Annotated in this window: 73 protein-coding genes and 2 pseudogenes; 42 read left to right on the forward strand and 33 right to left on the reverse strand. The window is 44.2% G+C overall.

Annotation, left to right across the window (positions count from 1 at the left end):
- On the forward strand, positions 1-16,884 hold a 16,884-nt coding region (locus tag AB4583_RS02050; protein ID WP_372116207.1), incomplete at its 5' end, for a tandem-95 repeat protein.
- Positions 16,885-17,093: 209 nt separating this feature from the next.
- Positions 17,094-17,447: a hypothetical protein gene (locus tag AB4583_RS02055; protein ID WP_017072193.1), complete on the forward strand. Its 354-nt coding sequence runs from the start codon at positions 17,094-17,096 to the stop codon at positions 17,445-17,447.
- Between the two features lie 208 nt (positions 17,448-17,655).
- Here the strand turns inward: AB4583_RS02055 and AB4583_RS02060 are convergent, their stop codons facing one another.
- The 5 genes from AB4583_RS02060 to AB4583_RS02080 form a co-directional block, all read right to left on the reverse strand.
- Positions 17,656-18,552: an RNA polymerase sigma factor RpoD/SigA gene (locus tag AB4583_RS02060; protein WP_017060509.1), complete on the reverse strand. Its 897-nt coding sequence runs from the start codon at positions 18,550-18,552 to the stop codon at positions 17,656-17,658.
- 414 nt (positions 18,553-18,966) lie between these two features.
- The gene (locus AB4583_RS02065) at positions 18,967-19,299 is read right to left on the reverse strand and encodes an Hpt domain-containing protein (protein ID WP_017060508.1); all 333 of its coding nucleotides are present in this window, start codon (positions 19,297-19,299) and stop codon (positions 18,967-18,969) included.
- Positions 19,293-20,882 carry a response regulator gene (locus AB4583_RS02070; protein WP_017064673.1) on the reverse strand — a complete coding sequence of 530 codons (1,590 nt, stop codon included), beginning with the start codon at positions 20,880-20,882 and terminating at the stop codon, positions 19,293-19,295. Before AB4583_RS02070 ends, AB4583_RS02065 begins: the two co-directional genes overlap by 7 nt.
- 289 nt (positions 20,883-21,171) lie before the next feature.
- Entirely contained in the window at positions 21,172-22,722 is a 1,551-nt protein-coding gene (locus tag AB4583_RS02075) for a DHA2 family efflux MFS transporter permease subunit (protein WP_017060506.1), read from the reverse strand.
- Between the two features lie 3 nt (positions 22,723-22,725).
- Positions 22,726-23,790, reverse strand: coding sequence for an HlyD family secretion protein (locus AB4583_RS02080; RefSeq protein WP_372051745.1), 1,065 nt, complete (start codon positions 23,788-23,790; stop codon positions 22,726-22,728).
- A 128-nt stretch (positions 23,791-23,918) separates the two neighbouring features.
- On the opposite strand from AB4583_RS02080, the gene AB4583_RS02085 reads away from it, so the two are divergent.
- Positions 23,919-24,830 (forward strand): LysR substrate-binding domain-containing protein, encoded by a 912-nt coding sequence (locus tag AB4583_RS02085; protein ID WP_372116212.1) that lies wholly within the window; start codon positions 23,919-23,921, stop codon positions 24,828-24,830.
- A gap of 181 nt (positions 24,831-25,011) precedes the next feature.
- Here AB4583_RS02085 and AB4583_RS02090 read toward each other — a convergent pair.
- The 3 genes and pseudogenes from AB4583_RS02090 to AB4583_RS02100 form a co-directional block, all read right to left on the reverse strand.
- Positions 25,012-25,440, reverse strand: a pseudogene (locus AB4583_RS02090) (DUF2861 family protein); the annotation flags it as partial.
- Positions 25,440-26,087, reverse strand: coding sequence for a response regulator transcription factor (locus AB4583_RS02095; RefSeq protein ID WP_372116215.1), 648 nt, complete (start codon positions 26,085-26,087; stop codon positions 25,440-25,442). The gene AB4583_RS02095 and the pseudogene AB4583_RS02090, both read right to left, overlap by 1 nt.
- Positions 26,065-27,474 (reverse strand): DUF3404 domain-containing protein, encoded by a 1,410-nt coding sequence (locus tag AB4583_RS02100; protein ID WP_372116218.1) that lies wholly within the window; start codon positions 27,472-27,474, stop codon positions 26,065-26,067. The genes AB4583_RS02095 and AB4583_RS02100 overlap by 23 nt, the downstream gene beginning before the upstream one ends.
- 243 nt (positions 27,475-27,717) lie before the next feature.
- On the opposite strand from AB4583_RS02100, the gene AB4583_RS02105 reads away from it, so the two are divergent.
- Positions 27,718-28,251 carry a YbhB/YbcL family Raf kinase inhibitor-like protein gene (locus tag AB4583_RS02105; RefSeq protein ID WP_017060498.1) on the forward strand — a complete coding sequence of 178 codons (534 nt, stop codon included), beginning with the start codon at positions 27,718-27,720 and terminating at the stop codon, positions 28,249-28,251.
- A 73-nt stretch (positions 28,252-28,324) separates the two neighbouring features.
- On the forward strand, positions 28,325-29,122 hold the full coding sequence (locus AB4583_RS02110) for a helix-turn-helix transcriptional regulator (RefSeq protein WP_372116220.1): 798 nt from the start codon (positions 28,325-28,327) through the stop codon (positions 29,120-29,122).
- 29 nt (positions 29,123-29,151) lie between these two features.
- On the opposite strand, the gene AB4583_RS02115 is transcribed toward AB4583_RS02110, so the two are convergent.
- On the reverse strand, positions 29,152-30,345 hold the full coding sequence (locus tag AB4583_RS02115) for a CynX/NimT family MFS transporter (protein WP_102320431.1): 1,194 nt from the start codon (positions 30,343-30,345) through the stop codon (positions 29,152-29,154).
- A gap of 132 nt (positions 30,346-30,477) precedes the next feature.
- Here AB4583_RS02115 and AB4583_RS02120 point away from each other — a divergent pair, with 132 nt between their 5' ends.
- From AB4583_RS02120 to AB4583_RS02165, 10 genes and pseudogenes are all read left to right on the forward strand, one after another.
- Positions 30,478-31,809, forward strand: coding sequence for a D-serine ammonia-lyase (locus tag AB4583_RS02120; RefSeq protein ID WP_372116223.1), 1,332 nt, complete (start codon positions 30,478-30,480; stop codon positions 31,807-31,809).
- A 267-nt stretch (positions 31,810-32,076) separates the two neighbouring features.
- Positions 32,077-32,877, forward strand: coding sequence for a hypothetical protein (locus AB4583_RS02125; RefSeq protein ID WP_372116226.1), 801 nt, complete (start codon positions 32,077-32,079; stop codon positions 32,875-32,877).
- Between the two features lie 250 nt (positions 32,878-33,127).
- Positions 33,128-34,189, forward strand: coding sequence for a tryptophan--tRNA ligase (gene trpS / locus AB4583_RS02130; RefSeq protein ID WP_017068674.1), 1,062 nt, complete (start codon positions 33,128-33,130; stop codon positions 34,187-34,189).
- Between the two features lie 137 nt (positions 34,190-34,326).
- Positions 34,327-34,695 (forward strand): hypothetical protein, encoded by a 369-nt coding sequence (locus AB4583_RS02135; protein ID WP_017068673.1) that lies wholly within the window; start codon positions 34,327-34,329, stop codon positions 34,693-34,695.
- A gap of 124 nt (positions 34,696-34,819) precedes the next feature.
- Positions 34,820-35,203, forward strand: coding sequence for a VOC family protein (locus AB4583_RS02140; protein ID WP_017068672.1), 384 nt, complete (start codon positions 34,820-34,822; stop codon positions 35,201-35,203).
- Positions 35,204-35,334: 131 nt separating this feature from the next.
- Entirely contained in the window at positions 35,335-35,796 is a 462-nt protein-coding gene (locus tag AB4583_RS02145; RefSeq protein ID WP_372116230.1) for a hypothetical protein, read from the forward strand.
- A gap of 357 nt (positions 35,797-36,153) precedes the next feature.
- Positions 36,154-37,017: a delta-class carbonic anhydrase gene (locus tag AB4583_RS02150; protein WP_017072180.1), complete on the forward strand. Its 864-nt coding sequence runs from the start codon at positions 36,154-36,156 to the stop codon at positions 37,015-37,017.
- Between the two features lie 234 nt (positions 37,018-37,251).
- The gene (locus tag AB4583_RS02155; protein WP_372116234.1) at positions 37,252-37,878 is read left to right on the forward strand and encodes a LysE family translocator; all 627 of its coding nucleotides are present in this window, start codon (positions 37,252-37,254) and stop codon (positions 37,876-37,878) included.
- Positions 37,879-38,104: 226 nt separating this feature from the next.
- A pseudogene (locus tag AB4583_RS02160) lies at positions 38,105-38,959 on the forward strand (DUF1214 domain-containing protein); the annotation flags it as partial.
- Positions 38,960-39,373: 414 nt separating this feature from the next.
- A complete protein-coding gene (locus tag AB4583_RS02165; protein WP_372116235.1) occupies positions 39,374-39,934 on the forward strand; it encodes a type II secretion system protein in 561 nt (186 codons plus the stop codon).
- 114 nt (positions 39,935-40,048) lie between these two features.
- Here AB4583_RS02165 and AB4583_RS02170 read toward each other — a convergent pair whose 3' ends face one another.
- On the reverse strand, positions 40,049-41,431 hold the full coding sequence (locus AB4583_RS02170; RefSeq protein ID WP_372116238.1) for an MATE family efflux transporter: 1,383 nt from the start codon (positions 41,429-41,431) through the stop codon (positions 40,049-40,051).
- A gap of 486 nt (positions 41,432-41,917) precedes the next feature.
- On the opposite strand from AB4583_RS02170, the gene AB4583_RS02175 reads away from it, so the two are divergent.
- Positions 41,918-43,432 (forward strand): hypothetical protein, encoded by a 1,515-nt coding sequence (locus tag AB4583_RS02175; protein ID WP_372116240.1) that lies wholly within the window; start codon positions 41,918-41,920, stop codon positions 43,430-43,432.
- A gap of 97 nt (positions 43,433-43,529) precedes the next feature.
- Here the strand turns inward: AB4583_RS02175 and AB4583_RS02180 are convergent, their stop codons facing one another.
- The 4 genes from AB4583_RS02180 to AB4583_RS02195 all read right to left on the reverse strand — a co-directional run bounded on the left by AB4583_RS02180 (position 43,530) and on the right by AB4583_RS02195 (position 48,485).
- Positions 43,530-43,667 carry a hypothetical protein gene (locus AB4583_RS02180; RefSeq protein ID WP_372116286.1) on the reverse strand — a complete coding sequence of 46 codons (138 nt, stop codon included), beginning with the start codon at positions 43,665-43,667 and terminating at the stop codon, positions 43,530-43,532.
- A gap of 124 nt (positions 43,668-43,791) precedes the next feature.
- A complete protein-coding gene (gcvP, locus tag AB4583_RS02185; protein WP_372116243.1) occupies positions 43,792-46,671 on the reverse strand; it encodes an aminomethyl-transferring glycine dehydrogenase in 2,880 nt (959 codons plus the stop codon).
- A gap of 89 nt (positions 46,672-46,760) precedes the next feature.
- On the reverse strand, positions 46,761-47,141 hold the full coding sequence (gene gcvH / locus AB4583_RS02190; RefSeq protein ID WP_017064654.1) for a glycine cleavage system protein GcvH: 381 nt from the start codon (positions 47,139-47,141) through the stop codon (positions 46,761-46,763).
- A 51-nt stretch (positions 47,142-47,192) separates the two neighbouring features.
- Entirely contained in the window at positions 47,193-48,485 is a 1,293-nt protein-coding gene (locus AB4583_RS02195; RefSeq protein WP_017072175.1) for a serine hydroxymethyltransferase, read from the reverse strand.
- A 440-nt stretch (positions 48,486-48,925) separates the two neighbouring features.
- Between AB4583_RS02195 and AB4583_RS02200 the strand changes: the two genes are divergently transcribed.
- From AB4583_RS02200 to AB4583_RS02210, 3 genes are all read left to right on the forward strand, one after another.
- Positions 48,926-49,549: a helix-turn-helix domain-containing protein gene (locus AB4583_RS02200; protein ID WP_372116247.1), complete on the forward strand. Its 624-nt coding sequence runs from the start codon at positions 48,926-48,928 to the stop codon at positions 49,547-49,549.
- A 447-nt stretch (positions 49,550-49,996) separates the two neighbouring features.
- Positions 49,997-51,130, forward strand: coding sequence for a glycine cleavage system aminomethyltransferase GcvT (gcvT, locus tag AB4583_RS02205; RefSeq protein ID WP_372116250.1), 1,134 nt, complete (start codon positions 49,997-49,999; stop codon positions 51,128-51,130).
- Between the two features lie 279 nt (positions 51,131-51,409).
- Complete coding sequence (locus tag AB4583_RS02210; protein WP_372116252.1) at positions 51,410-52,462, forward strand: trypsin-like serine protease; 1,053 nt, start codon at positions 51,410-51,412, stop codon at positions 52,460-52,462.
- Between the two features lie 91 nt (positions 52,463-52,553).
- Here the strand turns inward: AB4583_RS02210 and AB4583_RS02215 are convergent, their stop codons facing one another.
- Positions 52,554-52,880, reverse strand: coding sequence for a hypothetical protein (locus AB4583_RS02215; protein ID WP_017069881.1), 327 nt, complete (start codon positions 52,878-52,880; stop codon positions 52,554-52,556).
- Positions 52,881-53,080: 200 nt separating this feature from the next.
- Here AB4583_RS02215 and AB4583_RS02220 point away from each other — a divergent pair, with 200 nt between their 5' ends.
- A complete protein-coding gene (locus AB4583_RS02220; RefSeq protein WP_017059843.1) occupies positions 53,081-53,398 on the forward strand; it encodes a helix-turn-helix transcriptional regulator in 318 nt (105 codons plus the stop codon).
- Between the two features lie 93 nt (positions 53,399-53,491).
- Here AB4583_RS02220 and arfB read toward each other — a convergent pair whose 3' ends face one another.
- Entirely contained in the window at positions 53,492-53,902 is a 411-nt protein-coding gene (arfB, locus tag AB4583_RS02225) for an alternative ribosome rescue aminoacyl-tRNA hydrolase ArfB (RefSeq protein WP_372051759.1), read from the reverse strand.
- An 87-nt stretch (positions 53,903-53,989) separates the two neighbouring features.
- Here arfB and AB4583_RS02230 point away from each other — a divergent pair, with 87 nt between their 5' ends.
- Positions 53,990-54,595, forward strand: a complete 606-nt coding sequence (locus tag AB4583_RS02230) for a beta-phosphoglucomutase family hydrolase (protein ID WP_372116255.1) — start codon at positions 53,990-53,992, stop codon at positions 54,593-54,595.
- A 63-nt stretch (positions 54,596-54,658) separates the two neighbouring features.
- Here AB4583_RS02230 and AB4583_RS02235 read toward each other — a convergent pair whose 3' ends face one another.
- From AB4583_RS02235 to AB4583_RS02250, 4 genes are all read right to left on the reverse strand, one after another.
- Positions 54,659-56,563, reverse strand: coding sequence for a diguanylate cyclase (locus AB4583_RS02235; protein ID WP_372051762.1), 1,905 nt, complete (start codon positions 56,561-56,563; stop codon positions 54,659-54,661).
- 237 nt (positions 56,564-56,800) lie between these two features.
- Positions 56,801-58,549: a formate--tetrahydrofolate ligase gene (locus AB4583_RS02240; RefSeq protein WP_372116258.1), complete on the reverse strand. Its 1,749-nt coding sequence runs from the start codon at positions 58,547-58,549 to the stop codon at positions 56,801-56,803.
- A 293-nt stretch (positions 58,550-58,842) separates the two neighbouring features.
- Entirely contained in the window at positions 58,843-60,147 is a 1,305-nt protein-coding gene (locus AB4583_RS02245) for an inosine/guanosine kinase (protein WP_017069885.1), read from the reverse strand.
- Positions 60,148-60,276: 129 nt separating this feature from the next.
- Positions 60,277-60,756, reverse strand: a complete 480-nt coding sequence (locus AB4583_RS02250) for a CreA family protein (RefSeq protein ID WP_017064645.1) — start codon at positions 60,754-60,756, stop codon at positions 60,277-60,279.
- 248 nt (positions 60,757-61,004) lie between these two features.
- Here AB4583_RS02250 and AB4583_RS02255 point away from each other — a divergent pair, with 248 nt between their 5' ends.
- The 3 genes from AB4583_RS02255 to AB4583_RS02265 all read left to right on the forward strand — a co-directional run bounded on the left by AB4583_RS02255 (position 61,005) and on the right by AB4583_RS02265 (position 64,397).
- Positions 61,005-61,499: a hypothetical protein gene (locus AB4583_RS02255; RefSeq protein ID WP_017064644.1), complete on the forward strand. Its 495-nt coding sequence runs from the start codon at positions 61,005-61,007 to the stop codon at positions 61,497-61,499.
- 60 nt (positions 61,500-61,559) lie between these two features.
- The gene (locus tag AB4583_RS02260; protein WP_017069886.1) at positions 61,560-63,368 is read left to right on the forward strand and encodes an HD domain-containing phosphohydrolase; all 1,809 of its coding nucleotides are present in this window, start codon (positions 61,560-61,562) and stop codon (positions 63,366-63,368) included.
- A gap of 303 nt (positions 63,369-63,671) precedes the next feature.
- Complete coding sequence (locus AB4583_RS02265; RefSeq protein WP_017059834.1) at positions 63,672-64,397, forward strand: HAD-IA family hydrolase; 726 nt, start codon at positions 63,672-63,674, stop codon at positions 64,395-64,397.
- Positions 64,398-64,805: 408 nt separating this feature from the next.
- On the opposite strand, the gene AB4583_RS02270 is transcribed toward AB4583_RS02265, so the two are convergent.
- Both AB4583_RS02270 and AB4583_RS02275 read right to left on the reverse strand, forming a co-directional pair.
- Entirely contained in the window at positions 64,806-66,230 is a 1,425-nt protein-coding gene (locus AB4583_RS02270; RefSeq protein ID WP_017069887.1) for a methyl-accepting chemotaxis protein, read from the reverse strand.
- Positions 66,231-66,378: 148 nt separating this feature from the next.
- On the reverse strand, positions 66,379-67,602 hold the full coding sequence (locus AB4583_RS02275; RefSeq protein ID WP_017059832.1) for an aromatic amino acid transport family protein: 1,224 nt from the start codon (positions 67,600-67,602) through the stop codon (positions 66,379-66,381).
- 446 nt (positions 67,603-68,048) lie between these two features.
- On the opposite strand from AB4583_RS02275, the gene AB4583_RS02280 reads away from it, so the two are divergent.
- The 3 genes from AB4583_RS02280 (at position 68,049) to AB4583_RS02290 (ending at position 70,323) form a co-directional block, all read left to right on the forward strand.
- Positions 68,049-68,177: a hypothetical protein gene (locus AB4583_RS02280; RefSeq protein WP_017059831.1), complete on the forward strand. Its 129-nt coding sequence runs from the start codon at positions 68,049-68,051 to the stop codon at positions 68,175-68,177.
- 205 nt (positions 68,178-68,382) lie between these two features.
- Positions 68,383-68,994, forward strand: coding sequence for an ACP phosphodiesterase (locus tag AB4583_RS02285; RefSeq protein WP_372116261.1), 612 nt, complete (start codon positions 68,383-68,385; stop codon positions 68,992-68,994).
- Between the two features lie 57 nt (positions 68,995-69,051).
- A complete protein-coding gene (locus AB4583_RS02290; RefSeq protein ID WP_017059829.1) occupies positions 69,052-70,323 on the forward strand; it encodes a DEAD/DEAH box helicase in 1,272 nt (423 codons plus the stop codon).
- A 115-nt stretch (positions 70,324-70,438) separates the two neighbouring features.
- On the opposite strand, the gene AB4583_RS02295 is transcribed toward AB4583_RS02290, so the two are convergent.
- Positions 70,439-71,182 (reverse strand): TetR/AcrR family transcriptional regulator, encoded by a 744-nt coding sequence (locus AB4583_RS02295; RefSeq protein ID WP_017069888.1) that lies wholly within the window; start codon positions 71,180-71,182, stop codon positions 70,439-70,441.
- A gap of 150 nt (positions 71,183-71,332) precedes the next feature.
- Between AB4583_RS02295 and AB4583_RS02300 the strand changes: the two genes are divergently transcribed.
- The 3 genes from AB4583_RS02300 to AB4583_RS02310 are packed head-to-tail and all read left to right on the forward strand — an operon-like array spanning position 71,333 to position 76,532.
- Positions 71,333-72,421, forward strand: a complete 1,089-nt coding sequence (locus tag AB4583_RS02300) for an efflux RND transporter periplasmic adaptor subunit (protein WP_372051766.1) — start codon at positions 71,333-71,335, stop codon at positions 72,419-72,421.
- Positions 72,421-73,476: an efflux RND transporter periplasmic adaptor subunit gene (locus tag AB4583_RS02305; protein WP_372083710.1), complete on the forward strand. Its 1,056-nt coding sequence runs from the start codon at positions 72,421-72,423 to the stop codon at positions 73,474-73,476. The genes AB4583_RS02300 and AB4583_RS02305 overlap by 1 nt, the downstream gene beginning before the upstream one ends.
- Positions 73,473-76,532 (forward strand): efflux RND transporter permease subunit, encoded by a 3,060-nt coding sequence (locus tag AB4583_RS02310; protein ID WP_372116266.1) that lies wholly within the window; start codon positions 73,473-73,475, stop codon positions 76,530-76,532. Before AB4583_RS02305 ends, AB4583_RS02310 begins: the two co-directional genes overlap by 4 nt.
- 179 nt (positions 76,533-76,711) lie before the next feature.
- Here the strand turns inward: AB4583_RS02310 and AB4583_RS02315 are convergent, their stop codons facing one another.
- Positions 76,712-77,449: an EAL domain-containing protein gene (locus tag AB4583_RS02315; RefSeq protein WP_004730894.1), complete on the reverse strand. Its 738-nt coding sequence runs from the start codon at positions 77,447-77,449 to the stop codon at positions 76,712-76,714.
- A gap of 574 nt (positions 77,450-78,023) precedes the next feature.
- On the reverse strand, positions 78,024-78,659 hold the full coding sequence (locus AB4583_RS02320; protein WP_017069925.1) for a hypothetical protein: 636 nt from the start codon (positions 78,657-78,659) through the stop codon (positions 78,024-78,026).
- A gap of 252 nt (positions 78,660-78,911) precedes the next feature.
- Here AB4583_RS02320 and AB4583_RS02325 point away from each other — a divergent pair, with 252 nt between their 5' ends.
- The 3 genes from AB4583_RS02325 to AB4583_RS02335 all read left to right on the forward strand — a co-directional run bounded on the left by AB4583_RS02325 (position 78,912) and on the right by AB4583_RS02335 (position 80,416).
- Entirely contained in the window at positions 78,912-79,157 is a 246-nt protein-coding gene (locus AB4583_RS02325; RefSeq protein ID WP_017059821.1) for a DUF2164 domain-containing protein, read from the forward strand.
- Between the two features lie 153 nt (positions 79,158-79,310).
- Positions 79,311-79,850: a cytochrome b gene (locus AB4583_RS02330; protein WP_372116271.1), complete on the forward strand. Its 540-nt coding sequence runs from the start codon at positions 79,311-79,313 to the stop codon at positions 79,848-79,850.
- Positions 79,847-80,416: a YceI family protein gene (locus AB4583_RS02335; protein ID WP_017059819.1), complete on the forward strand. Its 570-nt coding sequence runs from the start codon at positions 79,847-79,849 to the stop codon at positions 80,414-80,416. The genes AB4583_RS02330 and AB4583_RS02335 overlap by 4 nt, the downstream gene beginning before the upstream one ends.
- Before the next feature lie 273 nt (positions 80,417-80,689).
- Here AB4583_RS02335 and focA read toward each other — a convergent pair whose 3' ends face one another.
- Complete coding sequence (focA, locus tag AB4583_RS02340; protein ID WP_017064629.1) at positions 80,690-82,141, reverse strand: formate transporter FocA; 1,452 nt, start codon at positions 82,139-82,141, stop codon at positions 80,690-80,692.
- A 273-nt stretch (positions 82,142-82,414) separates the two neighbouring features.
- Here focA and AB4583_RS02345 point away from each other — a divergent pair, with 273 nt between their 5' ends.
- Positions 82,415-83,320: a LysR substrate-binding domain-containing protein gene (locus AB4583_RS02345; RefSeq protein ID WP_017064628.1), complete on the forward strand. Its 906-nt coding sequence runs from the start codon at positions 82,415-82,417 to the stop codon at positions 83,318-83,320.
- 204 nt (positions 83,321-83,524) lie between these two features.
- A complete protein-coding gene (locus tag AB4583_RS02350) occupies positions 83,525-84,019 on the forward strand; it encodes a DUF1097 domain-containing protein (RefSeq protein WP_017059817.1) in 495 nt (164 codons plus the stop codon).
- A 171-nt stretch (positions 84,020-84,190) separates the two neighbouring features.
- On the opposite strand, the gene AB4583_RS02355 is transcribed toward AB4583_RS02350, so the two are convergent.
- On the reverse strand, positions 84,191-85,978 hold the full coding sequence (locus tag AB4583_RS02355; protein WP_372116275.1) for an ATP-dependent endonuclease: 1,788 nt from the start codon (positions 85,976-85,978) through the stop codon (positions 84,191-84,193).
- 238 nt (positions 85,979-86,216) lie between these two features.
- On the opposite strand from AB4583_RS02355, the gene AB4583_RS02360 reads away from it, so the two are divergent.
- The 7 genes from AB4583_RS02360 (at position 86,217) to AB4583_RS02390 (ending at position 95,384) form a co-directional block, all read left to right on the forward strand.
- On the forward strand, positions 86,217-87,956 hold the full coding sequence (locus AB4583_RS02360) for a bifunctional UDP-sugar hydrolase/5'-nucleotidase (protein WP_372116276.1): 1,740 nt from the start codon (positions 86,217-86,219) through the stop codon (positions 87,954-87,956).
- Positions 87,957-88,530: 574 nt separating this feature from the next.
- Positions 88,531-89,532: a TerC/Alx family metal homeostasis membrane protein gene (locus tag AB4583_RS02365; protein WP_017059813.1), complete on the forward strand. Its 1,002-nt coding sequence runs from the start codon at positions 88,531-88,533 to the stop codon at positions 89,530-89,532.
- Between the two features lie 313 nt (positions 89,533-89,845).
- On the forward strand, positions 89,846-90,034 hold the full coding sequence (locus AB4583_RS02370) for a hypothetical protein (RefSeq protein WP_017059812.1): 189 nt from the start codon (positions 89,846-89,848) through the stop codon (positions 90,032-90,034).
- Between the two features lie 175 nt (positions 90,035-90,209).
- The gene (locus AB4583_RS02375; protein ID WP_372116278.1) at positions 90,210-90,950 is read left to right on the forward strand and encodes a DUF1223 domain-containing protein; all 741 of its coding nucleotides are present in this window, start codon (positions 90,210-90,212) and stop codon (positions 90,948-90,950) included.
- Positions 90,951-91,151: 201 nt separating this feature from the next.
- Entirely contained in the window at positions 91,152-92,441 is a 1,290-nt protein-coding gene (locus AB4583_RS02380; protein WP_017069930.1) for a DEAD/DEAH box helicase, read from the forward strand.
- A 231-nt stretch (positions 92,442-92,672) separates the two neighbouring features.
- Positions 92,673-94,391, forward strand: coding sequence for an autotransporter assembly complex family protein (locus AB4583_RS02385; RefSeq protein ID WP_029235664.1), 1,719 nt, complete (start codon positions 92,673-92,675; stop codon positions 94,389-94,391).
- A 276-nt stretch (positions 94,392-94,667) separates the two neighbouring features.
- Positions 94,668-95,384: an aspartate/glutamate racemase family protein gene (locus AB4583_RS02390; protein ID WP_372116281.1), complete on the forward strand. Its 717-nt coding sequence runs from the start codon at positions 94,668-94,670 to the stop codon at positions 95,382-95,384.
- Positions 95,385-95,485: 101 nt separating this feature from the next.
- On the opposite strand, the gene AB4583_RS02395 is transcribed toward AB4583_RS02390, so the two are convergent.
- The 6 genes from AB4583_RS02395 to AB4583_RS02420 form a co-directional block, all read right to left on the reverse strand.
- The gene (locus tag AB4583_RS02395; RefSeq protein WP_029235238.1) at positions 95,486-96,943 is read right to left on the reverse strand and encodes a phospholipase D family protein; all 1,458 of its coding nucleotides are present in this window, start codon (positions 96,941-96,943) and stop codon (positions 95,486-95,488) included.
- 84 nt (positions 96,944-97,027) lie between these two features.
- The gene (locus tag AB4583_RS02400) at positions 97,028-99,130 is read right to left on the reverse strand and encodes a carboxylesterase family protein (protein WP_017069933.1); all 2,103 of its coding nucleotides are present in this window, start codon (positions 99,128-99,130) and stop codon (positions 97,028-97,030) included.
- A 129-nt stretch (positions 99,131-99,259) separates the two neighbouring features.
- Positions 99,260-100,918: a hypothetical protein gene (locus tag AB4583_RS02405; protein ID WP_372051776.1), complete on the reverse strand. Its 1,659-nt coding sequence runs from the start codon at positions 100,916-100,918 to the stop codon at positions 99,260-99,262.
- A 325-nt stretch (positions 100,919-101,243) separates the two neighbouring features.
- A complete protein-coding gene (locus AB4583_RS02410) occupies positions 101,244-102,599 on the reverse strand; it encodes an FUSC family protein (protein ID WP_372116283.1) in 1,356 nt (451 codons plus the stop codon).
- Between the two features lie 9 nt (positions 102,600-102,608).
- Positions 102,609-103,475 (reverse strand): HlyD family secretion protein, encoded by an 867-nt coding sequence (locus AB4583_RS02415; protein ID WP_017059803.1) that lies wholly within the window; start codon positions 103,473-103,475, stop codon positions 102,609-102,611.
- A 10-nt stretch (positions 103,476-103,485) separates the two neighbouring features.
- Positions 103,486-103,698: a DUF1656 domain-containing protein gene (locus tag AB4583_RS02420; RefSeq protein ID WP_017059802.1), complete on the reverse strand. Its 213-nt coding sequence runs from the start codon at positions 103,696-103,698 to the stop codon at positions 103,486-103,488.
- Between the last annotated feature and the right edge of the window lie 289 nt (positions 103,699-103,987).

Consider the following 103,987-nt stretch of genomic DNA (forward strand, 5'->3'; position numbering starts at 1 on the left):
CCAGTTAATGACCTGCCAGTCCCTCAAGATCAACAGTTCAGCGTTGAAGAAGACGGCACGTTAATTTTTACTGATGCCGACCTATTAACAGGCGCTACTGACATTGAAGGTGACAACCTAACGGTTGAAGGTGTGACCTACGATGGCGGTGACGGTATCCTTACTGATAACGGTAATGGTACTTACACCTTTGCGCCAAACGAGAACTTCAATGGTGACGTAAACTTCGGCTTCGATGTATCTGACGGTACCGATACGGTATCTGCAAACATCGATGTGAGTGTAACTGCCGTTGATGATGCACCTGTGTCAGGCGATTTAGCGTACTCAATCGATGAAGATGGTTCTATCCGTCTAAGCCAAGAGCAACTGTTATCACAAGCATCTGATGTTGAAGGCGATGACCTGACAGCTAGCGGCCTAACGGTTGGTGGTGATGCGACGGTTGTAGCTAACGATGATGGCAGTTTCACCATCACGCCAGATGAGAACTTCAATGGCGACATTGATATCAGCTTCGATATCTCAGATGGTACCAATACCGTTCAAGCATCAGCTGACCTAACCGTTAACCCAGTTAATGACCTGCCAGTACCTCAAGATCAACAGTTCAGTATTGCAGAAGACGGTACTTTACAGTTCACAGACGCGGATCTGCTTACAGGCGCGACAGACGTTGAAGGTGATAACCTGACGGTTGAGGGCATCACTTATGAAGGCACTGATGGCGTACTGACTGACTTGGGTGAGGGATCATATAGCTTTGCTCCAAACGAAAACTTCAATGGTGATGTGAGCTTTAGCTTCGATGTGTCAGACGGTACCGATACCGTGTCTGCAAACATTGATGTTAGCGTGACTCCTGAGAACGATCCGCCTGTTGCGGGCTCAACGTCCTACACGGTGAATGAAGATAATTCGATTACCATTTCTGATGCACAACTATTGGCAACATCTTCAGATATTGAAGGTGATGTATCGATAGACAGCGTGACTTACTCTGGTAGCGACGGTGTCCTCGAAATCAATGGTAACGGCACTTACACCTTCTCGCCAAATGAGAACTTCAGCGGTGAAATTGCACTGGATGTGGTTGTTGCTGATGAAGATGGTGCGACCGACTCAACGACCGCGGGCATCAATGTTCTTGAAGTGAACGATCCGCCGGTTGCAGGCCCTACGTCTTACACCATTGATGAAGACTCAGTACTTACCTTCAGTGAGTCTCAAGTGTTGCTTAACGCCTCAGATGTAGAAGGGGATGTTGAGCTTGTTGGTATTAGCTACGATGGCCCTGAGGGTATCTTCTCAGTAAATGGTGACGGTACTTGCAGCTTCGCTCCAAATGAGAACTTTAATGGCCAAGTTCAGCTTGATGTCACCATTCGTGATGAAGATGGTGCAGAAGTCGAAACCGTCATCAATGTTGACGTATTACCAATCAATGATGCGCCAGTGTCTGGTGATTTGGCTTACAACGTTAACGAAGATGGTTCAATCACACTGAGCCAAGATCAGCTGTTGTCTCAAGCGTCCGATGTAGAAGGCGAAGATCTAACCGCAAGTGACTTAACAGTTGGTGGTGATGCGACGGTTGTAGCTAACGATGACGGCAGTTTCACGATTACGCCAGATGAAAACTTCAATGGTGACATTGATATTCAATTCAACATCACTGACGGTACTGACACGGTTCAAGCAACCGCCGATCTTACTGTTAACCCAGTTAATGACTTGCCGGTTCCTCAAGACCAACAATTCAGTATCGCAGAAGACGGTACGCTTCAATTTACAGACGCCGACTTACTTACCGGTGCCACCGATATTGATGGCGACGACTTAACCGTTGAAGGTATTAGCTATACAGGTGGTGATGGCGTACTGACCGACCACGGTGATGGTACTTATACCTTTGCGCCAAACGAGAACTTCAATGGCGATGTGAACTTCAGTTTCGATGTGTCTGATGGCACAGAAACCGTTAGCGCTAACATTGATGTGAGTGTGACTCCTGAGAACGATCCGCCAGTTGCGGGTTCAACCTCATACATGGTCAATGAAGACAATGCCATCACAATTTCTGATGAACAGTTGCTAGCTAACTCTTCGGATATTGAAGGTGCGGTGTCGGTTGATACTGTGACTTACAGTGGCACTGATGGTGTGTTCCAAGATAACGGCGATGGCAGCTATACCTTCCTTCCTAATGAAAACTTCAGCGGTGATATCAGCCTTGATGTGATTGTTGCAGATGAAGAAGGTGCAATTGATGAAACCACAGCAGGTATTACCGTTCTTGAAGTGAACGATCCACCAGTTGCGGGTCCAACGTCATACACCATTGACGAAGATTCGGTTCTGACGTTCAGTGAATCTCAGATTCTTGTGAATGCTTCGGATGTCGAAGGAGATGTAGAACTTGTTGGCATTAACTACGATGGCTCTGACGGTATCTTCACTGTAAATGGTGATGGTACATGCAGCTTTGCACCCAACGAAAACTTCAATGGTCAGGTTCAACTGGGTGTGACCATTCAAGATGAAGATGGCGCAACGGTTGAAACACACATTAACGTTGATGTATTGCCAATCAATGATGCGCCAGTATCGGGCGATTTGGCTTACACCATCAATGAAGATAGCTCCATCACGCTAAGCCAAGAGCAATTGCTAGCAAGAGCAGGTGATATCGATAGCGACAACTTAGAAGCTATCAACCTATCTACTGATGAAAATGCGACCATCCAACACAATGATGATGGCAGCTACACCATCACACCGAACGCAGATTACAACGGTGACCTAGATCTGAACTTCGATATCATCGATAACGATGGTGGTTCAGTTCAAGTTGGCCTAGACATTACCGTGAATCCGGTTAATGACTTGCCACAAGCGCAAGATCAACAGTTCACGATTGAAGAAGACGGTACGTTACTCTTCACCGATGCTGACCTGCTTGCAGGTGCGTCGGATATTGATGGTGATGAACTGTCGATTGAAAACGTACTCTATACAGGTGCAGATGGTGTTCTTAGCGATAATGGCGACGGCACATATAGCTTTGCTCCAAACGAGAACTTCAATGGTGATGTTCAATTCTCATTCGATGTCTCTGACGGTACTGATTCAACATCAGCTGTTATTGATGTCAGCGTAACACCTGAGAATGATCCACCGGTAGCGGGCTCGACATCTTACACAGTTCAAGAAGATGGCCAAATCACGATCAGTGATGAGCAATTATTGGCAAACTCTTCCGATGTAGAAGGTGATGTTTCACTGTCTGGAGTATCGTACTCCGGTGATGACGGCTCTTTTGTTGATAATGGCAATGGTACTTACACCTTTACGCCAAATGAAAACTTCGATGGTGATATTTCACTAGACGTTGTTGTCGTTGACGAAGACGGTGCAACCGCAACCACAACCGCTGGCATCGATGTTATCGCTGTGAATGACGGACCTGAAACTTCGGGCATTCAGGCTGAAGTCGATGAAGATAATTCAATCACCATTACTCAAGAGCAGTTACTCGCTAATGCGACCGATGTTGAAGGTGATGAGTTAACGGCATCTAACCTACAAACCAACGATCCAGATGCGACAATTGTTACTAATGACGATGGTTCATTCACTATTACGCACACAGAAAACTTCAATGGCGAGTTGGACTTCACATACAGCATCAGTGATGGTGAGAATGAAGTTCTGACGACACTCGACTTGACGGTTAACCCTGTCAACGATGCGCCAGAAGCGGGCGATGAAATCTTCATTCAAGCGCAAGAAGACCAAACAGTTGGTGTGACACTTCGTGAAGAACCAGCACTACGTTTAGACCAAGCGCCAGAAAACGGCATCATTGAAGCAAATGTGAATGACGAATGGGTGGTACTGGAAGTAGGACAAGAAGTTCCTGCAGATACCGAAGTGCGCTTTGTTCCAAGTGAAGATGCTCTTGCTGAAGGTACACACACCACACAAATCGGTACGTTTGACGATAACGCGAGTGTGGATGATTGGGGTACAGAAGTTGACCCTTATACGCGTGAGTTCTCAGATGGTGACTTAACGGTAACTGTTCAAAGTAACGATGACCCTCTTGGTGCCTGGAATGGCAACACCCACATTGGTCATGGTATCGGTGATACTGACCGCCAAGGCTTAAGTGGTGATGAGAAACTGACGGTTTCAGTTGAAGGTCAAGACATCAATGAAATCAGTTTCCACCTAGATGGTTTGGGTGGCTGGTTCATGGAAGAGTCTCGTCACTTTACAGAAGTAGAAATCAAAGCGTTCAATGAGGATGGCGACCTAATTGACTCGATGACTTACCACAAAGAAGACCGTGGTACTTTCGAGACAGATTACACGCTAACGGTTGATCAACCAGTGTCCTACTTTGAGCTTGGTACCGTGCAAGGTAATGGTACTTACGTCGTTCAAAACATGACAGTGTCACAAACTTGTCATGATGAAGCGGTGTTTACATCGATTGGTGTAGATGGTTCAGAGATTACTGAAACGGTTGAGTTGAATATCCATGCGGGTGACAACGAAATCGAGTTAACGGCTGATCTTCCGAATATTACTGTCGATACCGATGGTTCTGCCCAGTTTGCTTCGGTCGTAATTACCGAAGAGCAACTACTGGCGCAAGCATCTGATATTGATGGCGACGACCTTGATATTGAAAATCTAGAGCTAGTGGGTGAAAACTCAGAGCATGCAACACTCACCGATAATGGTGATGGCACTTGGACGGTAACACCGGATGAAAACTTCCATGGTGAAATCGAACTTGGTTACCAAGTTACCGATGGTGAGCTGACAGACAGCAATATCATCAATATCAATTTCGAATCAGTAAATGATGCGCCAATCGTTTCTGGCCCGATTGTTCTATCGACAGATGAAGATGAAGGTATCACGTTCAGTGCAGATGACTTGCTAGCGAACACCACAGATGTGGAAGGCGATACGCTGTCTATTTCTGACATCACTTACGGTGGTGATAACGGTGAGCTAGTTGATAACGGCGATGGTACGTTTACCTTCATGCCGAATGAAAACTTCAATGGTGAAATCGACATCGACTACAAGGTGTTTGATGGAACTGATGAAGTCGCAACGCATCTAGACCTAACGGTCGTACCAGTCAATGACGTGCCGGTTCCGGGTGAACCATTGCACACCCAAATGCTTGAAAACGGCTCCATGATCATCGAAGCGAAAGACCTATTGTCTGGTGCTACCGATGTTGATGGCGACATTCTTCATGTCGAAAACCTATTACTTGCAGACCAAACGCAAGGTACGTTAACGGATAACGGTGATAATACCTTTACCTTCGAACCTGCAGAAGACTTCTACGGTGAAGTGAATCTGACTTTCGATATCAGTGATGGCCAAGCAAGCGCACCAAGTACAGCAAGAGTTGACGTTGAAATTGTCAATGAAGGCCCAGAGGTTGGTGGTCCAATTGAAGCCGCTGTTGATGAAGATGGTTCAATCACTATCACTCAAGAGGATCTGTTAGCGAATGCGACGGATGTCGATGGCGACAACCTTGAAGCCGTTAACTTAGCGACCAACGATCCAAATGCGGTTGTTGTAGAAAACCCAGACGGTAGCTTCACGATTACACCAAGTGCAGATTTCTTTGGTGAGATTGAGTTTACTTACGATGTGACAGATGCGATTGAGACAGTCGCCGCTGACCTCAACCTAACCGTAAACCCAATCAATGATGCGCCAGACGTGCCTGACATGTCTTTCACTACGGAAGACGGTCAAGCGATTACCATTACCGAAGCTGAACTATTAGCACAAGCGACAGACATTGAAGGCGACGAACTGTCAGTTGTGAATGTGACGAGTGCAAGCGACACGGTAGAAGTCACAGACAATGGCGATGGAACATACACATTAACACCAGAGCAGGGCTTCTTCGGTAACGTTGACTTAGCGTTTGATGTGAGCGATGGCACTGATGTGGTTGCCGCAAACATCGACCTAAAAGTTGAGTTCGTCAACGATGCGCCAGAAGCGACGCCAATGGTGGCAGATGTCGACGAAGATGGTTCAATCCTCGTTACACAAGAAATGTTGTTGGAGAACGCGAGCGACCAAGATGGCGATGAGTTGTTTGCAAGCGCGCTTGAAACTAACGATCCAAATGCCAGCATTGTAGACAATGGTGATGGCACGTACACAGTGACACCTTCAGAGAACTTCAATGGCGATATTGCATTCACTTATGAGGTGAGCGACGGTGAGCTGAGCACGTCTAATGATATGACATTGACCGTTAATCCGGTGAATGACATTCCAATTGTTGCTCCAGGAATGTACCACATCGAAGAGGATGGCAGCATCCTGTTCACTCAAGAAGATCTATTGAGTGCTGCAATTGATATTGATGGCGACGACCTAAGCGTTACCAGCATCAATTACTCTGGTGATGAAGGCACAGTAACCGACAACGGCGATGGCACGTTCAGCTTCGTTCCTGAAGAGCACTTCAGTGGTGATCTGCAGTTCAGCTTTACTGTGACAGACGGTACGGATGAAGTTGAACAAGACATTAATGTTCACATTGAAGCAGTTGCTGATGCGCCTGACTTAGTTATCACGGATGGTGATGGTGTTAACGTCGACGACCAGGCGATTTTGGTTGAGCCAGGCGGTATTGTTGAACTGAACATTGCTGCGGCACTTGTCGACCAAGACTTGTCTGAAACACTCACTGTTACAGTAGATGGTGTGCCAGAAGGTTCGGTTATTCAATACGATAACGAAGGCGTTCTGAATGACCAAGAGAACGGTATCACCAGTTACAACGACACTGAAATCACAGTAACGTTTGAAGGTGAGACGGCTGGCTACCAAAACGCTGCGGGTTACTACAAAGTAGACGAAGACGGCAACATCACAGGTGTTGAAGTTGTTTACGAAAACGCATCACAAGTTGGTGGTGGCGGCGACCTTGTTCCAGGGCAAGATCAATTCAGCTTCCAAGTCGAGGAAGGCGAAAGCTTTAACCTGTTCTTAATTCCAAACGGACATCAGCACAACGACTTTGATGTGATGCAAGACGGTCAGTACGAGTTCCGTGCTGAGGATGGTTCGCCTGCGAACATGGATACGGTTGATCCTCAACTTGTCTTTGTGGCTGCTGATGGAACCGAGACAGTGATTCAAGGCCAAAATGGTGACGCGATCTTCCATGGTGGTTCAAGCTCTCAGCTAAACCAAGATGGTATCGAACATACTCGTACTACGGTTAATGAAGACGGCGAGCTGGTTTACGGATTTGAAGATTTGTATGGCGGCGGAGATGCTGACTATTCTGACTTCAACTTCACAATCGATGTCGGTGAAGTGAACAGCCAAATCTACAGCGGTGAAGTAACGGTTGGCCCTGATGGTACGGTGAACTTACCAACAACGGCTATCGAAAATGCGTTACAAATCCAGTTACCAGAAGACTTCAATGAGCAGCTTGAAGTTCATGTAACCGCAACTGCGACAGAGTTATCGAATGATGATTCTGAAACGGTATCTCAAACCATCTACATTAACGCGACAGGCGCGCACATTGAGCACGCACCTGAAGCACTTCCGGTTTCTGCAACGGTTGAAGAAGATGGTTCAATCATCATTACGCAAGAAGACTTATTGGCTAATGCGCGTGATTTAGATGGCGATCAGTTGACGGCTCTGAATTTAGCAACCGATGATGAGAGCGTTACGATTACCGATAACGGTGATGGTACGTACACATTAACGCCAGATGCTGATTTCAATGGCGATGTGAGCTTTACGTTTGATGTGTCTGATGGTGATGATGTTGTCTCTACCAACCTTGAGTTAACAGTTTCACCAGTAAATGACGGTCCAGAAGCACAAGACCACGCATTCACAGTCGGCGAAGATGGCGTGTTAACGTTCAATGACCAAGACCTATTAACAGGTGCAACGGACATTGAAGGGGACGACCTAAGTGTTGAAGGTGTAACTTACACTGGCGCAGATGGTGTCCTAACCGATAATGGCGATGGCACCTACAGTTTCGCGCCGAATGAAAACTTCAATGGCGATGTGAACTTCTCGTTCAATGTATCAGATGGAACCGATACGGTAACCGCTAACATTGATGTGAGCGTGACGCCAGAGAATGATCCTCCGGTTGCGGGTAGCACGTCTTACACGGTTCATGAAGACAACTCTATTACGATCAGTAACGAACAATTGCTAGCGAACTCTTCGGATATCGAAGGCGAAGTCGCAATTGATAACGTGACTTACAGTGGTAGCGACGGTGTTCTGGAAATCAACGGTGACGGCACATATACCTTCTCTCCAAACGAGAACTTCAATGGCGAAGTTAGCCTAGATGTTGTCGTGACGGATGAAGATGGTGCGACTGAAGCAACAACGGCGGGCATTACAGTCCTTGAGGTGAACGATCCGCCAGTTGCTGGCCCAACGTCATACACCATCGATGAAGATTCAGTACTGACTTTCAATGAGTCTCAAGTTCTGTTGAACGCTTCTGATATTGAAGGTGATGTTGAGCTTGTTGAGATCAACTACGATGGCCCAGACGGTATCTTCTCAATCAATGGTGACGGTACATGTAGCTTCGCTCCGAATGAAAACTTCAACGGCCAAGTGCAGTTGGATGTGACCATTCAAGATGAAGACGGCGCTCAAGTTGATACGTTTATTACGGTTGATGTATTACCAATCAACGACGTGCCAGTATCAGGCGACCTGGCATACAGTGTTGAGGAAGACGGTTCGATTACCTTGAGCCAAGAGCAGCTTCTTTCTCAAGCAAGCGATGTAGACGGAGACGACCTTACTGCTTCTAACTTGATTGTTGATGGAGACGCGACGGTTGTTGCTAACGATGACGGCAGCTTTACCGTTACGCCAGATGCGAACTTCAATGGTGACATTGACCTAACGTTCGACATTAGCGATGGTACAGATACGCTGGTTGCGACGGCTGACCTAACCGTTAACCCAGTCAATGACCTTCCACAACCACAAGATCAAACGTTCAGCATCGGCGAAGACGGCATCTTGAACTTCACTGATGAAGACTTGCTGACAGGTGCGACTGACATTGATGGGGATGACCTGTCGGTTGAAGGCGTTACTTACACAGGTGCGGATGGTGTTCTTACTGATAATGGCGATGGAAGCTACAGCTTTGCGCCAAACGAAAACTTCAATGGTGATGTGAACTTCAGTTTTGATGTGTCAGATGGCACGGATACAGTTCAAGCCAACATTGATGTCAGCGTGACACCAGAGAACGATCCACCGGTTGCAGGTAGCACGTCTTACACCGTTCATGAAGACAACTCAATTACCATCAGTGACGAACAGTTACTTGCTAACTCTTCTGACATTGAAGGTGATGTGGCAGTCGATAGCGTGACTTACACTGGCGCTGACGGTGTCTTTGAAGACAACGGTGACGGTACTTACACCTTCTCACCAAACGAAAACTTCAACGGCGAAGTTAGCCTTGATGTTGTCGTAACTGATGAAGAGGGCGCAACTGAAGCGACCACCGCGGGTATTACTGTACTTGAGGTGAACGATCCACCAATCGCAGGCTCAACCAGCTACTCAGTCAACGAGGACGAAGTTATCACCATCAGTTCAGAGCAACTGTTGGCAAACGCTTCTGATATCGAAGGTGAAGTGGCGATTGATAGCGTTAACTACACAGGTTCAGACGGTATCTTTACCGACAATGGTGACGGAACATTCAGCTTCGCACCTAACGCTAACTTCGATGGCGACGTAAGCCTTGATGTTGTCGTTACTGATGAAGAAGGCGCAACCGTAGCGACTAACGCAAGCATTGATGTTCTGCCTGTTAACGATGCTCCGGTATCGGGCGACTTGGCGTACAGCGTGGACGAAGATGGCTCAATTACTTTGAGCCAAGAGCAATTACTTGCTCAAGCGAGCGATGTTGACGGCGATGACTTAACAGCGGCTAACCTGACCGTTGGTGGTGATGCGGCAGTTACTGCAAACGATGATGGTAGTTTCACTATCACGCCAGATGCGAACTTCAATGGCGACATTGATTTGAACTTCGACATTACCGATGGTGATGCGACGCTGCAAGCAACGGCTGACCTAACGGTTAACCCAGTTAATGACTTGCCAACAGTCGGTGAGCCACAATTTGTGACTCAAGAAGACACCAGCTTTACCTTTACTGAAGAACAACTGCTGCAAAATGCGGGCGACATTGATGGCGACAACCTATCGGTTGAAAATGTTGCTTCAGATAGCGGTACTTTGGTTGATAACGGCGACGGTACTTACACATTCGCACCGAATGAAAACTTCGACGGCAATGTAAATGTGACGTTCGACGTGAATGACGGTACAGCGACAGTACCAGCAGAAGCGACGATTGATGTTCAATCTGTGGTTGATATGCCAGAGCTGTCGATTGCGTCTGACCTAGTGATTGCTTCAGACAACTTCGAGTCTGGCTCAAACGGTTGGAATACCGGTACTGAAAGCTCACAAGGCTTCGAATCAGGTGACATGCTAGGTCGTATTGGTGGCACTGGTGGCGATGAAGCTGTCAGCAAAACTTACGACATTCCAAGTGATGTGAGCGAAGTTAATATCTCGTTCAACTTCTACGAAATTGATTCTTGGGATGGTGAGTCGTTCCAAATCTTTGTCGGCGGCGAAGAGCTAACGACATTAGATAATTCTGCGTTCCGTACTCAAGATGGCACAACAACGCTTTACGATTCAGAAGGAAATGAAGTCGGCGAAGTGGTTCACGGCGTATCACAAGGTGAGGGCTTCAGTGGTTGGAATGACCAAGCACATCAAATCAACCTAACGGTACCAGTAGAAGACGGCCAACTTGAACTTGGCTTCGGTTCAACCCTGAATCAAAGCGTCGATGACGAGGCGTTTGGTATCGACAACATCGAAATCACAGTGTCTGACGCGGATTACCAAATCATTGGTACTGAAGACACACCTGTACCACTTGATATTGATGCAGCTCTAACAGATACCGATGGCTCAGAAAACCTTGCTATCTTGATTGAAGACGTGCCAGAAGGCAGCTCGCTTTCTGCAGGTACCGATAACGGTGATGGCACTTGGTCATTGCAACCAGGCGAGCTAGAAGGGCTAGAGTTTATCCCTTCAGGTGACTTCAATGGTGATGTGGTTCTAACTGTGAATGCAACATCAACAGATGTTGATACCGGTACAACCGCAACAGCTACGCAAGACGTGACGATTCACATCTCACCTGCGAACGATGCTCCAGAAGTTGACGGTGATATTAGTGCCGTTACAGCCGAAGATAACAGCATCACGCTAACTCAAGAGCAGTTGCTAGAGCACGCTGTCGACATTGATGGTGATGACCTATCAGCAATCAACCTAACCACCAATGATGAAAATGCGACCGTTCAAATGAACGACGATGGCAGTTTCACCATTACACCGAGTGAAAACTTCAACGGTAATATCGAATTTAGTTACGATGTAACCGATGGAGAAGACATGGTCGCGGCTGGCCTAGACTTGACGGTAACACCTGTCAATGATGCGCCAGAGCCACAAGACCAAGCATTCACTATTGGTGAAGATGGGGTTCTTAACTTCACTGACGCTGACCTGTTAACGGGTGCGACGGATGTTGAAGGTGATGACCTAACAGTCGAAGGTGTGACATACACTGGTGCTGATGGTGTGCTTACCGACAATGGTGACGGAAGCTACAGCTTTGCGCCAAACGAGAACTTCAATGGTGATGTGAACTTCAGCTTTGATGTGTCAGATGGCACGGATACGGTTCAAGCCAACATTGATGTGAGCGTGACGCCTGAGAACGATCCACCAGTGGCGGGTAGCACGTCTTACACTGTGCATGAAGACAACTCAATCACGATCAGTAACGAACAGCTATTAGCCAACTCTTCAGATATTGAAGGTGAGGTTGCGATTGATAGCGTGACTTACACTGGCAGTGATGGTGTGTTCGAAGACAACGGTGACGGCACTTACACCTTCTCTCCAAACGAGAACTTCAATGGAGATGTGAGTTTAGCGGTTGTTGTTACCGATGAAGAAGGGGCAACAGAAGCGACTACCGCGGGAATCACTGTACTTGAGGTGAACGATCCGCCAATCGCAGGCTCAACCAGTTACTCAGTCAACGAAGATGAAGTTATCACCATCAGTGCAGAGCAACTGTTGGCGAACTCTTCTGATATTGAAGGTGAAGTGGCGATTGATAGTGTTACTTACACAGGCGCTGACGGTATCTTTACTGACAACGGCAACGGCACATTCAGCTTTGCACCGAACGCAAACTTCGATGGCGATGTTAGCCTCGATGTAGTGGTGACAGATGAAGACGGTGCGACAGTAGCCACCAGCGCAAGTATTGATGTTCTTCCAATTAACGATCCACCAGTATCGGGTGACTTGGCTTACTCTGTGGATGAAGATGGTTCAATCACGCTAAGCCAAGAGCAACTGCTTGCTCAAGCATCGGATGTGGATGGCGATGATCTGACCGCAAGCAACTTAAGCGCAGGCGATAATGCAACCGTTGTTGATAATGGCGATGGCACCTTTACGGTAACGCCAGATGCGAACTTCAATGGCGATATCGACCTACGCTTCGACCTTTCTGATGGTACTGAAACGGTTGTTGCAACGGCTGACCTTACTGTGAATCCAGTGAATGACATCGCAGTTGTAGAAGATGTCGCTTACACCATTGAAGAAGACGGTTCGCTTACCTTTACGGACGAGCAACTGCTAGCAGGTGCTTCTGATATTGATGGTGATGAGCTTTCAGTTGCCGACGTGTCTTACACTGGCGCAGAGGGTGTGTTCACCGACAATGGCGATGGCACTTACACCTTTGCACCGAACGAGAACTTTAACGGTGACGTAAGTCTGGACTTCTCAGTATCTGATGGTACAGAGACGGTTGATGCAAACATCGACGTAACGGTAACAGACGTTAACGATGCACCTGTAGCAGGCGCAACGTCTTACCAAATGAACGAAGATGGCACCATCACATTGAGCCCTGAGCAGTTGATTGCTAACAGCTCCGATGTGGACGGTGAAGTGTCGCTTGATAGCGTGAGCTACTCAGGTGCAGACGGTATCTTGGTTCAAAATGAAGATGGTTCGGTAACGTTCGCACCAAACGAAAACTTTAACGGCGACATCAACCTTGATGTGACGGTTATTGATGACGACGGTGCTACCGCTCAAACCACCGCTGGTATTGAAGTTATTGCAGTTAACGACGCACCAGTGGCCGGAAACGTGGCTTACTCGGTTGATGAAGATGGTTCAATTACGCTATCTCAAGAGCAGTTGCTGGCTAACGCATCCGATGTTGATGGTGATGCACTGACCGCAAGCAACCTATCCGCGGGTGACAATGCAACCGTAACAGCAAATGAAGATGGTTCATTTACTATCATGCCGGATGCTGATTTCAACGGTGACATTGATTTGAGCTTCGATGTGTCAGATGGCCTTGAAACTGTTCAAGCTGGCGTCGACCTAACGGTTAACCCAGTCAATGACCTACCAACAGCAGAAGACCAAAACTTTACCGTTGAGGAAGATGGAACGCTAATCTTCACGGATGCAGACCTACTTGCAGGTGCTGCAGACATTGACGGTGATGACTTGTCTATCATGGATGTGTCTTACACGGGCGCAGAAGGTGTGTTCACTGATAACGGTGATGGCACTTATAGCTTTGCTCCGAACGAGAACTTCAATGGCGATGTAAACCTTGGCTTCACAGTGACTGATGGCACTGAGACAGTCGATGCGAATATTGGTGTGACGGTAACGGATGTTAACGATGCGCCAGTAGCGGGTTCTACGTCTTACCAAATGAACGAAGATGGCACCATCACAATCAGCCCTGAGCAGTTAATTGCTAATAGCTCTGACGTTGATGGCGAAGTGTCGCTTGAAAGCGTGACTTACTCAGGCTCTGACGGCACCTTGGTTCAAAACGATAATGGGTCTGTGACCTTCACGCCAAACGAGAACTTTAATGGTGATATCAGCCTAGATGTGGTCGTGACCGATGATGACGGTGCAACGGCAACAACAACGGCAGGTATCGAAGTTCTGGCTGTGAACGATGGACCTGAATCTGAGGATGTGAAACTAACCACAGCCGAAGACAGCACCATTCTTATCACACAAGACATGTTGTTAGCTCAAGCTACCGACATCGATAACACCGCAGACGAGCTGTCGGCTTCTGGTCTACAAATCGACCCTAGCTTGGGTGAGTTGCTAGATAACGAAGATGGTACTTGGTCATTTACACCAAACGAAAACTTCAATGGCGATGTGCCAATGACGTTTAACGTTAGCGATGGCCAAGAGACAATTTCAGTCGACGGCAACATCGATGTTACGCCAGTGAATGATGCACCTGAAGCGCCAATGATTGAGATGCAAGGCGAAGAAGATGTGGTCATGGTGATTGACCCGGCTTACATCGCGGATCAAGTGACAGACCTTGATGGCGACGAGATCAGCATTGAGAGCATCACAGTTCGAGCTCCAGCGAACGCGACCTTAACTCAGCAACCAGACGGCATGTATCACTTAGTGACTACTCAAGACTTCAATGGCTTAGTAGAACTCGGTTATCAAGCGACTGACGGTGAAGAAGTGGTTGATGGCTCGCTGAATGTGGATGTCATTCCGGTTAACGACGCACCATTCAACGTCGGCAACGCAATGATGACCACCAACGAAGATGGCGCGTTCACCTTCGATGCTGGCGACTTGATGAACTTGTTCGGTGACATTGATACCGCAGACCTTGTTGTTTCTCGCATTATCACCGCAGACGGTGAAGATGGCGGAGAAGTTACAGACAACGGTGATGGTACTTGGACATTCACACCAACAGGCGACTTTGCGGGTGTTTCTGACCTACAAGTTGTCGTGAGTGACGGTGAGTTCGAAACGGTTCTCGATGTTCCTGTGTACGTACGTCCTGTCGCAGATGGCGCGGTTATTTCAACTGACCATGACGGTCCATTAGTCTTCGGCGAAGATGAAACGGGTCACTTGGGACTGAACGTTGGCCTAGTCGATGATTCAGAAACACTAAGTAACTTGGTGATGACAGGTTTCCCTGTTGGATTCGAGGTAACAGATGGTGTGAATACCGTGATGATCACCGAGCCGGGTCAATACATCGACCTGTTCGACTGGGATATCTCAAACATTCAAATGACGCCGCCTGAAGACTTCCATGGTGAGTTCTTCGTAACCGTAAGCGCAACAACGGTTGATTACGGAGATGAGCCGGAAGCGTTTGATGATGGTATCGATTCAGGTGATTTCGAAACTGTGGCGGGTGATTCCATCATCCTAACGGCGGACGACCTAATCGGATTGGCTGAGAATGTGGATGCTGACAGCGATGATGAAGTGAAACTGGTTCATCTTGCTGACCGCAGCCAAGGTGAGATTGTCGATAATGGCGATGGCACTTGGACGTTCACACCAGCACCAGGCTTCACGGGCGAAGCAGACATTGCGTACGTAGTTGATAAAGATGGCGTGCTTCATGATGAGCAAACTGGCGTAGTCGTGAAAGAAGGCGACTCACAAGAGAATGCAGCACCAGAAGTTAACAGCATCACAACGACGGAAATCGCAGCGGATGCAACCTTGTCGTTCACTGATGAAGACATGTTAGCGAACCTGAGCGATGCGGAAGGCGACAGCTTGAGCATTGAGTCAGTAAGCTTGATGGAAGGTCAGGGTGTAATAGAGAGCGATAACCAAGGTAACTATCAATTCACACCTGCTGAAGACTACACCGGAGATGTTCAAGTTGGGTTTATAGCGACCGATGGCGAAAATCGCATCGAAAGCTTCTTCAATGTGGATATCCAAGGCGGAGATGAAGCGGCGGCGAGTGAAGGTTATGCCATAGCTGATGATGGTTCACTAACTATCACGGATGCACAGCTGGTGGATGAGTTGGGCGTGAGTGATTCTGCACAAGTTGTTGATGTTGCAGACGCGAACGATGCTGGCTTCTTTGCTCAATCTGGTGACGGTGAGTGGACTTACTGGCCGAACGAAGACTTCGATGGCAACTTAGCGATGAATGTTGAAGTTAACGACGGCGGTGAAGTATCAAGTCACAGCTTAAGCATCCAAGTTGAAGATGATTCAGTACAAAGTGATGAACCACAAGTCCAAGCTGCTCAAGAAACAGAAGAGCAACAAGTGGAAGTGGCTCAACAAGCTGATGACCAAGCTCAAGATGCTGAAACTGAAGACAGTACAGCCGATGTAACCGCGGCACCGGGCGATACTATCTCTATCTCGATTCCAGATGAGGTGAGTGGTAACGAATCGGTTGATTACGCTGATATGTCTGGCTTACCTGAGGGCGCTACTGTGAGCAACGCACTGGATAACGGTGATGGTAGCTTCACAATCAGTGGCAACCTAGAGCAGCCTGTATCCGTTGAACTTCCAGAAGGTTATGAAGGTACTAGCGAGATCCAATTCCAAGGTTACGACGAATTGGGTAGCTCAATAGACGGTGCTAGCGGTTCTGTTGAAGTTGAGGTCGATGATCAATACACCATGCAAGGTTCTACGCAAGAACAGCAACCGGACATGGCGGGTATGGAATCTGGTGGCAGCGACTGGACAAGTTCAGGTGGTCAAGACCAAGGTGTTGACTTCACGGACGACTCTGGAAGCTTCGATTCAGATTCTCAAACTGGAACTGATCAAGGCAACGACTTCGACCAAAGCTCGATTTAATCGAGAGAGCTTAGTTTTAGTCTAAACCGACATTTAGTCTAAGCCAACAAGGAGATAGGGCAGCGTAAAGTTGCCCTCATTAAAGCCATGTAGAGTTATTGATACATGGCTTTTTTTAATTTTTTTGTTGTTTGTTTCGATAAATAAACTTGAGAACAGGTAAATATGTCCTTAATTATTAGAAGGGTCAGTTAGACAGGAGGGACGACATGTATCGTTATGTCAGTTCACCGCAAGCGTCGAAGTACATAGTGCCACCACCTCAACATCGAGAGTTGTCGAGTGTGGATGTGCCTGAGTCCGAATTAGAGATGCGAGAAATATTGAATAATTGGTTTGCTGATGGTTTAGCGCCCATTATTGAAAGTGAAGATGACTACATCTCTGCGAGCGATCACGTTCGATTTGAAAAGCTTAGCCGCACCGTTGGGATGTTGTTGAGAAACAAAGATTATTATTTTGCGGCTAAACGGATTTTATCAGTGTGGGAACAAGATTGTCTTGAAACCACTTATATCAATTATCTCATTTTGCGCAGTGAGCGAGTCACTTCTTTAAGGTAAGTTAATGGTGTGGCATTTGTCATTTTTCATTAGGCATTAGGCATTAGGCATTAGGCATTAGGGATTAGCGACTTAGGGTTCGTGTGCTTACGATTTTTTTATTTTTCTAACGAATCAGCAAACAAAAAGGGCAAGCTTGGAGGCTCACCCTAAAGGTCTTTGTTTTGGCTTAACGTTATTTTCAACTAATTCTCAACTGGGCTACGACTTACACCCAACCATCAAATTTGAGTCGTTTTTGAATTCTTTCGACCGCTTCTTTCTGCATTTGTCTAACACGTTCATTAGAAACATTCACATCCAACATTTGTCCGACCTCAGACAGCGTTTTCACCTTGTTATCAAAGAAACCAAAACGGTGGATGAGCACCTTTTGTAATTTTGGAGGAAGTGTATAGATGATTTGTTCTAGAGCTTGGGTAAAGGATTGATCCTCACAATCTTGTTGAGGGTCTGGGATATATTCACTTTCGCATTGATCAAGCACCATAGGCGCATGGCTAGTTCCAACCGTTGTCGTCACGTCAATAAACCCGCTTAACGCCACCAGTTGATCGACGCGTTCGGCCTTTACACCTGAACTGTCTGATAGCTCAGAAATTGAAACCTCTTTACTCATTTTTTTGCTTGCATCGAGCTTTTTTGAGGCGAGGCTGTTTATTTCTTTACACACGTGGGCTGGCAATCGAACGGTTCGACCCGTGTTCATGAGTGCGGCTTCAATGTTTTCGCGGATCCACCAAACAGCATAGGTTGAAAAACGATAGCCTGGTTCTGGATCGTATTTGTCGATGGCCTTAATCAAGCCAATGTTGCCTTCCTCGATCAGGTCGAGCAGGGTGAAATTATTGCCTTTACGTTTTAGGTAACTCTTTGCGATTTTCACAACAAGGCGCAGGTTTGATTCGATCATGACATCACGCGCTTTTTTATCACCCGCGCGATTCAATTTTGCGTAATACACCTCATCTTCACGCGACAGCAGATCAATGCCAACAATATCTTTCAGATAATGAGCATAAGGGTCTGCACTGGTAGAAAATGATTCGGTAATGGGTGTTTCATCCGTGAGCCCCTGAAACGCAGCAAAACTATCGTTGTTCATTTCCTTGTCCTTATCTAGCCGACTGAACGTTTTAGTTTTTTTTATTATGCCACCAAGTGATTAACGCTTGGTTTCATTAGAGTGTAGATAACAATTTCTTCTTTACCAATAAATAAAATGCAATTTCGTATGTTTATGTCACAAAAAGATCTACAAATATTTAACTATTTTGCATCTCATCAAGTGTGTTGGTTTTTCGTTTAAAACATTAAGACGGATAGTTTATAAAGCATGTGTTATACATCGGTTTATCTAGATAAATGACGTGAATTTATAGGTGTGGGTTAGAACTATAATTGAGAGGAGAAATGATGAGAAAAATGTTAAGAGTCGAGGTTCAATGTTTCCAAGCACCTCAACTCTTTTAGCTGTGTCGGCTGTTAAGTATCGCCATGCACGTTTTAATTCTATCGACTAATAAGTGCTAAGAACCTCATCGATTTGCTGATTAATGATCTTCATTTCGCTGTAGATAACCGAAAGATCATCATCTTGCGGCGCAAGCTTATTGAGTGTGTTTTGTTCTACTCTTTCCAATGCAACTGTGGCCGTTTCTTCACCAAAGCTGGCTAAAATGCCTTTTAAGGTGTGCACGGTAAAATGAAGCTTGCCCCAATCTTGTTGTTGAACCAACTCTTCGATCTCTTGTAGCGAATTGCCATGGTCTTCTTGATATGTAGACAAAACGGCGTAAATGACGTCTCTGTCATTGTCTAAATAGGCGTTTAAAGCATCAAAGTCTAGCATGTGGACTCCTGTCGGCTGAATGTTGAAAATGGGCTAGGCGGCTTAGTGGAAAAACCATACCTTGATGAATCACTAATCCATTGATTCCATTTTGGAGGAAGTTCTAACTGTAAGATTTCTTCTAGATAGTCGTCGCTAAGTTTCTCATCTATATGAGCTTTATTGACGGCGTATATATAGTCAAGTTTGGCGGCAACTGAATATGGGTAACTGTGAATGTAGTCCTTTATTTCTTGGATCGAACCCAAATTTTCAATGTTTATACACGTTGAAGGGTCGACATTTTTGGACTCAAGTTGGTGATTTATGGCTTCTCCACGAGATTTGAGACATTCCACTGTTAAATGATAAAGAGAGTACTCACCAAAGTGGGCGAGCATGGGTAATAACTGAGTGAGCAAATAAGTCGGTTGGCTGTGGAAATTGTTCGCTAACAGTGTCGAAGCTCTAATCACTTTTTTGTGGGCAATCTGAGGGCTATTTTCGATGAGCAATATGCTGCTCTGAAATAGGGCAAGGCTGGCCAAAACTTGCTGCTGTTGTTTTACCGGAAGTTTCAGGTTTACCAACTCGGTGAATTGGTTGGCGTGCTCAAGCAAAATACGTTTGTACTTTAGTTGCGTCTCGCGCTGATACGTTGCTTTTAAGGAATTAAAGTGCGCACCAATGGAATGGATGACATCAATGTCAGCAGCTGAAATGTGGGTTGCATACATCTCACCTAACTTTATGATCATATGTGTGTTATCTGCGTTCTCAGCTAAGTCGATGGCCCTGATTGCACGATGGCTGATGCTGGGAGTCATCTCAAATGCACGAATCGCTAATTTAAGAGCAGGCAGCAGCATTTTATGTTTTTCATAGATACAGCTTAAGCAGTCAATCACGCTCAATGAGAGTGGCTGTGCTATTAGAAAATTGTGGAGCTTATCTATGGCTAAATTTGGCTTGCCTAAGCTGTCGAGAATCAGCGCCTCAGCCACCAATTTGGTTGGGTGCATGTTGGTTTTGGAGTTGTTAATGACGCTAGAGAGTAACTGCCATTTCTTACCTGCAATTAAATGTTCAATCAATGTCGCTTCGAACTGAACGCTAGTACCATTAGGGGAGATCGCCAAAGCTTGAGCTAATCTCTCTTGACTGGCAATGGGATACAAATCATTCAGTTGGGTGAGTTTCTTTGAAACGGACACGGCACTTTGGATCTTTTTACCCAACGTTTGAGTATTAATCGGTTTAGAAACGAAGTGGTGTGCTTCACCTGAAAGGGCGGTTAATACTGTTTCCTGACGCATATCCCCAGAGAGCAAGATTGTCGCCACAGTATGATCGATGAGGCGGTTTCGATACAGAATGCCCAACAGCTCAAAGCCAGTAAAAGACTGTTCTAAGTGGTAGTCAATGAGGAGTACATGAAAAGAGTGTGTCTCGACCGCTTTAATTGCTTTTCGATAGTCGGTCGCAATAAAAATACAGTCGCGCGAAACTCCCAAACTAGCCAGTTGCTGCTTAATAAGTATTGTTGCGCTTTTAGAGTCGTCGACGATCAAAATTCGAAGGTCTGTTGGTAAGGTCAAATCCATTTTCCTTAATACCAAATGTTATTTTTTAATTTAGGAGTCAAGTTGCACATTGTCAAGGTGCCTATATCACATACAAACACTCAATAAACTATTGGTAATTAAAGAGTATTAGATAACATTTATGAAAGCCTTCAAACGCAGGTGACTTTTACCTGATTTTAGTGGGGTTATACGTGTTTTAGAAATAAAAAAGAGGCAAGCCGATAAGCTCACCTATCTGTTTTATTGTTCGAGTTTTTATTCGAAATGTTGTTCTTTGCTTGAAGTTTTATTTACCGAAACTCTAGCGTTAATCACGCATGTTTAGAATCAATACTGCCGCTAGAGCCAAGAACGCCGTCATCATTAAGAACACATCGTTGTAAGCCATGATGGCTGCGTCACGTTGCATTGTGCCGAGCAAACTTGCTTGTGCTTGTTGCATCGCAGTTGCGGCATCACTTCCTGACTGAATGAAAAACGCTTGTTGTTGCTGAAGCGTCTGCCAACCAAGTTGACTCACTGAAGGTAGCGACTCCTTGATGTGTGCTAAGTGCTCACGGGTTTTGTTATCCAATAGCGTAGCGATAATCGCGATGCTGAAAGCGCCCCCTAAGTTCCGCATTACGTTGGTTAACGTTGATGCGTCTGGCGTGTCCATTTTGCTGATGTTCTTCATGGCAACCAAAGACAGCGGAACCATGATGAACGGACTACCAATAGCACGCAGAACCATAGATAAAATCAGCTGTTGCCCGCCAAAATCGATTGTCATGTGTGTATTTACGTAACAACTAAAACCGAACATCGCGAAGCCAAAGGTAACCAAGTACTTAGGCTTAATGATCTGTGTTAGCTTTGGCACAATTGGGAATATCAGAAGCTGTGGGAAACCCATCCACATTAGCACTTCACCAATTTCCATCGCGTTATATTGCTGAATTTGAGTGAGATACATCGGTAGAACATAGATAGAGCCGAGCAATGCCATTCCTAGAATCAAATAGGCGATACAAGACATCGCAAATTGCCCATCCCGCAATAGCCGCAGGTTAACCAATGGCTTCTTGTGTTGGAGTTCGTTTATCACGAAGTAAACCAAACTCACCGCCGACACGATACTCAAGCCAATAATAAAGCTCGAACTGAACCACTCTTCACGGTTACCTTCTTCTAACACCACTTCCAAACAACCTAGCCCTAATGCCATGGTGGCGATACCAAACCAATCGGCTTTTTTCAGCGTGCCAAGGTCGAGCTTTTCATCGTCCAAGCCATATCGGATCATGGTGATCACAAGCAAAGCTGGCGGAATATTGATGTAGAAAATATAGTGCCACGAGAAGTTCTCCGTCAGCCAGCCACCAAAGGTAGGGCCAATCGATGGAGCAAAGGTCGCGGTTACACCAAACAGTGCCATACCCACAGCACGCTTGTTGACCGGCAATAACTGAATCACCAGCGAGAAAGCAAGCGGGATTAGAGCACCACCACTGAAGCCTTGCATCGCGCGGAACACGATCATCGAGGTCATGTTCCAAGAGAACGAACACAACAAAGATGAAATGGTGAAAATGGCTGTCGTCCACGTGATATAACGGCGTTTACCGAGCGCTTTAGAAAGCCAACCACTGAGTGGGATAGCGATCATCTCTGCGACTAGGTAAGACGTAGAGATCCACGAGCTTTCATCCAAGGTGGCTGATAGCGCACCTTGAATATCTTTGAGAGACGAGTTGGTGATCTGAATATCCAAGATCGCCATAAACGCGCCAATCAAGCCGCCAAATAGGGCGATCCAATGGCGTCTCGAAACCTCGTCATCATCATTTGTTTGGGTGACAACACCAGCGTTACTCATGGTCTAGCCTCGTTTATCGATGGTCGCTACCACAGACAAACCAGGAAGCAGTCGACCTTTCAACTCTTGCTGATCTGGAATAGTAATTTTAACCGGTACACGTTGAACGATTTTAGTGAAGTTACCGGTCGCGTTTTCTGGTGGTAGGAGCGCAAATTTAGCGCCAGTCGCAGGGGAGAAACTGTCTACCACACCTTCAAGAGGCTGCCCCGGGAACGCATCCAACTCTACTTCAACCGTCTGACCTTTGTGAATACCACTTAGCTGTGTCTCTTTGAAGTTGGCTTCAATCCACACTTGGTTGTTTGGTACCAAGCTCATCAGTGGTGCGCCTGCTTGAATCAGCAAGCCTTCACGTACGCTGCGTTTACCAATCACGCCATCTGCTGGCGCGTAAATTTTGGTGTAATCAAGGTTAAGCTGTGCTTGATCTCTTTGTGCTTGAGCTTCAGTCACGGATGCGTTTGCTTGTTCGATTTCACTCGCAATCACGATTAGCTGATCATTACTTGCGACGAGGTTTGCTTTTGCTTCTTCAAGTTCTGCTTGGGTGACTTTTTGTTGTGCAACCATGCTATCGACTTCATCTTGAGACGCGTAGTTACGCTTTAGTAAGCTACGAGAACGTACCACTTGTTGAATCGCGCGTTCGTATTCAGCTTGTGCAGAATCAACGCGGCTTTCTGCTTGATTGATCTTGCTACGTTGTAACGTTTGTTGTGCCACTAGATTTTTGACGTCTGATTGCACGACGCTTAAATGGGCGTTTGCTTGAGCGAGTGCTGACTGGTAATCACGGTCATCGATTTGAACCAGCAAATCACCTTCTTTAACCGATTGGTTATCACTCACATAAGACTTAACAATATAGCCAGAGACCTTAGGGCTAATATTCGTGATGTCGCCTTGTAGGTAGGCATTGTCGGTAGATTCAAAGTACTGGCCATAGCCGTACCAGTATCCAGCACCGGCTAAACCCAATGACAGCATGATCGCAGTAGCAATAAGCGGAGCTTTTTTACGTTTTTTTGTGCTTACTGTTTGCGAAGCGTTGTTGTTCTCTGTCATTTTTTCTTTCTCATTTTGTTTTTATTTAGATGTAACGAATTGTAAATGAATTCGATTGATTGATAAGATAGGAAAAAAGGGAAACACTGTTGCAAAAATCTAACTAATGGCGCTTTGGGAGAAGTACGATGGACTTAAATGCTGTGACTGTTTTTACACAAGTTGTTGATTGTGGGAGTTTCACGCACGCAGCTGAAGCATTGAACATGACCAAGTCGACCGTCAGCCGAAAGCTAGACGAGCTGGAACAGCATCTAGGTGTGAGGTTGATCACTCGTTCGACACGAAGTTTAGTCTTAACGCCAGAGGGTGAGCGCTTTTATCAGTCGAGCATGCAGATGCAAGAGATCATGAACCAAGCTGAGCTAGAGGTTTCAGCCAATCAGGATTTGATCCGAGGGCAGTTGAATGTTGTGTTGCCTGTCGAATTGGGGCATCAAGTATTAGCCAAATACATCCACAGCTTCCTAAAAGAGCACCCAAACGTGACTTTGAACTTAGAACTGTCGAATCGAGAAGTCGACATCATTGCGGAGGGGATCGATCTTTACGCACAAATTGGTGAGCTAGTGGACTCGAGCTTGGTTTCTCGCTACCTCACAACATCAAAGCGTGTATTGGCAGCCAGCCCTGAGTATTTAGAGCAGTTCGATGACGTCTCTTCACCCGATGATCTTGAACCGCCATTCAGAATGATTGAGGTGGTGAACAAGGCCGCGCGTCTACCCAAGTGGCATTTACAATTAGAAGGCGGAGAGTCGATTTTGATCGATCTACCGTGTCAGTTGCGGGTGAATACCATCACGGCATGCCTAACAGCGTGTGTAGATGGGCTCGGCTTGGCGGTGCTTCCTGAATTCATTTGTCGGGAACACTTTAAGACAGGTAAGCTGATTCGTCTGTTACCTGAATATGAGATGCCAGAAGTTTCAGTAAGCCTAGTGTATGCAGACAAGCAGTTGATGCCGAAACGTAAAAAGGTCTTTATCGACTATCTACTGACTGCTTTTCAAAATAGAGCCAATCAAATAACGAAATAAAGGCATATTGTATTGGGAGCAACAGAAGGAATCGGCTGCCTAACTGTTGATTAGTTGTAATTCATTGACAATGACCAATAACATTGAAAAGAGAAAAACGAACTTGTTAACAAGTTCGTTTTTTTCTGATTGCTAATGTAGTTGTAGGCTAAGTACCGAACTAGCTCTTTTTCTCTGTGTACTCTAGATACTCATTGTTGGAAGTGAGTTGCCCATCGAGAAGGACTTTACCTTTAGGCGATACCAAAGAAAGAGTTTGAGTTTCTGAGCCTTTGCTGAGTTGCTCGGCAGAGACTTTGATTTGATAACCGTGCGACGACAGGCCATAGCGTCGAATGAAGCTGACTTGGATGTGGTGTTTTGGCTCAGCACTTTGTTTGAGTAAGGTTCCACATTGAGTCTGGCTCAGGATCTCTTGTTTGACTGGCAGCCAAAGCTCACTATCGAGTGATTTGTGATCGAGTGCGATTTGCAGCTCTTGCCACGCAACTTGAGGTTGGTCATCAAGTAGAGATTGATAGGTGTGCTGCAATGGCGTGTCGGTAAACCATGCCGCATGACTTGCGAGCGGCAATGTGTAGATCAGTGCGGTTAACGAAGTAACTTTCATTATGATTCCCCGGCCAAGCGGTAACCAACGCCACGATGTGTTTCTATATTCAATGTTGGCAGCTTCTGGCGTAAGCGCAGTATGTGATTATCAATAGTTCGGGTACTAGGAAGAGCCTGATATCCCCAAATCTTATTGAGTAATTCATCTCGGTGAAACACACGACTTTGGTTCTGAACAAACAGTACCAATAGCTGAAACTCTTTAGGTTTTAGTGTTACAGGGCTTTCATCCAGATAAGCGATCCGTTCCGACAAGTTGATTTGGATATTCGCGTAAGTTAAGAGGCTCACACCTAACGGACGTAGCTGGGTAATGACTCGAGCGAGTAATTCGTCGTTCGAAAATGGTTTAGTCACATAGTCTTTGGCACCCGCCATTAAACCTTCAACACGTTGTTGAACTTCTACTTTAGCGGTCAACACAATCACAGGCAGCGCTTTGAGGAGCAACCAGTTTGGAAGGTGTTGCAAGCTGTCCCCATCTTCAAGCTGTCGATCCAGTATCACAAGATCGGCTCGAAACCATTTCTTACTGGCATTCTCTGAATCCTTCGCCCAAAGGCATTGGTAACCATTGGATTCAAAGAAGCTGACGAGGCCTTGTCCAAGCAGTTGGTCGTCTTCAATCAGCAGTAGGGTGTTCATAAGCAATTTCCAAAATACATCGGGTTGGGTTACGAAGAATAATGAGGCGGCCATTCGCTTGCTTCATCAAGTGCTCGACAATAGTCAGGCCAATGCCCATGTTATCCAGTTCGTGCGTTTCACTTGGCGTGACACCAGACATGAGCCGTTGTATCGGTGAAGGGAAGTGCCCCTCGTCTTGTACCTCAATCGTCAGCTTGTCACCGAGTTCGACCTTTACCAAAACCTCACCTTTACCATGTTGTTTGGCATTCTTGATTAGATTATCCAAGCAGATGGTTAGCCAGTAATAGGGAAGGTTCAGTTCAACTTCACGCGCTTCACATTGATAAGAAATATAGTGCTTTTCACAGACATGATCGAGCCACTCTTCTAATGAAGCGTTTTGCTTCAACAAAGGCTCTGACTGATCCGAACTTAGGTACACTTTGCTGTTTTCGGTGAGCTGAGAAAGCCTTTGATAGTCAGATATTAAACGCCAAACCGCACTTTGAGTTTCATCAGAAAAGTCATCGTAGCGATTTCTAAACATTTCGACGGTTAAGCCTAGGCTAGTAATAGGCGTGCGCAGTTCATGAGTAAGAAGCTGTAAAACGAACTGCCTCTCTTTTCGTTGTTTTGTTCTTAGGTATAAGACTCTAGCGAGCCCGGAAAGCAACGTTAGCAGCAATGTAAAGATCAACGTTTTCATGATCAGATTGTCATTGCTATGCTCGTTTAAGCACACGTTACTGTAACGAAAAGTACAGGTTTCACCTGCCAAAGATACCTCTTGTTGCTCTGCGATAGGTTGCCAAACATCTAAGGGAATAGCTTTCCAGCCTTGTTCGCCACTTAACCAAAGCACATCATCTTGTTGCCAAGCGCGGTATCCATTGAGCAGTGCTTCTCTGCCTTGTGCACTTAGGCTTTCTAGTTTGTTATATAAAGGGTGCTGAGGGTTGGTAAGACTCAAAAATGGGCGTATCTGCTCGGTCACATCTGGGTAAGCGGCTAAATAACGACCAGCAAAGCTGCCACCGGCAGGGTGACGTTTGGAGTGTGCTGCAAACCAAATCGAATCCAATGTTTGTTGCTGACACAGAGCGAGCTCGAACTCGATGGCTTCATGTAATGAAGGGTTACTGCTTTCAATCGCTTGGCAGTGATCTTGTATTGACGCTAACGCTGCGATGTCGTCCCAACTGAATTGGTTGAAATCAGGATAGCGGCTATTTTCATGGAGCAGAACTTTCGGATACTGAGCCAACTCTTGTTGAGATACTAAGAGTGGGGATGATTGCCAGCTCAGTTGATACAGAGTTTGCCACTTATCTTGCAAACTTTGGGCATTGACTAGGGTTGGGAGCCAAAAGATCAAGCAAAGAGCTAATGTAAACCTGCGCATCCAATCATTCTCGTTAAAAGTCGTGGGGCGAGTCTAAAGAGTTTTGGGCGCGATTTGTAACCTGAATGTCAACAAGTGTTCTTTTAACAACAAATTGTCGAGTGGGTCATGCTTTTAAATAATAAAGTACAAATACAGTAAGTATCATTTATTTGAAATAAAATAGATAATTGTGTACTTACTGTCATTATTGGGCGAAATGAGGGGACTATACTGGGCTCATACCTAATAAGAGGAACCATCATGAAACTCATCATCAAATCAGTATTGGCAATCAGTATTTTGGCTACAGGCTCTGCTCATGCGTTCGAATTAACCAGCAACGATATTCAAGAAGGTCACCCAATGGCAAAGACTTTTGAATACTCTAGTTGGGGTTGTGACGGCGATAATCAATCACCACAATTGATGTGGAAAGATGCGCCAGCAGGTACCAAAAGCTTTGCTATCACAGCTTATGATCCAGATGCACCGACTGAAAGTGGCTTCTGGCATTGGGTTGCGTTTGATATCCCTGCAACTGTGAACGAGCTACCTCGCGGTGTCGACATCTCTAAAGTCGGTGGCAAAGAAGGTCGCATTGATTACGGTACAGTTGGCTACGGTGGCGTTTGTCCTCCAGAAAAAGATGGTATGCACCGTTACCAGTTCACGGTTTGGGCATTACCAACGGACAAACTTAACCTCGACGAAAATACGCCGTCGGCTGTGGTTGGATTCACGTTGAACAGCATGGCTTTAGACAAAGCTAAACTGACCGCAACTTATACACGTTAATAGCTTATGTACGTTAATAGCTTATGTACGTTAAAGCTTATACACGTACATAATAAGTAAACAAGGGGATGAGATGAATCATCAATATCAAGTGACGATCTTTCGTGCAGAGCAGTTACAAAAACTGCGTAATGTGAGGATTCTATCCCCTAGTATCATTCAGATTATTACAGGCAGTAAGCGCCTGTTTTGGAAAGATTCAGCGGCAGAGCTCTCACATTCTGAGCTGTTGTTGTGTGAGGCATCAGCTTCACTAAGTTTTGAGAACATGCCCCACAAAGGGCGCTTCTTGTCGCGAGTGTTCAGCTTTCAATTCCAACCTTCTCAGGCGATGCTTGATTTAAGTGAGGAACGGTCGAATGATCTGGGACTGCCTACAGTAAAAGCGGATCGAAACTTACAAGACTCACTCAATGCTCTGTTCTCTTTTGATACACAGAGCATGAGCAAAGAGACTCAACAGTTTTGGTTGCAGGGCTTGTACCAGCAATTAGCTGAAAAAGGAGTGTTGCATCTATTGTTTGTCAGTGCCAACGTCTCGTTTAGCCAAAAGCTTAGCCATTATCTTTCACATTCACCAGATGAGAAACATCCGCTAGAGTCGGTGGCGGAGCGTTTTGCGATGAGCCGAGCGACGCTGATTCGAAAACTCAAACTGGAAGGCATGCAATATCGAGAGGTACTGGCTGAAGTTCGCTTGAGTCACGCGCTTTATCTGATGCAAAACGGACAGCAGAATGTGGCGATGTTGGCTCAGTCTTGCGGTTACCAATCGGAAGGGCGTTTTAGTCAGCGCTTTAAAGGCAAATTTGGTTTGTCGCCAAGTGAATACATCAAAACCGTCGTCAGCCATAGAGTCGCGAGCAAATAAAGTCGCGATACCATAATCATTCTGTTTGCCTAAACGCTCACTTTCTTATCTCGTGCTGCCAATGCCGCGAAAATCGTGCACGCAAAGGCAACAGATGCGATCAACAGAATCGGCACACTCCAAGAATCTGTCTGAGCATGAAGCTTACCCACCAGCGTTGGACCAGTGGCTGCCAACGCATAACCGATTCCCTGAGCCATACCCGACAATGATGCGGCTTGGCTGCTATTCGATGTACGCAAGCCAACAAAAGAGAGCGCGATAATAAATGTCGAGCAGTTGGCTAATCCAAACAGTCCCACCCAAAAGATCGCAAACTCAGGCAAATACAGAAGACCAATCAATCCAACAAATACACTCGATGCACATAAAGTGATGAGCCATTGTTGATTGTCACTTTTGGCTAAGAACGGCAGTAACAGCAGCCCCGGAACCATAGTCGAAAATTGCAGAAATCCATAAATGTAGCCCGCGTCGATTTCGCTGTAGCCAAGATCGTTCAATATCTGTGGCAACCAGCCAGCCAAAGAGTAGAAGGTAAATGAGTTAAGCCCAAGCGCTAACGTTACTTGCCACGCTACGCCGCTTTTAATCATCTGTTTCATCGGCAGAGGTTTGTCTTGTTGCTTGTTATTGCTGGCCGAAGATGAGCGTTTTCTGATTTTAGGCAACCAGATCATCAAAGCTAATATTGGAAATACCAAGTTCATTAACAGCGCTAATTGCCAACCCGTGATCGTAAATAAGGTTAGATTTGAAAACGGCACCATCAAACTTGAGCCTAACGTCGAACCGATGCCCATCGTAAAGATGTACAGAGAAGTCACAGTAGCGATGCGTGTCGGGAAGCTAACTTTCACTACTACAGGCAACAACACATTACCAATCGCGATACCAAGCCCGATCATCACCGTGCCGATATACAAGGTTGGGGTTAACCCAGCAGAGCGCAGTGTAATACCCGTAGTGATCAGAACTAAGCCTAATAACAGGCTAGGCTCTAGACCAATTCGTTGGGATATCTTGGTGACTAATGGTGAGAATAAGGCAAAAGTTAACAGTGGCAAAGCTGTTAAGAAGCCTGCAGCCGATGACGTAAGGTTGAGGCCTTCCATAACCTGAGAAAGCACAGGAGCCAAGCTCGTAAAAGGCCCACGAAGGTTAAGTGCTAGGAATAGAATCCCTAACATCACGAAAATGCTATTACGAAGAGAGGCGCTCATAGGTTGTTCTACTGTTTGCTTATGAGAAGACAGGCTAGCCTACAGATCATTGAATGATTACACAAATACCGTTTAAATAGGTTTACTAATGATTGAACCTGCGCAGTACGCGCTTAGCCAGAAAAGTCACCCATGACTGTATTAAATATCGACAAGCTCATCTCGGACTTCCCACTGCTTCAACAATTGATTGCATTGGAAGAAGTGGTTTGGTTTAACCCAAATGTGACGACTCTGGAGCGCGGTTTGCTTTATGTGGGTTTAGGCGAACAAGATATTCACGATGCGAGCATGAGGCTGCAAAGGTTTGCTCCTTATCTAGCCAAGGCGTTTCCTGAAACTCAAGCGACCAATGGCATCATCGAGTCTGAGCTTGTTGACATTCCATCTATGAAATCAGCATTGGGAGCACATTATCAGCAGCCAATAAAAGGGCGTTTGATGATGAAGAAAGACAGCCATTTACCGATTTCAGGTTCAATCAAAGCGCGCGGTGGTATCTATGAAGTACTAACGCATGCCGAAAAGCTTGCGATTGAAGCGGGGTTACTGTGTGAGAGCGATGACTATAGTAAGTTGCTCGAACCTGAATTCCGTGACTTCTTCCAACAATACAGCATTGCGGTAGGATCCACGGGTAATCTAGGCATGTCGATCGGTATCATGAGTGCCAAATTGGGTTTTACGGTCTCTGTTCACATGTCGGCAGACGCGAGAGCTTGGAAGAAAAGTAAACTGCGAGAGCACGGTGTTAACGTGGTCGAGTATCAACAAGATTATGGCGTTGCAGTAGAACAAGGACGGAAAGAAGCGGAGCAAGACCCGCGTTGTTTCTTCATTGATGATGAAAACTCACAAACACTGTTCCTTGGTTACTCTGTGGCTGGAGAAAGGCTCAAACAGCAATTTGAGCAACAAGACATTTCAGTAAATAAAGAACACCCATTATTTGTTTACTTGCCTTGTGGTGTGGGTGGCGGCCCCGGTGGTGTTGCATTTGGATTGAAGATGGCTTTTGGTGATCACCTGCACTGTATTTTTGCTGAGCCAACCCATTCGCCTTGTATGTTGCTCGGTGTTCATACCGGTTTGCATGATGAGATTGCAGTGCAAGATCTGGGTATTGATAACCTCACCGCCGCAGACGGTTTAGCGGTGGGTCGGGCTTCAGGTTTCGTGGGTCGCGCGATGGAGCGCTTGCTTGATGGTTATTACACATTAACCGATGAACGTATGTACCAATTGTTAGGCGAACTGAACCAAGTAGAGGGTATTCAACTTGAGCCTTCAGCACTCGCAGGCATGCCGGGTGTGATTCATGTTGAGCAGAATAGAGAATATCTTGATCGCCTAGAGATTGATGAGTCGACGCTAGCGAATGCAACGCATCTTGTGTGGGCGACTGGCGGAGGCATGGTGCCGAAAGAAGAAATGGCCGCTTACTTGGAAAAATCGTCGGTTTAGCCCTAAAGCGTTTATAAGCTAGCTGTTTGTAAACTAGGTGTTTATAAGTATAAGCTGTTGTAAATATCAGCGGTTAAAAGATAAGCCATGATAGAAGAGTGCTGTTTATCGGTTGAACGCACTCTTTTTTACTCCTAAATCCAGTCGTTATTCAAACAATAACTTGCGCAGATCGTTACCCGAAACACATATTTTATAAATTAGGCTTCTTAGATGTTCTAACTATCAGTTAGGTTGAGTGGCATTCAACTTGATAGGGATTTAGCAATGCAGACGGATAAAGTGATGCAGACAAGACACATAAACACACCAGAAAAATTACTCCAGCGTTTAGATGCGATTGGGGAGTCTTTGGAAGCATCGGGTAAGGCTCATGCTTTACTGGGATTGGGCTCGGTAGGTATTGAAACAGAACGACTTGATCAGTATTCAGATGTCGATTTTTTCGCGATAGTACAAACGGGGCACAAGCAGTATTTCTTAGACAGTTTGCATTGGCTATCTGATATTCACTCAATCGACTACGCAGTGAGAAATACCGTCGATGGCTATAAAGTTCTGTACGCTGACGGAATCTTTTGTGAGTTTGCAGTGTTTGAACCCCACGAGTTAGCGCACATTCCGTTTGCTGAAGGGCGTATTGTTTGGCAGCAACATGAATTTGATACACAGTGTTGTGTTTCACCAATAAAAGGGGAGACAGACACTAATTCCCAAGATTGGATCATTGGTGAGGCTCTAACCAATCTTTATGTGGGTATGTCTCGTTATAACCGAGGCGAAAAGCTGTCGGGCAGTCGGTTCGTTCAATCTTACGCACTCGATCGTTTGATCGATCTTGTGGATCAAACTGAACAGTCTGAGCCTGAATTCGTTGATGAATTTATGTCGGATAGAAGGCTAGAAGCACGCTTCCCTAAGTTTGCCCAATTGCTACCAACCTTTACCCAAGGCTACGAGCGCACCGCTGAATCGGCACTTGCCCAACTAGCATTCCTCAACACCCACTTCGCAGTCAACCAAGCCATGTGTGACCGAATCACTGAACTGTGTTCCAGTAAAGATTAAGCCTATAAACTGTTAATCTTAAACCTATTTTCTTGGTGTGCGTAAATAACAGTTGTCGCTCGTCTGTATTGTTGATAGGTTTTAACCATGAAATTTAATTCTGCTTCAACTTCAATTTTCTTTTGGTGGTGCTCTCAATAGAGCAGCACGGAATACTTACATTCTTTAGCTGCTGGACGGTAGCTAAGAATGTCATCAAAAATGTCGCCTCTTTTTATCTCCAGTAGCCTTTTTAACTTGGAGATACACCATGAATACCAACTCAAACAGCCATACCGACAGCAATAATATTGGCAGTAAGAACAATACCAACAAGCCTGAAATCATTCTGACTGGCGATAGAGCTACTGGGCCTTTGCACTTGGGTCATTACGTCGGTTCACTTAAACAAAGAGTCTCTTTGCAGCATATTCACGACCAAACGATATTGGTCGCTGACATGCAAGGGCTTACCGACAACGCCCATAATCCTTCGAAGGTTTCTTCCAACATTCTCAATGTAGTCGCTGACTATCTTGCGGTGGGTATCGACCCGACCAAGACCACGATTTGTCTGCAATCACAGTTGCCGGTGTTAGCTGAGCTCACCATGTTCTACAGCAATCTTGTTTCTATCGCTCGCTTGGAACGCAACCCAACGGTCAAAAGCGAAATTCAGAACAAGGAGTTTGGTCGCTCTATTCCAGCAGGCTTCCTCACTTATCCAATCTCACAGGCGGCAGACATCACTGCTTTTAACGCGACTTTAGTGCCTGTTGGCGATGATCAATTGCCGATGTTGGAACAAACCAATGAGATAGTAAGAAAGGTTAACTCGCTTGCTGGTAAACCAATCTTAAATGAATGTAGGCCGCTTCTCAGCAATGCATCTCGCCTCCCTAGTACTGATGGTAAAAGTAAGATGTCTAAATCGATGGGCAACGCCATTAATTTGGGTGCAACAGAGAAAGAGATCAGAGCTGCAGTCAAATCCATGTATACCGACCCAAATCATCTACGAATTGAAGACCCAGGCAAGGTAGAAGGGAATATCGTGTTCACTTATCTTGATGCTTTTCACACAGACGCTAACTATGTCAGTCAACTAAAAGAGCATTACCAAAGAGGTGGGCTAGGCGATGGACAAACTAAGAAAGTGTTGGAAGAGTGCCTGCAAGAGATGATTCGTCCTATTCGTGAAAGAAGAACTGAGTTGCTGGATGACAAAGCGCAGCTCATCGATATTTTGCGAAATGGTAGCGAAGTCGGTAGGGAAAGAACGCAAAAGGTATTGTTCGACGTAAAAGGCGTCTTTGGTTTGAATATTATCTAGCACTGGGTGCATGTAAATAAAGTCAATTAATTTGAATGCCGAGTACGATTGATTTATAAAATTAATTTTGTGAATGGAAATGAGGTTGTATGGCAACGCCTGATCTCAAATTCCAGCTTTCAATTTATGGTAATTAAATGAAAATTAACGTTTTATTCTCTATCTTATTTTCGGCTTTGGTTCTAATGTCTGGCTGTTCAGATGTTGTTAGCGATGAGTACTCGACTTATGCGCAAGCCAAACAAGAGCGATTGTTTGACAGAGGTTGGTTACCCGACATTTTGCCTAAATCTACCGTGAAGATTGAAGTGAATAACGATCTGGATGCGAATACTTCAGAAGGAAGCTTCATCATCAACAAGCCAGCATTGTCTGAATTTATTGGGAAACTAAAGCTGACTGAATCAACCAATCAATTTCAGTTTGTGGATGGCGAGAATGTTTGGGTGTTCAAGATTGGTGATGATAGTCTAGTTTCCTACACGCTCAGTAAGCGCAAAGGCTAAGTTCAGTAATTCCAACCTACATTTCTGTTATGAGTTATGTGGGTTGTCGAATGACATTGTTCACCTAACTGTGCCTAGTCACCGCCAATAAGCCCTTACCACTCTTAGTTACAGGAAGGTAATGATGGAAATCAGTCAGTTGGATCATTTGGTATTAACCGTGAAAGATTTACAAGTTACGGTCGACTTTTACCAACGGGTACTTGGAATGAAGCCTATCGAATTTGGCGAGGGCAGGTTGGCGTTGTCATTTGGAACGCAGAAGATCAATTTACACCTCAGAGGTAGCGAGTTCGAGCCAAAGGCAAGGCGTGTGCAGGTCGGTAGTGCAGATCTCTGCTTTATTACCAATATGCCAATTGCTGAAGCCACTGAACATATCAAAGCACAAGGCGTCGTGATAGAAGAGGGACCAGTACAGCGAACCGGTGCGACGGGAAAAATTGTCTCTGTTTATATTCGAGATCCTGATGGCAACCTCATTGAGCTCTCGAATTATTATTCTTAAGCACTAAACCCGTACGCTTTTGTTTACTCTTCAAGACCGTGACTGTTCGTGTTTACTCCGCTTATCACTGGATGTCGTCAGCCAAATAAAATACAATCGAACAATGTTTTATTAATTCGTGCTTTATCACTATGATGAGAAACTTACTCATATTCATCGTTAGCCTATTTTTCTTAACAGCTTGTTCTTCAACGAGTAATCATCAGCTAGACGACAATACATTGAGCAACGAAGACGCAATGTCGAAAAGCTTGGAAGAAGAGAGCAATATCGATGTTGCAATTGATACAAGTGCTGAGACCAACGTTGATTCTTCCCATGATTCAATCGTTAATCATCAACCACTCACTAACCTTGATTCAAATAAAGACACGATAGCTCACGCCAATGCAGAGCCAGAATCAGTGGAGCCTTCTCAAATAGAAGCGACAGAAACAACTGAAAGTGATGCTAAGAGTGGCGGTGAAAAAGGCATCGGAAGCTATGTTATTCGTCATAATAAACCGACTAAGACGGTGATTAAATCACTAGAGGGCGTGACAGATGCATTGAACGTCATGACGTTTGGGATATTTGCCACCGGTAACGGTTAAATCGTTAACTTAGAACCACAACCTAATAGATAGAATGAAACGTGAAGGCGAGCCAGATGGTTCGCCTTTTTTGATCTTCTAAATCTGGCCACCGTTCTTCCTAAGAATCGTGCTCACTTATCTGAGCGCTGAGTCAGGCGACGGTTAACGTAAATAGGAAATTATTCGTTCTGGAAGGGACTCGCCGAATTTACCCTGTTTGACTTGTTATATGCATCAAGGGTTCTAATACTCATCCCAAAGTAAGCAATGAAATCTAATCTTACAAAGACAAGCCTTATATTCACTTATGAGCATAGTAAGATGTTTGCTGTTAAGTCGGTTTGGGTTTAGTTATCAATATTCTAGGGAAGAAAAATGAAGAATAAGAGTGTGTTTTTAAGTGCCGCATTGGTGATGTTGTCAGCTCATGCAAATGCATCAGACGCGAACCATGAGTCTGTATCAGATGGAGTTATCGCAGAACAAAGAGCGAAGCTTTCTGAAAATACCCAAGGACAAGGTTTTGGACCGCAAGCTCCACGAGATTTGGGTTCATTAGAAGGTAAAAATACTAGGCTGTTCTCGGATGCCCCTGATTCAACAGCGATGAACTTATGTAATATTCACTTCCATAAAAATGCTGAGCATAAAGGTGGAGAGTTTACTCAATACGCTGGTAACGGTGATGGTAAGGGATTCCAGAGTGGCTTTAAATACACAGGCAAGCTGAGTTCTGCTGAGCTGAAACCATTTGAGGGCAAGGTTTGTCCGAGCGAGCATGGTTCTTTGCATTCGGGTGACACCATTGAAGTTCACTATGTTTATTCAACGGCGCAAGTTGAACCGGGTGAAACACTGGGTGCTTGTTTTAACGATGCGATTACCAACCCGCAACTGCGTGTAGAAACCCAAGTTTACGTATTAGTGAATGACGACAAAGCACCCGACTTTGAAGCGCTCGCTAAACATTCAAAAGTGAACGGCTTACACCAAGCACCAAACATCCCACAAGATACGGGCTCAGCGATCCAATACGCAGGCTCTACAACGGGTCCTGGTTATAATGAGCAAGGTTCACCTTTCCAAGTAACATGGAGCGTTAGACCACAAGTTGCGAAAGTAAATATCGCGACAGTAGGTAGCTGGTGTGAAGGCAATGACTTTAACGAAGATCACGCCCACGGTGTGAGAAATTTGGTGGTTAACCCTGAGTTGTTATCACCCATTCGTAACGACTAAACGATTCTGGCGAACAAAATGATTAAGGCGAGCCAATAGGTTCGCCTTTTTTATGCCCTAACGAAAAGTACTTAGGTTTAGGTTTAATTAAGTCTGGTGGGTAAATTACGTGCGACACTTATTCAATACATGAGTTGTGTAAATCGTATTTAGTAAAAAACGTTCTTTACCAGAATCGAAGCTCCATGATACGTTCATGATCAATTATGTTGGGTTATAGAAAAGGACAGTCCAATGTCATTAGAAAGTGCGATTACATTCTTTATTGCCATGTTTGTATTTGGTATTACTCCGGGGCCTGGCGTCTTTGCCATTTTAGCTCGTGCTATGGTTCAAGGATGGCGAAAGTGCGTCACGCTTTCGTTAGGTATGATATGCAGTGATCTTATTTACCTTGCGCTTGCCTGTTTCGGTCTAGCAACGATTGCCGAGAATTGGTCGATTGCGTTTGAGGTGATTCGCTATGTTGGTGCAGCTTATTTGATTTACTTGGGCTACAAGATGTTTAAGAGCCTGCCTGAAGTGCAAGGCTCTGCGGAACTTGCGGCCAAACAGAGTCAGAAATCTGAACTCGCGAGTTTCGCGCAAGGCTTTTTGATTTCAGCATCGAACCCTAAAGTGATTCTGTTTTATATTTCGTTCTTGCCGACTTTTATTGATCTGACTGTTCTGCGCTCACAAGATATCGTATTAGTTTCTGCTTTAGCATCTGTTGCTCTGATGTTAGGCTTAATGCTTATCGCTGTGGGCGCGGGCAGAATGGCAGGTTTGTTAAAAACGCCACGCGCACATAAAAGGTTAAACCAAAGTGCTGGTGGAATAATGATTGCTGCTGGCTCATATTTGGCGATCAATCGATAAATACGAATCTTTAAACAAAAAGGCGAACCGATGGGTTCGCCTTTTTAGTTGGATATAAATGCCATCGTTTAAACAGAGACTGGTTTGTTAGTCACAATGGTGCAATTATTTAACGAGTGATATTACTCGAATGCATGTCTTATGATGACTATCGAACAACAGCTTTCTCGGCTGGATCTAAACTTATTGGTGTCGTTAAGTGTTTTAATCAAAGAGAGGAACGTAACGCGAACTCACGCCAACAGATGAACAGGATGTGGTTCGAATGAACCGAGACACCTACTACTCAATGGCAGCAATTAATGTATCAAAGAGGGCGACCGTCACGTTACCTGAGATCCCTGAAGGCAAGTACATGTCGATGGAAGTGATTACTGAAGATCACCGCATTCAGCCAATGCAATACGGTTCAGGTACGTTTGATCTTTCTACTCATAGCGGTGATCACGTTTACGTCATTGTTCGTACCGACGCGACATTCTCGAAAAATGAAGTTCATGAAATCCAAGATAAAATGAGCATTGATGCAAAAGCGGATGGCGAGTTTACTGCTATGCAAGTGGATGAGAAATCTTTTGAAGAGGTAGAGACGAGCCTTAAGATGGAAATGCCAAAACTACTGAAACGCGATGGTGCTCAGGCGACATTTGGTATGTTTACCAGCCCTGAAGATGCTTCAAAAGAGATGTTTACCAAAGAGAAGTACGCAGTGGGCGCGGCTATCGGTTGGGGTGGCGCGCAGTTAGATGACAATATTTACGAAGTCTCTGGTAACTTCCCAGCAGACACTTGTCATCAGGCAACCTTTGATGATCCTAAGAACCAAGCGTTTTGGTCGGTAACGGTCTACAACAAGCAAGGTTTCATGTTTGGTGAAGTGGCGAACGTAAGCTCAAACACGGCTGAGAAAAATGCAGACGGCACTTACACCGTAAGCTTTGGTTGTGGTGATGATGCAGTAAACAACATCAAAACAGAAAACGATTCTGGTGTGTTTAACTTAGCTTTCCGTCATTACATTCCAAGCCAAAAAGTACGTGATGGATTCCGAGTGCTTCCTTACGTGAAAGCAGTGAACTAATGTTGCGATAGTCGTACAACGATTGATAGATACGCGCTATTACCCGTGGTAGTAGCGCGTTTTTTATGGGTTCTATTTCATTTCTTGCTTTCTTAAGTAGAGAGACACAAAGTGCGAGTCAAAAAATGGTCTAACTTTGGTTATACGCAGCGTGCCTCAGTTCAAATAAATCAATTAAACCTTCTTCCATCGATACTTTCAGTTTCCCCACGTATTTGTTCGAATTTAAACCCGCTGACACCTTATGTGACAACGCTTCCAGTTATATTTGATGCCTCTAAAGGGAACAAATACCACATACCAGCGTTATAAAAACCGATAGCCGTGGAGTGTTATGAGTCCTATTTGAGGTGTATAGTTATAGGTAATTCATTGGGTTATCGAATATTTAAGTTATCAAAAGATGCGGATGTCATGAAGAAAAACGGATTTACTTTAATGGAATTAATCATCGTGATCGTGATACTCGGAGTACTAGCGGTAACGGCTGCTCCAAGATTCCTTGGTATTCAGGAATCAGCGAGAGAAGCGGTACTTGAAGGTGTTGCGGGTGCGATGGAAGGGGTGATCACACAAGTAACCTCTAAGGCTATTATCGCTGGGCTTAATCCCGATGCATCAGACCCAGGTGATCAGAGCAACTATGTAATCGATTTTGGTATCGGTAGTGTTGAGGTCGACTGGGGAACGCTATGTCCTGAAAGTGAGGGGGATGAAGGTGACGAACTTGATATGATTGATTTTCTGACGCTATCTGAAGATGACAATTTAACATCGGCTGTTGGAAATCGACACACTGTCGTTGGGTACACTCATTCATTTAGTGAAGCTGACCTTGACAGCAATAACATAACTGATGATGCCTTACCTTCGGGTTGTTATGTTATCTATGATTCTTTTGGTCGAACGAATGGGAGCGAATGTCCTGAGGGCGGCTGTGAATGTACCGTTCGTGTAGTGAACGACGAATGTTAACCAGAGCAGCTAAACGATTCTATTTAGATTAAAGCTTATTCGAATTCAATAAAAAAGCGCGTTATTGCCGAGTAGCAATAACGCGCTTTTTTTGTATTAGTTTGATGATTTTTCTTAGTTTGCTATTGCTGCATCTGCTGGCGGCAAGTCACGCTTCTTAATCACGTATCGTAAGCGAAGTAGCATCAGAGCTGCTGAAACACTCAAGCCCGTTAGAATACCAATCCAAAAGCCTTCTTCACCCATTGCAGGAACAATGTGGTCTGTTAAGCCCAGTACCATGCCCAGTGGCAGTGCTAAGCCCCAGTATGAAGCGATAGCTAAGATCATCGGGATCTTAGTGTCTTTATAGCCACGCAGAGCACCGTTAGCAGACGTTTGCAATGCATCGCTGAATTGGTACATAGCGGTAAAGGTCAACAATACAGCTGCTGTCGCGCTTATTGTAGGGTCGGTTGTGTAAAGTCTAATGATTAACTCAGGGAACAGTAGGAACATCGCTACCGAAAGCAACGAGATTAATGCTGCCACCAAAATACCGACTTTACTGCGCTCAATCGCACCGAGTTCGTCTTTTTCACCTAGAGCGTGCCCAACACGAATCGTAATGCCAAACGAGATACTCATCGGGATCACATAAGTTAGGCTCGAAATGTTAAGTGCAATTTGCGCGGCTGCTACGTTCTCAGCGCCAATACGACCAATCATCAGTGCGATTACCGCAAAGATGCTGCCACACACTGCAATGTTCATCCCGATGGGTAAACCTAATCTTAGAAGGTGAAGCATCTCTTTTGCTTTTGGCTTCGCATCTGAAAACTTGATGATGGTCTTGTAGTGGTGATGACCTTTAATGTAGGAATACAGCATGCCTGACATTAGCCAATACACTAAACTTGTTGCCCAGCCACAGCCTACAGCGCCCATTTCAGGGAAGCCAAACTTACCGTAGATAAGCACGTAGTTGACTGGAATGTTAATAAGCAAACCAATTACCGAAATGATCATCGGCACTTTGGTGTTGTTCATACCTTCACAGAAGCCGTTCAAGGTGTAGAACAGGGCAATACCCGGTACACCAAAGGCTAGGGCAAACGCATAGTCACTGCCGATAGGAATGATCTCAGCGGCAACCCCAATCCATTCTAAGATCGGTTTGGCACTTACGAGGTAAGCGATGAGCAGTACACTCGCAATTAATGCAAGCCATACCATCTGGAAGAATTCAACAGAGATACTCTGAAAGTCGCGAGCGCCACGGTGATAAGCAACGACTGGCGTTAACGCCATAATCACACCACGCAGTAGCAGCAATACAGGAATCCAAAGGCTAGTGCCAAGTGCAATTGCAGCGAGATCGGCAGGGCTTACTTGGCCAGCCATTGTCGTATCGACAAATCCCATCGCTTGGGTCGCTATTTGAGTCAAAATGATTGGAATCGAAAGATGCATAAGCGCACCCGATTCACGAGTAAAAGGACGAAGTTTCGTTAGCATGGAAGTTCAAAACACCAATATAAATGCACCAGTGATGGCAGGATGGCCGGTGTGCATTTTAGGATGTGCCCCGTTGGGCGGGCGACAATATAAACACCTTACTGTATAGGGTCAAGCATTGGATTTATCGAGTTTTACTTGCTCCGAGGTAAGGGTAGGTTGTGATGGTTACAACACGGATATAACGCGCGTAAGCTCATGATTTAGTGGGAATCATACGAGGCAGTTAAATTGAATATTTGCTACGCTAATCACTAAGGTGACGGTATAAGTAATTGTTATGGAAAGACGAAGGCTAGTACAATTGGTGGCATAAAAAACTAGACAGAAAATTCTGTATTTAAGTGCGTAATTTTTTGGTCTGATAGCTTTTCTGTTTACATTGAAGTCTATCTATTTGTGAAACTAGTTCCAGATCAATGTGATAGCATATATTGGTGTGGTATTCTGTATCGAGTATAAGAACTAAAATGGTTAAGGGAACAAATGCTAATTTACGTCAATCAATTTCAACTTGTAGGTGGAAACAGTAGTCAAACTGCCTTTCGTACCGTAGCAGGCTGGCTCAAGAACGTTACAAAGCGACACTTTACTGTAGCGGAGCTTAAAAGCGGTGATGAATTTTCAATTGATCGAATGAAAGTCAGAACATATTCAGCGGTAGACCTTCATCCGTATATGTATTCGGTCTTGTTTACTCATCCAGACAAAGAGATAAAAGGTCGCCAATGGATTACTGAAATTGGTATCCGAGAAGAAGAAGGTAAAACAACGGTATCTATTTTGCTGGAAACTAGTGATATAAGTACATTAGTCACTGAAATTCCTTCAACTACAAAACCTCGTCTTGTGAATTTTCTACAGCAAAATGGGGAACTACATAATGAAACTGTAGGGTCAAAGCTTTTAAGTTTCTCAGATACTCGAGAGTCATTAAAAGCTTTAAGTTTTGAGATTGAACGAAAGGAACGAAAGCACCCACTAGTTTTGGTTAGTAACCTTAAAACAAATAACAAACCTGTTATTAATCCTCAAAAACTTCAAGAGCAGTTATTAGGATTGGCACAAGTTGTGTACTCTGATGAAGAGATTAACAGCTGGGAAATGGAAAGTATGCTTGGGCGTAAGTATTCTGCGTGGGATGGAGCCGTAAATATTATATATCCTTCGTTCAACGGTAATGGTTGTCACACCAAATTGTTTTCCCAAGCAAGTCTCAATGACGTCATGACTTCAGGTGTTCATGCGTTACAGTATATTCTTTCTCACATTACACATACTACGAATGGCTTTAACAAGAAAAAACATTTTAGCCCAAGTGCGGTACGTGCGAAACGACAAAAAGATCAGCGTACTTTGCTAAAGAAAAGGTTTGAGGATCTTTCAGAAGATAATGAATACCAAGAGCTTGCTGAGCAAGCCTTCGCTCAACTTGAAGAGCAAGAAAATTTAATTGAACAGCTAAAACAAAAACACGAATTAGAAATTGAAGAGCAGTTGATTGCAAATATCGAAACCCAAGATAACCTTGATAAGATTAAATCTGACTATCAAGTTTTGGATATTCGTTTTAAAGAATTACAAGGTAAAGCCACTAAAGTGGGCAAACCAATTATTACCTACGGTAAAGAGAAAGAGTTTTATAGTGGTGAGGTTTCAGACTTAGTAATTGAAATAGTTAAGAGCCAACTAGATAGTGCTAAACAAAATTCTCGTAGGCATCACCTACTTCAAGATATTGTCAAGTATAATGAAGTAGATGGCACTCGTGATAGCTTTATACAGAGTATTAAATCACTGTTTAGTAGCTATAATGGTCTAACCCCTAAAATTAAGTCTGACCTGAGAAGTCTTAATATGGAAGCTGTTGAAACAGGAACACATAACCATATTAAATTTATTGATGACGACAGATATCAAGTGCCTTGCGCTAAAACCCCAAGTGACGCTAAGCGGGTTGGCAATAATATCGTTCGAGATGTTAAAGCTGAGTTATTGTAAATATAACAAATGACTATGGCGCCAATATCAACTTGGCGCTATCTACCTTGTCCATACCATCACTTCTTGACTTCAAACCCAGCGCTGTATCAGCCTCTTACTGCCACAAAGCCAGCAGAAACACAAAAAGCCCAATCCCAAGTGTGACTTTCAAAAATAAGCCAAGAGGGGCTCCACCTTTTGGCGCTTTGTTGCAACATCCCATAATTGTTTCCTCATTCATCATTGGATTCATTTCACCTTAAACCTTTCCCTTACGGTAAGGTCAACGCTTTTGTTGAACTCAGATTTCAGACAACAAAAAGGCGAACCATTTGGTTCGCCTTTTGTTATGTTTCGCTGCTTAGCGCCGCTACGAATTAGTCTTCGTAGTTATCGATGCTTGGGCAAGAACAAATTAGGTTACGGTCGCCGTATACGTTGTCTACACGGTTAACTGTTGGCCAGTACTTCGAGTTCTTGGTTGCTTTCGATGGGAAACAACCAAGTTCACGAGAGTAAGGGCGATCCCATTCTGCGCCAGCTAGATCAACTTGTGTGTGCGGTGCGTTCACTAGAGGGTTGTTGTCTAGTGGCCATTCACCGTTTTTCACTGCTGCCATTTCGTGGCGGATTGCGATCATCGCTTCACAGAAACGGTCCAGCTCTTCTAGGTCTTCTGACTCAGTTGGCTCTACCATTAGCGTGCCAGCTACTGGGAAAGACATAGTCGGTGCGTGGAAACCGAAGTCCATCAGACGCTTAGCAATATCTTCTTCGCTGATGCCTGTGTTTTCTTTAAGTGGACGAATATCGATAATACATTCGTGCGCTACGCGGCCGTTAGTGCCACGGTAAAGAACAGGGTAGTGAGGACGTAGTTTTTCCATCACGTAGTTCGCGTTCAGAATCGCTACTTTCGTTGCGTCTGTTAGGCCAGGTTCGCCCATCATCGCGATGTAAGCCCAAGAGATAGGTAGAATTGAAGCACTACCTAGATCTGCAGCTGATACCGCGTAGTCAGAACCTTGCACACCGTTTTCGATGTGACCTGGTAGGAAAGGTGCTAGGTGTGATTTAACACCGATAGGACCCATACCCGGACCGCCACCACCGTGTGGGATACAGAATGTTTTGTGTAGGTTCAAGTGAGATACGTCTGAACCGATGAAGCCAGGTGAAGTTAGACCTACTTGAGCGTTCATGTTCGCGCCGTCTAGGTAAACTTGACCGCCCGCTGCGTGTACTTGTTCACACACTTCTTTCACTTGCTCTTCGTATACGCCGTGCGTAGAAGGGTAAGTGATCATGATGCTTGATAGGTTTTCTTTGTGCTTCTCGATTTTCGCTGCTAGGTCTGTCATGTCGATGTTGCCATCTTCATCACACTTAACAACCACTACCTTCATTGAAACCATTGATGCTGTTGCAGGGTTAGTACCGTGCGCAGAGCTTGGAATCAGACAAACGTTACGGTGAGCTTCACCGCGGCTTGCGTGGTAACGTTGAATCGCGATTAAACCCGCGTATTCACCAGATGCACCAGAGTTAGGCTGTAGTGAGAAATCGTCGTAACCGGTGATTTCACATAGCTTCTCTTTAAGATCTTTCGCTAGCGCTGTGTAACCCGCCGCTTGCTCTAGAGGTGCGAATGGGTGAATAGAACCAAACTCAGGCCATGTTACTGGAATCATCTCAGCAGCAGCGTTCAGCTTCATCGTACAGCTGCCCAGTGGGATCATGCCGTGCGTTAGTGAGAAGTCTTTGTTCTCAAGCTGTTTTAGGTAACGCATCATTTGCGTTTCGCTGTGGTGCGTGTTGAACACTGGGTGAGTTAGGAACTCTGATTCACGACGACAGTTTTCTGGAATTGCCGCAAACTCATTTGATGCAATGTCAGAAGATAGCGCTTGAACGTCTTCTTTTACGTCGAAGATAGCGAATAGGGCATTCACGTCGTCGACTGTGGTTGTTTCATCTAAGCTGATACCGATCTTACCTTTAAGAAGGCGCAAGTTGATGTCTGCTGCTTGTGCTTTCGCGTACAGTGCATCTGTCTTCTCTTCAGAGTTGATTGTGATGGTATCGAAGAAGCTGTTGTTCGTTAGCTCGTAACCCGCTTTAGTCAGGCCAGCCGCTAGGATAGCTGTCATGTGGTGTGTACGACGGGCAATAGTACGTAGGCCTTCTGCACCGTGGTAAACCGCGTAGAAAGACGCCATGTTTGCTAGAAGTGCTTGAGCTGTACAGATGTTCGATGTCGCTTTCTCGCGGCGGATGTGTTGCTCACGAGTTTGCATTGCCATACGTAGTGCTTGGTTACCGTGAGTATCGATTGAAACACCGATTACACGACCTGGCATTGTACGCTTATGCTTTTCACGAGTACCCATGAATGCAGCGTGTGGACCGCCGTAACCCATAGGAACACCGAAACGTTGCGCTGAACCGATAACTACGTCTGCGCCCATTTCGCCAGCTGGCTTAAGTAGAGCAGAAGCAAGTAGGTCAGTTGCAACCGTTACAAGAGTCTTGTTTGCTTGAGTTTTCGCAATGATGTCTGTTAGGTCGCGAACTTCACCTGTTGTACCAGGGTATTGAACCAACGCACCAAATACGTCTTGCTCTGGAAGTGTTTCAAGAGCACCAACCATTACTTCAAAACCGATGTACTCAGCACGAGTTTTAACAACTTCTAGTGTTTGAGGGTGAACATCGTCAGCAACGAAGAATACTTTGCTCTTGCTTTTACCTGCACGCTTACACAGTGTCATTGCTTCGCCAGCCGCTGTCGCTTCATCAAGAAGTGATGCGTTTGCGATTTCCATACCTGTAAGGTCCATTACCATTTGTTGGTAATTGAGTAGAGCTTCAAGACGACCTTGAGAGATCTCTGGTTGGTATGGTGTGTAAGCTGTGTACCAGCCTGGGTTCTCTAAAACGTTACGTAGAATAACGTTTGGAGTGAATGTGTTGTAGTAGCCTTGGCCAATGAAAGTACGTTTCACTTGGTTTAGGTTAGCGATCTCTTTAAGAGAGGTCAGCATGTCCATTTCGCTTAGTGGCGCAGCAAGTGTCATTGGTTTTTCAAGACGGATTTGTGCAGGAACCGTTTCGTCGATCAGTGCGTCTAGGCTAGTCGCGTTGATCGCTTCAAGCATTTTTTGCTGGTCTGCTTTATTTGGGCCGTTATGACGAGCAACAAACTCGTTTTGAGTACCCAGGTCTTTCAGTAATTGGCTTTGAAGTAATTCAGTCATGATATGTTCTACTTTCTCTCTGGAGCCGTGAGCTAGCCCCTAAAATTAAGCTGCTCAAAAGAGCAGCTTTATCGTAATGAGGTTACCTATTAGTCTTCTTCGATAGAGCTTAGGTATTCTTCCGCATCTTTAAGGTTGTTTAGTTCAGACGCATCAGACATCTTCACTTTAACAATCCAACCACCTTCATAAGGTTCTTCGTTGATTAGCTCTGGGCTATCTTCTAATTCTTCGTTGATTTCTACGATTTCGCCAGAGATTGGTGCGTAGATATCAGAAGCAGCTTTCACTGATTCAACTAGAGAGAAGCTTTCGCCAGCTTCAATTTCGTCGTCAGTGTCAGGCAGGTCAACAAACACAACGTCACCTAGCATCTCTTGAGCGTGCTCAGAAATACCGATAGTCACAGTACCGTCACCGTTGTCTTTTACCCACTCGTGGCTGTCTGCAAACTTTAGTGTATTGTCCATTGCTTATTCTCCAAAAATTTATGAGGTTTTAATTTAAATCTTAAAAACGGTTTAACGGTAAAGAGGGAAGCGTTTGCAAAGCTCTTTAACTTGCTTGCGAACACGTTGCTCAACTTCAGCGTTGCCTTCAGGGCTTTCAACTAAGCCATCAAGTACATCGCCGATCCATTCACCGATAAGTTTGAATTCTTCAGTGCCAAAACCACGACTGGTTCCAGCTGGCGTACCTAAACGAATGCCAGAGGTAATCATAGGCTTCTCTGAGTCGAATGGTATGCCATTTTTGTTACATGTGATCCCTGCACGCTCTAATGCCTCTTCAGTTACGTTACCTTTCAAGCCCTTAGGACGAAGGTCAACCAGCATTAGGTGCGTGTCTGTTCCGCCAGTCACAATGTCACAACCGCGAGTTTGCAACACTTCAGCAAGAACTTTTGCGTTGTCGATCACTGAATCAATATAAGTATTAAATTCTGGGCCAAGTGCCTCGCCAAACGCCACGGCTTTAGCCGCGATAACGTGCATTAATGGGCCACCTTGAAGGCCAGGGAACACTGCAGAGTTGATCTTTTTGTTGATGTCTTCGTGGTTCGTCAGAATCATGCCGCCGCGTGGGCCACGAAGTGTTTTGTGCGTTGTTGTAGTCACAACGTGTGCGTGTGGTAGTGGGCTAGGGTGAGCACCTGTCGCGATAAGACCCGCGATGTGTGCCATATCGACCATTAGGATAGCGCCAACTTCGTCAGCGATTTCGCGGAATTTAGCGAAGTCGATAACGCGTGGGATAGCACTACCACCTGCAATAATCATTTTAGGTTGGCATTCGATAGCGAGAGCGCGTACCGCTTCGTAATCGATTTCAAGAGTGTCGCGGTCTACGCCGTATTGAACTGCGTTGAACCATTTGCCTGAAAGCGCAGGGCGTGCACCGTGCGTAAGGTGACCACCAGCGTCAAGAGACATACCTAGGATAGTGTCGCCAGGTTGAAGTAGGGCAAGTTTAACTGCGCCGTTCGCTTGAGCACCTGAGTGAGGTTGTACGTTCGCGTACTCACACTTGAATAGCTGTTTAGCACGTTCAATCGCAATAGCTTCTACTGTATCTACGTGCTCACAACCACCGTAGTAACGACGACCTGGGTAGCCTTCTGCGTATTTGTTGGTAAGGCAAGTGCCTTGAGCTTGCATTACTGCTTTAGAAACGATGTTCTCAGAAGCAATAAGTTCGATTTGTTCGTTTTGACGAGTGTTCTCTGCTTGGATTCCAGCAAATACTGCGTCGTCAGTCGCAGATAGGTTCGTAGAGAAAAAACTGTCTAAGCTATGGTTTTGATAAGCGTTCATTGTCGAGACCTTTCATTAAGCTAATGGTGATTGTTTTTATAGTCCATTAGGTCTTACGTTGATTTCTGCATCGGTATCGTTTGCGTTATATAGGTGTATAAATAGTGCGTTGCTTCTTATTTATACGACCATAGCGTCAAAGCGATCGTTGTAGGGTCAATGCAGCACGAATTGGTTCCCAAAAATTTCGGGTAAAAAACAGCTCTTACAAATGTTAAATCTATCACTTGCTGCAAGCTGAAGTAGCATCTCTTCATCTAACAAGTCGATAACATAGCTCCGATAAAATCAATTTTCAACAAAAATTTCCAATAGGAAACAGATTTTCTCGTTTTGCTACAGGGAGCACGCTTTATTTCCCTGTGTGCTCTTTAATCAACAAAGCGCTTCATGCAACAATGAAATCAATAGACAGGAAGTAAGAAATGAATGAGGGACCTATGTCAGAAGACATTTATGATGAGTACCCATCTTTAACGTTGGCGAAAGAGACGTTAGATCAGAATATCGAACCACTTAGGCTCGGCCAGCGTATTAAAGATATCCGCAGCAAGCTGGGCATTACGTTAGAAGAAGCGAGCCAACGTACTGGTTTGGCGCGCTCTACGCTGAGTAAAATCGAGAACGAACAAATCTCACCGACGTTCCAAGCGATGCAGAAATTGGCTATGGGTTTGCAAATTGATATGCCGCAACTCTTTGAGCCACCAAGAAAAAAGGTTGCCACAGGACGTCGTGACTTAACTAAAGCAGGTCAGGGCAAACCTCACCCAACTCCGACTTACGAGCATGAACTGCTCGCGACAGAACTTTCGAATAAGAAGATGATGCCGTTTAAGAGCCGCGTTAGAGCTCGTACTTTTGAAGAGTATAACGATTGGGTTCGCCACGATGGAGAGGAGTTCTTAATGATCATCTCTGGCGATGTGATGTTCTACTCAGAATTCTACGAACCTGTGCCAATGAGCGAAGGCGATAGCATGTATTACGATGCCAATATGGGCCACATGCTGATTTCTACCAGTACAGAAGATGCACTGATTTTGTGGGTGACTGCAAAATAAGTTAACAAAGTTAGAATTTCTTATAGTGAATGCAAACGTTTGCTTTTGTTTCTAACGTTTGCCAAAAGACGCGATGTTGGTGTGAAAAGCATCAGTATCGCGTTTTTGTATGCGACTGAAAGTTGTTTTTAAATTGTTAAATATCACATTTTGAGCTGTTTTAATCTTGTTAAGGGTGTAAAACTGACTCAGGCTTGTTTACTATAGTGAACACGGTTTACTCATGTTGATTGAAGTTTACTGAAGTGAATTCTTAGAAAGTGAGTCGTATAGCTTTTATACAGAAGCCTCTTTTTATATCGCTAGTAATAAAAGCCTATATAGAAGACATCACTTTTTACTATCTACTGTTTCTAACGTTAACCCATATCGTTAGAGGCGACTCTAAATAGAGATATAAGCGGCAGATTCGATTTGGAAAGCCTGCAACGCTTCATGGAGAATAAAATGACTCAAGAACACGCTAATCAAGACCTACTAAAAACACCTCTGCATGCACTTCACGTTGAAGTCGGCGCAAAAATGGTTCCTTTTGCTGGCTACGACATGCCAGTTCAGTATCCACTAGGTGTAAAGAAAGAGCACTTACACACTCGTGACGCTGCTGGTCTTTTTGATGTTTCTCACATGGGGCAACTGCGTCTACACGGTGAAAATGCAGCCGCTGTTTTAGAATCTCTGGTTCCAGTAGATATTATCGACCTGCCTTCTGGTAAGCAGCGCTACGCCTTCTTTACTAATGAACAGGGCGGCATCATGGATGATCTTATGGTTGCTAACCTTGGCGATCACCTATTTGTTGTTGTGAACGCGGCGTGTAAAACACAAGATATCGACCACCTAACGGCTCACCTTCCTGCAGACGTAAAAATGGAAGTGATTGATGACCGCGCTCTATTAGCACTTCAAGGTCCGAAAGCGTCTGAAGTTCTGGCTCGTTTCCAACCAAGCGTTGCAGACATGCTGTTCATGGATGTTCAAAAAGTCGATATCGACGGCGTAGAGTGCATCGTAAGCCGCAGTGGTTATACCGGTGAAGATGGCTACGAAATCTCAGTACCGAACGATCACGCTGAAGCACTTGCCCGTAAACTAACATCAGAAGCAGAAGTAGAGTGGATTGGCCTTGGTGCTCGTGACTCACTTCGTCTTGAGTGTGGTCTATGTCTGTACGGTCACGATCTAGATACAACAACAACGCCGGTAGAAGCTAGCCTTTTATGGGGTATCCAAAAAGTGCGTCGTACTGACGGTGAACGTGCAGGCGGTTTCCCTGGCGCTGATATCATCCTTGGGCAAATCGCGACTAAAGACGTTCAACGCAAGCGTGTTGGTCTTGTTGGTCAGACTAAAGCACCAGTACGTGAAGGCGCTGAGCTGTTCGATGCTGAAGACAACAAGATTGGCGTTGTAACAAGTGGTACTGCGGGTCCTAACGCGGGCAAGCCTGTTTCTATGGCTTACGTTCGTACTGACCTAGCGGTTATTGGCACTGAAGTATTCGCTGAAGTTCGTGGCAAGAAGCTACCAATGACAGTAGAAAAAATGCCATTCGTACCTCAGCGTTACTATCGTGGCTAATCTCTTTTAAGAGAAACCACTAAGCTAAATGAAAGCCTATTGTTTGCTTCTCTTTATTGGGAAGCCTAACGGTAGGCTTTTTTGATTTTGGTAGCGTATGTCTTTGGTAACGTATTGCTTTTAACGTTACCCACTAACAACGGTTACTTAAAATTCGTTTATAAAATGAGATATGTGGCGATATCGTTACAAATACTTACTATAATCACGATTGTGACATGTTATGGTGGCAATTCATCATTTTTGTAAATAAGTAGTAGGGGTTACAAGGAGTTAACTATGAACGTAAACCATACAATGAGTCCGGTTCGTAAAGCCGTTTTAGGGCTTTTAGCGCCATTAATTTACACATCAAGTGTTATGGCAACGGAAAACACGGACGAAAGTACTCCTGATTTTGGTGTAACACCCTATATTGTGAATGGTAGCGACGCTTCAGTCACGGAATTTCCTTCGATGGCAAGCTTGTTCATTGATCGTATTGATTATGACGGTGTTTACTCAACAGGCCCTTACTGTGGTGCGACAATTTTAGATAACTATCATGTACTGACTGCTGCACACTGTATTTATGGTGATGAGAATGCTCAACTTTTCACGGTAGTTGTTCCTCAATTGGAAGACTCTTCCCAATTTCCAAATGGAAGCATTGAAAAGGTTCGAGTCTCTGAGGTGTTTTATCCTAGTAATTACTCAAATAGCTTGAACGATTTATTACGTAATGACGTAGCCATTTTAAAACTTGAAAGTGCGCTCAACATAGATTCCGTTAATGATATTGTGAAGCGACCAACTTCTGAGGGCTATCGTAGTTCTTTAGAGACGTTTACTGCTGTGGGTCACGGTGATACACGTTCTGAATTTGACGGCACTACCTTATTACAAAAAGCAGATCTTAATTATGTAGATAATGCGACTTGTGCAACGGCCGATTTTATTAATGAAGCAGCTTTAACTAACAACCAGATCTGCTTTAACGGCAACTACAGCTCATCTACCGGACTATTCAATGGCACATGCCAAGGTGATTCAGGTGGTCCAGTTTACTGGAGAGATGGTGTTGACTATAGGCAGGTTGGAATAACTAGCTTCGGTCCAGGTACATGTGGTGGCACCTCCACCATAACTTCTGTATTCACAGAAATCTATGACTATAAAGATTGGATCGACAGTGTTATGGCTGGAACTGAAACTGCTAAGTTTGTTTCAACAGACGCGAAACGTACTGCTTCTGCTGGTAGAAGCTCATCTGGCTCAGGAGGCAGTGTGTCATTTGGCTTACTAGGCGCGTTGATGTTACTCGGTAGGTTTAGAAGAGCGATGTCTTGTTAGATACCCATGTCTTCATGTTAGCTAAACAAACGGCCAGTCATTCAACTATGACTGGCCGTTTTTGTTTTGTTTGTTTAAGCCGTTCAGAGGATTAGGCACAGAATTCAGTAGACGCTTTTCTACTGTACCTTTCGACAATCACATCCATCTCTTTAACTGCGTCGTTGATGCTTTGAATACCGCCTTGTGCGACACCTTTTTCATTTTGGTTCAGAGCAGAAAAGGCCTGCTTCAATTCTTTCTCTTCCAACATACTTCCGTGCAGCAGCACTTCTTTGTAAGTGAGTAGCCTATGCTGCACTGCAATAATTTCTGGGCGGGCATTGTCCGTTTCTAATGCGTGCTTAATGCAAGGAAATGCCAATTTATAACGATTCGCAATTTCCAATTTGACGTCTTTCTTATTCGCAATATGCAATTTTTATTATTTCCCAACACTTGAATACTCAAGTTACCTAGCCTGTACGTTCACAACTGATATCAGTGTGAAGGTTTATGAAACGTAACGGTTTTATCAAGCGAATAATATGCCTTTGATGGCTTATGTAAACCATCACAAGTCAATATGGTCTGCTTCTTGCTGAATTTAGGACATAACTGTCTTTTGAGGATGAGCTTATGTCACAAGAACCCATAATATTGGCGCTGATTGAGCGTAGGAAACAAGCCAACTTGTCTCAAGAAAAGTTAGCCTCGAGTGCAGGAATGAGCTTAAAAACCTATCAAAGGATTGAACGCGGAGAGGCGGACATCAAGATGTCTCAGTATCGTTCAATCACTAGAACCTTAAAAGTGACGGATTTGGATGTGGTGCTTGATATTGTTGGCGCATCACAAGTAACAGCGGAAGATGTAGCTGCGGTCAGTCGTCTGCTGACCAGCGAAGAGCGCCTGTTGTTGATCAAGCTGATTTTGTCGGTCAAAAAGAAGCAGTAGTCTTTCTTTCAAATAAACAGCGTAATAGATCGATTCGTTAGTCAAATTGACAGATACTTCTAGGGTAATGTGTTCTCTGAGGGCATGAAGCCATCAGCTCACTCTTCCACGCAGCTGTTTGGTGGTGCTTCTTTGTTTTTTGCTTTCTAAACGTCTTTTCTGAGAGCCACGCGTCGGCTTAGTTGCTCGTCTTACTTTTTGAACCTTTGTCGCTTCCAAGATCAATTCTTTCAAGCGCACTAAAGCATCATCTCGGTTTTGTTCCTGAGTTCTATACTGTTGCGCTTTAATGATAATCACACCGTCTTTGGTGATGCGGCTATCTTTGTATGCGAGGAGCTTTTCTTTATAGAAGTCAGGTAGGGTAGAGTGCTTGATATCAAAACGTAAATGTATCGCGCTCGATACTTTATTGACGTTCTGACCGCCGGCTCCTTGTGCTCTGATCGCTGTTAACTGGAGTTCCCAGTCTTGAATCGAAACAGAGTTAGATATTTGTAACATAAACATCCATTTTGAACGGTAATATGGCGCCATGATACTGAATATTGGTTATGGTATCAGTAACTTTATTTAAGAGTGGTAGTAGTGATGAAAATAGATTTAACGGCATATGAAGGATTAATCTTTGATATGGACGGTACGTTGATCGATACAATGCCTGCACATGTAAAGGCGTGGGAGCGAACGGCTGAAGAGTTTGGCTTTCATTTTGAAGCGTCTTGGCTGCATAGCTTAGGTGGCATGCCGAGTTATAAGATAGCCGGTGAGGTGAACAGCAAATACGGTTTATCGCTCGACCCACAAGCGGTTTCTACGTTTAAAATGGCGTCGTTTGCGGCTATCGAAGACAAAGGAGACGTTATCCCTTGTACTCACTCTCTGTTGTTAGAGCATCTGGGTAACAAGAAGATTGCAGTCGGAACGGGTAGTCAACGTAAAAGTGCCGAACAGTTACTGGATAAGACAGAGATCTTGAGTAAGCTCGATATTCTCGTGACAGCAACAGACGTTAAGAATCACAAACCAAATCCGGATACTTTCTTAGATGCGTGTTTTGGTATGGGTTTGCAGCCAAAGCAGTGTGTTGTGTTTGAAGATACGAACATAGGTAAGCAGGCTGCTCATGCTGCGAACATGGATTGTATTCTAGTGGTAGAGGGGAACAAACTAGAGTTCTATCCTGCACCAAGCTGATTGCAAGGATTGGGTTGTTAAACCGCCAAACTAATAGCCTAGCGGAACAATACTGATTTTCTGTTAGGCGATTTCGCTCATTTCGCTGTCTAGGAACAGGCACACACTGTTTCGACCTGCTGCTTTGGCTTCATAAAGTGCTAAATCGGCGCACTTGTAGTTAAGAGCAGGGTCGTTGGTCAGGTTGGTAATTCCACCACTGACCGTCACCACGTTATCGAGCTCAATACTGACTGCGATTCTCAATCTGTTAAGTACATACTCAGCTTCTTCTGTTGTGGTATGAGGCAGAATAACGCCAAACTCTTCGCCACCAATACGAGCCACAAAATCAGTTTCTCGGCACTCTCGTTGTAATACTTGAGCAACGGTTTGAATGACGCGATCTCCATAATCGTGACCAAATCTGTCGTTGATGCGTTTGAAGTGGTCTATGTCCAAAATCGCTAAACAAGACTGTTCGCGAGTAGGGTAACGATTAACACGAGAGCACTCATCTCGCAGCTCAAGATCGAATTTACGGCGGTTCCAACACCCAGCTAAGGCATCTTTTTCACTCAGGTTTCTCAGTTTGTTTTCTAGCTCTTTGTGTTTACTTATATCCACAAATGAAGCGACATAAAACTGAATCACGTCTTTCGAGTCTTTAATGGTTTGGATTCGCAATATTTCCGTGATCAAAGACCCGTCTTTACGACGATTAACCACTTCGCCTTCCCACATGCCTTTCTCTTTGATGATGCTCCACATCTTGATGTAGAACTCTTCGTTGTAGCGACCAGAGGCAAACATGGACGGTTGGCGGCCTTTTACGTCTTCTAACTCGTAGCCACTCACACGGGTGAACTCTTGGTTTACTTTGATGATTCGGTTGTTTCTGTCGGTAATCACCAAGGCAGACATGCCATTCATTGCGGCCTTAGCAAGTTGGCTCTCGATACTGTTCTTCTTGTGGTTGCTGTTCCACAATACGAAGCCAGCGGAGATCATCGAAATCAAGAAAGACAAGGTGATGATCTGAACGACGATCGCTTGTTTTTCTTCTCGGTATTGACTGCTGAACTGCTGATTTTCAATGTGAAGAACCATGTAAATAGGGCCTTCAAACTGTTTGATTTTAGGGCTGATGTCGGAATGAAAATACCAGTTCTCACCATCGAAATAGCTCGAAGATGTCTTGTCTTGAATCGCAGTCCAAAGCTCAGGGTATAACTTTGCGTAAGTCTGCTCTGAACGTGATTCAATTACATGTCCGAAAGATTCCGTAGGATCCGGCCCCATGATTATGTGTCCGGTTTTGTTGAGAATAATAGGAACAGCAGAAGATGCACCAATTTGATAGTGAAGGCGCTTATAAATCTCAAGCATGTTCAGGTTTGCGATGAAGTAACCAATAATGCGGTTGTTTTCAGCGACTGGCGTCATAATGCGTAGCGCTGGAATCAAAGGGCGAACGATCTCTCCGTTTTCGACTTCAAGATCAATACCGCGAGAGCTAATCTCACCAATCTTTAATTGCTGTAGTACCTCATAGTAATCACGCGAAGACTTGTTCTGCAGTTCACTATCTGGAACCACGATTGCTTGATTGTCTTTATAATTAACGCGAAACACTTCGTTGCCAGCTAGATCGAGGTAACGAAGCTGGGAATAGTATTTTTGGCCACGAGCTAACATCACCCAAAGATCTTGCAGGGTTTCTTTATGGATAATAGAAGGTTCTCGAATCGCTCGGAGTAGTGTTTGAGAGTCGGCGATTGAAGGAACAGAGTTAGAGATTTGCTCAACAATAATAGCGAGTTCATGAAAGCTGTATTCGATTTGATTTTGGCTAGACTGCTTAATATTTAGAGTGTGCTGAGCATCAATTCTGTCAAGTTCAGAATTGATGTAGAGGGCAGGGACTAGTCCTAGGGCAAAGATGGTACATAGAAATTGGCTGACTAGTTTTTTTATACTTGTATTCATCACTGTCCTCAAAGAATCAGCGCAATACTATATATTTTATAGGGTTTTTAATGTGATCTTGACCGAGAAGTTAAGACAAGATTCGCATATAACTACGATTTAAGTGCAACTTTTTGCAGTTAAGCTTGATTGTTGAGCAATCATTTCGTTAGTAAATGATTGCTCAATATAGAACACTGCTCCGAAACCTAAGCTAAATTAATCGCGATTAATTGCCGATTATCTAACTAAGGGCAGCTAGCTTAGGCCTACGATATTTCCATTACTATCAATATCTAACGACATGAACGCCGGTTTGTCAGGCAAGCCTGGCATGGTCATCACATTGCCGCACAACGCGTAAATAAAACCAGCACCAGCACACAATTTTAGTTCTCTAACGGGCACGTCAAATTGGATTGGTGCACCTTTTACGTGTGCTTCTGTCGAGATCGATAATGGTGTTTTTGCTAAACAAACCGATAGGTCGTTATAGCCATGCAGTTTGAATTCAGCCAGTTGTTTTTTAGCCAGTGGAGATAGCGAAATACTTGCCGCGCCATAACCAACTTCAGCAACTGCCATCAGCTTTTCTTCTAGGCTTTGCTCTGAGTGATACAAAGGCTTAAATTCACTCTGTTTTTGGCAAGCTTTGACTACAGCGTGAGCCAGTTGAGTCGCGCCTTCGCCACCTTGACCAAATGCTTCGCTTACTTCAACGCTAACGCTTGGATCGAAGTCGGTGATCATCTGTTTCAAAGCATCGAGCTCTTGAGCTGAGTCTTGTGGGAATCGGTTAATCGCAACAACTGTAGGCACTTGGTATTGCTTAACGTTAGTGATGTGCCATTTTAGGTTCTCAAACCCTGCAACAAGCGCGTCTTGGTCATCATTAAAGATTGAATCAGGTAACGGAGTGCCGGGTCTCAAATCGTATAAACCAGAGTTAGCCTTTAATCCACGTAAGGTTGCGACAACCACAGCGCAATCGGGCTTCTTGTTCGACGCTTTCGCTTTTATGTTGCACGCTTTCTCAAAGCCCATGTCTGAGCCGAAACCACCTTCAGTTACCACAAAGTCACTCAGCTTTAACGCTATTTTATCGGCAATAATTGAAGAGTTACCATGTGCGATGTTCGCGAAAGGCCCGGCGTGAATTAGGGTAGGAACGCCTTCAAGGGTTTGCATCAATGTTGGTTCAATAGAATCCTTCATGGTCACGGTCATTGCGCCTGCAACGTTGAAGTCATCTGCGGTTAGCGGCAAGCCTTGTTTGTTGTAAGCAAGTACCACCCGTCCGATACGCTTTCTTAAATCTTGAAGGTCATCAGCTAGAGCAAGAATGGCCATTAGCTCAGAAGCGGCTGAGATATCAAATCCATCTTCGCGCTCAAAGCCATTAATTGTTTTGTCTGCTTCGTTCTTGCCAACCGTGATCATGCGTAATGCGCGATCATTATGGTCAAGTACACGTCGCCAAACGATTCTGCTTGGGTCGATATTCAATGCTTTTAAGCCTGAGCGCGTTTCAAAGGCGTCTAACCCTTCACGCTGTTCATGATACAAACGTGCATCAATGGCGGCAGAGGCGAGGTTGTGAGCGGCCGTAACAGCATGAATATCGCCCGTCAGGTGCAGGTTTAATTGTTCCATAGGGGCAACTTGAGAGTAACCACCACCCGCAGCGCCACCTTTTACACCAAATACCGGACCCATTGAAGGCTGGCGAATGCAGGCCATTGCAGATTGGTTAATCTCTGCGAGGCCTTGTGCTAATCCGATAGTAGTGACGGTTTTGCCTTCACCAAGAGGTGTCGGTGTGATCGCCGTGACTACGACTAATTTACCATCTTGTTGGTTGGCGAGGCGTTCAAGTGATGTGAGAGACACTTTAGATTTGAATTGCCCTAATGGCTGATGTTCGTTGTGGTGCAGGCCAGCTTGCTTGGCAACCTCACTGATGTTTTTAAGGGGAGTAGAGCGACAAATATCAATATCAGACAGCATATTTGATCCTTATATCAGAACCGAAAGGCGGTACGTAAACGTTTGCGTGGCGATGGTACTGTATAAATTTGCCAAGTAAAGGCAAACCACACGAATTATGTGCTGGAAGATAACAGATCTAAAGAGTCATTGCGCGAGATCAAATCTTAAACGAGCAAAATATTCGATCTGATTACCTACAGTTGTAGTTATATTGGTGTTGAATACAAAAAGGGCTGCATATAGCAGCCCTTCAAGGAATAGGTAATCTGACTTGGCGTTAACCTCAATCAGTTAACCCCTAATATGGTCGATTAACGATCCCAGTATGTTTCTTCTAAGCTATCTTCGCGTTCAGGTAGCGCACGAGAAAGGCGAGGAGAGTGCTGAGTCAACACTTCGTAGCTTACACGGTTTGCGTACTTACAAATTTGAGACAGTGAAGAGTACGTCAGACAAGTGTGCTCGTGTTTCTCTGAGTTTGGTACATTCACGTGGTGGTAGCTATTTGCTGCCATGTCGTGAAGTAGTGCTGAAAGTGCACCATCGCCAGCGCCATTGGTATTCTTAATCTCAAGTGGGCCACCTAGGTAAGGGCCAATGTGAGAGTACACTTTTACTGGGTCTTTACAGTCTTGCTTACGCATCGCACGGCTGAATTCGTATTTATTGAACTCAGGGATGTTACCCGGTAACAATGGCAGTGTGGTTTCGCGTTTCGCTGGTTCGTCAGTGTAACCTGCCATGTATAGACCAATAGGACCTGCAGTACATAGAACTAGGTCAACCCACTCAAGTGCCTTGTTAGCAGCCAATAGAGGATCTTTTTCACCCGTTAGCGCTTCACCTTCATCTTCGTTCATCGCGACGATGGTTACGTTTTCTTTCAGGTATTCTTGCCACCATTCAGCGTTGCCTTCGATCACATACTTAGTACCAAGTGTTAGTACAACAGGCACATTGTGCGCTTTCGCGTATTCAATCGCTTTTTGTACCGCTTTTGGCATCGGATCTTCAGGTTTGCCACGCATTAGGTATGACGACACAACCAATGCAGAAGCTTTCTCGAAGACTTTTTCAGGAATGCTTTCTGGAAGAAGTTGGTTCATGTGGCCTTCGTTGATTGCAAACGTACGTTCGCCATCTTCAGAAATCAGCGTGTAACAACGACCAATTGGACCATCAACAGTTTGAAGGTGGTTTAGATTCATACGAGAAGAAGTGCGGCAAAGGTAACGATAACCAAATGAGCCAACTTCAATCTTCTTAGACATTACGCCAAGCAGGACAGATTTGCTGTCCGCAAGTACGGAATAGTTGTGCAGTGTGTTGCCGATAGTATCGCCAGGATATTGATGCGTGATCAAACCGCGCTCAACTAACTCTTCATACAGCGCATCTGCTTTACTTTCTTCCAATACCAGTGAGTGACCTTTACTCAGCTCGTATTTTTCTAGGAACTCGTTGTCAACACGGGCTTCGATATCAACAATCGTTTGGCCAACACCCACAATCGTTGCGCGGTGAAGCTTAGGCGTTTGTTGAATTTGGTTGACCAACGGATCACGTGCGTGAGTTGGAAAGTAGTGCTTAGATTTACGCTGTCCAGGAAACTTCATATGAAAAATACAGTGAAAAAATTTTGCCGCATGATATCACATTTTGTTTCTGTTTCTTTCATTTTTATTACATTTTGAATCACCTGCACAATGTCTGTACAGGTGATTCAACTAACTATATGTTTGAAACTACTCGGTTGGCTGTACTAACGTCGCTGGATCAACGTAAGCCTCTGTACCCCATAGTGGAACAGTTGAAAGGCTGTGTTTGAAGCTACCTTCTGTTTCTTTGGTGGTGTAAGACAAGTAGAGCAGCGACTGATTCTCTGCATCGTAGATACGACGAACCTTCATTGTTTTAAAGAAGATACTTTTCGATTGCTTGAATACCACTTCGCCAGACTTACTCTTGTCTATTTGAGCAATCATTTCTGGTGTAATTTCACCTGTTTGACGACAAGATATAGAGCTATCACTTGGATCAGAAAGGCTAAGGTTTGCTTCGATTGATGCGATATGACAGGTAACACCCGCGATCTTATCGTCATCTAATGAAGACATCTTGATATCCTTCATTGTGAAGAAACCCAGTGAGACGTCGCCAACCTCGTTGTCCGAACAGCCAGCTAACATTGTCACGATACCTGCTGCTATTAAGGCTTTTTTCATAAGAAGTCCTTTTTATTTATATAGTTCTGTTTACTATAAGGATATTGAAAGCTTGGATACGAGTGTAGAGCTTTTCGTTAAGTTCTTAAAGGATGTTGTTGGATAATGAAAAATATGAAGCATTTAAAGTACTTGTTGGCCTTGGTCATGCTCTGTATGCTCTCTGCTTGTAGCTCGGCACCTCAGCCGACCGTATGTCTTCCAAATAACTGCGATATTTGGGGATACTAACCGTAGGTACTAAAAGAATGAATAACGAAATACCTGAAATTGCACACAAGAAAAACCAATGGCTATTTAGTCAGCTCGATATTGCTTACCCCGCAAAAGAGAGCCTCCTCGGCCGTGAACTTTATCAAAGCAAACTTCCATCCAAGACATACCAACTCCTAGCACAAGATCAAACTCCTTCCCAAATTGATGAACTGCATAAAGTCGATTTCCATAAATTGACCGTGCTATTTTCACTCAACCAAGCAAGCGTTTACCAAGATGAAATCGAAAGGGCACACATGCTTGAGTTCTTGAGCCAAATTATGCTTTCTGACGATCATGTATTATATATTGGTACTCAAAACGGTGAAGTTGTGGCGAGCGCTATCGTCACAGAAGCGGATGGTTCCCTATTGATCTCGGATGTCGTTGCTGAAAATGGTCAAAGTATCAACAACTTTGCTAAGCAGTTACACGATTTTTGGGCACAAGATCATGCTTCTTGCGATAAAGTATGGATCGAGAACTAAAGATTCTTTGACAAAGCGTTAATCTAAGTACAATACCCCGTTTTATTTAAAGGGTATTGTATGTACAAGCTATTGATATCAATCGCTGTATTATGTGTTAGCGCTTATTCTTCACTCAGTTTTGCTAACGACTGGGATATTAAACGCATCCTAGTTTTACACTCATACGAACCTTCTTATCAATGGACTGCTGACTTCCAAAAAGGGATAGACAGTGCGTTCAGCCAGTCTCAAACCGAAGTTAAACTCTCAATAGAGTATTTGGATTCAAAGCGTGTCCACAGCCCAGAGTATTACGACTCTCTCGCGAACTACTTACGTGCGAAGTATGCAGGTTATAAATTTGATGGCGTAATTGCGACGGACGATAACGCAGCCAATTTTCTTGAATCTCTGCCTAATTTGATTGATCGCTCCACACCTGTCGTTGCAGCCGGCATCAATGATTTCAGCACCGACATGTACGCGGTGTCTGACAGAGCAACTGTGCTTTACGAGAACGATCAGATAGACGTTAATATTAAGCTGATCTCCAAATTAAGACCTAATCTAAAGAATCTCTATTTTGTAAATGATTACAGTGTCACGTCTGAATTGATTCATAAAGAAATGAAGAAAATGATGGCTGAATTTTCAAATATCAATCTCGTAGAAATTCGCGACTTGTCGCTGGAGCATACGAGCCAATTTTTGGAAGGGATCTCTGCGGACGATGCGGTATTGCTCAGTCATTACAACACCGAGTTAAAGCAAGGGGTTTATCACACTTACCAAGAGATTGCGGATACGTTGTCAAAATCGAGTGCTGCTCCGGTGTTTGCTTTATGGCAGTTCTATATTTCGGGTGATGTACTCGGTGGTTACGTTAATCACTCACAAAGCATGGGTGAACAGGCCGTCGATGCGTTGGATAAATACCTTCCACTTGGTTTTACTACACCGTTAACTCCCGGAGACAACAAACGTTTTGTATTCAATTACCCTGCAATGAAGAGATACGGGATTAGTGGAAACGCGTTACCTGACGAAGCGGTTTTCATTAACGAGCCTTCATCCTTTATTCGCAAAAACTTCCAGTTGTTATTGGGGCTGTCGATGGTGATTGCGGGTTTGAGCCTGATCATCTTGATGCAATTTGTCACTCTGCGCCAAAAGAAAGAGTTGGCGAATAAGAACAAACGAATCTTAAAGCTTCAGAAACAGACCTTGAATATCCAAAAGGATATGATTCATGTTCTCGGAGAGGCAATTGAAACCCGCTCTGGCGAAACTGGTAATCATGTTAAGCGTGTAGCCAAGTTGTCTGCACTGCTTGCTAAGTATCGTGGCTTGAGCCATCGCGAGGTCGAGATGATTGAGATCATCAGCCCAATGCACGATGTGGGTAAGATTTCAGTCCCTGAATCAATCTTGGATAAACCTGGGAAATTAACCGACCAAGAGTGGGAGGTGATGAAGCTTCATACTACGGCTGGCTATAACTTACTAAAGAGCGGAGCGGGTGATATTACCAACCTCGCGGCAATCATTGCTAACGAACATCACGAGCGTTGGGATGGTGCTGGATACCCGAATGGAAAAGTGGGTGATGAAATACACCTGTTTGCTCGTATCACTGCCGTAGCCGATGTGTTTGATGCGCTGCTTAGTGCACGTTGCTACAAAGAACCGTGGCCGTTAGATATGGTGGTCGATTTGTTTGAGCGAGAGTGTGGCTACCAGTTTGATCCTCAGCTAACTAAATTGCTACTGAAACACTTATCCGAGTTTGTCGCTATCCGAGATTCGTACCCCGATACTGGAACTGTAGAATATGCGTCTTCACCTTCGCTTGAAGCTAAGGTCTTAGAAGAGTCGGTTGTTAGCTAATTGTCGCTCTATCTGAGTAGCCTATAAGCCATTTTTTTTATCGATTCACCACGATCCGGCTAGGAAGTAGTGATTTATATTTTCTCCTGAAATTGAGTAGCTTATGTAAAGCTCGCAGTATTTGGTTTCGTAGAATCTGGGTTAATTTAAAGAAAACTGTTGCTTATGCTGAGCGATAAAGTGATCAACTCCATATTTCGCGAAGAGAAATAAGCCTGTATCTGCAAACTGTTACCTCAATCATCTCGCGCATTGAAAGAACACTATAGGATAAAACTTGGATTCAATCTGAGTGAGATACCTATGCGGTTAGAACAGACTAAATGTGTGATTTTCGATTGTGACGGAACACTTATCGATAGTGAAAAGCTGTGCTGCCAAGCTTTGGTGAACGTTTTCACTGGCTTTGGAGCGGAGCTAAACGTCAACGACTGCTATGCGCACTTTCAAGGCGGGAAGCTAGCCGACATCTTAATGGATACACAAGAACGTCTTGGGTTATCTATCTCGATTGATACACTTGAGCCGTTATATCGCAATGAATTACAAGCACTGTTCCAGCGTCATTTAAAACCGATGGATGGCGCTATCGAACTTATTGAATTCCTCAAACAACAAGACATCGAGTTTTGTATTGCTTCCAATGCACCGAAATCTAGGGTTGAATCTTCATTGGCGATGACAGGCATGCTAGACGACTTCAAAGGCAAAGTGTTCTCAGCTTTTGATGCTAACAGCTGGAAGCCAGAGCCTGATCTAATCATGTACACGGCCATGAACATGGGCTTTCTGCCAAATGAGTGCATCTACGTGGATGATACGTTGAAAGGGATTGAGGCTGGTGTTCGCGCGGGTATCCAATCGTTTCGATTACGCCCGAGTATTGATGAAGCAATCGTAGATCCCGAAGCCGACTCAGCAGAACTCGCGGCTCAGGATATCTACAGTTTAGAAGAAATTTCAGTTTGGATTAATGGCAAGCACTGCTCAAATGGTGGTATATCGAATTCTGCAGCTTTGGTGGGGTAGAGCTTAGTTGAAGGCTGACTACCTTACTAAATTGTTTGGTGTGGAAACCGCAAGATGCACAAGTAAACTTTTCTCCACTTTCTGAAAGCAGATACTCGTCGTGTTGGCATAAAGGGCATGTAATGTCGTCGGTGTTTGGTGTTTCTGTTTTATTCATTATGTGTCACCTGCAGCAAGGGGGTAAGCGAAAAAAGACCCGTTCAATTAGATTACTCCTAAGCTCGAATATTAGACAGTTCTGACACTTCTTAATCTCTCCTTTGCGACTTGCTTCATGGTAATTGATAATGTCATCGTTATTGACCATGGTTCTTGTAATGTTATTAAACAAAAGCCAAAAAGAAAGGACCCATTACGAGTCCTCATTAGTTTGTTTTCAATTCACGCCGCTAGTTCACCAGTTGATCCTTAAGTTCGGTAGCGTGCCAATGTCTGAGATAGAGAAACCGACGCTTCTGTTAGCCTAGATACGCCATTTGAAGAATTCTGAGCCACGTCTTTAATCACATCGGATTGGCTTCGAATATCGTTAAGCTCTGCTGCAATCGTATTGGCAACGTTACTTTGCTCATCGGCTGATGTTGCGATTTGGATACTCATGTCCATTAGCGCTTGAGCTGAATCTGCAATCGAGTTTACGTCGTGACCAATGTCCGAAATCAACTGGCTACTGGTTTGCGCTTGATCAACCGTCTGTTCGGTGATCTTCGCGATATTTTGGCTCTCTTGCTGTAAGCGCTCAATCATCGCTTGGATTTCTACCGTTGCCGACTGAGTGCGGCTTGCCAGTGTTCTTACTTCATCAGCAACAACAGCGAAACCTCGGCCTTGTTCGCCCGCACGAGCGGCTTCAATCGCGGCATTCAAAGCAAGTAAGTTAGTTTGCTCTGAAATAGCATTGATCGTCGTGATGACCTCGTTAATTTGGCTCGTATTCACATTCAAGCTAGTAACAGAAGATGAGGTTTGCTCAATCAAAGAAGAAAGGGTGGTGATTTCTGAGATCGCTTGTTGAACTTTCGCGTGGCTATCGTTGATTTGCTGCGCGTCTTGCTCGGTTTGTTCCGTTGAGCGTGCAGAGATGTTAGAGACTTCATTTGCTGAAGCTGTCATCTGATCCATTGCTGTCGCTACAGAGTCTAGAGATGCGTTTTGGCTCATGATTTGTGTTTCGCTGCGCTTCATCTCTGTTTCGAAAGAAGCTGACGTTTCACTTAGCGTTGCTGCACTGTGGTTTACGTTGTTGACTAACTCGCTAAGCGTGTCCATTGAACGGTCAAGCGCACAACCAATCGTGCCGAACTCGTCACGGCCAGGGTGGAAGCCAAGGCGTGATGTTAAGTCACCATCACCAATCTTTTGAGTCGTTGAATAAAGAACCCAAAGTGCGCCGCCTAGGAAAGTCGCTACCCAGTAACAGAAAAGACCAAAAGGCACACACCACAAGAAGCTCAGTAATAAAGTGTACAGTGCTTGCTGCTTTTGATTCTGTATATCGTTAGTTGAAACGGTAAGTGAGTAGTAGTTGCCATCTTGTGCGAGTGCTGTGGCAGTCGCCGAACCATTGTTTGAAATAGTGGTTTGTTGAGCGCGAGTTTGCTGGCTAACAGAGCGAACAGAAGCAGGGGAATCTGATGCTGATAAAATGCCTTGCAGTTGATACTCGACCTGCTGTTTTGCAGTTACGTCAATGTGTTCCATTTTGTTGACGTAGTTCAGTCCAGCTAGGCTTGCCAAAGCGGCAAAAAAGATTAAGAAAATGACCCAAAATTTGTCGTTGATCGACATCTTGATAAACAGTTTGTCTATCGTTCGAAATTGTACTTCTTTCATAAAAACTCCACGGTAAATCCTTTACCGTGGACTCTAAATAACCGACCTCAATAAAAATGTGACTTCAATCGACTAATTGTGAAAATTAATGATAGTGATATGTCATTTATGAGAACTGAATCAAGTAAATTAGTTCTGTATAGGTTTATTAGCCTAAAGAAGGCAGTAACCCTACTGAAATAAGAACTTGAATCGCAATGATAAATACGCCAACGCTACCTGCTAAAAACAACGCTTTGCTACCGCCTAACACTTGGTAACTGGCTTCTGAAGATTGTGGTTTGACAGAGAAATCAGTGTAACGAACCTTGTAGACCATCACTGTTGGTAACAGAATCGCGAGCACTGAAAGTGCAATGGCTGCGTAGCCTAAAGCCATGATGAAGCCTTGTGGGTAAAATAAGGCAAACCCCAGTGGCGGTAAGAAGGTGATAGCAGCTGTCTTAACACGTTTTGCGTTACCTAGTTTCTTGCTCAGTGAGTCGCCCATGAATTCAAATAAGCCCAAGCTCACACCAATAAAAGATGTCAGCAGTGCAAGGTCTGCAAACACACCGACGATCACGCTTAGGTTGGATTGATGAACCGTTTGCGATAGCGAGACTAATAGCGCGCCCAAGCTTGTGTCAGACAACAACTGCTCTTGGCTAATCACGCCCAAAGTAACACTTTGCCAGAAAACGTAGATAACCAGAGGCAGTGCCGAGCCAATAATCATTACCTTACGTAAAGAACGAACGTCACCATCTAGGTATCGAACAATTGATGGGATGCTGCCGTGGAAACCAAAAGAGGTAAACACAACCGGAATAGCCGCAACAATCAGGCCTTGCTGTAAAGGCATGCTCATTAAGTATTGAGAGGTAATGTTTGGCGCTAGGAAGCTGAGTACCAAAACCATCGCGATAAGCTTTAAGCCAAACAAAACGCGGTTAACTTTATCAACACTGTGTGTACCAATCGTAACAACGCCGGCAACTAATAGGGTAAATAGAAGCGTGGTGATTTGAGCATTAAGTTCGATACCCGCGATATCCGAAATTCGTTGGTTAAATTGCGCACCGCCGCCAGCTATGTATGCCGCACACAGAGCGTAGAAAAGAAACATCACCGCGAAGCTCGCAATCCACTTTCCTTTTGTCCCCAAAATGGTATGAGCTAACGTGTGTAGGGTAGCGTCAGATTCTGCGAATTGGTGAAGCTCTACCATTAATAGCGCAGTAAAAGCCATTAACGCCCATAAACCCAGCATCAAGAAAAGTGAAGTTGAAAAGCCAATACCTGCAGAAGCAAGTGGAAGAGCGAGCATGCCAGCACCAATGGTTGTGCCTGCAATGATCAAAGTACTACCAAAAACCTTTGATTTATTCATTGTATATAATTCTTTACGTTAGGGTGTGTTTTCATTGTAATTCTTCTAGCTTAAGCGCATAAACCCAAAGAATATCTCGATTTTGAAGTATTCTGATTGAGTTTAATTCCAAATGCAATTCTTATTGTAATTAAAAGCATCCACTGTAAATTAATATTTACACAAAGGGGCGTGTCAGCATTCAAATGAGCAAAGCAAACTTTTGACCATGATCGGTTTCAAAATTTATAGAGTAATTTGTTGTACTTGGTGTAAGGTGGCAGTACATATGTCGTTCGCGTATACCCCTTTAGCGCAAAAAAGCGTTAATGATCGCGAGTAGCTTTAAGCTATGAATATGGAATGGGTAGAGTAGAGTGCGTTCATCAAAGTGACATAATATAAGTCCAAGATGGTGCACTAGTTAATCGGACATCATGTCCACATCAAGGAATAGAGGGGGCACAATGAGTGACCAATCTTATAATGACGAAAGTCTAGAGTTGTTAGATGCTATGGAAATTGGCATTGATTTGTCTGACTATGAGCAGACAGTGAAACAGTTAGCAGAAGAGCTTTTCAAGTCTTCGAACTAAGCTTTTAAGATCTTTAATTCAGTTTCAACTGAAACGTTTTAAAGCTAAAAGTTTTCTTAGCTAAAGCTTCTCAAAGCAAACAATTCTAAACTGAGCAAATCGTATTCGCTCACACGTCATACCAAAACTATCCTCATTAAAGTTCGCGAAGATAAACGAGTACGTTTACCATGTTACTTAGTTCTCGATACTTTAATGAGGTTCAATGAACTTTCTTGCACACCTTCACATCGCCAAACACTGTAACAGCAACTTAGCAGGTAACCTGTTAGGTGATTTTGTTAAAGGCGACCCTAATAAACACTATTCTGATTCCCTTTCTGACGGTATTAGGCTTCATCGATTTGTTGATAGCTATACTGATCGTCATGATGTATCTCGTTCTGCAAAATCACTTTTCTCAGACCAAACACGACGCTTTGCGCCTATCGCACTCGATGTATTTTGGGATCACTGCTTAGCCAATCATTGGGATCAGTTTTCACAGCAGACATTAGAGCGTTTTTGTTCAGATAGCCATGAGCAGATCTTTGAACATCAAGAGCCACACTGGCCTGAAAATTTCGTTATGGTTCACCAGAAAATGGCTGAGCATAGATGGTTAGAGAGCTATCAAGACATGTCATCTATAGAGGTGGTGTTGCAGCGAATGGCGTTGAGAAGGCCTAAGCTCGGTATGCTCGAGGCATGTTACGATGACCTCGAACGTCACTATGATACGTTGCAGTGTCACTTTAATGAGCTTTATCCCAACGTTTTAGAGGAAGCTAAGCAGTTTAATGCGCTTCAAATGAAGAAAAATCAAAAGGAAAGGTAAACAGCGTAATGCAGGTTTGCTACAATCCGCGCCTATTTAATCTTTGAGCATCATACTATGTCTGAATCTACAAAATCTTTTAACCAACTAGGATTATCTGAGCATCTTCTTGCCACGTTGTCTGAGCTTAATTTTACGGCTCCTACCAGTGTTCAAGAACAAGCAATTCCATTGGTATTAGAAGGCAAAGATGTACTGGCTGGTGCTCAAACGGGTACAGGTAAAACGGCTGCGTTTGGTTTACCGATTATTCAAAGATTAATCGAGACAAAAGACAACGTTATTCCGAACCCTAAGCTCGTTCGTGCGCTTGTATTAGTGCCAACTCGTGAATTGGCACAACAGGTTTTCGATAACTTAACTAGCTACGCAAAGGGCACCGACATTAAAGTCGTGGTGGCTTACGGCGGCGTTAGCATGAAGGTGCAAACTGATAACTTACGCGGTGGCGCAGATATTCTTGTCGCGACGCCTGGTCGTCTTATTGATCACATGTTCACTAGAAACATCATGTTGAGCCAAACGGAAGTACTGGTACTGGATGAAGCTGACCGTATGTTAGATATGGGCTTCATGCCTGACATCAAGCGTATTCTTTCTCGCATGAACGAAGTGCGTCAAACTCTGTTCTTCTCTGCAACGTTTGATAACAAAATCAAAGCGATTGCACACCGTATGATGCAGAAGCCAAGTGAAATCCAAGTTACGCCAAAAAACAGCACCGCTGAAACCGTAACACAGATGGTTTACCCGGTAGATAAGTCGCGTAAAAGTGAGCTATTAGCGTATTTGATTGGTTCAAAAAACTGGCAACAAGTGTTGGTGTTCACAAAGACTAAGCAGGGCACTGATGCTCTCGTTAAAGAGCTTAAGTTAGACGGCATTAAAGCGGCATCAATCAATGGCGATAAGAGCCAAGGTGCGCGTCAAAAAGCCCTAGACGATTTCAAGTCAGGCAAAGTTCGTGCGTTGATCGCAACCGACGTGGCAGCTCGTGGTATTGATATTCAGCAGCTAGAACAAGTTGTGAACTATGACATGCCATTTAAAGCAGAAGATTATGTTCACCGCATCGGACGTACTGGCCGTGCGGGTAACAGCGGCTTAGCGATCTCTTTGATGAGTCAGGATGAAGCTTACCTATTGGGTGATATTGAGCGATTACTTGATACTCGCTTGCCTCAAGAGTGGCTAGAGGGCTTTGAACCAAGCCTTGAAAAAGATCTAGCGCCCGATCGTGGTGGTCGCAGCAAAAGCCGTTCATCAGAAAAACGTAAGATGAAAGCGAAGCTTAAGATTCACCAAAACCGCGGTAAAGCACGTCGCTAATAAGCTGTACAAAGCTCCAGTTTAAAGATCTATACATATAAAAATGCGCCGTTACAGTGACTTCTGTAACGGCGCGTTTTTGTATCTTATAAGCTCATCATGGGTATGAACCCGATTAAGCTTTATGTTCCTGGTTACATTTCCATTCACATGGCACTTCATAAATCAGCTCTTCAATCGAGGTTGGGTTTAGAACCCACTCTTCATCAATATTGAACTTGCTGACCATCTGCGTGTTGAAAAGCTGCCAATGCTTAAGTAGGACATCTTCAGGAGAGGTGACCATATCGCCTTCATTCCAAGTGCTTTCCATAAAGGGAGTGAGGCATACAGCGCCGTTTGCGTACATGATCATTTGCCATTTAACTTCGTAAATGTTGATCATTTTGTCTGGGTTAGCTGCATTGTACTCAGCAGCAAGCCCGTTAATCTCTTTTTCAACATCGCCGACATTGTCGATGAAGTAATCAACTAGGTTGTCTTCTTGGCGAACAGAGTCTGAAATAAGCTGCATTGGCCTACGTGAGTGAATCATGTTGGTGAACAGACGCATGCTAAACAGGTAGATAGCGATATTTGGCGCAACATCTTTTGGCAGCTCTTCCATAATCTTACTGATGTAAGACTGAAAATAATCGTGTAAACAATCACTTATTGCATGCCAAATCTTTTCTTTGCTACCAAAGTGGTGGCGGATAAGGCTATGCGAGACGCCTGCCTTTTCACTGATGTTTCGCAGTGATACACGATCGTAGCCAAAGTCACAGAACATGTCTGCGGCAACGCTCATGATCAAAAAACGCGTCTCTTCGGCGTCTTTTGCACTTCTTCTACCTTGCTTCTTTTCGGTCATCTTCATTTCACATAATTACCTGATTACAACATTCTACACTGTTTTTACTGAAATAAAAAATACTGCACAAGTGGAAAGTAAAGCTTGAGAATTATTTAATATTAAATATACTGCCCACCTGTGTAATAAATCATAATAATTAAACGGAGAGGCATCATGCAGTTCAATTTGTCTATCAATGCCATATCGAGCAAGCGCATGGGATCTGTTATTGCAGCACTATTGCTCGCAGGCTCTCTAACTGGATGTGACAAAGTTCAGTCAGAGGAAAATGTGCAGGTAATCAAGCCAGTCAAGCTGTTCGAAATCCCACAACAGACTGATATTGATCTCGATAGCTTCATTGCAAAGGTTGATGCAACCGACCGTGCGGCACTTTCTTTCCAAGTGGGTGGAGATATAGAAACCTTCGATGTTCGTATGGGACAAGAAGTGAAGAAAGGTCAGGTGTTAGCCGTATTAGACGCGACGGATTACCGTATTGCCGTTGACGCAGCCCAAGCTAAATTTGATCTGGCGAACAGCCAATACAAACAAGCTTCTGAGTTGTATGCGAAAAAACTGGTCAGTACCGATTACTACGACCAAGCCGTAAACACCTTTACTGCCGCTGAAGTTGAGTTGGACCAAGCAAAAACAAACCTTGGCTACACCACCTTAGTTGCTCCATTCGATGGCGTGGTATCGATGGTGTTTGGAAAGCAATATCAATTGATCGCAGAAAAGCAGCCTGTACTGAATATTTTGAATCACAGTGAAATGGATGTGACGTTTTCAATTCCAGTATCAAAGCTTGAAGACCGTTCTATTCAAGACCTAACGAGCTCAAACATGTGGGTTGTGATGGACAGCCACCGCGGCATTCGTATCCCGACTCGCTTTAAAGAAATCTCAACGCAACCAGATGAAGATACCAACAGCTACCAAGCGGTTGTGTCTATCGAAAAGCCAGAAGGCATCAATCTACTTTCTGGTATGACAGCGCAAGTTGAAGTTCAGAAAAGTAAATCTGACTACGGCATTGGTATTGTGGATTCAGCTTGGTTAAACAAAGACGTAGGCCATGGTGAACTATGGCGTTATAACCCTGACTCTCAACTGATTTCTAAAGTACAAGTCCTTCTTGATGAGCAAGGCAAGGTTATCGACGGATTGTCGTCTGGTGACCTTATCGTTGAAGCGGGTGTGGATGTGTTATCAGACGGACAACAAGTAAAAGCTTGGCTTCGTGAGGGCGGTATTTAATGAACCTTTCAAAATTATCAGTTGTTGTCGCGTCGGTTCTGTTACTTCAAGCCTGTAACAATGAAGCTGTACACCGTGAACAACCACCTTTGTTGGTTTCTACCTTTGAAGTTGGCGCACCGCTTACTAATCAGTTCAGAAGTTTTAATGGACAGGTGATGCCAGCTGAATTGACTCCCTTGGCATTTAAGCTAGCAGGCGAGATTCAACAAGTATTAGTAGAAGCGGGCGACAATGTCGAAAAAGGGCAGTTATTAGCCACCTTAGATAACGCAACGTACGTCCAAGATCTGACTGATGCTCAATCTCAATTCAAACTGGCGAGCAAACAGTTGGCCCGTGGTACTGAGATGTTTGGCAGCGAAATGTTATCGCAATCAGAACACGACCAACTGACGGCTAACTACAAGCTCGCATCGGCGAATTTGGCGGCGGCAAAACGCAAGCTAGGTTACACAGAACTTTTAGCGCCATTCTCAGGAACAGTCTCAACTGTCGATAAGCAACGATTCGAAAATACGACGCCTGGAGAAACACTACTGAGTGTGTACCAGAACGACAAGGTGTATGTGCGAATTCAAGTATCAGATTCGATCTTGGCGTCAATTAGCCCAGACATGCGTTCAAATAGCTATCGTCCTGAGGCGACCTTTGGCGGTCACACAGGCCAATATCCACTGACGTATCTTGAACACACCAGTGAACTGCACCCACAATCCCGTACCTACGAATTTTGGATGCAGATGCAGCAGCCTGAAAGTGAAATCCTGCCAGGCACGAGCGTTACGGTCAATGTAGATATGGCGAAAGCGGGCCTGAGCGATGTTCAAGGCTACCAATTACCAATGACAACGCTAGAAGCGGGCTCTGAAGCGAATCAGTTCTATGTGTGGAAAATGGAAGACGGACAAGCATTCAAAAGCGAAGTAGAAGTCGACAAGATCAGTGGCCAAGGCGCACTCATCGCTCATGGTGTTGAGCAAGGTGAGCTACTCGTAAATTCGAATTTAAGAAAACTCCGTGACGGAATCCAATTGTCAGGAAAAGCAGAATGAACATCGCAGAATATTCAATAAAGAACAAAGTAATCAGCTGGCTGTTTCTAGTCATTTTGGCCATTGGCGGTGTGACGTCTTTTGGTAATCTATCCCGTTTAGAAGACCCAGCTTTTACCATTAAAGATGCAATGATTATTTCAACTTACCCTGGCGCTACGTCAATGGAAGTTGAAGAAGAGCTGACTTACCCACTAGAAAAAGAGATAAGACAGCTTCCGTACATCGACAAGATTACCTCGACATCATCGAACGGTATGTCCCAAATTATGGTCAGTATGAAGATGGACTACGGTCCAGACGAGCTGCCTCAGATCTGGGATGAAATGCGCCGTAAGATCAACGATCTACAACCAACACTGCCAAGTGGTGTAAATTCCGTTCAGATCATCGATGATTTTGGTGATGTGTTTGGTGTGATGATCATGCTGACCGGTGATGGTTACGATTACGTTGAGCTCAAACAGTACGCAGATTACCTAACGCGTGAAATCGAACTGGTCGACGGTGTCGGTAAAGTTAACATTGCAGGTGACCAACAAGAACAACTGTTTGTTGAGATGTCACTGGAACGCTTAGCCGCATTGAACCTAGATATGTCGACGGTGACAGCATTGCTAGCACAACAAAACAGTGTGGTATCGGCAGGCGAGGTGATGCTGAATGGTCAAAGCCTAACGATTAAGCCAAACGGCACATTAAGCACGGTTGAAGAACTAGAAAACCTGATCATTCATGGTCGCGATACAGGTAACCTGATTCGCTTGAAAGATGTCGCTGAAGTAACTCGTGGCATTCAAGAAAAGCCGGGCAATGTATTAACGTACAACGGTAAACCAGCAATCAACTTGGGTATTGCGTTCTCTTCTGGTGTAAACGTGGTTGAGATTGGTAAAGCACTGGATGCGGAACTGGATCGCCTAGAAAGCATTAAGCCAGCGGGTGTAGAACTGAATTACTTCTACAACCAAGCGCAAGAAGTAGACAAATCTGTGGCTGACTTCTTAATCAGCCTAGTTGAAGCGGTAGCCATCGTTATCATTGTATTGTTGTTCGCAATGGGCTTACGCAGTGGTTTGATCATCGGTTTGGTTCTTCTATTGACGGTATTCGGTACCTTCATCCTGATGGATTACAACGATGTTGAACTGCACCGCATCTCTCTGGGGGCACTGATCATCGCGCTGGGTATGCTGGTGGATAATGCGATTGTTGTCGTTGAAGGTATTTTGGTGGGCTTGAAGAAAGGCAAAACCAAGCTTCAAGCAGCGAAAGACATCGTCAAGCAAACACAATGGCCACTGTTAGGTGCGACCATTATCGCTATCACAGCGTTTGCACCGATTGGTTTGTCGAAGGATGCGACAGGCGAATTCATGGGTTCACTGTTTTGGGTACTGTGTTTCTCACTGTTTTTGAGTTGGGTAACTGCACTAACACTAACGCCATTCCTTGCCGAGATGTTGCTTAAAGAAGAAGACAAGGTTGATGAGAACGAAGACCCATACAAAGGCATCCTGTTTGTGGTATTCGGTGCGTGTCTGAAAGTAGCACTTCGATTTAGATGGCTTACTGTAGTTAGTATGGTCGCTCTATTAGCAGTTTCTGTCGTCGGTTTTGGTATGGTGAAGCAGCAGTTCTTCCCGCCGTCAAATACCCCAATGTTTTACGTAGACATGTGGATGCCAGAAGGCACCGATGTTCGTGAAACGATCAAGCAGACAGAAAAAGTTGAAAGCTACATTCGCCAGCAAGACGACGTGGAGTTTGTAACGACAACGGTTGGGCAGGGCATGCAACGTTTCGCTCTGACATACCAACCAGAGAAAAGCTACGAAGCGTACGCCCAGTTACAAGTAAGAACCACTGACCGCGACACTATGTTTAAGGCTCTAGCGGCGCTAGACAAAGACTTAGCGAACGAATTTGAGCAACCGACGTTCCAGTTCAAGTTGATTGAGTTTGGTCCGTCACCCGCTTCAAAAATTGAAGCGCGTATTATCGGTGCCGATCCACAAGTACTGCGTAACATTGCAGTTGAAGTCGAAGACATCTTGCTTGCCGATCCAGGCTCTCGAAATGTTCGTCATGACTGGCGTGAACGCACTAAAGAACTTGTACCACTGTTCAACGAATCTAAGGCTCGTCGCCTAGGCATTTCAAAAACTGACTTGTCTGAGACATTACAGATGGCGTTTGGCGGTTACAACATCGGCCTACTGCGTGATGGTACTCATATGTTACCTATCGTGGCGCGTTTACCGGAAGAAGAGCGTTTTGATTTCGAATCGCTAAACAATGTGAAGATTTGGAGCCCATCACTACAAACTTACATCCCAGTTGAGCAAGTGATTGATGGCGTAGAGCTTCAATGGTCTGAGCCACTGATTCAGCGTCGCGACAGAAAACGTACGCTAACAGTATTGGCTGACCACGATGTTCTTGGTGATGAAACGCCAGCGAGTCTGTTTGCTCGTGTGAAACCAAAGGTAGAAGCATTAGATTTACCAGAAGGCTACAGCATTAGCTGGGGTGGTGAGTACGAAAGCTCTAAAGATGCGCAAGAATCTCTGTTTGGTTCACTGCCAATGGGTTATTTGCTGATGTTTATCATCACGATGCTTCTGTTTAACTCGGTTCGTAAGCCGCTTGTGATTTGGTTTACGGTTCCACTCTCTATCATTGGTGTTTCAATTGGTCTGTTAGGTACCAATATGCCATTCAGCTTCACAGCGTTCCTTGGCTTATTGAGTCTAAGCGGCATGATTTTGAAGAACGGCATTGTACTGCTTGACCAGATCAACAGTGAGCTATCAACAGGTAAAGACCCATATTTAGCGGTTGTCGACAGTGCGATTAGTCGTGTACGACCGGTATCTATGGCAGCATTAACGACTATCTTGGGTATGATTCCTTTGGTATTCGATGCATTTTTCGGCTCGATGGCGATTACCATCATGGCAGGCTTAGGCTTTGCTACCGTACTAACGCTAATAGTAGTACCGGTGATGTTCGCTATTTTATATAGAATCAAACCGTCCACTGCGGGTTATTAGGGAATGATATAAAACAGATTCTTTTAAGCCAGCCCAGTCAAATTTGACTGGGTTTTTTATGCGTGTTGTCCCGTCCTGAAATGTGTTGACACGTGAGAGCGGTAAGAGGGTACGAATAGGCAAGCATTAAAAAATCCGCTACTCAATGGGCAAGCGGCTTTAAGAACAATAGGGCGATTCTAAATTGCTAGCCGTATGTCTAACTCAATCGGCTTTGGCATGGCTAAGTGATAACCTTGATACATATCGAAGCCTAAATTTTGCATCGCTGCGAGTTGTTGTTGGGTTTCTATCCCTTCGATTACCGTCTTCGCACCGATTTGAGTAGCAAGCTTTAGGGCCAACTCCATTTCACTTGTGTCGCCTTGTTCAAAATCCAACATCACAGAGCGATCTATCTTGATGATATGAGGATTAATATGGCGAACCCGCTGTTCTGTTGACGCTTGTGTTCCGAAATCATCAACAGCGATTTGAAAACCATTTTCCGCCAATGAATGGGCTGCGTCTTTCAAACGTTCTTCACTCTCTACATTAAGCTCGACCAACTCCATCACAATTTGTTCGCACGATAAGTTAAGCTCATGCAGGCGCTTAGCTAACAAGCTATCGCTCACTTTCTCTGCGGCAAATAACTCGCCAACATTAGGAAGAACATTCAAGAAAAGGTGTAAATGACGAATAGTCGACTGTGCGAAGTTGCGTATATGAATGGCTCGGCTCAGCCTCTCGACATTAATTTTGTCTGTGCATGAGGTTTCGTCGGAATGAAAGAAGTGATCAGGGCGAACAATGGCACCTTTGCTGTTCGAAATTCGAACTAAAGCCTCTACACCTATCTGAGTCATAGAAGAATCAAATATAGGTTGGTAGACACTTCTAAGTGTTAGGTCTTGATATTTCGCAATAAACTGCATATCGGCATCCACAGATATACAGCTAATAAATTCACTTCTGTCTGATAAAATCATAGTCGCTAATAAAGGTGTTTATTTAATGACGAGAATATACGTCACGGCTGTCACAATATTGACAGGTGTTACTAAATTGTCAATTAATAAAAATTCATTTGTAACGTCAATATTTAAATTAATATAACTAACGAAAATCAGCATGATAAATGACATTAACCATTAAATTTACTTATCATTGACTGTGTTTGATAGTTTAAGTGAATCTAATGGCTGAGTAACGTCTCACATATTAACCCCAACCAATATAAGGCTAGAACGCTGATACACCAGAGAAAAGTAGTGTTAATGGCTTAAATTATGGGGGAGTGTCAAAGTTACATTATTAACAAACAACTCTGTTTGCATATAAATGATATCTACTTCTCAAAATATGAACGATGAGCTGATAAGTTATTATTTTATCGAAGATAAATTTTGATTGATTATTGGGTAGGGCTTGAGTTGGGTTTTATAAAATATTGGGATGGAGGTCTAACTATTTACTTTCAAGACTGATTAAAAAAGTTGACCCGTATTCTTACTGCCATTGAAGTACTGCGTAAAGTTGCAGGTATTTACGAACCAGTTGTTGATTTCCTGACCGCTTTAAAGGGTGTCCAAATTTAATGAAGCAAGGGCTGATTTTAAAATTATTATTTAAGTCAGTAGCGAATTGAGAATCACTCTCTCTTAGCGTGATACCTTGTTGGCTATATTCCGTGATCTCGTCTGGGAGTTCACCCATCCACCAATGCAATAATTCACCACTGTTTTTACTTCGGCTAATCCAATGGTCGGAGACAATGATCAAAACGTCATTGGGTTGAATGGAAAATCCATACTCTTGTTGCCAATTATGGATGTCCAACATTAACTTTCTACGACAGGTTTTCCCGGCGCTCACCATATGATGACTGATCATCCAAACGGTACCAATTTCGGAAGATATTCGGAAGTGTCGAGGCGTTTCGCCAGAAGAAAGCATTTCAAGTGGGCTGATGTTGCTTGCATGATTAAAGCTAACGAAGGTGTGCTCCATTCGGCGGGCAAATGCCTTACCTATATGGTGCTCACTGATCCCTTGATTGTGTACAGTAGGGTAGTGGCGTTCACAGAGCTTTAGGCAATCGTCTTGAAATTGATTAACGCTTTTAATCACTAGATCTAATAACAATGAAGTCCCTTATACACAGCTACTATCTTATTGATGGGCAATAGTACGGTAATTGCGGTTCCGTTACCTATCGTCAAAGTGCGAGTTCTTGATCTCTCTATCAAAATTAACCATTGCTGAGTGATTTTATGGATAGCACTGGCGCTCTACAGGTCTGTATTCTAAATTATGAGGAATTCTAGCTAGTTACCTCGACTATAGTCTAGTCAGCAAATCACAATTGATCTACTTACTCTTTATTTGGAAACATTCATGACCATTCAATTAGATTCGAAACAAAAATCTGAGCTTACTCATACGCTCCAAAAGTACCTGCAGGATGAACTTGATGTGGAGCTTGGTCAGTTCGACACGGAATTCTTGGTCGACTTCATCAGCAAAAAATTTGGCGCAGTGTATTACAACAAGGGGATAGAAGACGCTCAGAAAGTGATGGAACGCAAAATGTTAGACATCTCAGATGAGCTCTACGAAATCGAGCAAATTGTTGAAATTTAACGTTTAGCCCAAACTTGTTCAAATAATTTGAATAACTCGTTTAATTTGCAATGATGTAACTATTGTAAAGCTTGGTAAATAATATGTTACACAAACTTAGTGTAGGGTACGCTTTTCAAAACTACACGATTCGTTAACATTCGGAAGAGATGCATGGACAACAACGTTAGAAATTACAACCCTTTAGCTAGAGCGATGCATTGGATTTCAGCTCTCGCAGTATTTGGCTTATTTGGTGTAGGCCTGTGGATGGTTGATCTTTCATATTACAGCGAGTGGTACAAAACAGCGCCAGACTATCACCGCTCGGTAGGCATTCTTTTGGCTACTGTTACTGTTATCCGCTTGGTTTGGAAACTAGTTACCGCGTCACCTAAAGTAGAAGGTAAAAGCTATGAAGTTGCAGCAGCGAAGATCGCTCACGGCTTTATGTACATTAACTTAGCGGTTTTATTTATTTCAGGTTATTTGATTTCAACATCAGATGGCCGCGGGATCGACATATTCAATTGGTTCACTGTACCAAGTATGGGTGAACTGTTTGCAAACCAATCTGATCTCGCAGGAACGATTCACTACTATGCTGCATGGGTACTGATCATCATGGCATCAGTACACGCCTTAGCGGCGATAAAACACCACGTTATCGACAAAGACGATACGCTACGAAAAATGATAGGAGCTTCAAAATGAAAAAGTCAATTATCGCTACAGGATTAGCATTTGCAATGGCAATGCCTTTCGCTGCGAACGCCGCTGATTACGTGATTGATACAAAAGGTGCGCATGCTTCAGTTAACTTTAAAGTTAGCCACCTGGGTTACAGCTTTATCCAAGGTCGTTTTAACACATTCTCAGGTGACTTCTCATTTGATGAAAGCAACGTTGAAGCGTCTACAGTAAACGTAACGGTTGATACTACAAGCCTTGATTCAAACCACGCAGAACGTGATAAGCATATCCGTAGCGGCGATTTCATCGATGCAGGTAAGTTCTCTGATGCGACATTCAACAGCACGAAAGTTGTTGATAAAGGCGACGGCAAACTTGAAGTAATGGGTGACCTTAAACTTCACGGTGTAACTAAGCCTATCGTTATCGAAGCTGAATTCATCGGTGCTGGTCAAGACCCATGGGGCGGTGAGCGTGCAGGTTTCGTTGGTACAACTCGTCTAGAACTTGCTGACTTCAACATTCCAGTAATGGGCGCTTCAAGCTATGTAGATATGGATCTACACGTTGAAGGTGTAAAGAAGTAATCTAGCTATTGTTGATCGCTAACTAGTATCAATCTCTTATGTAACACCAAAAGTTAAATAGATACTTAGAAAGCAACAGTTAGAAATAGAGAAAGGCGCAAAGTTTTCACTTTGCGCCTTTTTTATTGAGATAAATGGCAACGCGTTTAGGTCTGTTTTGTGTCAAACCGTTTAGTACGTTAAAAGCCACCGTTTACCTCTAGCCAGTCAACGTTGCCATGACTGAGTTATCTAATTGAACTACTAATCCCTAATAGTTCAACTTAAGATTAGTTAAGCTGTTTCTAGTTCAGCTTGAGGAACCACGTTTAGTCGGTCACCGTAGATTGGACGCAGTGCTTGCATCACTTCAATGCGAGTCAACACACCCACCATCACGCCATTTTCTAACACTGGAAGCATATGTGGTTGGCTTACTTTCATCGCTTTTGCACGCTCTTCTAGAGAAAGAGATGTCAAGCGAGTTGCGAAGCCCATGCTTGTCGTCGGGTACAGTTGCTCTTTGTCGATGCATAGGAACTCAGCAACGTCTACTAGCTTGTCGTTTGCATCGATTGCCACAACGTCACGGCTCATTAGGTCTACGACTTTTTGGCCTTTAGTTGGGATGTAATCTTGGCACCAAAGGTCAACCATTACGTCATGAACAGAGAAGATACCCACTAGACGGCCTTCAACATCACAAACAGGAGCGCTAACAAGTTGCGCGTCTAAAAGTGTATCAATCGCGACTGATGTTGGCATTTCAACGCTCAATGTAATTGGTTGAGTGTTCATGATTTGCTTGATAGTCGTTGCTGTGTTCATAGTAATTTCCTTAACTGACGTAATTTCTGTTGTTTGTGTAATAGCGGTAATTTTTGCTGCTTTAAGTTGTGGGCGACGGTAGATACTCCAGTTGGCTAAGCCGACCAATACTGAACCACCTACGATGTTGCCGATTGTCACTGGTATTAAGTTTGCTGTGACAAATTGCATGACGTTTAAGTCTGCGTACTGCGCTGGTGTTGCACCGATTTGCATCCAGAAGCTTTCCGGGGCGAATGTTTGAATCGTGATGCCTAGAGGAACCATGAACATATTCGCCACACAGTGTTCAAAGCCTGAGCTTACGAACATTGCAACGGGTAACACGGTCATCATTGCTTTGGTCATTGCGTTAGCGGAGCTGAACGTTAACCAAATCGCTAAACACACCAACAAGTTACAAAGCACACCCAAAGCAAACGCTTGAACTGGGCTGTGGTGCAGCTTGTGTTGAGCAATGTTTAGAGCGTTTAAGCCCCATTGGCCGCCATCCAGTTGATATAAGCCTGCTGCGCTTACCAAAGCCAATAGGAACATGGCACCGATAAAGTTGCCGACATACACTTTGCCCCAGATAGACAGCATCTTAGTGAAGGTGATTTGCTTGTTAGCCCATGAGATGCTGGATAACACTGAGCTGGTAAATAGCTCACCACCGCAAATCACAATCAAGATCAAACCCATACTGAATGCAAGACCGCCGGCTAAGCGACTCAATCCCCATCCAGCATCAGCGCTGCCCGTGGTTACCGTGATGTAGAACAAAAAAGCAAGCCCGATGAATGCGCCAGCCATGATTGCCAAACTCAATGTCATGCTGCTGGTTTTATTTGCTTTACTTAATGCAAACTTCTCTGCTTCCGCCATCATTTCTGTTGGTGAGAACAGTTGATGATTTTCAGAAGTGCTGGTTGCCATATCCCCCCCTTGAACAATCCGTCATGTGTAATTCCTAGTGTTAATGACTTGGTTAATCCGTAATGGTTAATCAGTAATGTTTTGCAGGGCTCGTTGTGTCCTGCCATTCCAGATTAGGGCGTTGATGGGTAGAGGTAAAATTGATAATTTTTAGAAACCACATCAAATTTATTGATATAGATTGGGTTACGCGTAGAATGAAATTGATTGCTCATTGGCTTTATAAAAAACGAGCATCAGGACACAAATAATTAAAAGCATTAAGGATGAATTTTGCGTTATTCATTAAAGCAACTCGCGGTATTTGATGCAGTAGCAGACTCCGGGAGCGTTAGTCAGGCAGCAGACAAATTGGCGTTGACTCAGTCGGCGACAAGTATGTCTCTTGCACAGTTGGAAAAAATGCTCGGCAGGCCTTTGTTTGAAAGGCAGGGCAAGCAAATGGCTCTTACTCATTGGGGGATGTGGCTAAGGCCTAAAGCGAAGCGTTTACTGCAAGATGCGCAGCAAATTGAGATGGGTTTTTATGAGCAGCATTTACTAAGTGGAGAGCTCAAACTCGGTGCAAGCCAAACACCAGCGGAACACCTAGTTCCTGACCTCATCAGTATTATTGATAACGACTTTCCTGAGATGCGAATCTCGCTCGGCGTACAAAGTACCGATGCGGTTATTGATGGCGTATTAGATTATCAATATGACTTGGGTGTTATCGAAGGTCGTTGTGATGACAACCGAGTTCACCAAGAAGTGTGGTGTACGGACCATTTAACGGTGGTTGCATCGGCTCATCACCCGTTTGCGAAGCGTGAACGAGTAAGCTTGGCGCAATTAGAACAAGCAAAATGGGTATTACGTGAACATGGTTCGGGTACTCGCAAAGTTTTTGATAGCTCTATTCACCATTTAATTGGTGATCTTGATGTTTGGCGAGAGTATGAACACGTTCCTGTTTTAAGAAGTTTGGTTGCAAACGGCCCATATTTAACGTGTTTACCTTATCTCGATGTCGAACAGTTTGTTGAGTCTGGTCAACTGGTCACATTAAATGTCCCTGAGCTTGAAATGGAAAGAACCTTGTCCTTTATTTGGCGTGCAGATATGTCTGAGAACCCACTTGCTGAGTGTATTAAGCGAGAAGGTAAGCGCATGATGAAAGGCAAGCCGTCGGTTCTGTAACGATAAATTGATAAAATACTGATAACCAAATATGTTGAATAAGCGATTTCGGTCTCTATCTAGTGATAAATACACATCTGCATACATTATTAATGTGATCGTGATCGGCTAAATAAGGGCTATCTTCCCATAGTATGCTTACTTGATTTTAAGTGAGGCTAAATCCGGTTGCGTTCAATTACGTAATTAGGCTTTAGAAATAGTATGAGTACATTAGTCGCGATTTCATTAACAACAGGTATTTTGTCAGGTCTATGGGGATGGATTGCTATCTCTTTCGGCTTATTGTCATGGGCAGGTTTCTTAGGTTGCACCAGTTACTTTGCTTCGCCAACAGGCGGCGTTAAAGGACTAGCAGGTAGCTTATTGACCAACATGACTGGCGTATTCTGGGCAATGGTGATTATCGAAAGCTCAACCTTCGCAGGGTTAGAGATTTTAGGCTACATGATTACTGCTATTGTGGCTTTCTTTATGTGTATTCAAGCGAAACAAGCGTGGCTAGGTTATATCCCAGGCACCTTCATTGGTTGCTGTGCGACGTTTGCTGCAGGTGGTGATTGGCAACTTGTAGTGCCATCTTTACTGCTTGGTGGTGTATTTGGATACTTGATGAAAGCAACGGGGCTATGGCTTCACGAGAAATCGACTCAATCTTCGGAAGTTGTTGAACAACACGCTAAACAGGCAAAGGCTTAATTCGTTAACCTAACCTTAGTTAGTCACTGTGAACTCTTGCAAGAGAACCCCCAATTAATTTGTATATCGATTTATACAGGCACACCGTTTGGTGTGCCTTTTTTGGTTGAGGCGACTAGCTAAATATTTCATCAGTAGAGCAACTGATAGCATCTATAAAACAAATTATGTTTAGGTATTTCCATTCGCCATGGTGATCACGCGTTTTAATGTCCACCTTAATAAAAGCGGAATGCATTCTTGTCCTTGATTCTCGCAATGAGAAACAATGGCGAGTGCAAGGTCGGGTTTTGCATGTTTCTTCAATACCTTGGCAACCACTTTCTTTGGAGGGATAGGGTGATCGTATGGAATCTTAACCATGTCACGGAAAAAGCTCTCAAATCCATTCATATATAGGTAATGCTCGATATCTTTATCTGGCAGTTCCGTGAGTCGATGTCTTTCCTGATCATTACCAAGCTTCGATAGCACCGTTGCTGCGTATTTTTTACCCGCCGCATCGCCGTCAGTTACCACATGCCAATCGATGCCAAACTCTTGCGCGACCTTAATCAGTGCCTTAAGTCCTGATTGGGCGAACTCAATAATCTGCACACCTTCTGCTGCTAGGTTATAGCCACATTGGTTGGCAAGTTCATTGAACAACCAAACCTCGGTTTCACCTTCTACTAATAGCCAACAGCGAGCAAATAGTGCCCCAGAGCGGTGGAAGCGGATATGAAAACCAATTCGTCGAAGTTCATCCTTACTGAAATGGTTCATGTTGAGTTGATTGGCGATGGTTTTGTCTGACTGACGAACCAAGCGACGAATCGATTGAAGTGGGACCGCCGCAAGTAGGTCGCCACTGTTGGTGGTCAGGATTTTCTGCATGGGCAATTTCTGCATCAAGCTCCAAGCCCTTGCCAAGTGTGTTGGGTGCAATCGACCTTCTGGATCTTCAAGGATCAACAGAGGGCGCGCACATCGCCTTAAGTCGTTTGGCCCTTTAGCTTGTAGATAAGCGTTAAGTAACCCCATGAATAATAAGCGAGTTTGTTTGTTCTTGGTCTCTTCGACGAGTTGATGAATACTCTGATCATTGGTACCCGCAGAATAAAGCAATCCGTCTCGCTGTTTTCTAGGGTTACGACGAGAAGTACTTTTGAAAGAAAAATAGTGCTCAATCAAACTTTGCATCGACTCTAGGCTACTGCGCATTTCACCTTTATTAACATGTCCGGGTATCGCCATAAGACGGCGGCAGGTGTTGTCTATTCGTTTTTCTATTCTTGCTTGTCGACCATTACCGTTATTGGCGCCGTTTCCATTTGTTGTGCCATTGCTCGTGTGATGGTTCCCGTTCCCGTTCCCGTTCCCGTTCCCGTTCCCGTTCCCGTTCCCGTTTGAATTTGCATTAGTTGCGTGAACATTAGTCGGCAGGTGAGCATTGTGGTTAAGGGACTTGCCGTTGAAAGAACGATCAAAGTGCCTTGCATCACGCAAACGGATAACGGGATGTAAGGTCATTAATTCTTGAGCAAGCTTTTCTGAATGATGAAGCTTGAGCGGATTACCGTCCAAACCAAGAAATGCATAGTGTGTTGTTGTCTCATACTGTTCTAACGTCGCGCTGATGCGATAGTAGATGCGAAATACGCCAAATTCATCTTGAACCCAAATAGGTTTGAGTTTGCGATAACGACCTGCGTTAAGTTCGCTCTTATCGTTAGCTTTTAAAGCGAGAACAATTTGAAGATGTTGAGACTGCGGGTGTGAAACAGAGTAATCGACATGAAAATCGGTCATTTCAAAGTGATATGGCACACCGTCTGAGGGCAGAATGACGGAAAGGGCATCCAATAATGAAGACTTACCCCAAGTATTTTCACCAATAAGCGTGGTTAGCTCGTCAAACGCGAGTGACATGCGCTTGATACCTCGAAAGCCAGAAATCTCGATTCTTTCTAGTTGCATAGGCTTACTCCTAACGGAAGGCTCTGCTAATCATTTGAAAGCTAACAGATATCTTTAATCATAATCGAAAAATCCAAATCCGGTATGCTCACCTGTCACAAAACCCGTTGTTTATTAATACGGTGCAAAATGAGATTTTTGATCTATCTCGAGTATTTTTTTGCAGTGCAGTTTCATAAAATTCACGATTCTGTCATGATTCTCGACCTAGTATGAAGGGACAAAGAGAGAAGAAAATATGACTAAAAAGAATAAGCCGACAAAAATAGTGTTGGCACACATCAACGACACCCACTCATACTTTGAACCAACCTCGTTACAGCTATCACTTAAAATGAGCAACCACATCATTGAACCTTATGTCAGTGCTGGTGGCTTTGCTCGAATTTCAACACGCTTCAAACAAATAGAACAAGATGCCCAGCGTCAGAAGGTTGGAACCTTGTTCTTGCACGCTGGTGACTGCTTCCAGGGCACGTTGTACTTTTCCTTATTCAAGGGAAAAGCCAATGCCGATTTGTTGAATGCCCTTAATATAGATGCCATGACGCTCGGTAATCACGAGTTAGACATGGGTAATGAGCCCGTTGCGATTTTCGCGAAAAGAATCAAATTCCCGCTGTTGGCCGGTAACTGGAATCTATCGAATGAGGATATCAATAAAACTCATACGCTAGCGGACAACGACATTGTTAAGCCTTATCTGCCTGAAACACGAAGTGCTTCTTTTATAACGAAAGAGTTTGATGGCGAGAAGGTCGCAATATTCGGCTTAAGCATCGACAAGATGGCAGGCATCGCTAACCCAGATATCGATACACCGTTTGAAAATGCTTTGGAAACAGCAAAAGGGACCATTGAGCAAATCCATCAAGCAGGTATCAACAAGATTGTGTTACTTAGCCATCTTGGTTACGAAGCTGATTTAGAGTTAGCAGCCAACGTAACAGGTATTGGTGTCATCGTTGGTGGTCATAGTCATCGCTTACAAGGTGATTTCTCTGATATCGGCTTAGTTAAAGATGATGAATACGGTGTGAAAATTGGCGATACCTATGTTGTGCAAGCGGGTTTCCACGCCATGAGCTTGGGACACTGCGAAATCGAGTTCGATTCTCAAGGCAAAGTGACGCACTTCAATGGTAAAAACGAACTGTTATTAGGCCGTCGACTCTTTATAGACGCGAAACTGAGTGAAGTAGGGCAAGACGATGCCCACGATATGGCGTGTGAGTTTTTAAACAATCACCCTAATATTGCAGTGTGTAAGAAAGATCCTGAGCTGCAGAGCATTCTGACGGATAAATACCAGCCGCGAGTTCGAAAGCTTCAGCAACAAGTGATTGCTCATGCAGACACTAAACTTCGCCATGTACGTATTCCAGATGCTAAAGGCCCGAGTCAACTAGCCCCCTTGGTTGCTCAATCATTTCACCATCTAATGAACAAGAAAGGGCATCAGGTTGACTTTGCCATTCACAACGCCGGTGGTGTAAGAAATTCACTGAACAGCGGCGATGTCTCTGTTGCCGATATTGCCGGAAAACTACTACCGTTTGCCGTACCTATTGGTGTGTATGAAGTAAAAGGTGAAACGATCGCTTGCATGCTTGAAGGTGCAATCAATAACGCGATTGATAATGGTGTCGTGGGCACAGGTTCAGGTAGCTTTCCTTATACACATAATTTGAGGTTTTGTTACCACAAAGAAGCGCCTATAGGACACAGGATTCACCATCTAGAAATTCACTCTGATGATTCAGGTTGGCAAGCTGTTTCTCGCAACCGTATTTACCGGGGCGCGTCGTCAGCCTATACAATGAAAGGCAAAGAGGGCTATAACGCTGTGTTGGATATGATCGGTGATGGCATGGTCACCACTGACTCTATGGCAGACTGCTTCATCGAGTTTCTGCAAGACCACCCAGAGTCGCTTCAACTCAATGAACCGTTGAATTGTATGGAGTGTTTTAGATAACTAAAGCTGATACTGATATTTAACACTATTACTTTGGGTTATTTATAAAATTGGCATTGTTTATGCTTTATCTCTGCAGGTCGCCTTCTTGTGGAGATATGCATGGATAAGAAAGATTGGTTAGATGCGGTAGCGGTTGTCGGTTGGGTATCAGTTTGGTCAGCGTTAGTGTATTTAATACCTGCCGCAGGGCTGTAAATTGCTCTTTTTGCAACTTCATTACGCAGTGCAATAGTGTGTTTGACTTGCGAATTTATTCTTAGAATCAATTCGCGTGTCTATTTGACAAAGTGGCATCAATCAGAAAGGAGCGTTTGCTCCTTTTTTGCTTTTTCCGTGCAAATTTATATAGACGAAACACAACCAGAGGATTATTATCCACGCGTTTGGGGAGTAGTTAGCGCAAGTTTACATATCGTCATCTCGTTAGGCCAAGAGTCTATCCGGTATGTAAAAGTGAAATCCCATATTTCACTTCAACGAGACCAACGCAATCACAGTCAAGATCCGTAATGGAGCTTGATATGCTTTGTTTGCGGAAGGTCTTTGTACAGTTCTTCCGCCCGGAGGAATAATGAACTCAACTCAATCTCTATTATCTACAAATAGTGAATCCTTTTTTTCATCGCCAATCATGACGACTTATGCGGGCTTTTTCCTGCTAACGGTTATTCTCGTCTCTATTGATATCTATCAGACTCGTGGCGGTAACGTTACTATCAAGAAAGCGGCAATCTGGAGTGTTTTCTGGTTTGTACTTGCGTTTTTGTTTGCTGGCTCGATTTACCTATTTTGGGACATTTATGCGCCGAACAGTGACTACACAGCGCAAAAAGCAACCGTGTCATTCATTACGGGTTACTTGTTAGAAAAATCCCTTAGCGTAGACAACTTGTTTGTTTTTGCGATGATCTTTGCTCAATACCAAGTTCCTGAGCATCTAAGACCTCGTGCGCTTCTTTGGGGCGTAATTGGTGCATTGGTGCTTCGTGCAATTATGATCGCACTAGGCGCACAGCTATTGGCGGAATATCACTGGGTGCTTTACGTGTTCGCTGCGTTCTTGATTGGTACAGGTATTAAGCTGGCATTAGACAAGGGCGAAGAGGAGAGTGTGAATACTCTGCCTGAAAAGCTACTTCGTAAAGTGATGCCGGTAACAGAGGACTTCCATGGCCCTGCATTAATGGTTAAACAGGGTGCTAAATGGGCATTCACTCCAATGATGTTGGTCATCGGTGCGATCGCAGTCATGGACGTGATGTTTGCATTAGACTCTATCCCTGCGATCTTTGCGGTAACACAAGAACCGTTCTTGGTACTTGCGGCTAACGTGTTTGCGTTACTTGGTCTTCGCTCGTTGTATTTTGTACTGCAAGGTATGATGGACAAGTTCATCTATTTGAAACCCGCGCTTTCATTCATCATGGTGTTCATTGGTGTGAAAATGCTTCTGGTTGATAGCGAGTGGGCTATCCCAACTTACTGGTCATTGGCGGTATTGGTTTCTACGATGACGATTGCGGTTATAGCGTCGGTTTATGCGAAGAAGCCAGGCATTGAACAAGTAAATTAAAAACAAATATAACTTATCGAAAAGTCGATAATGAACACGTGGCTGATGAAGTGGAAAATTTATTTATGTAAATTTTCTGTGACATTGGCCACTGTTGTTTGCGGGGCATTTGTACTAAATGCATGATTTAAACACTATATTGAATTTATACTCACATAATCTGCATATCTATTTTGTGGCGTTGTTAATGGTTTGTTTTATTAGAAAAACTAATCCCAAAATCTAATTTTAGTCATTTTTTAACCTGCAAAAGATCACCTATTATTCTTGTCATCAGAACGAAACACATTAATAAATTTATAGAGAGGCAATCATGGCTCAAGCAGTACAAATGAATACTATCGCTGTTCCTAACTCTATGGATAAGAAAACCTACTCGGTTAACTTCAAAGGATTGATTGCACACATTTTCGATATTCTTTTCGTAGACAACTCTCCACGTAGTTACTACGCAAGCGACCTATCTGGTCACATGCAACGCGATATCGGTATTAACCGTTAATCTCAGCGTTAACATGTAAATATAGAATTTTAAGAAAACGCCAGCTTCTAAAGCTGGCGTTTTTGTATCTGAAATAAACTCAATCTATTCGTAAACTAAGCACCTGAAAGAAAAACCTAGGCATAACGGTCTGTATTTGAGCGCCATTCAATTCGCTTTGTACAAGGATCTCGGTATGTCACACGCCAAACGCAATTCATCATTGATTAAACTTTGTTTATTTGCCTTACCGATCGGCTTCTATTCCTCAGTGTCGCTTGCACAAACCTGGAGTAATGAAGGCCAGCCCGCACAGGTTATCGAGCTCTTCACCTCTGAAGGTTGTTCAAGTTGTCCTCCCGCTGATGCGTATCTAAGTACATTTGAAGATGACCCACAACTGTGGACACAAGTCATTCCGCTTGCCTATCACGTCGATTATTGGGATTACTTAGGTTGGGGCGACAAGTTCGCGAGTAAGGCGTTCAGTCAGAAGCAACACTTGTACAAAGCTTATGGAGTAACAAGTGGGGTTTACACACCCGGCTTTGTTGTCGATGGAAAAGAGTGGCGCGGTTACTTTAACTGGTTAGACAGAACGTTGCCTTCGCTCAAACAACAAAATAGCCCCAAGCTAACGGTCAACTATAAAGGCGATACGTTCAGCGTAAGTTACGAAGGCAAAGGGGATTATGTTGCTCATATAGCTTTGCTGGCGATGAACGAAGTCACCAGCGTTAAGGAGGGCGAGAACAGGGGTAAGAAACTCGAACATGATTTTGTTGTGGTTTACGATGGTTATCAGCGTGGTGAGTCTGAATGGCAATTTAATATCAATTTTGAGCCACTTGTCGCTACACCAGACGCAGTCGCTGTTTGGTTAACCGAGCCGAATTCGTATGCACCGGAACAAACGGTAGCAGGTTGGCTGAACTAACTGCAACCCACGACAATTGTGTAGCTGGAATACTCTTAGACGAAGTTGGTACGGCGAGTATCGAGGTTCTCACATCGATAACTTCGCTTCTGACGGATATTAATCAGTGAAATAGAAGCGAAAGGGCGATTTAGTTACGTAATACTGCTGAAATACGTTAATATAGCGCGCTATTATTTTAGCTTTGAGTTCCTGCAATTAATGACTAACACCACAGCACCAACCAACTTCTCTGATCTTGGCTTAATCTCTCCTTTGATGGCTCGTTTATCTGAGCTTGAATACCAACAGCCAACGCCTATCCAAGCGCAAGTGATTCCAAGTGTGTTAGCAGGACGCGATTTAATTGCAGGCGCAAATACCGGTTCAGGTAAAACCGCAGCATTTGCACTTCCACTGTTACAAAAGATTCATGAAGATGCCCCTCTGGACCGTCGTTCAGGCAAAGGTAACTTTGTTTCTGGCCTTATCTTGGTTCCTACTCGTGAACTTGCTAAGCAAGTGGCTGACAGCGTTAAATCTTACGCTGTGCATTTCAATGGCGCGATTAAAACGGTTTGTGTGTTTGGTGGTGTATCGGTAAACACTCAAATGCAGGCGCTACGTGGCGGCACTGATATATTGGTGGCAACACCGGGTCGTCTGCTTGACCTTATTTCGAGCAACGCTATCAAACTAGATAAAGTGAAAACGTTAGTGCTTGATGAAGCTGACCGAATGCTAAGCCTAGGTTTTACCGAAGAACTTGATGCAATCTTGAAGCTCTTGCCGAGCAAAAAACAAACCTTGTTGTTCTCTGCAACTTTCCCAGAGCAAGTTAAAACGCTGACTCACGAACTTCTAAGCGATCCAATTGAAGTTCAACTTCAAAGTGCCAATGCGAGCACACTGGTTCAACGTGTATTCGAAGTAGAAAAAGGTCGCAAGACAGCGTTACTCGCACACCTAATTCAACAACATGAATGGCGCCAAGCTCTGATCTTCGTTAATGCGAAGAACAGCTGTGAGCACCTAGCAGACAAGCTTTACAAGCGCGGTATCATCGCAGAAGTATTCCACGGCGATAAAGGGCAAGGTTCACGTACTCGTATCCTAGAAGATTTCAAATCTGGCGAGATTGACGTTCTGATCGCGACAGACATCGCGGCACGTGGTCTGGATATTGAGAAGCTTCCAGTGGTAATCAACTTTGACTTACCGCGTAGCCCGTCAGACTACATGCACCGTATCGGCCGAAGTGGTCGTGCAGGTGAAGTTGGTCTTGCGTTATCTCTGATCGATCACGAAGATTACCACCACTTCAAAATCATCGAGAAGAAGAACAAGATTCGTCTTGAGCGTGAGCAAATTGAAGGCTTTGAAGTGGATGAAGAAGCGACAGCTGAACTGATCGCAGCACTAAAACCTGTTGCGCCACCGGCCGGTACTGGCAAGAAGAAAAAGAAGAAGAAAGCTCCAAAAAACCAAGATGTGTGGCTGAACAACAACTGATCTTGAGTCAGCAAGCCATATAAATCAGCAAGCCATATAAATCAATAAGTAATAGACATTCAAAAGGTGCTTAATTGCGCCTTTTTTGTGTCTGTAGGGCTGGGATTTGAGTCGTTAATAAACGACTGTTGCAGTGTTAAACAACCCGATAAGCCGTTCGAAGGATAGCGTCCTCCATAAGAGATTCGGCGATTTAACGCTTTGCTCATAACCTGTTCGGGTTTTGAGCAATTGGGTAACCGCGTGAAGACCTCGATTAAACAATTAGTGCTGGCCACTTCATTTTTCCTGTTTACCCAACACTCTTCTAGTGCTGCTGAATTTGAGGTTAAAGGGGTTAATAAAACTCTCACCGAAAATGTAGAATTATATTTAGAACCTTTAGCCGATGTTCCTGCATCACAGCTATCGAAAACGAAGCTATCTAAACGTATTCAAGATGCACTCAACCCTTATGGTTATTATCACCCACAGCTCGATATCGACCTCAATGATTCTGATAACGTGATCATTAACATCGATTCTGGTCCTGTCATGCGCATCGCAGAATCGATAGTAAAAATAACAGGTGAAGCTAGCCTAGATGCGGAGTTCATCAATATACTCAATCAAAGCAAGTTAGGCTCAGGTTTAACTTTGTCTCACCAAGAATACGACCAAACTAAGCGTGCGATTTTCTCTTTAGCAAAGCGGAAAGGTTATTTTGACGGCAGGTTTATCGAGTCAAAGATTGAAGTTATTCCTAGCGAGAACATCGCGAATATACACTTGTATTTTGCAAGTGGTCCACGCTACAAGTTCGGTTCTATAAGTATTCCTGATGATGGGGTTGACCCTACTCGTATCGAGAAAATACCCACCTTTAAAAAAGGTGATGACTTTGACACCATCAAGTTAGGTGAACTGCAATCTGATTTGTCAGACACTCAATGGTTTCGAAGTGTCATCGTACATGGTGACTTTGACAAACTTGATGACAACCTAGAAGTTCCAATTGAAATCATTGCCGAGCCAAGTTCTCGAAATATCGTGCAGGTCGGTGGCGGCTATTCTACTGATCTCGGTTTACGCGCCTCTCTCAGTTGGTCAAAGCCTTGGTATAACCGGAGAGGCCACAGCTTTGAAACACAGACATATTTGTCTGAACAGGAGCAATCACTTCAGTTGGGGTACAAAATCCCCACAGAGAAAGTCACAACGGATTACTTTGGTATTCAGTTTGAATCGAAACGAATTGATCATCGAGACACCAATAGCTTTACAAACGATCTTAAGTTCGAACGTTACTGGCAATTAGACAGTGATTGGCAAAGCACCATTTATGTCAGATACTTGCACGAACAGTACCGTCAGGCGTCTGAGGAAGAGCAATCGCAATTGCTGTTACCTGGCATCAGTTTTTCTCAGGTTGATCGTAAAAATGATCAGTTGGAGCTCAATCATCGACACATCTATTCTGTCGAGTATTCTGACCCTAGTCTGTTCTCTGACTCAAGGCTGTTGCGGTTGGAAGGAAACAGTGTCCTTTCATGGGATATTAGTGACAGGCAGAAGCTCCATTTCCGCTCCAACGTAGGCATCAACATTGCCAAATCATTATCTGATGTGCCGTCGTCACTGCGGTATTTTGCTGGTGGCGATGGAAACCTGCGAGGTTATGGTTACGAATCTATCTCCCCTAGAGACGAGAATGGTGAACTAACGGGGGCACGTTATATGTTAACTGCTGGGCTCGAATATCAGCATCAAGTCTATCGTTCAATTTGGTTGGGCGCATTTCTTGATGTGGGTGATGCATTTGATCAACAAGCGGATTGGAAGCGTGGGACGGGCGTGAGTTTGATTTGGAACTCACAGTTAATGCCAGTTAAGCTCGATTTTGCTTACGGCTTAGATGCGCCTGAAGGCGACGAATTTCGTATTCATTTTTCCTTGGGTACTCAATTCTGATTTTTGTACGCTGTTTATGCACTCGCGAGGATGCGAACCATCTAATAGGATTCAAGTAAATCGAAAGAGCGTAAAAACCTTTGTGCTTTAACAAACACAAAGGTAAAAACAATGAAAAAGCTACGATTCGGTGTATTTGGTAATATGGGCCCTGAAGCAGATGCTCTGTTCCAAGATATCGTCGCCAAGAAAGAAATTGAACACGGCGCACTTAAAGACTAAGACCACATGGCCATGATAGTGGTGAAAAACTCAGATATCCCCGATTGATCTGAAGTGATTAACGAAGGCGGTACCGATCCTGTGCCTGAACTGATTGAGTCAGCGTGCATTTTAGAACATGCCAATGTTCAGTTTGGCGTAATGACCTGTAACACCGCTCATTACTTTAGACCTGAGGTTCAAAAGCACACCAACGTTTATATCGTCGACATGCTTCAAACCACCGTTGATCAAATCAAAGAGCAGAACTCTGAATCTGTTGTTGGTATTTTATGTACCAACGGCACATACAATTCGGGAATCTATGATCGTTACCTAACGGACGCGAATCTGGTGTTCGTTAAGCCAGATTCCTTTGAGCAAGAGCATAACGTGCATAGTGCTATCTATGGTGAAGTAACCGGTGAGATGACAGAGTGTGGACAAGCAATCCGAGAAACCAACGGGATCAAAGCGGGCGAGTTTGAGCGTAATGCCGCACTGCTTGCTGTAGCGATTCAATCCATCGTAGAGAAGGGCGTTGATACGGTTATTTGGGGATGCACGGAACTTCCTTTGGTTAGAAAGCAACTTGAAACGGCATTTCCAACAGTCACTTTTATTGATCCTATGGAAGCGGTAGCTGAGCGTGTCGTTGATATTTACCGTCTCGCTGAGCAATATGTGGAGCGTGGACATGTGGATTACAACATTAATGATGTTAATTCGATCTTCACAACGCTTGATATGGTGAACTACGTAGCCCAAAGAGCGATGACCTACCGTCTATAAGCTCAGATACGTGTATTTGAAACATGAAAAAGCCGCGAATTACGCGGCTTTTTTACATTTGGACTGGAGAAAATTAAAAATTAAGATTCGAAGCTGAACACTTAAAGCTCGAACTCGCCATTCATTTTTCGAAATAACCAATCAGGTACCTTGTTCCATGAACTGTAGTTCGGGTTCTTAGTATGGATTTGTTCCTCTGAAGCCCAGATGGTGTCACCTGATTGTTCTCGCGACACAGCCCAGAACAACTCCTCTTTCTGACGTGTTAAGTAGTGTGTCACTTGCTTCGCAAACTCTTCACTGTCAACCAACACCCCAAACTCAACGTTGAGAAAGTCTGATCTTGGATCGAAGTTAGAAGAGCCAATATAGGTGACACGCTCATCTAAAATTACTGTCTTGTTGTGGTAGTAGGTATCAACATGAAAGTAGTGATCATCATTGATCGCTTGGCTTTTGTACTCATAGATACTTACGCCTTTGTCGAGTAGAGTCTCACGGTGTTTTTCGTAATACGCAGGCACAAAGCCCGAATCATTAGAAGCCGATGAATTCGTCAGTAAGGTGACTTCGGCTTCGCTCTCTCTAAGTGCATCGACGAATACAAACTTGTTATCGCTTGGCACCATATAAGGCGTAGAAATAATAACCTTAGAAGGTGTCGGTACTTTTTGCTTCATCAAGTGTTCAATACGTTGGCGAAAGTAGGGCTTGTTGTCATTGAGTTTCTCCAGTGAGTCAAATACCGGCGTGACAGAGGCTGAAATGAACTTCGGTTGGTTTAAGCTCTTTATCTGCCTTTCGACTTCAGACGTGATCAATGCTTGATTCTTTTCACCTTTGTTCAACGCTTTGGTGAACGCTTGGTATTGCTCTTTCTCTTTGATTTTAATGCGTTCTTGAATTGGCACTACATGCTCACTGTTCCACAACGCTTGGTAGTTTCGGTCGAAAGCAGCAATCACGTCGCCTTTAAACAGCACATCCATATCAAAGAAGTTGGCACTTTCGCTGTAGCCAAAGTAGTCATCGCCGATGTTGCGCCCACCGAGGATCATCGATTGGTGATCAACGTTAAAGTATTTCTCATGCAGTCGATTATCTAACTGTTTTTGATGAGTAGAGAAGTTGAGCGCACGACCAATCCAGCCAGCTTTACGTGACTCAAAAGGGTTGAACAGTCGAATCTCAATATTGGCGTGTGAGTCCAACTCCGCAAGCCATTTGTCATTGAATACCAACAAGTCATCCAGTGTGAGGCGCACGGCCACATCGCGGTCAGCGGCGTGTTTCAGCTCGTTTAACAGCATCAGACCCAGAGTGTCGTTTTCCCAAGAGAAGTAAGTCATATCAATCGAGTGTTTTGCTTGGCGAACCAGATCAATGCGGCGCGCAAAGGCTTCAGGCGCACTCGGGATCAAATAGACTTCGGCTTGATGTTCTGTGCTTTGCCAGTTAGCTTCGAAGTCAGGTTCAACATCGGGGTAAGGTTGGGCACATCCTGTGACCAAAGCAATCAACATTATTGTGCATGCTGTTTTTAGTTTGCTAAGTGTCATAACTAACCTGCGTTTAAACATAAAATTTGGATATAGAAACGGCCAGCGAGCTGGCCGTTAAAGTAGGAAGGGTGTTGAATATGTTTAGTTTAGGTACCAGTCCCAAGGCATAAGACCTTGCTCTGCTAGACCCGTTAAGCGACCTTCACGAAGCTTAGGATCAACACCTGGGTTTGTGACATAGTCCCAGTCGAAGGTAGTGCTGTTGTCGCTGAATCCTGCACCATCAATGACAAGCACATTGTCGGTAGCATCGCTGTACTGGTAGCTCTGGAACAATTCATCGCTAAACCAAAGACGCGACATTTCGTTCATAAGGGCTTTATCTTTGCTTGATGGATTTACTTCGCTTCCATCAAAACGTACAGCTTTGTTGAACATAAATGGCAGTTCTGAACCGTTACATGCACCGCTGATGCAACCAATCGTTTTGAATAGATCAATGATTGGCAGTTGGTCGTATTCGCCCGTTTCTTCATTTAGACCTGTTTTATAGTTCCACATGTTAAAGCTTGGTTTGTGCTCAAAGTGGTATAGCGTTGCTTCTACTCCGCTGTTTGCTGCCATGTGACGAGCTGGACCATTGAACAAGGTGTCATTTAGCAAGGTTTTAAATTGCTTCATGTTGTCAAGAGCGCCACCTATGTCAGCTTCTGAGTTAGGGTAGAAATCCGTTAGAGCCAGAATATCTTGGGTTTGCTGGTGGCTAGTGATCTCAACAATGTCGACCAAGCAACCTACGGTACCCGCAATATCGTTGGTATCAATGCATCCAGTCATTTCAAGTAGATCACCTTCTAGCTTGGCACCATAAAATAAGCTCGTTACTGCGCTGTACGCACTGCTTGGCAATACAAGATCTGCTGAAACTTCATCACTTGCTTGCTCAGATAGTTTTTGTTGCAGAAGAACGATGTTGTTTTCATCTTCTAACCAGTTAACCATAGCTAGAGCTAGCTTTGTTGGATCTTCGTTAGTAAGCAGTTCAGGTTCATCATTTGTTAATAACTCGATGACCGTCGGGATTAAGAACGTAGCGCTAAATAGCATGCCAAAGCTGTTCGCTTCATGTGCATTTTCACCTAGGACAGTTGGTACTGAGAAGCCTGCTTTCATTGGTGACTCTGCTGATTCGCTACAGCTACCAAGGAAACTTGTTTTTTCACACAATATGTATGGAGCAAAAGGCATCAGGTTTGACATTGGCGTCTCATCTGCGGCTGGGCTCAGAATTGGGATTTGCAAAGAACCTAACAACCAATTTTTTAGCTGTTCAATACCATCCAAAGCTGTTTCTTGCGACGCCATTATCTTGTCAAGCGAAGTGTCTGCTGTAAAACCCTTACTGCGATCTTTTGCAACTTCATAGCTTGGATACTCAAACCCATAAGGGTTGCTTTGCATGATTGCACGTTGGAAATATTGACCTGCGATATCATGATCTTGCTGTAAGAAACCAATAGACATAGCACCAGAGCCTTGACCCATAACGGTTACGTTTTGAGCGTTACCACCGAAGTCAGCGATATTGTTATGTACCCACTCTAAGGCGCGCTTCTGGTCACCTAGGCCATAGTTGCCATCTTCGTTCGCGCCTTTAATCCATTGAGTACCTAACTGACCAAGACGGTAGTTAAAGCTTACATAGATGAAAGGCTTACCATCGTCGCTTCCTTGAGCAACCACGGTATCACCTTGGATGAGCGGCTCTGCACCAGAACCGTATTCGAAATCACCACCGTGGATGAATACATAAACCGGTAGATCTGCATCAGCATCTACGCCTGCTGGGCGCCAGATATTGAGGTTAAGGCAGTTCTCATCTTGTGTTTGTGTTGTCGTTTTTAGTTGAGGACAAGCATAACCGAACTGAGTCGCATCCAAAGTACCTTCAACAAGGTTTACAACTTCACTGGGTTTAAAGCGCTGAGCCTCTGCATATTGAATCCCTTTGAAAGATTCAACAGAAGCCAGTTTGTCGTCTTCGGTATTCGAAGTTATAACCAGTTCTTCTATCGTCGCTTTAATCGTTACGTTACCGATTTGAGCATCAAACGGTTTAGCCGGTGCCGGAACTAACGGTTCGGGCTTGTCTGGGAATGGAACAGTAGGGGCACTATCAGTATCGCAACCTGCTAAGGCAGTAGTAATAGTAAGAGCGATCATTGAACGGTATGCAATAGTCATAAAATGAGTTTCCACAATAGTATTCGGCGTAGTCTGTTTCATCGCTATCTGCGTAGATAACAGAACTACAAAATTTCTTATTAAGAACAACCTGGTTTAAGGGCTAGGCTGGTAATCAAAGTTCGGTGACTAGAATCGGTAGCCAAGGTTCAATGTCACAGCCGAACGAGTTTCGCCTTTGTTGTACAACATGGTCATGTTGTAGTTTTTGCCGATCTGCTTGTTAAAACCTGTTAGGAATGCCCACTGGTCGATATCGACGCCAACGTCATAATCAAATTCGATGTCTCCGGTTTTTACAGTACCTTGCATACGTGAATCTAAACCTTGGTATTCAGCACCAACGAAGAATTGAGCGCGATAATCAACTAATTGGTAGCCCAACATTGGCTGAATCGTGACAATGCCATCACCCCAATCATCCAACCCTTTCAGGCGTGTTTGGGAGTAAGTACCCGTCACTGAGGCAAAGAATTCTTTGTAACCAACAGATAATGTGGTGCCCGCGCCGCGTAAGTCATATTCAAGATGAAGTGGTACATTCAAACGACCACTGTTACATAAGGCAGAGACACCTTCGCAAAGTGCGTTACCTAGCCCTGGCAATTTGTTATTGAGCTTGTCTTTTAAGTATTCACCTGCGGCGCCGGTATAAGAGGCGTCAATATTCGCATCAACGTTTACCTTTCCTACGTACCCGAATACATTCCAGAATGGCAGAATATTCACATCACCACGTATTGAAAGACTTTCTGCTTTAACCGTTGCAACGCTATCTTCAGGGTCGAATAGGTCATTCAAGCGCACACCGCCAATCACGTAATCTGTCATGGGTATATCCATATCTTGATTGCGATAAGCCACTGATACGCCGAATGGAAGGGGTAAATCGATACCTTGACGACGCACCATGTCACCCATTAAAGGGAATACTCGATCTAACTTAACACTCGCTTCTTGCATACGAGGATCTGAAACTTCTTTTAGACGCTCTTCATGCAGGACATTAACGCCGTTGTCGTCTTCATAAATTGCGACGGGTTCAGTTACAGCGCTCATGGTCATCGGTTTCGTTTTAGACGTACCCTCGATGTTAGTTGTCTTACGTTCAATAACGACTTTACCAGAGTCTAACGTTTGGAAATCAATCACTTGGTAATAGGTATCGACTTTTGACTTACCAAGATTAAATGGCTTGTCGTTGGTGATTACCATGCGTTTTGGTGTGCCGCCTACAAGTTCAATATCAACATTCAAGAAACGGAAATAGGCGATGTCTTGTGGTAAGCCGTATTTCGAATAGTTGAAGCTAATGGTCACGTCGCCGTTGTCTTTTTCATTGACTTTCACTGACGATGGATCGAAGCTTTCTGCATAATTTCTTAGTCGATACTCAGTGCGCGTAAACTCTTCAATTTCATCGATCAGTTTTTCGTTTTCATCCAGCTCTTGCGGGTTGTATTTGATGCGCAGGTCGATGTTGCCTTTGCTGTCTGTGTTTTTTATCAGATAGACGCTTGAGTCACGAACCTCATCGCCAATTTGTATGGTTCGATGTGCGTGTTCAACTAGGTGTTCGCCCTGTACGAGCGAACTGATTGCTAGCTTTGGTAAATCATGACTGATGCCATATTTGTCAAATAGTGCTCGACCTTTTTCCATAACTTCGCTGTAAGTATTGGTTTCTGCCGCAGACGCAAAATTGGGGGTGGTAAGTAATAGGGCGCACGCTAACACAGAAAGAGTATGGGTCTTACAGGCGCTGGTGCGTATTTCAAAAAAACTCATGACGGTTCCCACGCTGAGTAGCCTCAAACCTTCGAGACTCAAACAGTCGATGTAATACTGAACGTCGTGTTCAGTTGTTATGTATTTATCCGTTAGGATTGCTAGTGTGAATGTCGCGACTAAAAATGCATTGCGTCAATCAATGAGAGGATTTTAAGAGGAGGTGGCAGATCGCGTTAATCGCTTTTGATGGACGCTATCCTCATTTAGTAATAATTAGCGTTAATCAATTGATTTATAATGATTTTCAATAGATAAAAAACGGCCTGTGAAGTAAAAATACTTGGCAGACCGTTTTGTTGTGAGTTGTTAAGCGCATTTAGTTCTAAGCAGTTACCCTCACTCTAAATAGATCAGTAAACAACTTCGCTATCATCAGAATAATCAAAATGTTTACGAGCATCAAAAGTGGCGTTTCAATTCCATAAACAGGTGTGAGGTTGAGCGCACCAGATGTGAGAACAACTAATAAGTTAATACCCAATATTCGGTGTACCATGAGCTTAGGTGTCGCGAACACTTTCCATATCACCATAATGTTAAGGAAGTAGAATAGTCCCAGCTCCCATAGTTCTGTCATTAATGGCATCACAAAGATGTATTGCAACAGAACCACCGACCCTGTACCCAACACACCATAAAAAGCGTCCTTAATAACGCTTGGTGGCATGGTCGGCACCATAGCAGAGAATACACCGGCTAACATAGGAAATATGAAACCACCTGGAACTGGAAGATAAATCCAAACCAACAGCGATGTGATAAACATCGACACGCCTTGCAGCACTTTGCGCCCATCTTCATTCAAATGTTCAACAAACGTGCGATGTGCATGATGCCAAGACACGTCTTTATGATCACCTATGACATTGAGTTCACCCTCAACAAGAGATTGTTCTGGTGTTAATACATCGAACGTCTTCAAGTTGTGAGTAAGAACTGCCCATTGGATATCTAAGTCTGATTCGCTGTTACTTTGTTTGAGTAATGTATCTTGGATATGTGCCATTTCATCGATACGCAAGCGCCATGTTTGGATGTTCTCTTTAAGGTGGTAGCTTCCGGTCAGTGGCAGATCTAAAAGTTGATACAGCTTATCAATATTCGCGGTGTTGCTTTCAAGTGCGGCAATGTCGATGTTGTCTGTTTTTTCCATTGCATCTAACAACGCTTGTTTACTGGTTTCGAAACGTTGTACAAAGTTGAGTTCAGTATTCACAGGCCACACGATGCGATACACAATAGAGAACACAACAACACCTAATAGTGTTTCTTGAAGTCTAAGTACAGCAAAGTGAAAGGTGGTTTGGTTATCAAACCCGCCCAGACAAGCAACAATCGAACACACGGTAAATCCTATTGAAAAGATGTAGCCGTATTTCTCGTCACTAGACATGAAAATACAAGTGCCTAAGAACACGGTAAGAAATGTTAGAAACAAAAATCGATCTTGTGAAAACATCGCAATGAGGAAAAAGGCATAACCGGTCCCTAACAAGGTTCCCATTAACCGGTTATGGCCTTTGTTTATTGAATGGGCGAAGCTCTCGTTCAATGCCATCACTGCGACGGCTATCGCAGCCCAATACGGTTTTTCCCAACCAAACCACAACGCTAGGCAGATTGCGATAACGATAGAGAGTGCGACTTTAATCGCGTCTTTAGTCGATGCAGTGAACATAAGAATCACCTAGCTATTTTTGATTATTTTGATCGAGGCAGTCATACCAACACGCAGTTGTACGTCTTCTGGTATTTTGTCTAACTTCACTTTGATAGGGATGCGTTGAGCTAGGCGTATCCATTGGAAGTTTGGATTCACGTTTGGCAATAAATCATTACCTGTGCTGCCGTCTTGCTTCGCGATACCAAAACCAATACTTTTGATATGTCCTTCTAGCTGAACATTGTTGTGCATCATTAAGGTCACATAAGCAGTGTCCTGAGCATCGACACCGACTAAATCAGTCTCTTTGAAATAACCTTCAATCCAGAAGCTATCTTCATCAATTAGCGCAACCACAGGTGAATTCGCGACAACTTGAGAGCCAACACGTAGGTTCAGATTGGTGATATAGCCGTTAGTAGGCGCATATACCTTGGTGTACTCAAGGTTGAGATGTGCTTCTTCTACGTTCGCTTTTGCCAGTTCGACATTTGCGGCGCTGGTTTCTACCGCGTTGTTCAAGTTGTTTAGTGTCAGCACGGGCACGGCACCGGGCGTTCTTTTCTCTAAATTCAACGCGCGTTGCTCTTCGTTTTTGGCTTTGGCGAGTAGGGCAAATGCTTGTTTTTGAGTCGCAAGTGCTTTTCTGTAGGTCGCCTTGTAAATACTCGGATCGATCTCAAAAAGAAGATCGCCTTTTTTTACCTTCGAGTTGTCTTCGACATGCACTTCAATGACTTGACCCGTGACTCGAGGTGTAATCGAGACGATATAAGCGCTGACTTGTCCGTCTCTGGTCCATGGGTTACTTGAGTACGACTGGTAATAGCTATAAACCACAGTTCCCGCAGCAGCCAATAATAAAAGTGTAATGAGATAACGTTTGATCACAGTAAGTGCCTCAAAAAATGGTAATAAAATGGCCGATAGCGCCAGTAAAAATCACGATCAAGCTTAGTTCTGCTATTGCAGGAAAGGCGACGTACTTATGAAGGCCAAACCGTGTCGCGATTGACCCTGTTAGCATTGTCAGTATGTAAGCCAGTGCGATAACCAATAACAGCGGTGGGAAGTAGACTTCATCCCACACAAGCTCATGCGGCATGGTATTCATGGTTCTGTTCTCTATTTGTTTGATGAATGCAACGATAACGGAGTTCGATTTATTGTGATAATCGCTTATAGAGGATCGTACCCATCACAATCCAACTTTATTCGGTGATTATGCCAACTGCCTCTTTGTTGAGAGCCGTAAGCCAGTAAAAAAACGGTAGGAGGTTGTCGTTCTTGAAGTGGAAACACTTAATTGAAATTGATTTCGAAAATCATCTACTTTTGCCGGTTTAAGATAAATATATTTAAACCAATCACTTAAGGTGTAAATTGCACTTCAAAAACTATGC

This window comes from Vibrio sp. 10N.222.49.C12 (genome assembly GCF_041475025.1).
Lineage (GTDB): Bacteria > Pseudomonadota > Gammaproteobacteria > Enterobacterales > Vibrionaceae > Vibrio > Vibrio crassostreae_C.

Coding starts and splice junctions, on each gene's coding strand:
- AB4583_RS02360 (WP_372116276.1), top strand. CDS start 86,217: ATGACTAAAAAGAATAAGCCGACAAAAATAGTGTTGGCACACATCAAC.
- AB4583_RS02075 (WP_017060506.1), bottom strand. CDS start 22,722: ATGAGTAACGCTGGTGTTGTCACCCAAACAAATGATGATGACGAGGTT.
- AB4583_RS02310 (WP_372116266.1), top strand. CDS start 73,473: ATGAACATCGCAGAATATTCAATAAAGAACAAAGTAATCAGCTGGCTG.
- AB4583_RS02370 (WP_017059812.1), top strand. CDS start 89,846: ATGGCTCAAGCAGTACAAATGAATACTATCGCTGTTCCTAACTCTATG.
- AB4583_RS02145 (WP_372116230.1), top strand. CDS start 35,335: ATGATGAGAAACTTACTCATATTCATCGTTAGCCTATTTTTCTTAACA.
- AB4583_RS02155 (WP_372116234.1), top strand. CDS start 37,252: ATGTCATTAGAAAGTGCGATTACATTCTTTATTGCCATGTTTGTATTT.
- AB4583_RS02085 (WP_372116212.1), top strand. CDS start 23,919: ATGGACTTAAATGCTGTGACTGTTTTTACACAAGTTGTTGATTGTGGG.
- AB4583_RS02180 (WP_372116286.1), bottom strand. CDS start 43,667: ATGAATCCAATGATGAATGAGGAAACAATTATGGGATGTTGCAACAAA.
- AB4583_RS02200 (WP_372116247.1), top strand. CDS start 48,926: ATGTCAGAAGACATTTATGATGAGTACCCATCTTTAACGTTGGCGAAA.
- AB4583_RS02210 (WP_372116252.1), top strand. CDS start 51,410: ATGAACGTAAACCATACAATGAGTCCGGTTCGTAAAGCCGTTTTAGGG.
- AB4583_RS02170 (WP_372116238.1), bottom strand. CDS start 41,431: ATGCTAACGAAACTTCGTCCTTTTACTCGTGAATCGGGTGCGCTTATG.
- AB4583_RS02265 (WP_017059834.1), top strand. CDS start 63,672: ATGCGGTTAGAACAGACTAAATGTGTGATTTTCGATTGTGACGGAACA.
- AB4583_RS02240 (WP_372116258.1), bottom strand. CDS start 58,549: ATGCTGTCTGATATTGATATTTGTCGCTCTACTCCCCTTAAAAACATC.
- AB4583_RS02120 (WP_372116223.1), top strand. CDS start 30,478: ATGACTGTATTAAATATCGACAAGCTCATCTCGGACTTCCCACTGCTT.
- AB4583_RS02350 (WP_017059817.1), top strand. CDS start 83,525: ATGAGTACATTAGTCGCGATTTCATTAACAACAGGTATTTTGTCAGGT.
- trpS (WP_017068674.1), top strand. CDS start 33,128: ATGAATACCAACTCAAACAGCCATACCGACAGCAATAATATTGGCAGT.
- AB4583_RS02100 (WP_372116218.1), bottom strand. CDS start 27,474: ATGCGCAGGTTTACATTAGCTCTTTGCTTGATCTTTTGGCTCCCAACC.
- AB4583_RS02150 (WP_017072180.1), top strand. CDS start 36,154: ATGAAGAATAAGAGTGTGTTTTTAAGTGCCGCATTGGTGATGTTGTCA.
- AB4583_RS02245 (WP_017069885.1), bottom strand. CDS start 60,147: ATGAAGTTTCCTGGACAGCGTAAATCTAAGCACTACTTTCCAACTCAC.
- focA (WP_017064629.1), bottom strand. CDS start 82,141: ATGGCAACCAGCACTTCTGAAAATCATCAACTGTTCTCACCAACAGAA.
- AB4583_RS02135 (WP_017068673.1), top strand. CDS start 34,327: ATGAAAATTAACGTTTTATTCTCTATCTTATTTTCGGCTTTGGTTCTA.
- AB4583_RS02175 (WP_372116240.1), top strand. CDS start 41,918: ATGCTAATTTACGTCAATCAATTTCAACTTGTAGGTGGAAACAGTAGT.
- AB4583_RS02395 (WP_029235238.1), bottom strand. CDS start 96,943: ATGACACTTAGCAAACTAAAAACAGCATGCACAATAATGTTGATTGCT.
- AB4583_RS02275 (WP_017059832.1), bottom strand. CDS start 67,602: ATGAATAAATCAAAGGTTTTTGGTAGTACTTTGATCATTGCAGGCACA.
- AB4583_RS02325 (WP_017059821.1), top strand. CDS start 78,912: ATGACCATTCAATTAGATTCGAAACAAAAATCTGAGCTTACTCATACG.
- gcvT (WP_372116250.1), top strand. CDS start 49,997: ATGACTCAAGAACACGCTAATCAAGACCTACTAAAAACACCTCTGCAT.
- AB4583_RS02270 (WP_017069887.1), bottom strand. CDS start 66,230: ATGAAAGAAGTACAATTTCGAACGATAGACAAACTGTTTATCAAGATG.
- AB4583_RS02410 (WP_372116283.1), bottom strand. CDS start 102,599: ATGTTCACTGCATCGACTAAAGACGCGATTAAAGTCGCACTCTCTATC.
- AB4583_RS02065 (WP_017060508.1), bottom strand. CDS start 19,299: ATGCTAGACTTTGATGCTTTAAACGCCTATTTAGACAATGACAGAGAC.
- AB4583_RS02255 (WP_017064644.1), top strand. CDS start 61,005: ATGAATAACGAAATACCTGAAATTGCACACAAGAAAAACCAATGGCTA.
- AB4583_RS02285 (WP_372116261.1), top strand. CDS start 68,383: ATGAACTTTCTTGCACACCTTCACATCGCCAAACACTGTAACAGCAAC.
- AB4583_RS02300 (WP_372051766.1), top strand. CDS start 71,333: ATGCAGTTCAATTTGTCTATCAATGCCATATCGAGCAAGCGCATGGGA.
- AB4583_RS02125 (WP_372116226.1), top strand. CDS start 32,077: ATGCAGACGGATAAAGTGATGCAGACAAGACACATAAACACACCAGAA.
- AB4583_RS02365 (WP_017059813.1), top strand. CDS start 88,531: ATGAACTCAACTCAATCTCTATTATCTACAAATAGTGAATCCTTTTTT.
- gcvH (WP_017064654.1), bottom strand. CDS start 47,141: ATGGACAATACACTAAAGTTTGCAGACAGCCACGAGTGGGTAAAAGAC.
- AB4583_RS02315 (WP_004730894.1), bottom strand. CDS start 77,449: ATGCAGTTTATTGCGAAATATCAAGACCTAACACTTAGAAGTGTCTAC.
- AB4583_RS02335 (WP_017059819.1), top strand. CDS start 79,847: ATGAAAAAGTCAATTATCGCTACAGGATTAGCATTTGCAATGGCAATG.
- gcvP (WP_372116243.1), bottom strand. CDS start 46,671: ATGACTGAATTACTTCAAAGCCAATTACTGAAAGACCTGGGTACTCAA.
- AB4583_RS02230 (WP_372116255.1), top strand. CDS start 53,990: ATGAAAATAGATTTAACGGCATATGAAGGATTAATCTTTGATATGGAC.
- AB4583_RS02290 (WP_017059829.1), top strand. CDS start 69,052: ATGTCTGAATCTACAAAATCTTTTAACCAACTAGGATTATCTGAGCAT.
- AB4583_RS02400 (WP_017069933.1), bottom strand. CDS start 99,130: ATGACTATTGCATACCGTTCAATGATCGCTCTTACTATTACTACTGCC.
- AB4583_RS02055 (WP_017072193.1), top strand. CDS start 17,094: ATGTATCGTTATGTCAGTTCACCGCAAGCGTCGAAGTACATAGTGCCA.
- AB4583_RS02070 (WP_017064673.1), bottom strand. CDS start 20,882: ATGGATTTGACCTTACCAACAGACCTTCGAATTTTGATCGTCGACGAC.
- AB4583_RS02110 (WP_372116220.1), top strand. CDS start 28,325: ATGAATCATCAATATCAAGTGACGATCTTTCGTGCAGAGCAGTTACAA.
- AB4583_RS02095 (WP_372116215.1), bottom strand. CDS start 26,087: ATGAACACCCTACTGCTGATTGAAGACGACCAACTGCTTGGACAAGGC.
- AB4583_RS02060 (WP_017060509.1), bottom strand. CDS start 18,552: ATGAACAACGATAGTTTTGCTGCGTTTCAGGGGCTCACGGATGAAACA.
- AB4583_RS02355 (WP_372116275.1), bottom strand. CDS start 85,978: ATGCAACTAGAAAGAATCGAGATTTCTGGCTTTCGAGGTATCAAGCGC.
- arfB (WP_372051759.1), bottom strand. CDS start 53,902: ATGTTACAAATATCTAACTCTGTTTCGATTCAAGACTGGGAACTCCAG.
- AB4583_RS02305 (WP_372083710.1), top strand. CDS start 72,421: ATGAACCTTTCAAAATTATCAGTTGTTGTCGCGTCGGTTCTGTTACTT.
- AB4583_RS02115 (WP_102320431.1), bottom strand. CDS start 30,345: ATGAGCGCCTCTCTTCGTAATAGCATTTTCGTGATGTTAGGGATTCTA.
- AB4583_RS02235 (WP_372051762.1), bottom strand. CDS start 56,563: ATGAATACAAGTATAAAAAAACTAGTCAGCCAATTTCTATGTACCATC.
- AB4583_RS02080 (WP_372051745.1), bottom strand. CDS start 23,790: ATGACAGAGAACAACAACGCTTCGCAAACAGTAAGCACAAAAAAACGT.
- AB4583_RS02260 (WP_017069886.1), top strand. CDS start 61,560: ATGTACAAGCTATTGATATCAATCGCTGTATTATGTGTTAGCGCTTAT.
- AB4583_RS02105 (WP_017060498.1), top strand. CDS start 27,718: ATGAAACTCATCATCAAATCAGTATTGGCAATCAGTATTTTGGCTACA.
- AB4583_RS02280 (WP_017059831.1), top strand. CDS start 68,049: ATGAGTGACCAATCTTATAATGACGAAAGTCTAGAGTTGTTAGATGCT.
- AB4583_RS02405 (WP_372051776.1), bottom strand. CDS start 100,918: ATGAGTTTTTTTGAAATACGCACCAGCGCCTGTAAGACCCATACTCTT.
- AB4583_RS02165 (WP_372116235.1), top strand. CDS start 39,374: ATGAAGAAAAACGGATTTACTTTAATGGAATTAATCATCGTGATCGTG.
- AB4583_RS02420 (WP_017059802.1), bottom strand. CDS start 103,698: ATGAATACCATGCCGCATGAGCTTGTGTGGGATGAAGTCTACTTCCCA.
- AB4583_RS02220 (WP_017059843.1), top strand. CDS start 53,081: ATGTCACAAGAACCCATAATATTGGCGCTGATTGAGCGTAGGAAACAA.
- AB4583_RS02250 (WP_017064645.1), bottom strand. CDS start 60,756: ATGAAAAAAGCCTTAATAGCAGCAGGTATCGTGACAATGTTAGCTGGC.
- AB4583_RS02375 (WP_372116278.1), top strand. CDS start 90,210: ATGTCACACGCCAAACGCAATTCATCATTGATTAAACTTTGTTTATTT.
- AB4583_RS02330 (WP_372116271.1), top strand. CDS start 79,311: ATGGACAACAACGTTAGAAATTACAACCCTTTAGCTAGAGCGATGCAT.
- AB4583_RS02195 (WP_017072175.1), bottom strand. CDS start 48,485: ATGAACGCTTATCAAAACCATAGCTTAGACAGTTTTTTCTCTACGAAC.
- AB4583_RS02380 (WP_017069930.1), top strand. CDS start 91,152: ATGACTAACACCACAGCACCAACCAACTTCTCTGATCTTGGCTTAATC.
- AB4583_RS02140 (WP_017068672.1), top strand. CDS start 34,820: ATGGAAATCAGTCAGTTGGATCATTTGGTATTAACCGTGAAAGATTTA.
- AB4583_RS02295 (WP_017069888.1), bottom strand. CDS start 71,182: ATGAAGATGACCGAAAAGAAGCAAGGTAGAAGAAGTGCAAAAGACGCC.